Annotated in this window: 80 protein-coding genes, 6 pseudogenes and 1 riboswitch (1 of these 87 only partly in view); of the genes and pseudogenes, 42 read left to right on the top strand and 44 right to left on the bottom strand. The window is 53.7% G+C overall.

The features are described from left to right. Nucleotides 1–99 precede the first annotated feature (99 nt). The 3 genes and pseudogenes from AC3Y5R_RS17295 to AC3Y5R_RS17285 form a co-directional block, all read left to right on the top strand. Nucleotides 100–462, top strand: a pseudogene (locus tag AC3Y5R_RS17295) (hypothetical protein); the annotation flags it as partial. 21 nt (nt 463–483) lie between these two features. Further along, nucleotides 484–1,359 (top strand): annotated as a pseudogene (locus AC3Y5R_RS17290) (RHS repeat-associated core domain-containing protein); the annotation flags it as partial. 42 nt (nt 1,360–1,401) lie between these two features. Continuing rightward, entirely contained in the window at nt 1,402–2,157 is a 756-nt protein-coding gene (locus tag AC3Y5R_RS17285) for a hypothetical protein (protein WP_489922346.1), read from the top strand. A gap of 259 nt (nt 2,158–2,416) precedes the next feature. Here the strand turns inward: AC3Y5R_RS17285 and AC3Y5R_RS17280 are convergent. Then, nucleotides 2,417–3,106: pseudogene (locus AC3Y5R_RS17280) on the bottom strand (IS6 family transposase). A gap of 285 nt (nt 3,107–3,391) precedes the next feature. Between AC3Y5R_RS17280 and AC3Y5R_RS17275 the strand changes: the two are divergent. Next, nucleotides 3,392–3,952, top strand: coding sequence for a recombinase family protein (locus AC3Y5R_RS17275; protein ID WP_489922345.1), 561 nt, complete (start codon nt 3,392–3,394; stop codon nt 3,950–3,952). A gap of 25 nt (nt 3,953–3,977) precedes the next feature. Here the strand turns inward: AC3Y5R_RS17275 and AC3Y5R_RS17270 are convergent, their stop codons facing one another. From AC3Y5R_RS17270 to AC3Y5R_RS17260, 3 genes are read right to left on the bottom strand one after another with little or no spacing between them, the layout of a single operon-like run. Continuing rightward, nucleotides 3,978–4,685, bottom strand: coding sequence for an SDR family oxidoreductase (locus tag AC3Y5R_RS17270; protein ID WP_489922338.1), 708 nt, complete (start codon nt 4,683–4,685; stop codon nt 3,978–3,980). 17 nt (nt 4,686–4,702) lie between these two features. After that, nucleotides 4,703–5,452 (bottom strand): SDR family NAD(P)-dependent oxidoreductase, encoded by a 750-nt coding sequence (locus AC3Y5R_RS17265; protein WP_489922337.1) that lies wholly within the window; start codon nt 5,450–5,452, stop codon nt 4,703–4,705. Beyond that, a complete protein-coding gene (locus AC3Y5R_RS17260; RefSeq protein ID WP_489922336.1) occupies nt 5,449–6,330 on the bottom strand; it encodes an SDR family oxidoreductase in 882 nt (293 codons plus the stop codon). Before AC3Y5R_RS17260 ends, AC3Y5R_RS17265 begins: the two co-directional genes overlap by 4 nt. 103 nt (nt 6,331–6,433) lie before the next feature. Between AC3Y5R_RS17260 and AC3Y5R_RS17255 the strand changes: the two genes are divergently transcribed. The 4 genes from AC3Y5R_RS17255 (at nt 6,434) to AC3Y5R_RS17240 (ending at nt 10,204) form a co-directional block, all read left to right on the top strand. Then, nucleotides 6,434–7,351: an AraC family transcriptional regulator gene (locus AC3Y5R_RS17255; RefSeq protein WP_489922335.1), complete on the top strand. Its 918-nt coding sequence runs from the start codon at nt 6,434–6,436 to the stop codon at nt 7,349–7,351. Between the two features lie 460 nt (nt 7,352–7,811). Further along, nucleotides 7,812–8,501 (top strand): IS6 family transposase, encoded by a 690-nt coding sequence (locus AC3Y5R_RS17250; protein WP_489922334.1) that lies wholly within the window; start codon nt 7,812–7,814, stop codon nt 8,499–8,501. 94 nt (nt 8,502–8,595) lie between these two features. Further along, the gene (locus AC3Y5R_RS17245) at nt 8,596–9,051 is read left to right on the top strand and encodes a hypothetical protein (RefSeq protein WP_489922333.1); all 456 of its coding nucleotides are present in this window, start codon (nt 8,596–8,598) and stop codon (nt 9,049–9,051) included. A 175-nt stretch (nt 9,052–9,226) separates the two neighbouring features. Continuing rightward, nucleotides 9,227–10,204: an NAD-dependent epimerase/dehydratase family protein gene (locus AC3Y5R_RS17240; protein ID WP_489922332.1), complete on the top strand. Its 978-nt coding sequence runs from the start codon at nt 9,227–9,229 to the stop codon at nt 10,202–10,204. Nucleotides 10,205–10,215: 11 nt separating this feature from the next. Here the strand turns inward: AC3Y5R_RS17240 and AC3Y5R_RS17235 are convergent, their stop codons facing one another. Then, a complete protein-coding gene (locus AC3Y5R_RS17235) occupies nt 10,216–11,103 on the bottom strand; it encodes a LysR family transcriptional regulator (protein ID WP_489922331.1) in 888 nt (295 codons plus the stop codon). A gap of 359 nt (nt 11,104–11,462) precedes the next feature. Between AC3Y5R_RS17235 and AC3Y5R_RS17230 the strand changes: the two are divergent. The 5 genes and pseudogenes from AC3Y5R_RS17230 to crcB all read left to right on the top strand — a co-directional run. Further along, nucleotides 11,463–11,752 (top strand): annotated as a pseudogene (locus tag AC3Y5R_RS17230) (glutathione S-transferase family protein); the annotation flags it as partial. A gap of 391 nt (nt 11,753–12,143) precedes the next feature. After that, nucleotides 12,144–13,448: an MFS transporter gene (locus tag AC3Y5R_RS17225; RefSeq protein WP_489922330.1), complete on the top strand. Its 1,305-nt coding sequence runs from the start codon at nt 12,144–12,146 to the stop codon at nt 13,446–13,448. A 188-nt stretch (nt 13,449–13,636) separates the two neighbouring features. Beyond that, the gene (locus AC3Y5R_RS17220) at nt 13,637–13,879 is read left to right on the top strand and encodes a hypothetical protein (protein ID WP_489922329.1); all 243 of its coding nucleotides are present in this window, start codon (nt 13,637–13,639) and stop codon (nt 13,877–13,879) included. Between the two features lie 203 nt (nt 13,880–14,082). Beyond that, nucleotides 14,083–14,679: a DapH/DapD/GlmU-related protein gene (locus AC3Y5R_RS17215; RefSeq protein WP_489922328.1), complete on the top strand. Its 597-nt coding sequence runs from the start codon at nt 14,083–14,085 to the stop codon at nt 14,677–14,679. Nucleotides 14,680–14,822: 143 nt separating this feature from the next. Next, nucleotides 14,823–14,895: riboswitch (Fluoride riboswitch) on the top strand. An 86-nt stretch (nt 14,896–14,981) separates the two neighbouring features. Further along, nucleotides 14,982–15,362 (top strand): fluoride efflux transporter CrcB, encoded by a 381-nt coding sequence (gene crcB / locus AC3Y5R_RS17210; protein ID WP_158783396.1) that lies wholly within the window; start codon nt 14,982–14,984, stop codon nt 15,360–15,362. A gap of 54 nt (nt 15,363–15,416) precedes the next feature. Here the strand turns inward: crcB and AC3Y5R_RS17205 are convergent, their stop codons facing one another. From AC3Y5R_RS17205 to AC3Y5R_RS17190, 4 genes are all read right to left on the bottom strand, one after another. Further along, on the bottom strand, nt 15,417–16,187 hold the full coding sequence (locus AC3Y5R_RS17205) for a hypothetical protein (RefSeq protein WP_489922327.1): 771 nt from the start codon (nt 16,185–16,187) through the stop codon (nt 15,417–15,419). Nucleotide 16,188: 1 nt separating this feature from the next. Beyond that, nucleotides 16,189–16,386: a hypothetical protein gene (locus AC3Y5R_RS17200; protein ID WP_158783394.1), complete on the bottom strand. Its 198-nt coding sequence runs from the start codon at nt 16,384–16,386 to the stop codon at nt 16,189–16,191. 104 nt (nt 16,387–16,490) lie between these two features. Then, entirely contained in the window at nt 16,491–17,945 is a 1,455-nt protein-coding gene (locus AC3Y5R_RS17195) for a sugar porter family MFS transporter (RefSeq protein ID WP_489922326.1), read from the bottom strand. A gap of 177 nt (nt 17,946–18,122) precedes the next feature. Further along, complete coding sequence (locus tag AC3Y5R_RS17190; RefSeq protein WP_489922325.1) at nt 18,123–18,374, bottom strand: hypothetical protein; 252 nt, start codon at nt 18,372–18,374, stop codon at nt 18,123–18,125. A 294-nt stretch (nt 18,375–18,668) separates the two neighbouring features. On the opposite strand from AC3Y5R_RS17190, the gene iraP (AC3Y5R_RS17185) reads away from it, so the two are divergent. Together iraP (AC3Y5R_RS17185) and AC3Y5R_RS17180 are read left to right on the top strand one after the other, a co-directional pair. Then, nucleotides 18,669–18,971, top strand: coding sequence for an anti-adapter protein IraP (gene iraP, locus AC3Y5R_RS17185; protein ID WP_158783392.1), 303 nt, complete (start codon nt 18,669–18,671; stop codon nt 18,969–18,971). Between the two features lie 79 nt (nt 18,972–19,050). Beyond that, nucleotides 19,051–19,529 (top strand): annotated as a pseudogene (locus tag AC3Y5R_RS17180) (nuclear transport factor 2 family protein). A gap of 53 nt (nt 19,530–19,582) precedes the next feature. On the opposite strand, the gene AC3Y5R_RS17175 reads toward AC3Y5R_RS17180, so the two are convergent. Beyond that, nucleotides 19,583–19,783: a hypothetical protein gene (locus AC3Y5R_RS17175; protein ID WP_489922324.1), complete on the bottom strand. Its 201-nt coding sequence runs from the start codon at nt 19,781–19,783 to the stop codon at nt 19,583–19,585. A 231-nt stretch (nt 19,784–20,014) separates the two neighbouring features. After that, complete coding sequence (gene yjbE, locus AC3Y5R_RS17170) at nt 20,015–20,275, bottom strand: exopolysaccharide production protein YjbE (protein WP_489922323.1); 261 nt, start codon at nt 20,273–20,275, stop codon at nt 20,015–20,017. Between the two features lie 557 nt (nt 20,276–20,832). Between yjbE and AC3Y5R_RS17165 the strand changes: the two genes are divergently transcribed. Both AC3Y5R_RS17165 and AC3Y5R_RS17160 read left to right on the top strand, forming a co-directional pair. Next, a complete protein-coding gene (locus tag AC3Y5R_RS17165) occupies nt 20,833–21,423 on the top strand; it encodes a class I SAM-dependent methyltransferase (protein WP_489922322.1) in 591 nt (196 codons plus the stop codon). Nucleotides 21,424–21,498: 75 nt separating this feature from the next. Beyond that, nucleotides 21,499–21,729: a hypothetical protein gene (locus AC3Y5R_RS17160; RefSeq protein ID WP_489922321.1), complete on the top strand. Its 231-nt coding sequence runs from the start codon at nt 21,499–21,501 to the stop codon at nt 21,727–21,729. Nucleotides 21,730–21,801: 72 nt separating this feature from the next. Here the strand turns inward: AC3Y5R_RS17160 and AC3Y5R_RS17155 are convergent, their stop codons facing one another. From AC3Y5R_RS17155 to AC3Y5R_RS17135, 5 genes are all read right to left on the bottom strand, one after another. After that, on the bottom strand, nt 21,802–22,815 hold the full coding sequence (locus AC3Y5R_RS17155; RefSeq protein WP_489922320.1) for an acyltransferase: 1,014 nt from the start codon (nt 22,813–22,815) through the stop codon (nt 21,802–21,804). A gap of 126 nt (nt 22,816–22,941) precedes the next feature. Next, nucleotides 22,942–23,169 (bottom strand): hypothetical protein, encoded by a 228-nt coding sequence (locus tag AC3Y5R_RS17150; RefSeq protein ID WP_489922319.1) that lies wholly within the window; start codon nt 23,167–23,169, stop codon nt 22,942–22,944. 385 nt (nt 23,170–23,554) lie between these two features. Next, nucleotides 23,555–23,812 carry a biofilm/acid-resistance regulator YmgB/AriR gene (locus AC3Y5R_RS17145; RefSeq protein ID WP_489922318.1) on the bottom strand — a complete coding sequence of 86 codons (258 nt, stop codon included), beginning with the start codon at nt 23,810–23,812 and terminating at the stop codon, nt 23,555–23,557. A gap of 490 nt (nt 23,813–24,302) precedes the next feature. Then, nucleotides 24,303–24,656 (bottom strand): hypothetical protein, encoded by a 354-nt coding sequence (locus AC3Y5R_RS17140; protein WP_489922317.1) that lies wholly within the window; start codon nt 24,654–24,656, stop codon nt 24,303–24,305. Nucleotides 24,657–24,699: 43 nt separating this feature from the next. Further along, complete coding sequence (locus AC3Y5R_RS17135) at nt 24,700–25,290, bottom strand: pesticin C-terminus-like muramidase (protein WP_489922316.1); 591 nt, start codon at nt 25,288–25,290, stop codon at nt 24,700–24,702. A gap of 328 nt (nt 25,291–25,618) precedes the next feature. Here AC3Y5R_RS17135 and copM point away from each other — a divergent pair, with 328 nt between their 5' ends. Further along, complete coding sequence (gene copM / locus AC3Y5R_RS17130) at nt 25,619–25,978, top strand: CopM family metallochaperone (RefSeq protein ID WP_489922315.1); 360 nt, start codon at nt 25,619–25,621, stop codon at nt 25,976–25,978. Between the two features lie 92 nt (nt 25,979–26,070). Next, nucleotides 26,071–26,265, top strand: a complete 195-nt coding sequence (locus AC3Y5R_RS17125; protein WP_158783384.1) for a hypothetical protein — start codon at nt 26,071–26,073, stop codon at nt 26,263–26,265. Between the two features lie 36 nt (nt 26,266–26,301). Here AC3Y5R_RS17125 and AC3Y5R_RS17120 read toward each other — a convergent pair whose 3' ends face one another. The 7 genes from AC3Y5R_RS17120 to AC3Y5R_RS17090 form a co-directional block, all read right to left on the bottom strand. Continuing rightward, the gene (locus AC3Y5R_RS17120) at nt 26,302–27,876 is read right to left on the bottom strand and encodes an ABC transporter substrate-binding protein (RefSeq protein WP_489922314.1); all 1,575 of its coding nucleotides are present in this window, start codon (nt 27,874–27,876) and stop codon (nt 26,302–26,304) included. Nucleotides 27,877–28,022: 146 nt separating this feature from the next. Beyond that, nucleotides 28,023–28,688 carry an ABC transporter ATP-binding protein gene (locus AC3Y5R_RS17115; protein ID WP_489922344.1) on the bottom strand — a complete coding sequence of 222 codons (666 nt, stop codon included), beginning with the start codon at nt 28,686–28,688 and terminating at the stop codon, nt 28,023–28,025. Continuing rightward, on the bottom strand, nt 28,681–29,529 hold the full coding sequence (locus tag AC3Y5R_RS17110) for an ABC transporter ATP-binding protein (RefSeq protein WP_489922313.1): 849 nt from the start codon (nt 29,527–29,529) through the stop codon (nt 28,681–28,683). Before AC3Y5R_RS17110 ends, AC3Y5R_RS17115 begins: the two co-directional genes overlap by 8 nt. Further along, complete coding sequence (locus AC3Y5R_RS17105; RefSeq protein WP_489922312.1) at nt 29,519–30,376, bottom strand: ABC transporter permease; 858 nt, start codon at nt 30,374–30,376, stop codon at nt 29,519–29,521. Before AC3Y5R_RS17105 ends, AC3Y5R_RS17110 begins: the two co-directional genes overlap by 11 nt. After that, nucleotides 30,373–31,425: an ABC transporter permease gene (locus tag AC3Y5R_RS17100; protein WP_489922311.1), complete on the bottom strand. Its 1,053-nt coding sequence runs from the start codon at nt 31,423–31,425 to the stop codon at nt 30,373–30,375. Before AC3Y5R_RS17100 ends, AC3Y5R_RS17105 begins: the two co-directional genes overlap by 4 nt. Beyond that, nucleotides 31,425–32,993, bottom strand: a complete 1,569-nt coding sequence (locus tag AC3Y5R_RS17095; RefSeq protein ID WP_489922310.1) for an ABC transporter substrate-binding protein — start codon at nt 32,991–32,993, stop codon at nt 31,425–31,427. The genes AC3Y5R_RS17100 and AC3Y5R_RS17095 overlap by 1 nt, the downstream gene beginning before the upstream one ends. Nucleotides 32,994–33,134: 141 nt before the next feature. Beyond that, on the bottom strand, nt 33,135–33,662 hold the full coding sequence (locus AC3Y5R_RS17090; protein ID WP_489922309.1) for a CPBP family intramembrane glutamic endopeptidase: 528 nt from the start codon (nt 33,660–33,662) through the stop codon (nt 33,135–33,137). Nucleotides 33,663–34,015: 353 nt separating this feature from the next. Between AC3Y5R_RS17090 and AC3Y5R_RS17085 the strand changes: the two genes are divergently transcribed. After that, nucleotides 34,016–36,613: a bifunctional diguanylate cyclase/phosphodiesterase gene (locus AC3Y5R_RS17085; protein ID WP_489922308.1), complete on the top strand. Its 2,598-nt coding sequence runs from the start codon at nt 34,016–34,018 to the stop codon at nt 36,611–36,613. Between the two features lie 39 nt (nt 36,614–36,652). Here AC3Y5R_RS17085 and AC3Y5R_RS17080 read toward each other — a convergent pair whose 3' ends face one another. Next, on the bottom strand, nt 36,653–36,895 hold the full coding sequence (locus AC3Y5R_RS17080; protein WP_489922307.1) for an HVO_A0114 family putative DNA-binding protein: 243 nt from the start codon (nt 36,893–36,895) through the stop codon (nt 36,653–36,655). Between the two features lie 590 nt (nt 36,896–37,485). On the opposite strand from AC3Y5R_RS17080, the gene AC3Y5R_RS17075 reads away from it, so the two are divergent. Then, nucleotides 37,486–37,782 (top strand): I78 family peptidase inhibitor, encoded by a 297-nt coding sequence (locus AC3Y5R_RS17075; RefSeq protein WP_489922306.1) that lies wholly within the window; start codon nt 37,486–37,488, stop codon nt 37,780–37,782. Nucleotides 37,783–37,955: 173 nt separating this feature from the next. On the opposite strand, the gene AC3Y5R_RS17070 is transcribed toward AC3Y5R_RS17075, so the two are convergent. From AC3Y5R_RS17070 to AC3Y5R_RS17055, 4 genes are read right to left on the bottom strand one after another with little or no spacing between them, the layout of a single operon-like run. Beyond that, on the bottom strand, nt 37,956–38,468 hold the full coding sequence (locus AC3Y5R_RS17070) for a protein disulfide oxidoreductase (protein WP_489922343.1): 513 nt from the start codon (nt 38,466–38,468) through the stop codon (nt 37,956–37,958). Then, entirely contained in the window at nt 38,458–39,183 is a 726-nt protein-coding gene (locus tag AC3Y5R_RS17065) for a DsbA family protein (protein ID WP_489922305.1), read from the bottom strand. Before AC3Y5R_RS17065 ends, AC3Y5R_RS17070 begins: the two co-directional genes overlap by 11 nt. Further along, nucleotides 39,180–41,213, bottom strand: coding sequence for a protein-disulfide reductase DsbD family protein (locus tag AC3Y5R_RS17060; RefSeq protein WP_489922304.1), 2,034 nt, complete (start codon nt 41,211–41,213; stop codon nt 39,180–39,182). The genes AC3Y5R_RS17065 and AC3Y5R_RS17060 overlap by 4 nt, the downstream gene beginning before the upstream one ends. Before the next feature lie 48 nt (nt 41,214–41,261). Next, on the bottom strand, nt 41,262–41,606 hold the full coding sequence (locus AC3Y5R_RS17055) for a hypothetical protein (protein WP_489922303.1): 345 nt from the start codon (nt 41,604–41,606) through the stop codon (nt 41,262–41,264). Between the two features lie 313 nt (nt 41,607–41,919). Between AC3Y5R_RS17055 and AC3Y5R_RS17050 the strand changes: the two genes are divergently transcribed. Next, nucleotides 41,920–42,459: a GNAT family N-acetyltransferase gene (locus AC3Y5R_RS17050; protein ID WP_489922302.1), complete on the top strand. Its 540-nt coding sequence runs from the start codon at nt 41,920–41,922 to the stop codon at nt 42,457–42,459. Nucleotides 42,460–42,464: 5 nt separating this feature from the next. Here AC3Y5R_RS17050 and AC3Y5R_RS17045 read toward each other — a convergent pair whose 3' ends face one another. Both AC3Y5R_RS17045 and AC3Y5R_RS17040 read right to left on the bottom strand, forming a co-directional pair. Next, nucleotides 42,465–42,713 (bottom strand): biofilm development regulator YmgB/AriR family protein, encoded by a 249-nt coding sequence (locus AC3Y5R_RS17045; protein ID WP_489922301.1) that lies wholly within the window; start codon nt 42,711–42,713, stop codon nt 42,465–42,467. A gap of 205 nt (nt 42,714–42,918) precedes the next feature. Beyond that, on the bottom strand, nt 42,919–43,593 hold the full coding sequence (locus AC3Y5R_RS17040; RefSeq protein ID WP_489922300.1) for a MarC family NAAT transporter: 675 nt from the start codon (nt 43,591–43,593) through the stop codon (nt 42,919–42,921). A gap of 443 nt (nt 43,594–44,036) precedes the next feature. Here AC3Y5R_RS17040 and cspE point away from each other — a divergent pair, with 443 nt between their 5' ends. Continuing rightward, nucleotides 44,037–44,249, top strand: a complete 213-nt coding sequence (gene cspE / locus AC3Y5R_RS17035) for a transcription antiterminator/RNA stability regulator CspE (RefSeq protein WP_013200976.1) — start codon at nt 44,037–44,039, stop codon at nt 44,247–44,249. A 367-nt stretch (nt 44,250–44,616) separates the two neighbouring features. Continuing rightward, nucleotides 44,617–45,831 (top strand): multidrug efflux MFS transporter, encoded by a 1,215-nt coding sequence (locus AC3Y5R_RS17030; protein ID WP_489922299.1) that lies wholly within the window; start codon nt 44,617–44,619, stop codon nt 45,829–45,831. A gap of 22 nt (nt 45,832–45,853) precedes the next feature. Here AC3Y5R_RS17030 and AC3Y5R_RS17025 read toward each other — a convergent pair whose 3' ends face one another. Then, complete coding sequence (locus AC3Y5R_RS17025; RefSeq protein WP_489922298.1) at nt 45,854–48,946, bottom strand: beta-galactosidase; 3,093 nt, start codon at nt 48,944–48,946, stop codon at nt 45,854–45,856. Between the two features lie 275 nt (nt 48,947–49,221). Between AC3Y5R_RS17025 and AC3Y5R_RS17020 the strand changes: the two genes are divergently transcribed. The 4 genes from AC3Y5R_RS17020 (at nt 49,222) to AC3Y5R_RS17005 (ending at nt 52,016) form a co-directional block, all read left to right on the top strand. Then, on the top strand, nt 49,222–49,371 hold the full coding sequence (locus AC3Y5R_RS17020; protein WP_489922297.1) for a hypothetical protein: 150 nt from the start codon (nt 49,222–49,224) through the stop codon (nt 49,369–49,371). Nucleotides 49,372–49,586: 215 nt separating this feature from the next. Next, on the top strand, nt 49,587–49,847 hold the full coding sequence (gene iraP / locus AC3Y5R_RS17015; protein ID WP_158783367.1) for an anti-adapter protein IraP: 261 nt from the start codon (nt 49,587–49,589) through the stop codon (nt 49,845–49,847). Nucleotides 49,848–50,000: 153 nt separating this feature from the next. Continuing rightward, nucleotides 50,001–50,306 (top strand): PsiF family protein, encoded by a 306-nt coding sequence (locus AC3Y5R_RS17010; protein ID WP_489922296.1) that lies wholly within the window; start codon nt 50,001–50,003, stop codon nt 50,304–50,306. A 180-nt stretch (nt 50,307–50,486) separates the two neighbouring features. Then, on the top strand, nt 50,487–52,016 hold the full coding sequence (locus tag AC3Y5R_RS17005) for an FAD-dependent oxidoreductase (RefSeq protein WP_489922295.1): 1,530 nt from the start codon (nt 50,487–50,489) through the stop codon (nt 52,014–52,016). 7 nt (nt 52,017–52,023) lie between these two features. On the opposite strand, the gene proC is transcribed toward AC3Y5R_RS17005, so the two are convergent. Then, nucleotides 52,024–52,833, bottom strand: coding sequence for a pyrroline-5-carboxylate reductase (gene proC, locus AC3Y5R_RS17000; RefSeq protein ID WP_489922294.1), 810 nt, complete (start codon nt 52,831–52,833; stop codon nt 52,024–52,026). Nucleotides 52,834–53,023: 190 nt separating this feature from the next. Between proC and AC3Y5R_RS16995 the strand changes: the two genes are divergently transcribed. After that, complete coding sequence (locus tag AC3Y5R_RS16995) at nt 53,024–53,479, top strand: YaiI/YqxD family protein (RefSeq protein WP_489922293.1); 456 nt, start codon at nt 53,024–53,026, stop codon at nt 53,477–53,479. Nucleotides 53,480–53,537: 58 nt separating this feature from the next. Here AC3Y5R_RS16995 and AC3Y5R_RS16990 read toward each other — a convergent pair whose 3' ends face one another. Next, nucleotides 53,538–54,254 carry a DUF2076 domain-containing protein gene (locus AC3Y5R_RS16990; RefSeq protein WP_489922292.1) on the bottom strand — a complete coding sequence of 239 codons (717 nt, stop codon included), beginning with the start codon at nt 54,252–54,254 and terminating at the stop codon, nt 53,538–53,540. A 304-nt stretch (nt 54,255–54,558) separates the two neighbouring features. On the opposite strand from AC3Y5R_RS16990, the gene aroL reads away from it, so the two are divergent. The 4 genes from aroL to ppnP all read left to right on the top strand — a co-directional run bounded on the left by aroL (nt 54,559) and on the right by ppnP (nt 56,811). Beyond that, nucleotides 54,559–55,083 carry a shikimate kinase AroL gene (aroL, locus tag AC3Y5R_RS16985; RefSeq protein ID WP_489922291.1) on the top strand — a complete coding sequence of 175 codons (525 nt, stop codon included), beginning with the start codon at nt 54,559–54,561 and terminating at the stop codon, nt 55,081–55,083. A gap of 167 nt (nt 55,084–55,250) precedes the next feature. After that, on the top strand, nt 55,251–55,442 hold the full coding sequence (locus tag AC3Y5R_RS16980; RefSeq protein ID WP_158783360.1) for a YaiA family protein: 192 nt from the start codon (nt 55,251–55,253) through the stop codon (nt 55,440–55,442). A gap of 335 nt (nt 55,443–55,777) precedes the next feature. Beyond that, nucleotides 55,778–56,455 carry an AroM family protein gene (locus AC3Y5R_RS16975; RefSeq protein ID WP_158785332.1) on the top strand — a complete coding sequence of 226 codons (678 nt, stop codon included), beginning with the start codon at nt 55,778–55,780 and terminating at the stop codon, nt 56,453–56,455. A 65-nt stretch (nt 56,456–56,520) separates the two neighbouring features. After that, the gene (ppnP, locus tag AC3Y5R_RS16970) at nt 56,521–56,811 is read left to right on the top strand and encodes a pyrimidine/purine nucleoside phosphorylase (protein WP_489922290.1); all 291 of its coding nucleotides are present in this window, start codon (nt 56,521–56,523) and stop codon (nt 56,809–56,811) included. A gap of 35 nt (nt 56,812–56,846) precedes the next feature. Here ppnP and rdgC read toward each other — a convergent pair whose 3' ends face one another. Beyond that, nucleotides 56,847–57,758 carry a recombination-associated protein RdgC gene (rdgC, locus tag AC3Y5R_RS16965; protein WP_489922289.1) on the bottom strand — a complete coding sequence of 304 codons (912 nt, stop codon included), beginning with the start codon at nt 57,756–57,758 and terminating at the stop codon, nt 56,847–56,849. A 143-nt stretch (nt 57,759–57,901) separates the two neighbouring features. Between rdgC and mak the strand changes: the two genes are divergently transcribed. Then, nucleotides 57,902–58,807 (top strand): fructokinase, encoded by a 906-nt coding sequence (mak, locus tag AC3Y5R_RS16960; RefSeq protein WP_489922288.1) that lies wholly within the window; start codon nt 57,902–57,904, stop codon nt 58,805–58,807. Nucleotides 58,808–58,998: 191 nt separating this feature from the next. Here the strand turns inward: mak and eat are convergent, their stop codons facing one another. Beyond that, nucleotides 58,999–60,363 carry an ethanolamine permease gene (gene eat, locus AC3Y5R_RS16955; protein ID WP_489922287.1) on the bottom strand — a complete coding sequence of 455 codons (1,365 nt, stop codon included), beginning with the start codon at nt 60,361–60,363 and terminating at the stop codon, nt 58,999–59,001. 237 nt (nt 60,364–60,600) lie between these two features. Here eat and AC3Y5R_RS16950 point away from each other — a divergent pair, with 237 nt between their 5' ends. Next, complete coding sequence (locus AC3Y5R_RS16950) at nt 60,601–61,605, top strand: phosphotransferase enzyme family protein (protein WP_489922342.1); 1,005 nt, start codon at nt 60,601–60,603, stop codon at nt 61,603–61,605. Nucleotides 61,606–61,661: 56 nt separating this feature from the next. Next, nucleotides 61,662–62,729 (top strand): AraC-like transcriptional regulator QhpR, encoded by a 1,068-nt coding sequence (qhpR, locus tag AC3Y5R_RS16945; protein ID WP_489922341.1) that lies wholly within the window; start codon nt 61,662–61,664, stop codon nt 62,727–62,729. Between the two features lie 67 nt (nt 62,730–62,796). Here the strand turns inward: qhpR and AC3Y5R_RS16940 are convergent, their stop codons facing one another. The 3 genes from AC3Y5R_RS16940 to sbcD all read right to left on the bottom strand — a co-directional run bounded on the left by AC3Y5R_RS16940 (nt 62,797) and on the right by sbcD (nt 68,241). After that, entirely contained in the window at nt 62,797–63,222 is a 426-nt protein-coding gene (locus AC3Y5R_RS16940; RefSeq protein ID WP_489922286.1) for a cell envelope integrity TolA C-terminal domain-containing protein, read from the bottom strand. Between the two features lie 124 nt (nt 63,223–63,346). Then, nucleotides 63,347–67,021 carry an AAA family ATPase gene (locus AC3Y5R_RS16935; protein WP_489922285.1) on the bottom strand — a complete coding sequence of 1,225 codons (3,675 nt, stop codon included), beginning with the start codon at nt 67,019–67,021 and terminating at the stop codon, nt 63,347–63,349. Then, complete coding sequence (sbcD, locus tag AC3Y5R_RS16930; RefSeq protein WP_489922284.1) at nt 67,018–68,241, bottom strand: exonuclease subunit SbcD; 1,224 nt, start codon at nt 68,239–68,241, stop codon at nt 67,018–67,020. The genes AC3Y5R_RS16935 and sbcD overlap by 4 nt, the downstream gene beginning before the upstream one ends. A gap of 201 nt (nt 68,242–68,442) precedes the next feature. On the opposite strand from sbcD, the gene phoB reads away from it, so the two are divergent. From phoB to proY, 6 genes are all read left to right on the top strand, one after another. After that, the gene (gene phoB, locus AC3Y5R_RS16925; RefSeq protein WP_489922283.1) at nt 68,443–69,132 is read left to right on the top strand and encodes a phosphate response regulator transcription factor PhoB; all 690 of its coding nucleotides are present in this window, start codon (nt 68,443–68,445) and stop codon (nt 69,130–69,132) included. A 23-nt stretch (nt 69,133–69,155) separates the two neighbouring features. Next, nucleotides 69,156–70,469, top strand: a complete 1,314-nt coding sequence (phoR, locus tag AC3Y5R_RS16920) for a phosphate regulon sensor histidine kinase PhoR (protein WP_489922282.1) — start codon at nt 69,156–69,158, stop codon at nt 70,467–70,469. Nucleotides 70,470–70,487: 18 nt separating this feature from the next. Then, entirely contained in the window at nt 70,488–71,411 is a 924-nt protein-coding gene (locus AC3Y5R_RS16915; RefSeq protein ID WP_489922281.1) for a PstS family phosphate ABC transporter substrate-binding protein, read from the top strand. A gap of 196 nt (nt 71,412–71,607) precedes the next feature. Then, complete coding sequence (locus tag AC3Y5R_RS16910) at nt 71,608–72,711, top strand: cobalamin-independent methionine synthase II family protein (protein WP_489922280.1); 1,104 nt, start codon at nt 71,608–71,610, stop codon at nt 72,709–72,711. Between the two features lie 405 nt (nt 72,712–73,116). Continuing rightward, nucleotides 73,117–74,439 (top strand): branched-chain amino acid transporter carrier protein BrnQ, encoded by a 1,323-nt coding sequence (brnQ, locus tag AC3Y5R_RS16905; RefSeq protein WP_158783347.1) that lies wholly within the window; start codon nt 73,117–73,119, stop codon nt 74,437–74,439. A 63-nt stretch (nt 74,440–74,502) separates the two neighbouring features. Further along, a complete protein-coding gene (gene proY / locus AC3Y5R_RS16900) occupies nt 74,503–75,858 on the top strand; it encodes a proline-specific permease ProY (protein ID WP_489922279.1) in 1,356 nt (451 codons plus the stop codon). 148 nt (nt 75,859–76,006) lie between these two features. Here the strand turns inward: proY and AC3Y5R_RS16895 are convergent, their stop codons facing one another. The 6 genes and pseudogenes from AC3Y5R_RS16895 to AC3Y5R_RS16870 all read right to left on the bottom strand — a co-directional run. Continuing rightward, nucleotides 76,007–76,345 carry an Ail/Lom family outer membrane beta-barrel protein gene (locus AC3Y5R_RS16895; RefSeq protein WP_489922278.1) on the bottom strand — a complete coding sequence of 113 codons (339 nt, stop codon included), beginning with the start codon at nt 76,343–76,345 and terminating at the stop codon, nt 76,007–76,009. A gap of 383 nt (nt 76,346–76,728) precedes the next feature. After that, a complete protein-coding gene (locus AC3Y5R_RS16890; protein WP_489922277.1) occupies nt 76,729–77,223 on the bottom strand; it encodes a DUF2569 domain-containing protein in 495 nt (164 codons plus the stop codon). A 301-nt stretch (nt 77,224–77,524) separates the two neighbouring features. Continuing rightward, nucleotides 77,525–78,094: a hypothetical protein gene (locus tag AC3Y5R_RS16885; protein ID WP_489922276.1), complete on the bottom strand. Its 570-nt coding sequence runs from the start codon at nt 78,092–78,094 to the stop codon at nt 77,525–77,527. A gap of 812 nt (nt 78,095–78,906) precedes the next feature. Then, nucleotides 78,907–79,248, bottom strand: coding sequence for a polymorphic toxin type 25 domain-containing protein (locus tag AC3Y5R_RS16880; RefSeq protein WP_489922275.1), 342 nt, complete (start codon nt 79,246–79,248; stop codon nt 78,907–78,909). Further along, nucleotides 79,233–80,945 (bottom strand): annotated as a pseudogene (locus tag AC3Y5R_RS16875) (hemagglutinin repeat-containing protein); the annotation flags it as partial. The pseudogene AC3Y5R_RS16875 and the gene AC3Y5R_RS16880, both read right to left, overlap by 16 nt. Nucleotides 80,946–81,236: 291 nt before the next feature. Continuing rightward, on the bottom strand, nt 81,237–84,557 hold the 3' portion of the coding sequence (locus tag AC3Y5R_RS16870; protein WP_489922274.1) for a two-partner secretion domain-containing protein. It continues 4,887 nt past the right edge of the window; 3,321 of the gene's 8,208 nt are visible here — the last part of the coding sequence; its start codon lies beyond the right edge, outside the window; its stop codon occupies nt 81,237–81,239.

Raw genomic sequence — 84,557 nt, 5'->3', positions numbered from 1 at the left:
GCTTAAAACTGCCAGTTTTACCCATGGTGGGTCAGTTTTACATTGGCATGTGGGGCATTTTTACATCGGTACTAACAGTTATTACAGGAACCTCAGCTTGGTAAAGGATTTTATGTCGATTTTGTTTTGCCTGCTTATGATATTGACATCCACGGAAACAATCGGGCATTTACCTTGCAAATGAAAAAAGCTGTGGATACAACAACATATATTATTTATTCGGGCATGCTAACCGAACGTCAATTAGATGTTGAATTGTTTATTCCTTATAATGGAGAGGGGGATAAGTATAATTATACCATCAAAGTTTTTTTGCTTACTCAAAAAAACAACACAGAGAAGGATAACGTTGGGGCTCACTTTAAATATGCCAATAATAAAGCGACATTAGTAACTAACATATCCGATGTCAGTATGTTTGCAGAAGCGCCTTCTATACATAATGACCGGACGAGCGAACCCATGGACTTCAGCGGTGCTACCCTTCCCGCAGACGATACCGAGTACACAAACTACACCCGCACTTACACCTGTGACGAAGCCGGCAACCTGACGCAGGTCCGCCATACCCCGGCCACGGGCAGCGGTTACACAACTCAAATTACCGTAAGCGACCGCAGCAACCGGGCTGTGCTGAGTTCCCTGACCGAAAACGCCGCAGACGTGGATGCGCTGTTCACCGCGGGCGGGCAGCAGAAACGGCTTCAGCCGGGACAGAACCTGATGTGGACGCCACGTAACGAGCTGCTGAAGGTGACGCCGGTGGTGCGTGAGGGTGATACCAATGACAGTGAAAGCTACCGCTACGACACGGGCAGCCAGCGGGTCCTGAAGGTCAGCGTGCAGAAAACCGGGAACAGCACGCAGACACAGCGGGCACGGTACCTGCCGGGGCTGGAGCTGCGCAGCACAACATCCGGTGATACTGAAACGGAAAGCCTGCAGGTTATCACGGTGGGCGAGGCGGGCCGTGCGCAGGTGCGGCTGCTGCACTGGGAGAGCGGCAGGCCGGATGATATCAGCAATGACCAGATAAGGTACAGTTACGATAACCTGACCGGCAGCAGCGGGCTGGAGCTGGACGATGATGGAAATATCATCAGCATGGAGGAGTACTATCCGTATGGAGGCACGGCTGTTCTGGCTGCCCGTAGCACCGTGGAGGCGGACTACAAAACCGTGCGCTACTCGGGCAAGGAGCGTGATGCGACGGGGCTGTACTACTACGGATACCGCTACTACCAGCCGTGGGCGGCCCGGTGGCTCTCCGCAGACCCGGCGGGGACGGTGGACGGGCTCAACCTGTTCAGGATGTGCAGGAATAACCCTGCAACACTGTTTGACAAAAAGGGGCTTTCACCTGCTAATGGCAATAACTATCTACATAATACCAGTGTAAAAATGCCTGGAAAAGCAACAAAAAGTAAGGGGCAATCAGCGAATGTTGGGTGTACATTAAGTACTCTGAGCAGTTGCGCAGCCGGATTAAATAACATGCGACTCATAAACAACCGACTGGCGACAATAAAAACCAGAGGTAAAGAAGACGATAATGCGGCGGTCAGCAAGGAGAGTAAACCTAAAAATTATCCCATTATTCGTTTCCAGACACCAGATGAAGTGCAAATGGCCCCTCTGTCCAGTGCGCCTGAGCAGATCTGGCACAGCGTAGAAATGGAAAAACCGGGATGGGATACCCAGTATGTCTTTGGCGCAAACAGAGAAATATTTTCTGAACATTTAATAGAACCATTAACGATATTAGCAAGGAGAAACAGCATCACCAAACGCCCTATTAATATTATAAGCGGAAGTCATGGTGTCGAAGATGGTCTGAATTGGGCTTTTGATGGCAAGGTGCCTGTCAGAAGACCTGAAATATTAGAACATCAATTTTTTGAGGAAGATATCGATACTGTAGAGAAAATAGAGGCTGGCACCCTGTCCGAATTGTCCTCCCTGAAGGGGAGAGTCAATGTTATTGATTTAGCAGATATTGATGGTCCAAACTATCTCCAGAACTATCTGAATAATCCATCTAATCATGTTATACTGGCTCACTGTTTTGGCAGGAACGACGCTATTATGCGTAAATACAGAAATCTGAACGCAGTGATTTCATATATAGATGATGAGGATTTTGAGAAGGCTGCGTAAAGGGTTCTGTCGCATTAAGCGGGCAATCAGGTAACATGCTGTTTTTTTGTTTTGTGGCTTTAGTGTAGGCAAGTCAGTAAAAATTGAATTTCCTGTTTTTCAGGAAGCTATCAGATAAAACTGTTCTGCCGGAGACATCCCGTCCCCGGCAGGGTGCTGATATTGCCCTTTATGTATCATGTTAATCAGTTCAATACCGGCCAGAAGGCTCTGTCGCATTAACGGCGGCAGGTTGCCGGAAAACGGGTCTGTTAATTTTTTATGTAACCAGAAGGTAAAACTGCTCAGCCAGGGACAATCCGCCCCCGAGCGGATGTTGAAGCTGTCCTTTGCGTAACATGTGTATGATTTCGATCCCCGCCAGAATAGCCTGCCCCCGTCGGAAGGATTTGAATCCCGTCATCAGCTTTATCCGCCGTTTGATATTACGGTGATCCTGCTCAACCAGATTGTTCAGGTACTTACTCTGCCTGACCTTAATGTACTCCTCCCTGCCAGCATTCAGCTCCGCAAGGGCAGCGGTGTTTGCACCGCTTTTATCGATGGTCACCACCTCAGGTTAGTCGTGATGGCGGATAGCCTTACGAAAGAAGCGCAACGCCGCTGCAGCGTCACGCCTGACGGTCAGCAGAAAGTCGACGGTTTGACCCGTCGTATCGACCGCACGGTACAGATATTTCCACTGCCCCCTGACCCGGATATACGTCTCGTCCATTCGCCACCGGCGGCCCACGGCACGTTTATGCCGGCGAAATGCCCTGTCCAGCAGCGGCACCAGGCGGATAACCCAGCGGTGAAGCGTCGAATGGTCAACAACCACGCCCCGCTCTGTCATCATCTCCTCCAGATTGCGCAGGCTCAGGGAATAAGCCAGATACCAGCGGACGCACTGCGCGATGATATCGACGGGGTAATGTAACCGTTTAAAGGCATTTCGGATCAGAGACATGGTCAGGTAACATCATGAAAAAACAGTATGTTACCTGACAACTTCTTAATACGACAGAACCGGTTCTGCAACATAGCGACCATAATTCAGTTCCTGCTCAGTGGTCAGAAAATCGACGGGCATATCGGCCTCCCTGCCTGACGGTTATATGTTAACAATTTTGCAACCGTCCGAAATATTATAAATTATCGTACATATTAAAATGGTCTAACCTGGCTGTCTATTAAATCGTTTTTTTGACATAATAGACACTCTATGTCCGATAATCGATTTAAGGTACATTTTATGCGGCTTTTTGGTTATGCTCGCGTATCAACCAGCCAACAGTCTCTCGATATTCAAGTCAGGGCACTCAAAGATGCAGGTGTGAAAGGAAATCGCATATTTGCCGATAAAGCATCAGGCAGCTCTACTGAGAGGGAGGGACTGGATCTTCTGAGAATAAAAGTGGAAGAAGGTGATGTCATTATGGTCAAGAAACTTGACCGCCTCGGTCGTGACACCGCTGACATGATACTGCTGATAAAAGAATTCGACGCCCAGGGAGTGGCCGTCCGGTTTATTGATGACGGGATAAGCACTGACGGGGAAATGGGGAAAATGGTCGTCACCATTCTTTCGGCTGTGGCACAGGCTGAACGCCAGCGCATCCTTGAGCGAACAAATGAAGGACGACAGGAAGCCAGACTAAAAGGTATAAAATTTGGAAGAAAGCGATCAGTAAACAGACCTCAGATAGCCGCCCTGCATGCCCGGGGAGTTGGAGCAGCATTAATAGCTAAACAGATGAAAATCGCTCGTTCAACTGTATACACAGTAATAAAAGAGATTAAAAACAACCAGTGATATTACTGGTTGTATATCAGAATCATCACCATGGCCAGGTGTTATTTTCGTAGTCAAGGAACAGATGGTCTTTATCGTTACGATGTTGTTCAATCACATCAGTCATTCCTTTAACGCTGGTCCCGATGTCAATCTCTGCCTCAACTGCACCATTCAGCGTTCCCATTGCAGTAGCCGCCCAGCCCGGGTGTACAGACAAGACGGTATGCCCATCCTGTCTGATATCCATATAAATACAGCGTGCCAGCATATTAAGCGCCACTTTACTTGCACGGTACAGTTCAAGACCTATTCCCGGTTCGGTATTACCTGCAATACTTCCCCTGTGTGATGACATAAATACTATCGTTCCCTCTGTTTTCAGTGACGGAAGGAGATGTCGGGCCAGGCGGGCAGGCCCAAAAGCATTGGTCATCATTATCTGATGGAATTCAGCATCAGATGCCTGCAATACAGACTGATGCAAGGGGCCATAAATACCGGCAACCATAAAAATAACATCAAACCGGCGTTCGCTAAGACTGACAATAAGAGGTGCAATACAGGAGGTGTCCGTCACATCCATTTTTTCGGTGGTCAGTTTTCCCGGATAAGTGCTGTTAAGGGTGCTAAGTGATGAAATATCTGCGTCGGGCAAATATGTGGCAAACACATCCCAGCCCCTGTTCAGATATTCTTCTGCCAGGCCCAGCCCGAGTCCTTTATCAGACCCGACGATTAAGATACTTTGCATTTTTAATTCTCTCCTGATTACTGGGCTGTATAACCGCCGTCGGCCATCAATACAGTTCCCGTGACAAAACTGGCTTTCGGTGAGGCAAGCCAGATAATGGCTTCCGCAATTTCTCCCGGCTGAGCAACCCTGCCAAGAGGGTGAACATGGCCGTAACTGGCCAGGGTAGCGCGGCTGTCTTCGACAATGCCGGAGAGAATGTTTGTTTCGACAACGCCGGGTGCCACTGCATTGACCCGGATATTATATTCAGCAGCTTCCAGTGCTAAAACCTTCGTCAGCTGAGCAATGGCGCCCTTAGAAGCCGAATAAGCTGACGTCATTTTCATACCGACTATGCTGACCACGGAGGCCACATTAACAATGGCGCCCTGCCTGCGTGGTTGCATTGCCTTCAGACTTTCCCTGCAAAGAAGAAAATATCCCCTGGCATTGATCGACATAATGCTTTCCCATTCTTCAACAGACGTTTCGGTAGCCAGCTTATTCAGGGTTTTTCCCGCATTGTTAATCAGAATATCCACGCAGCCAAATTCTGTCCGGGCGAGTGCAACCGCGCTGATGACTTGATCTTCCTGACTGACGTCACAGACCTGCGCTATAACCTCATTATCCCGTGCAAGTGAATAAACAGCCGGATCGATATCCAGAGCCAGAATCTTTGCCTTGTGGTGAATTAACATTTCCACTGTGGATCTGCCAATATCGCCCGCAGCTCCTGTCACGATAACCACTTTGTTCTCAAGGCCTAAAAAATCTTCCATCATTCATCCTCAAATAAAGTGTTACGCTGCCAGAGTTCCATCTCATTCATCAGTCGGTATTGAAACTCCCTGGTACGTATAAAAGCATCCCCGCCCAGCACCAGCGTTCGGGGGGGATTTGGTGAGTTAACTGCTTCGATTATAATTCTGGCACCTTTGCCTGGATCCCCTTCCTGCCTGCCATCTCTTAGCTGCATTTTGTTGAGTTGCTCAGTGACCGCCGGATAAGCACCTGCTTCCTGAAACCCTACCCGGACAGAATGCGTGGAGAGAAAATCTGTACGAAATCCTCCCGGAGCCACCGAGGTCAATGAAATGCCATGAGGCAGGGTTTCACGGCCAAGCCCGTGCGACAGCGCGTCCAGTGCTGATTTTGCTGCGGCATAAATGGCAGAACCGGGAAGTGGGTCGAGTGCCGCAATGGACGTTATATTCAGAATATGCCCGCTGCACTGTAGCCGCATGCCAGGCAGCACAGCCTGAATCAACCGAAGTGGGGTAAAGAAATTAACCTGAAAAAGGCGGGCAACATCAGCAGATGACGATGTTTCAGCCGGGCCCAGCAGTCCGTAGCCTGCGTTGTTCACGAGCACATCAATTCGGCCAAACTGAGAGATAACCTTCCCGACAAGCAATTGCTGAGCTCCCTCTGTTTCCGCATCCCATTGAAAAACACTTAACCTCCCGGAGGTAAATGGGTATTTACCATCGCGGATGGTACCGGCAACGCTGTCTCCGGAGGCAATGACTGCTTTGGCAAGAGCCAGTCCCAGGCCCCGCCCAATTCCGGTGATTAGCCAGATTCTTTTCCCAGACGGATGTTGCATAGATTTCCTCCTGTCAGTTAATACCAGGAGAATAGAGGACGGGGACCACGACAACAATGGCAGTTAATGTCTAAACATTGCCTTTTACTCTCAAATTCCTTCTGATAAGGTCGTTATAAGGCTTTAATATTATCATTTCGCATATACAGGTGAAAAAGTGCCCACTATCACGCAGGAAATAATCTCTCTCTGCCTGTCTCTTACTCCTGAAGAAGGCTATTCGCGGACCTGCATGAATAAAATTAAGTTACTGCGGGTCAATGAGTCTGTGCCGCATACTCCCGTGCTTTATGAACCCTGTATCGTTATTGTCCTCCAGGGTAAGAAAACAGGCTGGATGGACGGACAGGAATTTGCCTATGATCCGCAACATTACCTGGTTGTCTCGGTTCCGATGCCTTTTAGCAGTCAGACAGTTGCCAGCCATGACGAGCCGCTTCTGGCAATGTCTGTCACACTTGATATGGCTGTTATTGCCGAAATACTGATTGAACTGGGGGAGACTTACACCAGGGATGATGATATACCGAAAACATTGCTTTCCACTCCACTGGGAGATGATCTGACGGATACAGTTTATCGCCTGTTAAGGGCTGTATCTGACGAAGAAAAAGCCCGTATCCTTGGGCCGGGGATCCTGAAAGAACTCTACTACAGGGTACTGATTGATGAACAGGGAGCGTCAGTCAGGGCAGCACTTTCGGGGAAGGGACATTTCAGGCAAATTTCGGCAGCAGTTCACACCATTCATACCCGGTTTATGGAACCTCTTGATGTTCCTTCACTGGCAAAAGCGGCGGGAATGAGCTCGCCTTCTTTTCATCGCCATTTTCGGGAATACATGGGTACAACACCCATTAAGTATCTGATATCGATCAGACTGCATCAGGCACGATTTTTAATGGTCAGAAGTAATATAACGGCCAGTGAAGCCTCACTGAGAGCAGGTTATACAAGTCCGACACAGTTCAGCAGAGAATTCAGGCGTTTCTTTGGCCATCCACCACAAAAAGAGGCGCAACGTTTACGCCGCTTACTGAAAGTAAAAGCCGAGTCATACTGGCCTGAGGGTTAGTAACTTTGAATAAGGGGTTCGAGGGCCAACCGTGCGAAAAACCACGTTAGTGAATTAACATGTATTAGTGTGATTACCAAGGGATTCTGACGGTATAATTACCAGGCGATTTTGTCGTTATCACACTATCAACGCCCTTCGATTCAGGCAAAGTCTTTTGAGGTATTAGATAACGATGCCACTTTGGCTAACCTAAGGGCCATCGTATTCATATTCTCGCGTAGCCAGATGTAACGGACGCCATTAGGGCTAATATCTGCTGAGTATCGATCGTTCATCTGACGTGATACCTGTACCTGACCGAGATGGGGATTACGTAGAGAGAAGTCGATAACCAGTTTTTCTAAGGCTTCTTCTGTTCGGTTCTTATGCCGTAAATCTGGTGTCTCCTGGCGCTTGAGGGTTCTGTCGCATTAAGAAGTGGTCGGGTAACATACTGTTTTTTCAATGTTGCCTGACCATGTCTCTGATCCGAAATGCCTTTAAACGGTTACATTACCCCGTCGATATCATCGCGCAGTGCGTCCGCTGGTATCTGGCCTACTCCCTGAGCCTGCGAAATCTGGAGGAGATGATGACAGAGCGGGGCGTGGTTGTTGACCATTCGACGCTTCACCGCTGGGTTATCCGCCTGGTGCCGCTGCTGGACAGGGCATTTCGCCGGCATAAACGTGCCGTGGGCCGCCGGTGGCGAATGGACGAGATGTATATCCGGGTCAGGGGTCAGTGGAAATATCTGTACCGTGCAGTCGATACGACGGGTCAAACCGTCGACTTTCTGCTGACCGCCAGGCGTGATGCGACAGCGGCGTTGCGCTTCTTTCGTAAGGCTATCCGCCATTACGGCGAACCTGAGGTGGTGACCATCGATAAAAGCGGTGCAAACACCGCTGCCCTTGCGGAGCTGAATGCTGGCAGGGAGGAGTACATTAAGGTCAGGCAGAGTAAGTACCTGAACAATCTGGTTGAGCAGGATCACCGTAATATCAAACGGCGGATAAAGCTGATGACGGGATTCAAATCCTTCCGACGGGGGCAGGCTATTCTGGCGGGGATCGAAATCATACACATGATACGTAAAGGGCAGTATCAACATCCGCAAAGTAATGGACTGTCCCCCTCAGAACAATTTTATCTGTTGGCCGCTTAAAAAATCGGCAGTGCAAAGTTTGCTGACTTGCCTGCGCTAAAGCGACAAAACCACTCTGCTGGCACTGGATCACCTCGCGTCCTCTCATCCAGCCATGTACAAAACCGCATTGCAGGTGGTTGTCCGCAATTTGCAGGAAGGATCCCGTGAATATCTGATGGGCGCGCTGACCAACCCGTCATATTCCATTGCGAGACTGGCGTGCAGACAGATAGTGAAGTTAAAACTTTACCTTACGCGAAACGATTTACAGCACTGTATTGCGGTATCACCTTCTGTACCACACAGCATGATTTATTTTTCTCTGGCCCAACGTTTGAGCCTCTGGGATTGCCTTATATTCCTGCTGACTAATGTGGCCGTGGATAATGGGAGGTTTACACAGGAGGGGCTGATTCGCTGTAATGCCAGAGTTAATCGTTATTATGAAACGCCGTCAGAGTCGCAACAAGTACAGTTGGCTGGCTTGCTGGACGAGAAAGGAAAAACCTTGTTGAAGCATCAGGAAATACTGGCGCAGCGGCTGGGCGAATATTTTGATCTCGCATAATCATGGTCTGAATGGCTGCTCCATCTTGAGAAAGATCGCCTCAGCCGGGTGCCGGGCGCTATCAGACCGGATATGGCGAGCTTCCCTCATCACACTGTAGAAGCCTTTTCACCAGTAAATTTGTTTTAATCGTGTTTGCGTCATTAATTTCTGCAATCAAGAGGAGTAAATGAAGATGAAGCACAACGCGACACGACGTAAAACAGTGCTGGTCACTGGAGCAAATGGCTATATTGGCAACGCAGTGGCAAACGCTTTTAACCGGGCCGGATGGAAAACTTACGGGCTGTGCCGTCGGGAAGCTGATGCTGCCGGGCTGGCGCGTAATGAAATCCATCCGCTGATCGGTTCACCGGAAGAGCTCTCTTTTCTGAAGCAGACTGAGGAAGCCGTTTTCGATGTGGTTGTGTCTAACACAGAAGACTTCACCGCGATGGCGGCACACCTCAGTAAGGTTAAGCAGATGATGGCAGCTATCGGGGAGCACAGCGCAAAAGCAGGTATCCGGCCGCTGCTGATGTTTACCAGCGGCTGCAAAGATTACGGTGGGATGGATCTGAAAGATGGCGATGCAGGGCTGGCACCTCATACCGAAAGCAGCCCGATGAAAGCGCCTGACCTGTTGTTGCCGCGCGAGCAGTTCGGTTCTGCGCTGCTGGTGGCGGAGGGGGCACCTTACGATGCGACGGTGCTGCGCCCGACCATCGTTTATGGCCTCTCTTCCAGTCACTATGGCCCGCTGTTCGATCTTGCTGCAGGCAGTGAGGGCGTGCTGGAGCTGCTGGCTGATCCTGCCGCCATCATGCACTCGCTGCATGTGGATGACTGTGCAGAGGCGTATGTCATGCTGGCAGAACATCCACAGCGTAGTGAGGTGGCTCAGCAGGCATTCAACATCTCCAGTCAGCATTATGAAACGGCGCAGCAGATTGGTGAGGCCCTGGCTAACTCTTACGGCCTGCAGCTGAAGTTATCTGCACCGATCGGAACTGTGCCGATCGAGACGGTACACGGGTTGGCTAACTTCTGGCAATGGGTAGGATCTGACAAACTGCGTGCGCTGACCGGCTGGCGTGAACGTCGTGCGACATTCACTGCCGGGCTGGAGGAGTACCGCCTGGCTTATGAAACCAGAAGCCGTCATCAGGCCTGACTGGCTTCGGGCTAAAGCGTACCCTCAAACAGGCTGTCGATAAATAAGCGGACTCTGGGAGCAAGATATTTACGGGTCGGGTAGAGCACCACAATGGGGATTCGCTCCGGCTCGTATTTCTCCATGATCCGCACCAGGCGGCCTTTTTCTGCTTCCTGCTCTGCCAGAAAATCAGGGAGCTGCACGATGCCCAGCCCGGCAACGGCGGCATCCCTGAGCGCCTCACCATCATCAAAGCGCACCCGGCTGACCGGTTCCAGCCAGCTGGATTTGCCATTCTCATCATGCAGTCGCCAGGCCAGCGTGCGGCCATGCTGCACAAACAGCAGACCGGCGTGTTTTTTCAGTTCATCAGGTGTGCGGGGTGTACCGTTGCGGCGAAGATAATCGGGCGAGGCGCAAATACTCAGGCGCTGTCGGTCCACCACTCGTGAAACCAGATCCTCGCTGATATTTTGAGCGCCAATGCGGATCGCCAGATCGTAGCCTTCGGTAATCAAATCAACCGTCCGGTCGCTGAAGCTGACCTCCGCTTCCACCCGTGGCCAGGCCGCCAGATAGCGGGCCAGAACCGGCATCACCTGGCTGCGACCATACGCATCCGGTACGCTCATGCGTAGCAAGCCCTGTGGCTCATTCCCGCGTGAGGACATGGCCTGAATGGCCTCTTCCAGCTCGGCAATTGTCGCAGTGCAGCGTTGACAGAGCGTGCGCCCTTCATCGGTCAGGGTGATCACTCTGGTGGTGCGGTGAAACAGACGGGTGCCGGTACGCTCTTCAAGGCGGCCAATGGCTTTTGCCACTGCCGATCTTGTCAGTCCCAGCTTGCGGGCTGCCAGTGCAAAATTACCGGCCTCAGCGGCGGCAATAAAAATCTTCAGTACGTTCAGATCGTTCATGCTGTTCCTGCGGGCAGCAGGCGGGACAAAATGGCGAGCCTGCTTCGTCAATAGATCTGAACTGAGTGTATTGGGATAATCAGAATTAGCAATTTTTTCGCGGTCACGGCGCGCAGTCTACCAGAACCATGATGACATGGCGCAGCAGTAAATAATTGTAATTGATAACAATATCAGTTCGAGTGGTTTGATCAGTGGCATAATCGTGGCTGACGGTTTTGGTTAAGTATTCATTACATCGGTCTGATTTCGGGAAACTTTAGTAAAAGGTTGAATGCCGGATTTACCGGCCGGTAAACAGACCGGATTGTGCTATTTTTCCCCCGGCAGACTGGATTAAGGAGAGTGATGTGTAAAGGCTGGCCCGCTCCGACTACGATCTTTATCCGGCCGGGTTGCAGGAAGAGATTGATGCGCTGAACGAGGAGATCGACCCGCAGCCGAACAATGGCGTGTATCGCGCCGGGTTTGCCACCACTCAGTCGAGCTATCCGCAGCTGAACAGCTACACATTAAGAATGCTGGACGTGCCGTGCGTGAAACGGTGAGTATCGATCATATCAGGCAGGGCTACTACTCCATTAAGGCGTTGAACCCAAATGGTATTGTCCCACCCGGGCCGGATTTGAGCGAGTATGGGTTGCGGTAAGTGGTAACGCCATTGTTGGCAGATTAAAGACGATCGATAAAACCGATCAATAAACTTTAATCGATCGGTGATAACCATTATTTATTCAGGGTTGTTACGCGGTATTGTTGTCATCCCACAAACAAAAGGATACTGGGATGAGGCTCGCAGGGAAATTTTGTCAGGAATGCGGCAGGCGAAGGCGATTAATTGAGCGACTTTTTGCTGAAGATTTGGCGTTATGCGACGACTGTTTCTACCGGCTGATACAGAAACAGCGTGACCGGCGTTAACCGCTTCCAGTGTGAGAATCGTCCGCAAGCCAGCCGGGAACCTTGCCCGGTTGGGGCAAGTACGACTACAGTTCAGATTCATACCCTTTTTCCGGATTGAAGACGACAGGGAGCCGTAATTGAAAAAAGTCCTCGGCACTTTTTTACCGCTGTACACCACCACACTCCTGATGCTGCTTGGCTCCGGCCTGCTGACCACTTATGTCTCGCTGCGCCTGGCCCATGAGCAGGTAAGCGGCGGGGTGATTGGGGGGATCACCGCAGCTAACTATATTGGCCTGGTGATTGGTGGCAAGGTGGGGCATAACCTGATTGCCCGCGTGGGGCATATTCGTGCTTATGTATCCTGTGCCGGTATTATCACTGCTTCCGTTTTGGGCCACGGTATTACGGAATATCTGCCGATGTGGATCTTCCTGCGGCTGATTATCGGCCTGTGCATGATGTGCCAGTATATGGTGCTGGAAAGCTGGCTGAATGACCAGGCGGAGGTGGGGCAGCGTGGCCTGATTTTCGGCTTCTATATGGTGGCCACCTATCTTGGCCTGTCGTCCGGCCAGATCATCCTGATGACGCAGATCGGATCCGGCAGTACCAGCCTGCTGATCGTCGCGCTGTGCTTTGCGCTTTGCCTTGTGCCGATAGCGCTGACCACGCGAACCAATGCGCATCCGATGACGCCCGCCCCGATGGAGCTCGGGTACTTCTTCCGTACCATCCCTAAGATTCTGGTGATCACTCTTGCAACGGGCATGGCCGTGGGGGCGTTCTACGGTATGGCACCGGTGTATACCAGCCTGCTTGGCTTCAGCACTCAGCAAACCGGCCTGTTTATGGGCATCACCATTTTCGCCGGGCTGATCTCCCAGTTTCCGCTGAGCTGGCTGTCGGACCGGGTTGACCGCCATCGCCTGCTTTTTTATACCGCGCTACTTTATGCGCTTGCCGCGCTGCCGCTAACGTTGCCTCTTCACTTTGGCTTTCTGTGGGTGGTGGTGGCCGCGTTTATCGCCAGCATGATGCAGTTCTCCCTTTATCCGCTGGTGGTGGCGATAGCCAATGACAGCGTGGTGCCGGAGCGCCGTGTCTCGCTGACCGCCTGCCTGTTGATGGCATTTGGTGTCGGAGCCTGTATTGGCCCACTGGTGACCGGGGCAATCATGCAGCCGCTGGGTGGCAATATGCTCTATGCATTTTTCTGTCTGTGTGGTGCCGGGGTTGCAGCGATGAGCGGATTCCGTGGCCGGACGCCGCAGGAGAGCAATGACGCTCCGGTCCCACACGTGGCGATGCCGGATAGCCTGGCCAGTTCACCACTGGCCGCTGCGCTGAACCCGACTATCACGGAAGAGGAGATCCAGGCGACCATGGTGAATACCGAAGAGGAGCAGGAAAGCCCACCGGCTGCTCCTCCGGTAAATTAATCTCAGTAATGATCAATACAGGCCGTATTTTCAACGTTGATTGAAATACGGCCCATTTCTTTTGAGGCTGAACACGGAACAGTAATAATTTCCAGATTATTTCAGTAAGGATAATCTGAAATTTGATCGTTGCCTGTGGTAGTTTATACTGCCACTCACGATTAACGATGATAAGGAAAGTCAATGAAATGTCGGTTGTCGACCCGGGGAAGGGTCATGATTGCAGTTCTGGTGGGATGCATGGCCTTCTGGGCGCTCATTCTGCTCTGGGGGTTTGGCTGATGGTTGACTCCCCTGGCAAGACGGATAAAAACAGAGGCCATGAAAAGAAGGATCGCTTCGAAAGGTGGCAAATTACTGAAGAACAAAGACGATTTATCGGGTATTTACTGCCTGAGAAAAAAATAAAACCGCCTGAAGCGGAAGAATAAGACTACAGCACAGAAAAAATCTTACCCTTGTACCCCATTGCTGCACCTTCATGCCACCTGCTCCTGCCATGTTATCAATCAGCGCTGAGTCTGAGCTGTCATCTTCTTTCCACGAATCTGTCATCTCGCTGTGCCAGATTAAACTGACCCGTGTTGATTGCCGGTTTCCTGCCCGGTGAGCGGCACGCATCCAGACATCCGACATGGAGGCCAACATGCCCGTGATTGAACTGCACCAGCCAAAGCTTGCCGAAACCTTTATTGATGACAGCGTGACGCTGCGGGAAGCCGAAGTGGGGCGCTGCTGTGAAATCCTGGCGCACAGCCATATGGAATACGCCACGCTGGGGGACTACTCCTATCTTGGGCCTTACTGCACCGTAGCCGATTCGGAAATCGGCAAGTTTACGGCTATCGCCTCAAACGTGCGGCTGGGCGCGCCGAACCATCCCGTTGACCGCCCATCACAGCACCGCTTCACCTACTGCGCGGAGTATTACAGTTCGACTGCGGAGCGTGACCGGGAATTTTTTGCCGCCCGCCGCGCCGATCGTGTTGTGATTGGTCATGATGTCTGGATTGGACACGGGGTGACCGTTTTGCCCGGTGTGACAGTAGGTGATGGTGCGGTGCTGGCGGCTGGTGCGGTAGTGACCAAAGACGTGGCACCGTACACCATTGTGGGTGGTGTCCCGGCACGGGTGATCAAAGAGCGGTTCGTGCGTGAGATTGCTGAGCGCATGGTGCGGATCGCCTGGTGGCACTGGCCAATGAACGAGATCATGGCAGCATCTTGCTGACTTCAAATCAACGGATATGCGGGCCTTCTGCGAGCGCTGGGATCCGCAAACCCGCTGCCCTGCGAAATAAACCTTCTTCGCGTCGACTCTTTAAGGCCTGGCTTTTGAGAAGCTTGCAAAAAACGACGTGGCTGATTACGCTAGCGCTTCAAGGTGATGGTGCTCCACCTTTCCCAACCGCCCTGCCCGTAAGGGGCTGATGACGCCTGATACTGCCATCTTTTTATTAAGAAGAGGGTTGTGTATCAGGCGTTCCGGAACCTGCCCGATCATCAATCCTCGTAAAAATCTTTGAGGACATAATGCTTAAACCGTTACTCGCCGTCATTATTGGTGGCTCTGCTGGCTGTGTGATCCGCTGGCTGCTGGCCGTCCGGCTGAACTCGCTGTTTCCTAATCTACCGCCTGGTACGCTGGTGGTGAACCTGGTTGGCGGCTTTATTATTGGCGCGGCAATGGCATGGTTCCTGCGCAATCCCCAACTCGATCCTGCCTGGAAATTGCTGATCACCACTGGCCTGTGTGGCGGGATGACGACTTTTTCCACTTTCTCGCTGGAAATTGTCACTCTGATGCAGGCAGGCAATTATCTCTGGGCGATGATCTCGGTGATGACCCACGTGCTGGGTTCGCTGCTGATGACCTTTGCCGGTTTCTGGCTGGTTACTCTGCTGGTGGGCTGAATACTGCCTGCTGACTCAGATCCCACAAGCGGGGAACATTGCGTCAGCAGGACTTCAGGCGATTTTTTCTTCAGCGTCCAGTGCCAGCGCACTGGCGCTGGCTGCATCAAACAACGACAAGCTTTCAATCTGATCCAGCATAATCACCTTGCGAAAAGCCATCGCTGATTTCGGCTCAGAGTTCAGCGTGATGTTGTGTTCTGCGTACCATTTCGCATAGTTATGTTCGATGGACAGGTTCAGGGTCTTGCCGTCACGGTAGCCGCTGAGCATCGGGATCAGCACCAGATTGGACGTTGACGTATTTTCATAAGACGCGGTGTGGATCATACCAATGTAGATGCGCCGCGATTTCAACGTCACCCATGCCAGTTCGCCTTCGTCCATACACTGGAACAGCAAGCCCTCCACGCCGTTCGCGCGGGAAAGTTTTTTGTACAACTTCTTGCGATTACTACTGTTCAGCCGTGCACTACCCGACCAGTTGGAGCGGTAGATGCAAAATACCACGGCGAAGGAGAGCATGATCACCACCGGAGCCTGTATCCCCAGAAAGCTCCAGGTCATAAATTCCATCTGCCAGTGATGATACAGGCCACCATCAACCTGCGGCAGGGCATTCATTAACGCAGAAAAGCCTAACAGCAGCAGCCAGATCAGCCCGGTCGCAATCAAGCCCTGCAGAACGAAGATGCAGCCGTAGAGCGCCACCAGAAAGTAGACGTCCCAGCCAAAAGAGCGTTTGATTTTGAAGCGGGTGGTCAGGTCACGGCTGGTGTACCAGTAACCGCAGACCATCAGAACCATAAATATTGCCGTTCCCATCTCAGGCTCTTTTCAGCGCATTGACGTGACGGGAAAAGTCTTCATGCACTTCGTTGCTGGAAATGTTTACGGCGGCGCTGCCATCCTCATCGATGATGATACGCTCTCCCTCTTCAATCGACTCTTCGACGTCACTTTGGCTCATTACCTGCAACAGTGATTCCGGACTGGAAAACAGCGCGAACAGAAATTTGAACATAGACTTTCCTTCTGAATAGCAAACGGTAAGCCTGGCAGCCTTTGGCCGATCGCTCTATAAGATGATGATTAAAGAAAGGGTGCCGTCCCTGGCACGCGGTGATCTCAGCTGCTGGTTTGCGGCGCCGGATCGTCCTGCAGGTGTTTTTTGAAGTGTTTTTCAATCTGCTCGAGCGTTTTGCCCTGGGTTTCCGGAGCAAAAATCACCGCGAAAATCCCACCTGCAACGCCAATCGCGGCGAACGCGAAGAAGGTCATCGTCAGGCCAAAGGTTTCCAGCAGGATCGGAAACATAAAGGCAATTGAGAAGTTAGTCATCTGCATGGCAAAGACCGAAATGCCGTTGGCCATGCCGCGAATGCGCATCGGGAACATTTCCGACAGCAGCAGCCAGGTGACCGGCGACAGCGCGCCCTGCTGGAAGCACAGGAACACCAGCATGCCTGCCAGCACCAGATAGCTGCGCAATACGTCGGGATGGCCGTTAACGGTCTCCGGCATCAGCCACGTCAGCAGGCCGATAGTCAGCAGCGTACAGGTACAGCCAATCTGTCCGACCAGCAGCAGCGGACGGCGGCCGAAGCGGCTGAGCAGCATGATGCCGACAAAGGTCATGATCACCGAGATCACCCCGTTGGCAATGGTCGCCAGCAGCGAGGCGTTGGTACCCAGCCCGGTAGCCTGCAGCATGGTTGGCGCGTAAAACATGATGGTGTTCACGCCAGAAAGCTGCTGCAGCATGGCGATACCGATGCCCAGCGCCACCAGACGCTTCATCCAGACCGAGATAGTTTTTTGACGGCGGGCGTTCTTCTGGCTTTTTGAGTCCATCGATTGACGGATCTCGCCCATTTCACGCTCGACTATCCGTGAGTGGCGGGTACGCTCCAGCACGTCACGCGCTTCACGGTAGCGGCCATGCATGGCGTACCAGCGCGGTGTATCCGGCAGGAACAGCATTCCTACCCATAAAATCACCGCAGGCACACAGGCGACGCCCAGCATCCAGCGCCAGGTGGTTTCACCGCCCCAGATTTCGTTAATCGCTGCGTTACTGGTGTAAGCAATCAACTGGCCGGAAACGATCATCAATTCCTGCAGCGTGACAAACTGCCAGCGGCGGTTGGCGGGAACGATTTCGGCAATGTAGATTGGCACGATCGCAGCTGCGCCACCCACGGCCAGGCCGAGGATAAAGCGGAAGAGGATCATAATAACCACGTTGGGTGCCATAGCGCAGCCCAGCGAGCCGATCATAAAGATTACCGCCATGACCAGGATGATTTTTTTGCGGCCAAAGCGGTCAGCCACGCGCCCGGCAAAGATGGCTCCGATGGCGGAACCGAGGATCAGGAAGCTGGTCACCATGCCGGTGGTCAGCGAAGTCAGATGCAAATCATGCTTCATGAAAAGCAAAGCACCGGCAATCACTCCGGTGTCATAGCCAAACAGTAATCCCCCAAGTGTGGCAATAAACGCAATTACTTTTACCAGCGGTTCGGTCGACTGCGGCGAGCTTGCCGCGGTGCCGGATTGCCCGCTGTTCGATGTATCAGTCACAAGTTACTCCCTGCTATTTAATTATTGTGGTTGTGGTGTGATGCAAGTCACACTAGTAATAAATTTACTCTACGCTGGTCATTTTGGTAGGAAAACGACGAAATTAAATTTCAGGGAGAGGAGAAATGGAGGAGCTGAGGGGAAATAACTGCCGGAGAGATCCCGGCAGTGAATCGGTTATCTTTGCGCATTTTGCCGAACGCTGTACTCGCTCAGCCAGCCAAGGTACTGCTCCATCACCAGCACCGAATTTTCGTCGGGCTGGGTAGTGCGGATATACAACTGCGCGGACAGGCGAGTGTTATCCTGGATGTAAATTTCGTACTTTTTGTTCCATGCTGGTGTGTCGGGACGTTCACGTAACACAACGTCATTGAAGCGCAGGTGCTGCCAGCGCATCAGCCGCTCATAAAAATGTGCTTTATCCATGACGGATTAACCTCTCCGTTTTTTTAGTGATTTTGAGTTTTTTAAAGTTTACCTGCGCCACTGCTGTGGGACGCTGGCTTAGTAAATCTAGCTGAAAACAGGGGCTTCGCCAGCCGGTCGACTTTTTTCAGAAAAATCTTCACGGACTTTTACTGATATGCTGTTTAACAAGCTGAAAGTAATGAGTTATTTTTCGTAAGCATTAAAAAAGTCGGAATGCGTTTTACGCTATAAATTGTTTACTCATTACCGGGCATGATGGTAATTTCAGTGACAAACATTAAGGGGCGGAATATGAAGCAGTTAGTGATTGATATTTTAATGAAATTGGCAAAAATGGATGTGGATGCTAAAGAGCTGACGGCGCAAGTTGAAGCACAGTCTTTGCTGCTGGCAGCGCTGTTGCTCACCGCCGGAAAAGAGGGGCCGAATAATATTTCTGAGAACATCCAGAATGCAATCGTGGCCGCTTCCAGCAATGGTCAGACTTTCCTGCAGTCCGACATCGATCTGTTGCTGACTCACGTTAATCGTCTGCTGGCGGTCACCCGTTACGTTGATGAGAAGGCCGGTTCAGATGCGGAAGAGCAGCATTAATCAGAGGTCATAAACCGCTACTGGCTGTTGCCGGATAATGAAAAGTCATTTCCCATCGCTGAGCTATCAGGAGAACCCGATGTCCAGTGAGTCCGAACGTCGTTTGCCGTTGCCGCCTTTCACCCATGAAACGGCGATCGAAAAGGTTCGTCTGGCCGGGAATGACTGGAACAGTCGTAATCAGCAGCAGGTGGCGCAGGCTTACACTCTGGATACGCAGTGGCGTAACCGAGCTGAGTTCGTCACCAACAGTCAGGAAGCAGAAGCTTTTCTCAGCCGTTAATGGGGAAAGAGCTGGATTACCGGCTGATTAAAGAGCTGTGGACATTTGAGGGTAACCGTATTGCGGTGCGTTATGCCTGTGAATGGCACGATGACTCCGGCAACTGGTTCCGCTCCTGTGGCAATGAGAACTGGGAGTTTGACGAGAACGGGCTGATGGCCCGGCGCTTTGCCTGCATCAACGATCTGCCGAGTCAGGAATCGGAGCGAAAATATCACTGGCCGTCTGGTCGTCGTCCGGATGACCTTCCAGGCCTGAGCGAGTTGGGGTTGTAGCCGCCCTGGCTGTTCGGAATTTTCAGCATCCGGTGCTCATTTATTCCTGTCGGTCAGTTTACCTTCGTCTGCTCACTACCCTGATTACGGTAAACCTCACCGCATATCAGCACCGCATTGGGACGCCGTTCATGGATATGATCGGCGATACGCTGGCATGCCACGCGGGTGGGAAAAATATGCTCGGACACTGGCAGAGCGTCACAGGCATCATGACCACAGGCGCTGACGAGTAACACGAAGCCAATCAACATAGCTCACTCCTTTGACGTACCAGACCAGCGTTAAGTATAGGTCAGGAGCGAGGCGGATGTAGTGGCACTGGACGGGGGCGATCTCTGGTTCAGTGTGCCGGCAGGATTACTGCTGCAGCAGATGCTGGTCCGGCTAAACGTACAGTGACAGCGAACAGAAAAAGCAGCCCAGGGCTGCTTTTATATTGCCACTGCTTTCACTCTGAGGGTTCGTCTGGTCGGTGAAATAAATCAGTGAGCCATGGTAGAGGTGGTGATAGTGGTGGTGCCGGTGGTGGTTGAACCATCGCTGCCGTCGCCACCGCCACCGCCCATGGTGGCGAGAGCAATACCCAGTACAGCGGCCACTGCGCCTACACCCACGGCATTTGAGTTGCCGTCAGACATGGCTGTCGCGGCACTGCCTGCGGCTTCACCGGTGGTTGCTGCGGCATAAACGCTGCTGCTGCCGGTGACCATTAATAACAGAAAGATCGCGGTGATTTTTTTCATTTTTATTTACCCTCTGAGCCTGTGTGTTGTAACAATAGCCAGAGGATAATTTTAAATTTCAGGCTTGGAAACAGGGCCAGAAAGGCATTATTACCTGGTTTCTGATAACCTGGTAACATAAACAGATCCGCTTATTTCCTGACCCAATAATACTCCTTTTCCGTATCTGAATTGACTGGCTACAGCCAGGCAGCAGCAGAGGGACAGACACTTCGCTCAGACACAGAATTACCTTAGCGGGTCAGCTGTGGGGGTTGGAAGGATACTGACTGATGTCTGGCTGCAAATAAGTACCATTGGTTAGTAAAATGTTGCGTCATTTTTAAGAATAAACACTTGAGCTATTTTTTATCATGTTTAGTAACGTGCGGAGCTTTTTGAAGCAAAGTGGAGTGTGTGGCGATATTGTCAGCTGTTGCGGAATATGAATGAGATTAAAACCAGGATTGCGATCCGATGCGATTAATCTTAGTTTTCACTCTGTAGAGCAGGTTTTAAGAACTCATTAAGTTTCTTGTGGCCTACTGGGAGGATTCAATTTTGCCAGAGGCTACCCTATGTTGTTATCTGCATTTTCCTATATCAAAGATAAAACCGGTTATTTGCAGGAATTCCTCTCCGATCCGCGTAAAACGGGCACCATTGCGCCGTCCTCTCTGTCGCTGTGTAAGACCATGTCTGACGCGGTGGACTGGAACCGCTGCGAACGCATCGCTGAGCTGGGTGCCGGTGACGGTGTGCTGACCCGCTATCTGCTCACCCGCATGAGGTCGGATGCAGCGCTGCTGGCTTTTGAGACCAATCCCCGCTTTCATCCCAAGCTGGCAGCAATCGACGATTCGCGCCTGCGGGTGACGGGGGCCTCGGCTGAGACGCTGAGTGGTGAATATGACGCGATTTTCTCCGGCCTGCCGTTGCTGTCGCTGCCGCAGCCGGTCAGGCACGGCATTCTTGAGCGGGCAGCCTCCCTGCTCAGCCCTGAAGGGGTGTTTGTGCAGTTCCAGTACACTTCGCTGTCCGAGCCTCTTCTCTCCGGCTACTTCGCCTGGAACCGTACCCGAGTGCTGCGTAATCTGCCACCGGCCTGGGTCTACAGCTGTCACTCTCTCGATAATCTTCCTCACGCACGCACAGGCACAGCAATATGACCGCAGGATGACTTTGAGATGGCAATCTCCGCAAGGTCTGCCAGGCTTACTGTTTACCCACAACAGGAGGAGAGAATGAGCACTGACACTGAGTTACCGATCTCTAATGAGGACGAAGTTTGTAACATCATTGGCAAAGCGGTGGTTGACCTGAGTATCACGGGACAGCCTGTTAATAAGGCCACGCTGGCGCTCAAACTGTTAGCGATGGCAGATCAGGACCACGATGAAGAGAGAATTCTGCTTTACTGGATTGCCCGGAAAGCAATCAATCAGCCACACAGGTTTGCCTCTGCAGCTTACTGAAGGCACGTGGCAACCCGGCACACTGCCGGAAGAACGGCCGCTCATCTCATGAGTGGCCGTTTCTGTTTCTGCTCAGGTAATCCGGCGTACCCAGGGAATATGGCGCAGCAGCCAGACGATCAGCGCAGAGATGATAAAGCAGGCCAGCGATACCAGCGGGATGGTCAGCGTTGAGTAGTACCCTTCGAAATTGATGCTCAGTACCCGCAGCAGCGTTTCCAGCACAATGATATGGACAAAGAAGATCCCGAGGCTCAGCCGTGACATCGCGCGGATAATATTGAATGCCCGTTTGCTGTAGGTGAACCCGGCATTCAGCAGCATAAAGAACAAGGCCAGCGAAACCACGACCAGTGTAGGTGCAGAATAAAACAGGAATACTTTGCTGGGTGAGAAGGTGCTGATGGACAGGGAGTAGGTCATCACCGCGGTTAATACCGCAGAAAGCACAAAGATAATCGCCGCAATAGTTGTTTTCGGGTTAATTTTAAAACGCCTGGCCACGCCGCCGATTATGTAGAAACCAGACAGATAAACCACCATATCAATATTGCTCGGGGCGGGAATGGCATGGCCTTCCAGCAGGTTTACCTTAACGTTATCGAACAGCATATAAACTGAAGCAAGAACAAACCAGACGGTGACGGTATAATTGACCCTTTGCTGGCTGCCGTTCTGAATGAATGTATTCAGCAGGGGAGTTACCAGGTACAGCAGGATCAGAGTATAGATAAACCACAAATGCGGATAGGCAGGGCTGCTTAGCAGTTCAAGAATACTGACTGGTGCTCTGCTGGCGTTGACCTGCTCATTATAAACCAGATAAATAACCGACCAGGCGATCAGCGGGATCACCAAGTTCAGCACCCGTTTTTTTAACGTGCTCAGCAGCGATTCATTTTTATTTAACGACGAGTAACCTGCAATCAGCAGAAACAGGGGAAAAGCGGTGCGCCCAAGCACTTCGTACATGACCGAAACCGACCATGCCAGATGAAAATAGCTGAAGGGAATCGCTGCGGTATGCAGCAGAATCACCAGAAATGTCGCCACCACGGTCAGCAGCTTTAGATTGATCGTTTTCAACGCCTGAGTCCTTGTCACTAATCACGCTCTGACGTGGCCAGTCAGAATATCGCCAGTGGGCTAAAGGTACCATATTTCCGCCGTCCTGACGTGTTTGCAGACAAGAAAAAGCGCTGATAAAGGTGTTCAGGTGCGGGAGGCGGAAGCGTCCAGCGTCACGCTGGCCGGGCAGATCTCATCTGGTTTCACCAGCCGGTATTCTGCTTTTCCCTGATGGACATACAGACAGGCACGACCCGCTGACCCACCATCCTGTTCTTCAGAAAGCGATACGGTGATTTTTTCGGCCTGTGCCTGCAGGCTGATAAAAATCGCTGCGGCAATCAGAGTATTCACTACGCTCAATCCATTCATATCAACACTGCCAGAAGTTAAGAGGGGGGAGGAAATCTGGCTCTCCTTTTCATCGGCAATGCCAGTCAGTCATGATGACGGTAGCGTCAGGTTGAGGCAGCCTGCAAGCGTCCAGCAGCAATATCGGACGAAGCCTGGGGATATACCAGAGGAATGTTCTTAATTAGAATGGCCTTAATTAATCAGCGTTAATCATAAGCTGATTTCATTGCGTTCTGCCTTACAGCAGGAAGTGATGTTGCCCGATAGCTGAGTGTAGGGAGGATTTTTAGTGCCGGTTAATGAGTAGAGTTTAAGAGGGTGTCGGTTCGTTTGATTTAAGAGAAGGTTCCGGGGAAAAAGCGGTTTAGCCACTGCAGAACCCGATAGGTTCTGCGGCGTTCTGTCAGGTGATCAGATCGTCTTCAGTCTGGTGAACTACCATCTCCAGCACGGAACGATGCACATCCAGAGAAACAACATCGCTGGTGCCTTCCATACGCTGCAGCAGTCGGGCAATAAGAGCTTTATTGGTAACGGGCATTCCACTCTGCAGGATTTCCACCACCACGGAACCGAGAATTTCCACTTCGGTATGGGCTTCCTGAATTTCGGCTTTGAAATAGCGGGTCAGTTCATAGCTGATCTGGGATGACTCTTGCATGTGTTTCTCCAAAAATCCGGACCGGGGCAGCGGTCTGGAGTGCAGGTAAGCAGTTTATTCCCGGGCGCACTGGCCCGATGTTTATAATTTTGCAGCGAAAAAAATTGCCTCGGGAAGTGGGAAACCCAGCAACACTTCCTGAGGCCATGCAAATGCATAATTTCGTTACGTACAAAAAGGTAGACGTTTTTTGAGGGTTGTACAAGTTTATTTTAAGGCTGTACAACTTTAGGGTGGTGCATAGTTATGCATTTTTCGGGGCGGGGCGGCTTCCCTTTCCGGGCTGCTGCTGACCACAAAGGATGAGTATCTTGATACTGCTTCTGATGAAGAAACCTGGGGATAATCTAACGGGAGAAGAGGCAAACGGTGGTCGTTTAATTGAAATGCTGATGGGATGAGACATAAATTTTGGGCATGTTTTTTACGATGTGTTATTAAAAGACACCTGTCTCAATTTTTAGATGCCTTTTCAAGATTAATACATCCACTAGCCATTCAGATTTTCAAAAAATTCTGCTGCTGACGTATATTCGGCAGACAGGCATGTATTTTCTTGTGCTATTTCAGCATCGGTATTGATGGATTCAAATATCATAACTCTGCATTTTTGCTTAATGGTTGTATTCCATGACTTTTCCAGTTTTAATATTTTTTCCTTTTGCTTCGGTAAATGTTCTATGGTTTTTTTTATTGTAATGTCAAGCAAGTGTCTGGCATTCTTGGTTTTTTCGATTGATTTTTGATTGATTTCTGCCAGTTGACTCATTTCAGGTTCAGTAAAAGCAGCATTGACATTAAAAGAAAAAATGGAGATAAATAAAGCAGTGTTAATTATTTTCATAGAACTCAACCCTTCTTTTAAATCTGTCATAAGGAACAGTAAATCAGATTGAACGGTCTGCAACTACTTTTCCAAACCCAGTTACATCACCGGCATAAGCCAGTCGTTGTATGTAAGATCTTGTTACCAAACTGTAATCTCCGCGATATCGTAAATCAATGAGGACTTCTTTTATTTTTTGCGGGATATTATCCCACGCTAACTCTGGTGATGTTTTTGGGTCTGGGTGATATTTTTCTATAGTGAACTTGTCTTTGCATATCCTCTCAGCATCTTTTTTCATTTTTTTATAGGTATCTAAAAACAGATTTAGTTGCTGTTGCTCAGTAATCTCCTCAATTCTGTCTCTGTTTTTTAATACAAAGTTATAAGCTGAACAACCTTTCAGCCTTGCGCCGGAAGCTATTGCCTCTGCTTTATCATTTTCTATGCCGACGTTTTTCAGGGCCATCAGCACACTTATCTTTGACTTGTCTCCGAGATCGAAACCTCTGCCAATTGTTACACCAGAGTTGTTTTTACCACATGATGATGCATTGCCGGGCCAGTGTAGTTTCTTTGAATAATCCGTGCTGGATTTTAAATTATTCCCTTCTGCCCTGAACGTCAGTAAGCCCTCTTTAGGTTCTAACATAATCGCTCCTTGTCCCTGTTATCTGTCGCCATTTACTGGCTCATAACACACTCACCACCTTGCTAACCGTCTTTACTGATTGCGGACAAACTTACATAGCTCTGTTCTGCATGACGGTCATTGTAACAATCAGATGCCTGCAAGGTTATGCTGCCAGAGACAAATCATACCCCCTCAATAAAGCCTGTAAATGCTGAAAGTCGGATCGAATAAAATTGAGAGTTTTGCCCGATATTGACTGTTGTGAAGATATTTCCTTGACCTTAACCCAACTGGAAGGTGCAGGATGAAAACCGATCTTCTTCACTCACTGACAAGGACAGCCAGTATGAACAAGTTATTTTGCAGCATGATCGCCACCCTGGTCCTGTCCGCTTCCGCCCAGGCGGCAGACAAAATGTCTATGCCAATGGATGGCGGGCAGGCAACCACTCCGGCGCAGCAGAGCTACCAGGCAGGAATGGATAAAATGCATCAGCAGATGATGGCGGGGATGAAAGAGTCCGATCCGGATAAAGCCTTTGCGGAAGGGATGACGGCGCATCATCAGGGGGCCATTGAGATGGCGAAAACCGAGTTGCAATACGGCAAGGATCCGGAAATGCGGGCGCTGGCTGAGGCGATCATCAAAGCGCAGCAGCCGGAAATCGACCAGATGCAGAGCTGGCTGAAACAGCAGAAAAAATAGCGTTGAAAATCGGAAAGGGGGCGCGGAATAATTTCACCCGCAGCACGGAAAGTTGTTAAAATTACCGTTTACTCCTTTTCACGGAAGCCGCTATGACATCTGAAATTTCCCATCCGGCCAGCAGCCCAAAACAGGCTGCGTTGCAGCTGGTGATTGAGCTGGTTCGCGCAGGCAAACTCAGCCCGATGCAGGGTGATGCCTCGAATATGATCTCCATTTATGAGCAGTTCAAAGCGCACTTTGAAGCTGACAAAAACAAGCATTCGTCGGATTCTGCGATTTCCTGACGTGTTACGGGCGGTATTGCCGCCCGTGACGTCTTCTTATTTACTGACCACATCGTAATAAAGCATGCTGGTGCCAATGCCCTGCTGCGCACCCTTGATGTTACTGCGTAATCCCACCAGTTTTTGTCCCTGAAGCGTCACCACATAAGGTGAGTTTTGCTGTATCTCCGTCTGCAACTGCTGGTAGAGCGCATTACGCTTCGTTACGTTGCTCTCAGCCGCCGCCGCGTGGGTTTCAGCACTGAGTTTGGGGATCGTCCAGCCTACGCGCCAGGCGAGAGTTTTCGGGCCTCCCGGAACGTTATACGCAAAGGTACTGGCGTTGGTATTTGGATCGACATAGTCCGCTCCCCAGTAGATAAAGATCGACTGGAAGTCCCGTCCGCGCATTTTTCCCCACAGCTCGGCTTCCGGTACCGGTTGAATAGTAATGTTGATCCCGGCTTTGGCGAAGCTGGCCTGCAGCGCCTGAGCCACGTCGGTATAGGGTGGCTGATTGACGATGGTCAGGGTGAAGCTGGTGCCGGGTTTGATCCTTCCCTGCTGCAGGATCTGCTTCGCTTTATCCGGATCGTAGTGGAAGGGGTGATTCTCCAGCGCGCCGTCAAAGCCCTGCGGCAGAAATGCCTGATGCACCTGATACTGTCCCTTCAGCAACTGCTGCGAAATGCTGTTGTAGTCAACCAGCCAGCGCGCTGCCTGCCATAGCGCCGGGTTGCCAAGTGCGCTCTGCTGCTTATTCCCGGTGTTGAAGCCCAGATAGTAAATCAGGCTGGAAGGGAAACTCTCCACTTTGACGCCGGACTGTTTTTTCAGCGCGTCAAACTGATCGGCTCCCAGCTCATAAGCCACATCCGCATCGCCCTGCTGCAGCAACAATCGGCGGGAACCGGGATCGGCCACGCCTTTCAGAATAATGCGCTTCAGCTTTGGCTGTGGCGCAGCGTGCGGATTCTCTTCCAGCACCAGTGCCTGCTGTGGCACGAAATTGCGGATGGTGTAAGCAGCGCTGCCTGCCGAATGGGTGCGCAACCAGCCGTTGCCAAAATCGCCATTGCTGGCGTGCTGTTGGACCAGCTTGCTGTCGACAACCGAGGCAACTGGCGCGGTCAGTAATCTCAGCGCCAGATCCCGGCCAATTGCCGCAGGCCAGCGTATTTCCACCTGGTTCTCGCTGCGACGAATCAGCTGCCTGTCAATATTTTCCGGCGTCCAGCCGAACTCTCCGAGGATAAACGCCGGGGTTTTGTTCAACTTCACCACGCGGCTGAGGGAATAAATCACATCATCGGCGGTCACCGGATTGCCCCCGGCGAAAGTGGTGCCAGGCTTGAGGGTAAACAGCAGGCTCCGTTCGCTGCTGCCGGGTTGCCAGGTGCTGGCCAGATCGGGAACCAGCTTGCGGGGATCATCCCGGCCAGAAGCGACAAGTCCCTGATACAGGTTAATCAGGCTGCTGGTGCTGACCGTTTCAAAACTTTCCGCCGGATCGAAACTGATGATGCCGTCCAGAGGAATAGCAACAATCAGCGTATCCGCTGGCGTGGCGGCGTGGGCCTGGCTGGTAGTGGCCAGCAGGCAGGCAAGGGCAAGGGGGGCAATCTTTCGCATTGGCATGTCCTGAAGAGGAGGAATATCAGGACTATAGGCACAAAACACCGTTGCAGAAATGCCAATTCCGGCAACGGTTAGCTGATTAAGACATTAGCCAGATCAACAGGTTATGGCTGATGGCAATCGATCATAAGCGGCAACTTTCAGACGACGATATAGCCGCGATCCATCTTCACCGCGCGGTCGCACATATGGTCGATCACGTCAGGATCGTGGCTGACCAGCACCATCGTCAGGTTATCCTGCTGTTTCAGGGTGTTCAGCAGGTTGAGGATCTCCGCCTGTACCGACATATCCAGCGCAGAAGTGGGCTCATCCAGCAGCAGGATTTTTGGCTCCAGCAGCAGTGCGCGGACGATAGCCACGCGCTGTCGCTGACCCCCTGAAAGCTGGTGTGGGTAACGATCTGCCAGCACCGGATCCAGCCCGACATGACGGAAGCCACTGTCGATACGATCGTTAATATCCTGTACTTTCAGCAGCTTCAGCGGCTCCGCCAGAGTGCGGCGCAGGCGGTGACGCGGATGCAGCGAAGCATAGGGATCCTGAAACACCATCTGCACGTCACGTCGCAGCTGCCCGGTAAAATCCTTACCCGGTAACACGCTATGCCCGGCCAGCGTCATGCTGCCACGCCAGTTCGGGTTCAGACCGGCCATCACCCACAGCAGCGACGATTTACCGCAGCCGGAGGGGCCGACCAGCCCAAAGCACTCCCCGCTCGCCACGTTCAGCGACACATCATGTACCACGGTGCGCTGCTCATAGCCCTGACGGTGCGAAACGCTCAGCGTTTGCAGTTCAATCATGTTCACGGTGTGCCTCCAGCGCGGCGCGATCCAGTACCGGCAGCGGTTTCCCCTGCGTTGCCTTGCCCGGACGGCAGGACCACAGGGTTCTGGTATAAGGATGGGTGGCCCGCGGCAGGTCGGCGGCAGGCAGTGTGTCCAGGATCTCGCCCTGATACATCACCATCACCCGTTCGCAGTGTTCTGAAACCTGCTGCAAATCGTGGCTGATCAGCAGCAGCCCCATATTGCGTTGTTCAACCAGACGGCGGATCAGCGCCAGTACCTGATCGCGCATGACATGATCCAGCGCGGAAGTGGGTTCATCGGCGATCAAAAACTGCGGATCGGCAATCAGCGCAATGGCCAGCATCACACGTTGTCCCATCCCGCCGGAAAGCTGATGCGGATAGCGCTGCATCAACTGAGCGGGCTGGGGCAGGCCAACGGCATCCAGCATCTCGCAGACTTTCTCTTTGATCTCTGCCCGGCTCAGCCTGGCGTGCAGCTTCAGCGGCTCGGCCACCTGCCAGCCGATAGTGCGCATTGGGTTAAGGGCATATTTTGGATCCTGCATCACCATCGCCAGCTTGCTGCCGCGCAGCTTATTCCAGCTGCGCTCATTGAGAGTCAGCGCATTTTCACCGGCAACGCTCAGCGTGTCTGCCTGCAGGTCAAGCGAAGGTGACAGCAGTCCCATCAGGCTACGGGCGGTCAGGGATTTGCCGGAGCCAGATTCGCCGACCAGCGCCACGCGTTCACGCCCCAGCGAGAAGCTGATACTTTTGACCAGTTCTGCGCCCGTCGCACTGGCGATGGAGAGGTTTTTTGCCACGATCTGTGGGGAAATATCAGTTGGCATTTCGGGTATCCATTCGGTCACGCAGGCCGTCGCCCGTCAGATTAAAGGCCAGGCTGGCAAACAGGATCGCGCCACCCGGTGCGGCGGCCACCCACCACTGGTCGAAGATCACCTTGCTGCCTTCTGCCACCATCGAGCCCCACTCTGCGGTAGGAGGCTGTACACCCATCCCGAGGAAACCAAGCCCGGCAGCGGAGAGAATTATCCCGCCCAGACTCAGCGCCGCACGTACCACCGCACCTGGCATACAGAGCGGCAGAATGTGGCCGAACATCAGGCGCAGGCCGTTGATGCCCTGCATCCGCGCTGCGGCAAGATAGTCACTGCGGCGTAGCGCCAGCGTCTCGGCCCGCGCCTGGCGGGCAAACGGCGGCCAACTGGTTAGCGCCAGTGCCAGCGCGCCGTTCATCAGGCCCGGCCCCAGCATCGCTACCAGCGCCAGTGCAATCACCAGGTTAGGCAAGGACAGGAAAATATCGGTAATGCGCATCAGTACACGCTCGCTCCAGCCGCCGAGATAGCCCGCGCAGATGCCCACCAGCATACCGACCGGAATGGTCAGCACCAGGATCAGCGAGACCAGCAGCAGTGTCGGGCGCGCACCGTAGATCACTCTGGAGAGCAGGTCGCGGCCAAAGCCGTCGGTACCGAACCAGTGTGCAGCCGAAGGCGGCAGCAGGCGGGCTGACATCGTCTGGGCATTAGGATCGAAAGGGGCCAACAGCGGAGCCAGCAGGGCCGCGAGGATCAGGATCGCCACCAGCGTACCGCCAATCGCCAGCGACGTCATACGGGATCGGCGGTGGCGTGGCTTCGCGAGTTCAATATCAGTTAAATTTTGCGTCATCGGGTTCTCGGGTCGGTGAGATAAGTTAACGCATCCGCCAGCGCATTCAGGGTGATAAAGCAGCCGCCAATCAGCAGTGTAGAACCGAGGATCGCCGGAGTATCTGAAGCGAACAGCGCGGTAGTCATATATCGTCCAACGCCCGGCCAGGCAAACACCGTTTCGGTCAGCACCGAGCCTTCCAGCAGCGTGGCATAGGAGAGAGCCAGCACGGTAATCAGCGTGCCACGGACATTAGGAAAAACGTGCTGCAGCAGAATACGCCCCCGGCTGGTACCTTTCGCACGAGCCAGCGTCACATACTCTTTGCTGCTCTCTTCCAGCAGCGCGGCGCGCAGCAGACGGGTGATCCCGGCCATTGCCAGCAGTCCCAGCACCACCACCGGCAGCCACAGGTGGGCAATGGCGTTGCGGAACATCTCCGGGTCGCCGGAGAGCCAGCTGTCGATCAGCACCAGTCCAGTTTTCGGTTCCAGCGTGTAGACCCAGATATCGTCCAGCCGTCCCGGCCCGGCGGACCAGTGCAGCACGGCATAAAACAGCAGCAACCCCAGCAACCCCAGCCAGAAAACCGGCACCGAGTAGCCGAGCAGTGAAATCAGGCGGGCGAGATTATCCAGCACGCTGCCCGGTTTCCATGCCGCCAATAGCGCCAGCAGGACGCCAAAGACCGCACCGAAAATCATCGCACAGGTCGCCAGCTCAATCGTTGCCGGGAAGGTCCGCAGCAGATCGGTTGCAACCGGCTGATTGGTCAGACGGGAAATGCCCAGCTCGCCGTGGGTGAGATGGGCCAGATAGTGCCAGAACTGCATCAGCAGCGGCTGGTCCAGCCCCAGTTCGCGGCGTGCCTGAGCATAGGTTGATTCGCTGGCGTGATCGCCGACAATCTGCAACACCGGATCAACCGGGGAGAGGTGGGAAAGCATAAACGTGAATGCCAGCAACCCCAGCAGCGTCACCGCCAGTGACAGCAGCCCGGTGAGCAGCCTCCCGCTTCGCAACCAGAAAAGCCGGGCGGACCCGGCTTCAGCAACAAACAGAGCCATTACTTACTGACCTGGCTGTAGTAAACCATATCCGGGTTGATCCCCTGGACGTAGCCTTTCAGGTTGGAACGCACGGCAATCAGGTTACGTGCCTGCAAACCGACCACGTACGGCGAGTTCTGCTGCACTTCACGCTGCATACTTTCATAGAGCTTGATGCGTTTTGCCTTGTCGCTCTCCGCCGTGGCGGCCAGCGTTTGCTTGCTCAGTTCCGGAATATGCCAGTTTGAACGCCATGCCAGCGTTTTGCTACCGTCTTCCGGATTGTAGGCAAAGGCTGCGGCGTTGGTGTTTGGATCGAAATAGTCCGCGCCCCAGGCATTCAGCGTTGCCTCATATTTATGCGCCTTCACCGAGGTGGAGATCTCACTGCTCAGGCCCGGGATCAGCTCAACGGTAATGCCGCCTTTGGCAAAGCTGGCCTGCAGCGCCTGTGCGATGTCGAGATAAGGCGGCTGATTGCTGACGCTCAGCTTGAAGTGGACGTCTTTCAGACCGGCTTTGCTGAGAATGGCTTTGGCTTTAGCCGGATCGAAGGTGAACGGGTTGTCATTCAGCGCGCCTAGGAAGCCCTGTGGCAGGAAGGACTGGTGCACCTGGAACTGCCCCTTCAGCAGGTCGTCGGCGATGCCGTGGTAGTCAAACAGATAGCGTGACGCTTCCCACAGCGCCGGGTTTTTCAGTACCGGGTTAGCTTCAATGTTGAACTGAATGTAATACAGCGATGCCATCGGAATGGCCATCGGCGTCACGTCTGGCTTGTTCTTCAGCGCGGCCATCTGGTCGGCACCCAGATTACGGGCGATATCCGCATCACCCTGCTCAAGCAGCAGACGACGGGCAGCCGGTTCCGGCACGTTTTTGATCAACACGTTTTTCAGTTTTGGTGCGCCGTCCGGTGAGGTTGGGTTTGCGGAGAGCAGCACCACTTCATGCGGGATATATTTGCGGATCTGGAACGGTCCGCTGCCCGCCGAATGCATTTGCAGCCATTTATTGCCAAGGTCGCCTTTCTGTTCGTTGGCTGTCGCAGTTTTCGCATCAACAATCGACGATACCGGCGCGGCCAGCAGGCTCAGCACATAGGTCGGGCTGACGTTAGCTGTCCAGCTGATCTGCACATGGGTGTCGTCGACTTTTTTCAACTGCGCATCGATATTGTCTTTGGTCCAGCCCAGCTGAGTCAGAATAAATGAAGGATCGAGATCCAGCTTCACCACGCGGCTGAGGGAGAAGATCACATCTTCAGGACGAACCGGATTGCCTGAGGCAAACTTCGCGCCGTCACGCAGGGTAAAGGTAAGGCTGCGGTTATCGCTGCCAGGCTGCCAGCTTGATGCCAGCGTGGGCTTCAGGTCGGTAGGATTTTGCGGATCGGACTGGACCAGACGCTGATAGAGGTTGGTGAACGCCTGGACCGAGGTCAGTTCAAAGCCTTCGGCCGGGTCAAAACTGCTGGCATCATCGATAGACTGGGCAATCACCAGGGTATCCGGAGGAGTGGCGGCATGGGCTGCGAAAGCACCGGCCAGCGCCACGGCAATCATTGACGGAACTACAATTTTCATGACGTTTCCTTACCTTTTAATGTGAGCGCGAGTGTAGATTACCTGCGCGCCAGATAAATAGTAGATTATCCGCTATCGTTATGCTTAACGGTTATAAAGAAAAGACATTAGTTATAAAAGCTTAACGTCGGTGAGGGATTTTTACGGTTGCAGCGTCATCCATAGCCAGGGCGCAACGCCGATAAAATTATTCAGCATATGCAGAAAGATTGGCAGCTTGAGGCCAGAAGAATTCAGCCTGGCATAACACAGCAGCAGGGAGAGGGCGATCAGCGCCAGCAGGGTTTGCAGGTGCGCATACTGAGTGTGCATCGCGGCAAAGATAATCGAGGTCAGCAGCGCACACGCCAGCCGTTGTTTTGGTGCCCATGTCAGCAGGGCCTGCATTACAAATCCGCGAAAAATAATCTCTTCAAATATCGGTGCTAAAAGCACTACCGCCAGTGCAAAAGCGATCGTCCGGGGAACGGATTGATCATCCCCCAGCTGGGAGCCGGTCCAGCTCTCCTGCTGCATATAAAAAGATTGTGAAACAATCAGCGCCAGCAGCAGCAGGCTATAGATCACTGTCTGGCGCTGTTTCAGCTGGCCTGACGGAATATTGTCATAGTGGCGGGAGTACCAGCGCCAGAGCGGCACCAGTACGGCAAACTCAACGACGCAAAGCACCGGCATCACCAGGCCATTTTCAGCTAAAGCGCCAAAAACCCGGCATGACACCAACCAGCAGAGTGATGCTGTACCACACCAGGCACATTCCCAGGCACAACAGGGTGCAGGTCACTTTATCTGACTCGTTGTTCATCAGCAGGCTCCGGGGCGGGGAAGGGCGGATGTTAACAAGCGCTGCGGGAGCTGTCGAGACGCGCGAATAACTTGACGGCTGGCCTAAATTGTTCAGCTTCCAGGCCGATAGTGCTTTAACGAGCGCGTCTGCAGGAGCAGAGGACCTGCGATTTTATCATAAAGGCTTATTACGAACCGGGAAGGTTTGTCAGCCCGTGGGATAAGGTCCGTAGTACATGAAGATTGCCCCCCTGCTTAGTCATCCGGCGCTTACCGATGGCCAGAAAACGACATTTTTTACCCGACGCCTGCTGATGTCGCTGACTTTGCTACTCAGTGGAGTAATGCTGTTCGCCATGCTGATGGTGGTGGGTATCGCCTGGCGGCAGAACGAGAACTCACTCCGGCAGGAAACTTTTTTACTACACAACGCCTGGAAGGAAAGCCGGCATAATATCCTGACCGATATCCGTGATTATGCTTTCTGGGGTGAGGCCTGGAACCACCTTCATCTGAGGGTTGATCCCGTCTGGGCTTACGATCAGCAAAACTTCGGACCGGGTTTATACAGCGAATATCATTATGAAGGCGTGTTTGTGGTTGATGGCGAAGGGCGTACCCGCTATTCGGTGATCAACGGTAAAATGTCGGATCTGCCGCTGGAAAGCTGGCTGGGCATTCATGCTGCACCGCTGATCAAGCGGGCCCGTGAGCTGGCAGTGGAGGAGAATGCCATCACGCAAAATGCCCTGATTGGTTCAACTCCGGCGATTGTTGCGGCTGCACCGATCACCACCGGAAAAGTGCCGGGGTTACAAATGATCCCGGGGCCGCCGTCGGTGATGGTGTTCATTAATCGTTTCACGCCAGAAAAGCTGAAGAAGTTCGGCATGTCGGTCGGGGTGGAGAACGCCCGTATTCCTGACAGTGCGCAGGACAGCTTTGTGCCGCCTTTCCTCAATGAGGAAGTGGCGGATAATGCACCGGTAGCTATCCGTTGGGATTCTGCCGAACCCGGGCGAAATTTGCTGATGTATCTGCTGCCGGTATTGTTCGCCGCAGCGATCATTCTTGGCTCCATGGTTCGCCGGGTGATCAATCACGCAATGCATAACGCCACGCTTTCTGACCAGCGTTTTACGCAGCTGATGCACAGTCAGCGGGAGCTGGCCGCCAGCGAGGCGCGTTTCCGTGACGTGGCGGAAACCTCATCTGACTGGATCTGGGAAACCAATGCTCATGGCATGATCACCTATCTGTCGAAGCGTTTTTGTACGGTGACCGGCTATGAGGGGCCGAAGCTGCTGGGGCGCTCGATCGATGATGTTCTGCACAATGAAACCCAGCCTGTATCCGCCTGGATTTTTCAGCAGCGCCAGGATAACCAGCGGCGAACGCTGCGCTGTCACTCTTTCTCAGCGCAGGGGGAAACCCGTATTTGCAGCCTGGTGGCTAATCCGGTGGAATTGAATGGCCAGTTGACGGGGTATCGCGGCACGGTGTCTGACATAACGCAGGAGGTGGAGGCGCAGGCCCGCATCCACTACCTGTCGCAGCATGATGCGCTGACCAGTTTGCCAAACCGGACGTATATGTGTGAGTTTTTGCGCGGCAGACTGCAGGCACAACCAACTGCTGAGCGGCCATTAGTGCTGATCAGTCTGGATCTGGACCACTTCAAACCGGTTAACGATACCTGGGGCCATGCGGCGGGAGACAGCTTGCTGACCGAGGTTGCTCACCGTTTGCGCAGCGTTCTGAAAGCGGGCGACCTGGTTTCGCGGCAGGGCGGCGATGAATTTATCCTGATTGTCGGGGATATGAGCTGCGAAGCTGAAATCAACGACTGCTGCCGGGCTTTGCTCAGCGAGATTTGCCGGCCCTTTCATCTGGGACAGCAGGAAGTCTTTATTGGGGCCAGCATGGGTATTGCGCTGGCACCGAAGGATGCGATGCAGGCAGATGAGCTGTTGCGGCTGGCCGATATCGCGCTGTACAGGTCGAAGCAAAAAGGACGCAATCGCTGGACCTGGTACAGCCCGGAGATGGCGGAGCAACTGGTACACAAGCGCGAGATGGAGCGCAACCTGCGCAAAGCTATCGGCGGCAACGAGCTGCGGTTGTTCTATCAGCCGCGCTACGACCTGAAAGAGGCACGGCTGGAAGGGGCGGAAGCGCTAATCCGTTGGGAGCATCCTGCCACCGGGATGATCATGCCGGACAGCTTTATTCCTCTGGCGGAGGAGACCGGCCAGATTATTGAAATCAGCGACTGGGTGCTGCAACGGGCCTGCACCGATGCGCTGAGCTGGCCGGAGCCAATGTATGTCTCAGTGAATATCTCGCCGGTGGAATTCCGCAGCGGCAATCTTGCAAACCGCGTGGCCAGAGCACTGACCAACAGTGGGCTGGATGCCCGGCGGCTTGAGCTGGAGATCACCGAGAATATCACCCTGGAAAATCCGCAGAATGCGCTGGAGATTATGCTGGCGCTGAAAAAATTGGGGGTCCGGTTAACGGTGGATGACTTCGGCGCGGGCCACGCTTCGCTGGGCTACCTGAAGACCTTCCCGTTCGATGGCATGAAGATGGACCGATCCTATATGAACGGTTTCCCGCATTCGGCACAGGCAACGTCGATAGTGGAGGGCATTATCGGCCTGGGCAAAGCGTTCTCGCTGACCGTCACGGCCGAAGGCATTGAAACGCATGAGCAGTTGATTGAGCTGCAGGCTATCGCCTGTCAGGAAGGACAGGGGTATTACCTCGGTCGCCCAATGCCATTGGAGCGATTCCACCTGCTGCTGAAGGGCCCGGAACTGCTTCACTCCTGAGTGTTGAATAATAATAAAGCCCGCTGATGCGGGCTGATTTTATGCCACAGAAGGCTGTTCCCTGCCTGACAATTTTGCCAGTGCGGTTATGCTTTCCGGCTCTTCACTTTCCATCATCCGCAGCAGCGCAATATTGTCATTGTTCAGGATCTGCCCGAGAGCGGTCAGAGAAGAAAACCACACGTCTGGTTCTCCCTTTTCCGGGACATACACTCCCCTGATTAGAGCCATCACGCGCTCGCGAAACATGTTCTCCGGCATAATACCAATCAGTGCTTTCATATTTATTCCCTGCGATGTGATGTCACTAAATCAGAGCGTGGTCATGATTGTTTCGATTACCAAAAAAAAAGATCCATCAGCTCTTGTGCGTTAATGAAATGATATGGAATACCTTTATCGTTCACTTTTTGATGAACATGATCCCATATTCTGGCTCTTCCCCGGCACGGTCCCCGTCGATCTGACATGACGCTTGTGCGTGTTATCCATTCTATAAATCCGTTGAGTATGATTGTCGTGGAAAGTCAGTGAGTAGAAGACTGAGCAGCAATTCTGAGTGATGGTCCATCATCGCTACCTTTGCCTTATGACCAGGCATAATTCTGTGGTTGGGTGTTTTCAGGCACCTGTGGTGAGTATATTTATCACTGACCGTATGGCCACACAAAGGAAGAGAACCTGGTGATGGGAAGGGCGTAAATTTTGTTTTGTTGGATAAGCCCGCAAAATGAGATCTTTTACTTTTACGGGCTTTCACCACGACCAGAGTCATCGAATCCGCCCGTGTTCTTAATAAGGGGCATTTTTTCTTTAACGGACTGGATCTGGTAACCTTGGGTGGAAATTGCCGAAAATGCACAGGAGAGATCATGAAAATGAAAGGAACAATAGCGGTTGCTGCGGCTCTGTTTGCCCTGGCGGGCTGCCAGTCTGCTGCAACAAAAAATAGCACCACTGCACAGGGTGATCCGGAGATGGATCGCTGTGGTGCATCGGAATATCAGCAATATGTTGGCAAACCGCTTTCATCCATCGACGGGATCCGTTTTGAGCATCCAGCCAGAGCGGTGCCTTACAACTCGGCGGTGACGATGGATTTCAACCTCAACCGCCTGAATTTTATGGGTGATGCCCAGGGTAAAATCAGCCGTGTGTATTGTGGATAAACGCCTCCGCAGCTAAGCGGGGCAGCATACCGCTCCGAACTTAAAGCGCGGGGTACACGGGTCATAGATAAAGCGTCTCGCGCCATATACGGCGCGAGTCGAGCTGCCACGGATGGCGTTGTTTGCGTCTTTATGATTGGTCCGTGTACCCCGCGCAGGCACGGTTTTTGGGTTTAGCTATACCATTTCTTCACCCACCACAGGCGCAGCTGGATCCCCCACGAGCTGCTCCATCCGGTGGTGCTCTGGATCACTTTCCCTTTTGAGATAATCATCCAGGTCGGCGTGACGCTGACGTCCCAGCGTGCTGCCATCTCCCCGCGCGGATCGTTCACCACCGGCATGGTCAGATGCTTGCCGCGCAGGTAGCGGACCACGCTGATGTCATCCCCTGAGCGCAGGGCTACAGTCAGTACGTTCACTCCGTCGTCGCTAAGATCCAGCACCGTAGGGGTCGTGTGGCGGCAGATAGCACACCAGCGGGCCCAAAAATAGACCAGCAGGGGCTTCTTCGCGCTGAGCTCCGCCAGGGTGACATCTTTGCCATCGATGGTGTGCAGTATTTGATCGGCAAAACCTTCAGGAGCCTGCGGTGCCCGAAAAAAATCGGCTACCGAAAACACCCCAATCAACAACGCGACCATCAACAGCATATCCCGCAGCACGCGGCGGTACTTAGCCACGATCGGCCTGCTCCAGTTGGGCTTTCACCAGCGCTTCCAGCTGCTCGTAAGGGACGGCACCGGAAACCAGCTGATCCCCGATCAACGTGGCTGGAGTTCCGGAGACGGCCAGATGCTGTGCCAGCTGCAGGTTTATGTTCACCGTGTCGCTGCTGAGCTGATCAGGGTCGATAAACGTTGCACCAACTTTTTTCGCTGCGGCTTTGATACTGGCATCATCGTGATAGCCTTTTTTTGCCATCAGACGCTGATGGAGCAGCCAGAATTTAGCCGGATCCTGACGCCACAGCATCAGCGCCTGGCGGGCAGAAGTCAGGGAACTTTCAGACCGGTAGGGCAGAGGTTTAATCACCACCGCGACCTGAGGGTAATTTTTGACCAGCTTCTCCAGTTCAGGATCAAACTTCTTGCAGTAAACGCAGTTGTAATCGGTGAAATTCACCAGCGTGACCTTCGCGTCTTTCGCGCCAAGGCGTGGACTGTTGACATCATGGAACAGCGCCTGCTTATTCTGCTCAATCACCTGGCGGCGTATGTCTCCCTGCTCTTTCTGCGCCTGCTTATCGTAAGCATCCGCTGCCTCGGCAAGGATTGACGGGTTTTTCACCAGCGTTTCCTGGATCAGCTCTTTGATTCGGGCTTCCTGTTCCGGTGTGAAAGGGGCAGCAGCCAGTACGGGAGCGGAAACCACCAGCAGAGCAATCAGTAATTTTTTCATTCAGCACTTCCTTTTGCAGTCGTTAAAACAGTAAGGACTTCTTTGTGATCGAGCAACGGAGACAGCACGGTTCCCTGACTGTTCCCGGGGCCATACACCTGATTAAACGGCACGGCTACGCTGCCGCGACGCTGTAAAAATGCAGTGATGGTGGCGGAAGGACGGCTCCAGTCGCCGCGCAATGCCACCACGTCATCTGCCTGCAGCGCCTGCTGAACGTCAGAGCGCAGCAGGACATTGTATTTGTTGGCTTTGCAACTGATGCACCAGTCGGCGGTCACATCAACAAAGACCCGTTTATTACTGGTCAGCGCCTCTGAAATCGCCTGTTCGCTCAGTGGCTGCCAGCTGATCTTATCCTGTCGGGTTCCCTGTAAGCCTGTCGCGCTGAGGGAAGCCGCCAGCAAGATACCCCCGGCAAGCAAAGCACCGGAGCCTGCGCAAATCGCTGCGGTTTTTCTACCATGGATACGCCAGGCTGCGAACCACAGCAACAGTAATACCGCCCCCGTAAGCATCAATGTCAACGGTGTACCAAGGTGACTGGTCAGCAGGCTGAGCAGCCAGAGGGCCGACAGCAGCATCAGCGAGGCCATAGCCAGCCGCACTACGTTCATCCAGCGACCCGGTTCAGGCAGCTTCAGTGCCAGCGACGGTAAGAGGGCGATCAGCAGCCACGGCAGGCTCATTCCCAAGCCAAGGGCGATAAATATAATCCACAGTACCGATAAAGAAGCCGCCAGCGCAAAGGCTACCGCGGTGCCAAGGAAAGGCGCGGAGCAGGGAGTGGCCAGCAGAGTGGCGAACGCGCCCTGCAGGAAATGGCCGGTCAGTCCATTGCTGTTGTGCGTTGCCAGGCGAGTCGACAGCGAAGAAGGCAGGCGGAAATAATACAGGCCAAACAGGCTGGCGCTGAACAGCAGGGTGACCAGCGCCATAAAGGCGATAAACCACGGGTTCTGGAACTGAATTCCCCAGCCGAGCACATGATTGCTCAGCCTGAGTCCGGTCATCAGCACGGCCAGCGCCATAAACGAACTGATAATGCCCGCGCTGGACGCGACAAATTGCAGTCGGACGCTGCGTTTGTCGCGTTGCTCAACCTGGAGAATGGAGCCGAGCTTCATTCCCAGCACTGGCAGCACACAGGGCATCAGGTTGAGGATAAAGCCACCGGCCAGCGCCATCAGCATCACCTGCCACAGTGCAACCCCTTGTGTCACGGCGGCCAGTGGTGCACCAATCTCCAGTTCGCTCTGCTGCGCAAGACCGCGATCGGTCAGCACCAGCGAAACCTTCCCGCCCTGTAAATCAGGCGCATTTTCTCCCCACTGGTCGCTCACCGGAATAGTGGCCTGCAGGGTATCGCCCTGTACCGTTAAGGTAGGTTTGCCAAAGCTGGCGTCGCTGTGATCGTCCAGATATAGCTGTGGCTCGTTCCAGCCGGACTTGCGGGTAACGGTGATCTGCAACAATCCCGGCTGATAACCGGCGTGCAATGTCTCGCTCAACCCGGAAGGCAGAGGAACCTGGCCCATTGCCTGGGCGAAATCATGCGTGAACTGGTCGTCAGCAGGCGTGCTGAGATCCAGCTCAAAAGGATAGTCTGTCAGGATGCAGACATTGCTGCAGGTCGAGAGGGTCAGCGTACCGCTCAGCTTACCAGTAGGCAGATTTTTCAGCTCAATGGGTAGCGAAACCTGGTGGTGATAACCCTGAGTGCTCAGGCCGGCAACATCAAACCGTTGTGGTGCTGGCCAGAACCACTGCGCCTTGACGGATTCAGGCTGCCAGTGAATGACCGGTGCCACACCTCCTTCACCAGGCGAGCGCCAGTAAGTTTTCCAGCCGTCCTGCAGATGAATATCCAACAGGGCTTGTACCGGTTTTCCAGGAATGTTGTCTGCGCGGAGTCTGATCTGCGCGTGACCGTTTTGCGGGCTGGTCATCCAGCCGCTGTCGGCGGCCTGCAGGGCAGGCAGCCAGAGTAAGCCAGACAATAAAGCCAGCCTTCTGAAAAGACTTAACATTGTGTTCTCCATGAATCAGTAAGGTGCCGCAGGTGGGGGACCGGGGGCTTATTCACGGAAAACGCAGTGACAGAGGTGTATTCGCCTTTCAGGCGGAGCCTGCGATGGCCGCAAATACAAACGTGGCAGGCGCATCATTAACGGAGGGAAAATAAGGATCAGGATTGCCATCAGCAACAGAGCCATTTCGGTCACTTCAGGCGAAACGGATTGCAGGGACTTAAAGCTCAGATCGCAGGCTGAAGGGCCGTCAGCCACTTCGCTCGTCTGGGCGCTGATCGAGGGGTCAGCAGTAAACGCAGGCAGGCCCAGCCCGCGGATCCCGACGCAAATCAGGATGACCAGGCAGGCCACGCTTAAAAATCCGGTTGCGTATCGCCGCTGAAGAGTCATGCATTACCCTGTAGAAAGTTGCGCTTATGATAGCGGGATAATTTCACCGGGCAATCATTCTGCATGTAAACATTCGTAATATCAGGAAAAGGAATTTCAGCCTGTCACACAAGTGCAATGGGAACTCTGTACTTTAATGCAGTAACAAGAGTGACACCCCAGTCACTGCCACAGATATGCAATGCTCGTCTTGTTCCCGCCTCGTGCGGGCTTTTTTTGCCCGCCACAGGCCCCGCCCGGTAGTGGCAGAGTGCTGTAGCGTCCGCTAAGCTGAATTCTTAAATGTTATCCCGCCTTGCCCGAGGCCCGCTCAATGAAGCCAGATGTCAGCGTCACTTTTGCCACTCCCTCATTTCTGGACGAGGTTCGCAGGCTGGATTTCAGTTTTACCGTAAGCCAGGAACTTAAGCCGGAATTTGATCGGCCAGTCGGCGAGGGGGTCAGTGATGTTGAACCCTACGAGAAGCGCTATTTCAATCGGCCGCAGGACTTCTCTGGCTATATTGATAACCAGGATGCACAGCTGTTTGCTGCCCATGTTGATCGGCAGGCTGCCGGTTATTTAGCGATCAGCCGTCACTGGAATGGCCTGGCACTGGTGGAGGATATTGCGATTGGTAAAGCGTTTCGTCAGCAAGGGTGCGGACGTCAGCTGATGGACAAAGCGCAGGAGTGGGCGCGGGAAAAATCCCTGGGCGGTTTAACGCTGGAAACGCAGAGTAATAATGTTGCGGCCTGTCTTTTTTATCAACGTTACGGTTTTACGCTCAGTGGTATCGACCGCGATCTCTATCGCGCGCTTGATCCTCAGGCACATGAAACCGCACTGTTCTGGTATTTGTGGTTTGAATAAGCGGCTCAGGACTCTTTTTCATCCAGCAGTTGGGTCAGCAAATTGCGGTAGCCCTGCAACATCGCTTCATCCACTTCACCTTCCAGTTTTGAAATCACGCTGGCAAGGATCACCTTGCTGGTGGTCGGTCTGCCGCTGCGCATCAGTTCGGTGAGGATGGCGGCCAGCAGCTCGCTCTCCTTCGGCGCGTGAAAGGCCGGACTGTTAAAATAATCGGTAATGGCGCGGCCTGCGCCCGGTGCAGATTGTCTCATGGTAAACCTCCAGAAAAGCGCCACCGATCGCCCAGCGGCTAACCGATGAGATCAGGAAATAAATAGTTAAATTCGATCCGGTTCGCCAGAACGGCGAACCGCTACTTGGCCAGGAAAATAATCAGGCGGAGATTTAAATTACTCTAGAACGGAGCGGCAGGAAGTCCAGTAACAATCAGCAATATTTTTCATTTTGCTGACAGGATTATGATGAACCTGGCCAGGTGGTGATCACTTCTGATACGCCGTTAATGATAAATTGCACGCCCATGCACACCAGCAGGAAGCCCATCAGGCGCGAGATCGCTTCAATACCGCCTTTTCCTACCAGACGCATAATCGCGCCGGAACTGCGCAAAGAACCCCACAAGATCAGGCTGACGGCGAAAAAGGTCAGCACCGGCGCAACGGAGAGTACCCAGGGGGAGAACTCGCTGCTGTGCCGGATAGTGGAGGCGCCGCTGATGATCATGGCGATGGTGCCCGGGCCAGCCGTGCTGGGCATCGCCAGCGGCACAAAAGCGATGTTGACAGTCTGGCGTTCGCTCAGTTCATCCAGCTTGTGCCTCGCCTCCATCGAGTGTCCGGCCTGCTGCTGTGGAAAGAGCATACGAAAGCCGATAAAGGCAACGATCAGGCCACCCGCAATGCGTAAACCCGGAATGGAGATGCCAAAGGTGTCCATCACCGCATTACCGGCATAAAATGCCACGGTCATAATGATAAACACATACAGCGATGCCTGCATTGACTGGCGGTTGCGTTCGGCGTAGTTCATGTCGCCTGCCAGGCCGAGGAACAGCGCAACGGTGGTTAGCGGGTTTGCCAGCGGCAGCAGCACCAACAGACCCAGTCCGATGGCTTTAAAAAGTTCGAGCATGTTCCTTTCCTTGCTGAAAGAGTAGGGTAGCAGGGCGCCATAATGCCCGATCCTCCGGCGCTTTCGTAGTCTGGTGAAAGCTGACAGCAGCGGAGTTGATCTGCGTCGGTGAGGAAAATAAAGGTAAACTCTATTTTAATGGTCGGTTAAATATCATCTGACCTAAAATAATGTCAATTAATTAGTGTTATTTATCATGCTTTTATTGTTTATCCCGTTTTTTTTGGCCGATGGGGCTTGTGCTGCACTCTTCGTTATGAGTAAATGCACCGTCGGTTTTGAAACAGACAACGTATGCGAGCAATTTTATTAAAGCAGTTTTCAGTTAAAGCGTTATCCTCGATATCACTTCTTCCTGACTTCCTTCTTAAGTGCCTCATAAGTCCACCCTGTTGACAAACCCCGTGCCCATTGCGGCTTAATACTTATTGAAGGAAAGACAAATGTCTAACAAAATGACTGGTTTAGTAAAATGGTTTAACGCTGAGAAAGGTTTCGGCTTCATCTCCCCAACCGACGGCAGCAAAGACGTTTTCGTACACTTCTCTGCAATCCAGAACGGCGGCTTCAAAACGCTGGAAGAAGGTCAGAAAGTTGAGTTCTCAATCGAAAACGGCCAGAAAGGCCCGGCAGCTGCTAACGTAACTGCGCTGTAAGATTGCGAACCTTCACCGCTAACCGCTCAGGCAGTTAACGGCGAAAACGAAAAAACCCGCTATAAGCGGGTTTTTTTGTGCCTGCAATCCGGCCGTTTGTGCAGTATGCCCGCCAGACGCCAGACGCCAGACGCCAGACGCCAGACGCCAGACGCCAGACGCCAGACGCTCCGCGACATTTTCAGCAGGAAAGTCTGTAGCAGCGGCAGGAACAGCTACCTCATCCGTCAATTACCAGCCCGTCCTGGCCTGCCGGCAGCCAAAAACTTCAAAGTGATAGCTATCACCTTATTTGCCCCTCATTGCTAAAACGCTCTTGTTACACTTTACCCTCGAGCTTCTGCTATAAGGCTTTTTGTACAGCAAGATGGAATCCTGGAAGGTTAACCTCATCTCCGTCTGGTTTGGCTGCCTGTTTACCGGCCTTGCTATCAGCCAGATCATCCCCTTTCTGCCGCTTTACGTTGAGCAATTAGGCGTGACCGACCCCAGCGCGCTGACGCTCTGGTCCGGGTTAATCTTCAGCATCACTTTTATGGTTTCCGCCGTCGTCGCGCCGATGTGGGGCAGCCTTGCTGACCGTAAAGGACGCAAGCTGATGTTGCTGCGTGCTTCCCTGGGCATGGGTGTGGTGATCCTCCTGCAGGCCTTTGTCACCAACGTCTGGCAACTGCTGCTGTTACGGGCGCTGATGGGGCTGACCTCCGGCTATATCCCCAATGCCATGGCTCTGGTGGCGACCCAGGTACCCCGCGAAAGAAGTGGCTGGGCGCTGAGCATGGTGACCACTGCACAGATTTGCGGGGTGATTTTGGGGCCGCTGATGGGGGGCTTCCTGGCTGACTGGGTCGGGCTGCGGGCCGTTTTTCTGATCACCTCCGCGCTGCTATTGACCAGCTTCCTGATCACGCTGTTCCTGATCAAGGAGACCGGTTATCGCCCGGTGAAAAAAGAGGACAAGCTGAGCGGCAAAATGGTTTTCCGCTCGCTGTCGCATCCGGGGCTGATCGTCAGCCTGTTTATCACCACGCTGGTGATCCAGCTGTGTAATGGTTCCATCAGCCCGATCCTGACGCTGTTTGTTCGTCAGCTTGAGCCTGATGTGCAGAATATCGCCTTTGTCAGCGGTGTGGTCGCGGCAATTCCCGGCGTTTCGGCACTGTTTTCCGCGCCACGATTGGGGAAACTAGGCGATCGCATCGGTGCAGAACGCATCCTGTTCACTGCGTTGATCCTGACTATCCTGCTGTTTATTGCTATGTCCTGGGCGGGCAGTGCTTTCCAGCTTGGCGTGATGCGCTTCCTGCTCGGCTTTGCTGACGGGGCGATGATGCCTGCAGTGCAGACTCTGCTATTGCGCTACTCCAGCGACCAGATCACCGGGCGGATTTTTGGCTACAACCAGTCGTTTATGTACCTCGGTAACGTGGTGGGGCCGCTGATTGGTTCAGGGGTTTCCGCGATTGGAGGCTTCCGCTGGGTGTTTGCCGCCACGGCGGTCGTGGTGCTGGCGAATACCCTTCAGCTGATCCTGGTTTATCGCCGGGGGAAAGAGGAGCGGGTTGTGAATAAAGTGGCCTGAGTGGCACTCAGGCCAGCGCATATTACTGTCCGATATCAGTGGATTTCAGCGTCACGGTGTAGTGATAGTCTGGCGCAGAAAGCAGGAACTCCGGGCTGACGCTCGGGCTCCATGAGTCATCGCCGCCCACGCCCATATGATAACCGTCCAGGTTCAGCCAGCAGCCTTCTTCTTCCCTCAGCAGATGGCGGTGAGTTACCTCACGCAGCTGCTCCAGACTGTAGCGGCTCAGCGAAAAGTGGAAATCACCACTGACCTGCAACGTACCAAAGGTGAACTGTTTAGTGCCGCATCGCAGGCCGTTTTCACCGGGGAATACGTAAGGCGTAAACATCTCTTCCAGCGGCAGTGACCAGCGTGAGAATTGTGCAGCGAGCTGGCGGTCCGGGTAGTTTTCATCTGGCCCCAGACCCAGCCAGCTGACCGCCTCATGGCTCTGGCTCAGCTGGCATCGCAGGCCAATTCTGGCCGGTTCGGGTTGACCGGCAGCCACCGACACTTCCACCCGCACAGACATCTCACCCTGACTGTTAAAGCTGTAATGCTTACGACTGATAAAGCGAATTTCACCTTCATAGCACCAGGCATGTTCCGCGATCAGCTGGACGCTGCTGCTCAACTCGTCATAACTCAGTTCGTTCAACTCGCTGGTCAGCTGGTTGAAGCCTGCACGCTGCCAGCGTTCCACCCACGCATTGGGATCAACTTTCGTCACCTCGCTGATACCAATATCGTTATCCAGCGGGGCACGAACAAAAGAGTCGCGCAAAGGAGAAAGTAGCTGGGGGATGCCCTTTTTCAGCCACTGCACCAGTTCTCCGCTCTGCCGCGAGAACTGCCAGCTCTCCTGCTGAAAATCGACTGTTATACAGTCGTTGTTTTCGCTCAGAGTGGGCTGCTGGCTGCCGGAAGGGCGCTGTGTCCTTTCAGGGATTGCAGGCAGCCGCCATTGATCCCAGGCCACGCGCTGTCCGGCTTCAGACCAGCTGGTTGCCTGTGGCTGGGTCACCGCCACATTAAGCCAGACTTCGCCGCTCAGCTTTGGCAACTCACCCAGTTCAACGGTAAGTTTTCCTTCGGCTATCATTTCCAGTGGCTGACTGCCACCCGATATCCGCTGGCCGTTTTGTTCAATGTGCCACTCCAGCTGCTCATTATCGGTGGCGCGGAACAGGTATTCACTGTGGATTGACAGCGTCAGCGGATGGGTATCCAGCAGGCTGAACTGGAAAAATTGCTGCGCCCGCTGTGCTTCGAACAGGGCAGGATGCGGCGTGCGATCGGCAAACACCAACCCATTCATGCAGAACTGGCGGTCATTGGGTTTATCGCCAAAGTCACCGCCATAAGCCTGCCATGGCTTACCCTGTTCGTCATAGCGGGTCAGGCTCTGATCCACCCAGTCCCAGACAAAACCGCCCTGCAGACGAGGGAATTCGCGGAACGCCTGCCAGTACTTTGCAAAACCGCCAAAACTGTTGCCCATCGCATGGGCATATTCACAAAGGATCAGTGGTCGGTTCTCGCCAGGCAGGCCGATCCATTTCTTAATCGCCCACTTAGGCACTGCTTCAAACGGCTGATCCTGATCGACTCGTGCGTACATCGGACAGATGATATCGGTGGCAGCGGTATCGGCTCCGCCTCCTTCGTACTGTACGGGACGGGTTGGGTCGCTGCTTTTCACCCAGCGATACAGTGCATCATGCGTACTGCCGTGTCCCGATTCATTACCCAGCGACCAGATAATAATGCAGGGATGATTGCGGTCACGCTGTACCATCCGGGTGACGCGCTCGCTGAAGGCATTGAACCAAACCGGATCGTCCGACAGGCGATTCATCGGCTGCATCCCGTGCGTTTCGATATTCGCTTCGTCCACCACATACAGGCCGAAACGATCGCACAGCCGGTACCACAGCGGATGATTGGGATAATGCGAGCAGCGTACGGCATTGAAGTTATGCTGCTTCATCAGCCGGATATCGCGGATCATCGTTTCTTCATCCATCACCTGGCCGTTCTCCGGGTGATGTTCGTGGCGGTTAGTGCCACGGATCAGCAGGGGTTTACCGTTCAGTTTCAGTTGACCCTGATGAACTTCAACTTTGCGAAAGCCGACATCATATGCCTCGACTTCAATCAGTTGCCCCTGAGGATCGAGCAACGAGATGGTTGCCCGGTAGAGATTGGGAGCTTCTGCGCTCCACAGCGCTGGCTTCTCAACGATCAAATTCAGGGTAGTGCGATCGTTATAATGGCCTCTTTCATCCACCGTTTTGCCGATCAGCGACTGGCGCTGCTGCGCAATACAGCGATCCCGTTGCCACAGGGCTACTTCAACCTGATAGTCATGGGCCTGTTCCAGCGAGCAGATGGCCAGCACCTGCAGGCGAGCTGAGTGATACTCCGGGCTGAGGTGAGTTTCGATCTGCACATCACGGAGCTGCACGGTCGGTTTATGTAACAGGCTGACATCGCGGAAGATCCCGCTCATTCGCCACATATCCTGATCTTCCAGATAACTGCCGTCACTCCAGCGCAATACTAGTACTGCGATGCGATTTTCTCCCGCCCGAAGCATCGTGGTCAGATCGAACTCTGCGGGCAGGCGACTGTCCTGGGAATAGCCAACAAAATGCCCGTTACACCACAGGTAGAAAGCGGAGTTGACCCCGTCAAAACAGATGCGGGTTTGTCCCTGTTCCAGCCAGTCAGCGCGGCAGAGAAATGTGAGCGAATAACATCCGGTGGGATTCTGTGACGGGACGTGAGGAGGATCGACCGGAATCGGATACTGCACGTTGGTATATATCGGTGCATCGTAACCTGCCAGCTGCCAGTTAGACGGAACATTGAGGGGACGTGCATCCGCCAAATCCTGCTGCAGCCAGCTTTCCGGTACGGCCTCCGGTTGTGGGAAATAACTGAAGATCCATTCACCGTTCAGCAACTGGATATTCTCACCCGGCAGATCGTCTCTTGCCGCTTCCACGCTGCGCCAGCTGGAGAAAGGCGGATGGGCAGGCAGGCGGTTAAGTTGAGTGACCACCGGGTTTTCCCAGTCGCGACGGCTTAATTGCTGTTGCAGGCTGATTGCAGGAGAAGAGATCATCGGTAAAACCTCATAAATGTTATGCGCTCACATTGAAGCAAAACAGCGCAACTGTAAAGCAGCCATAGGCGATCCTGCGAGACGGACTCCATCAGCAAATCGCTTTCGTTTCAGTTTGATTGTGCAGGTCGGACAGTATTGTTGCTGGTTTCCGCAAGGAAAGCGTTAAGCGTGGTTACTCGTGGTAAAAACGGCCCTGAACAGGAGTTTTCTGCATTGTGGACCGGAAGGGGGGCACTTAATATCAGCGCCAACGTTACCACGAGGAGATAACGATGAGTCGAGTATTGAAAGTTGTGAGTGTAATTGCGCTGGTGACAGCTCTGAGTGGTTGTCTGTTCCCACCTCCGGGTGGCGGCGGTGGCTGGGGTGGCCATCATGGTGGCGGCGGTCCACGCGGTGGATTCTCAGAAGGCCCCCACTAAAAGAGTTGTGCCAGGGGGAGATCCCCTGGCTGCAACGGCATAAATGGCGGCAAACGCAGCAAAACGTTTCGCTGGCGCTAAAATATTGCGCCGTTTCACAAATGTGAAACAGGTCGCTTATTTCCGGTTTAAGTCGCGAAAATATCTGGCGATTGTCTGTTCTCTTTTCCCTGACGCAATGGTAACTTCTTCCTTTACCTCGCTGAGACCTCCGCATGAAAAACCTCATTGCAGAACTGTTAGTCAGGCTGGCGGAAAAAGAAGAAGAGTCCAAAGAGCTGGTCGCCCAGGTTGAAGCGCTGGAAATTGTGGTGACAGCGCTGTTGCGCAAGCTGGACGGCGAGCAGCTTCAGCAAATCACCGACAATATCAGTGTGGCAATGGAGACCGCTGCGAATGCTTGTCCGGCCAGTACGGAAGACTCTTCCCTGCTGAACAGCTATATACAGCGTATGCTGACTCATCCCCGTTCCTGATTCCTGCCGCCTGAATGCTCGCATTCAGGCGTTGTCAGCCCTGATCCCTTTATTTTTGCGATCCCAGCGGATTTTTTGATCCCGCATACCCCTCATGTTGCTGATTTCCTGCCAGACTTAACGGGCTTTTAAACCAATTTGGGATGGCAAAAAATGAGAATGAAAATGTTAATGGTCGCGCTGGCGCTGACCGCCGTGGCCAGCGGATATGCTGGTGCAGCAGAAAAAACCGCTCAGCAGCAGAAGATGACCGTATGTAACCAGCAGGCCGGGGAGAAATCGCTGAAGGGTGACGAGCGCAAAACCTTTATGAGCAGCTGCCTGAAAAAAGACAGCAGCATGGGCAAAATGACGCCTCAGCAGATGAAAATGAAAACCTGTAATACTCAGGCCGGTGATAAAGCACTGAAAGGTGACGAACGTAAAACCTTTATGAGCAACTGCCTGAAAAAAAGTTAATCTTTACTCTGTATTAACGGGCTCGTCTGAGCCCGTTTGCATTTATTTGCCTGGTAATTAAATTTTCTTTTTCAGCTTATTAGCCTCTTTTTATTCCTCAATCTTACTTCCGGAAGTGGTCTTTTTCCCTGTAAATGCCAGGCTTATTAGTCTGAGATTTTGCATAAAAGGAGCACTGTCGTGAGCTATCAGAATGCCATCGTGTTACAGGACTTACCGCAGCAGAAGCCGGTCAGGGTGCCCATTGGCGATACAGGGATCCTTTTGATCCGCGTTCAGGATGAGGTGAAAGCCTATCAGGCGAAATGCCCCCATTCCGGTGCACCTCTTGAACAGGGAGCCATTGTTGACGGCAGATTAATTTGCCCCTGGCACAAAGCCGCCTTTAAAGTCAGTGATGGCAGCCTGTGTGAGCCACTGGCGCTGAGCGACCTGAAATGCTATCCGGTACGGGTTGAGAATGGCATGGTGCAGGTCAATCCCCACGAGGAACCGCCGCTTTATACGTTCCAGGCCGATCAAACTGAGCCGGTGTTTGTTCTCGCCGGGAGCGGGGCTGCCGGAGCCGCGGCCGCCTGGACGCTGCGGAGGGAAGGTTTCAAAGGCAAGCTGATCCTCGTCGATCGTGAGAGCGAAGCGCCCTACGATCGTACGGTGCTGACCAAGTTTGTCCCATCCGGGAAGATGAAAATCAGCGAAGTGCCGCCGCTGCTGAAGGACGATTTTAACGATTATGCGGAATGGAAACATGGCGACATTGAGCAGCTCGATACCCGTCAGCAGCAGCTGCGTTTTGCCGATGGATCCACGTTGAAATATGACAAGCTGTTGATCGCCACGGGCGGTATCCCACAGCGGCCGGATCTGGAAGGTAAGGCACTGTTTGGCGTCCACGTGCTGCGCAGTATCGAACAGGCTGACACTCTGCTGAAAGAAGTGGATAGCACCAGCCAACTGGTGATTGTCGGCAACAGTTTTATCGGTATGGAACTGGCATCCGCGCTGCGGTCGCAGGATGTGAAGGTCCAGGTGATCGCCAGAGATCCGCTGCCTTTTAAAAAACAGTTTGGCGAGCAACTGGCGAAATACTTCCGTGAGCTGCATGAAGAGAAGGGCGTGGAGTTTATTGAAGGAGAAGTTGCAGAGCTGAAGAGTGACAACGGTCATGTCAGCGCCGTTCAGTTGAAGAGTGGCAAAATTGTGCCTGCAGATGTGGTACTGCTGGCGACTGGCGTCGCACCAGGCACCGGTTTTATTCACGATATTCCGCTCAATGATGACGGCAGTCTCAGCACCAACCTGCAATTGGGAGTGACCAGCAATGTCTGGGCTGCCGGGGATATTGCGAAATTCCCTGCGCCACAGGGTGAGATGCGCATTGAACACTGGCGCGTAGCACAACAGCAGGGCAGGACAGCGGCGAAGAATATGCTTGGCAAAGGCGAGGAGTTTGACCGGGTGCCATTCTTCTGGACAGCGCAATTTGGCACCCGTTATGAATACCTTGGCCATGCAGAAGAGTGGGATGACTTCCAGCTGTTTGGCTCACTGAAGGAGAAAAAATTCGTCGCGTTGTACGGTCAGAAAGGCCAGCTTGCCGCGGTTTCATCCTGCGGGTTGTACACCTTCACGGCCGGACTGGTCGCAAAAATGCAGCAGCCGCTCAGCATGCAGGACGCGGCAAAACTGGCAGAAGAAGCGCTGGGTTGACGAAGCGTTACGCTTTGCTCATCTTCTCTGATTTAGCCATGCACTGCTGTATCGCTTCGATCACCGCCGAGCGGAATCCTTTCGCTTCCAGCACTTTCACCGCTTCAATGGTGGTGCCGCCAGGTGAGCAAACCATATCTTTCAGTTCGCCAGGGTGTTTGCCGGTCTCCAGCACCATTTGCGCCGAGCCCTTTACCGCCTGGGCAGCAAACTGATAGGCCTGAGCACGTGGCATCCCGCCAAGGACGGCAGCGTCGGCCATCGCTTCAATAAACATAAACACATAAGCCGGGGCGGACCCGCTCACACCAACTACCGCGTGGATCATATATTCCGGCACCAGTGCGGCTTTGCCGAAGCCATTAAAGATTTCTACGATCTCATCCGCCTCTTCTTTGGTCACCAGTACGTTAGGGGTGATTGAAGTCATCCCTTCGTTGACCAGCGACGGTGTATTTGGCATCACGCGCACCAGCTTGCGGTCATGACCAAGCACGCTGGCCAGGGAGTCCAGCGTTACGCCAGCGGCGATAGAGACCACCACCGTCTCTTTGCTCAGGCTGCCGGAAACGTCCTTCAGCACGTTAAGAATGACGTTAGGTTTCACTGCACCAAACAGGATATCGGCCTGCTTTGCCACTTCTTCCGCGCTGGCGGCCGGAGTAATGCCGTACTGTTCATGCATTGCCTGGTTGGTGGCGGGTTTATGGTCATAAACCCAGATGTTTTCTGCTTTCACCTGACCGGCCGATACCAGCCCACCGATAATGGCTTTTGACATATTGCCGCAGCCAATGAAGCCGATTTTTTTGTCCATCGTCATACCTGTTTTCAGTTTTCATCTGTGTCCAGCTTACGTCATTTCCCGCCTTATTCCAGCATCAGCAATGCTTAATCGGCCGGTTGCACACCGGCTTTTGATCGGAAGGTCAGATTAAATATTGCCATTCCTGAAAAGAACGGCAAGATCACCCGTATTCCCGTCTCAAAGTAAAAAGGAAGTGGCGATGCCAATCTGGGTGGATGCCGATGCGTGCCCGAAAGTGATTAAAGAAGTGCTCTATCGCGCAGCGGATCGTGAGCAAATGATGGTGACTCTGGTGGCTAACCAGACGCTGAGCGTGCCGCCATCACGTTTTCTGCGCACCCTGCGGGTGCCTGCTGGGTTTGATGTGGCCGACAATGAAATTGTGCGCCGGGCTGAAGCGGGGGATTTAGTGATCACCGCCGATATTCCCCTGGCGGCGGAGGTGATGGAAAAGGGCGCCGTGGCGCTGAATCCACGCGGCGAGCGGTACAGTGAAGCGACTATCCGTGAGCGTCTGACCATGCGTGATTTTATGGATACCATGCGGGCCAGCGGCTTGCAGACTGGCGGGCCACCTGCGCTTAATCAGCGCGATCGTCAGCAGTTTGCCAACGAGCTGGATAAATGGTTACAGGCGCAGAAAAGCAAGAAGTAAGGCGGGAAACTGACCGGACAGCGTGCCCGGTCATGGCTGACTGAAGGGGATCGCAGGATCAGACGAAGCTGTCGTCGTCGCCAAAATCATCACTGTCGAAGCCGTCATTACCAAAATCACCGTAATCGTTGTTACCGTAATCCTGCTGCAGACCAGCGTCCTGATTCAGGAACTGGCTGTCGTTGCTGTTACCGTTAAAGGTATCGAGATTATTATCAAAGTTCTCCTGCGGTATCGCGGGTTCGTTGATAATGTTTACAATCTCTTCGGGCTGCGAGTGATGGAACATGCTGGTCAGCATATCGGCCATCACTACCCCGCCAGCCACTCCCACCGCAGTCTGCAGCGCACCGCCCAGGAAGCCGCGAGTTGCTGAAGGTGTCGTAGCAGGTGCTGCTGCCGGTGGTGCAGAATAGGCCGGCTGCTGCTGAGCCGGCGCGCTTCCCCACGGGGAAGATTGCTGAGGCTGTTGCGGCTGCTGACGCTGTCCGCCGCCAAACAGGCCGGAGAGAAAACCGCCGCTGCTCTGCTGGGGCTGCTGCTGTTGCGACTGGGCCAGTTTAGCCTCCAACTCACTGACGCGATTATTCAGCTGCTTCATAGCCGCTTCCTGAATAATGATCGCCTGAGCCATGTAATAAGGTGCGCCCGGTTGCTGCTGCAGCTGCTGTTGGATCAATCTTTCCGCTGAGGCATCCCGCGGGCCGGACTGAGTCTCTGCCTGTTTTAAACGGCCAAACAGGCTTTCAATTAACTGTTGTTCTTCGCTCTGCATAGGTAATCCTCCAAAACGGGCGATAAACTCTATTTTGGGGCAGAACAATAGAAAGTAAACGGGCTTCGGGTAAGTAAATGTTGCCAGAATCTGGCGAAAGTTAAATGGAGTGTAAATAAAAAATTACACCTTATTACCCTTTTAAAACATCAGGATAAGCCGTTTTTGCGATCGTTGTGGTGTAAAGAAAAAGTGACTACTGGTGATGGAAACGAATAATCGGTATGATGCGACGCAAAGTTAATCATTATCTGTCCGTCGTCGCGGGGATGCCCGGGGCAATCAGGCTGAGGAAGTGGCTGTTATGTCTTTACCCATTTATCTGATCGGCGCGCGTGGCTGCGGGAAAACAACCGTAGGGCAGGCGCTGGCTACCGCTCTGGGCTACGCCTTCAGCGACACCGATCGTCACCTTCAGCAAACGACCCGTCGCACCGTCGCGGATATCGTGGCAGAAGAGGGCTGGGATGGGTTTCGTCATCGTGAATCACAATCTCTGCAGGCTGTTACCGCACCGGCCACGGTGATTGCGACCGGCGGCGGTATGGTTCTGGCGGTGGGAAACCGCAACTACATGCGCGAGCAGGGGCAGGTAATCTACCTGAACGCCGAAGCGGGCGTGCTGGCTGCCCGCCTGGAAGCCTATCCGGAGCAGGAGCAGCGTCCGACGCTGACCGGCCGCCCGATTGCCGATGAAATGGTTGAGGTTCTGGCAGCCCGTGACGCGCTTTATCAGGAAGCCTCGCACTACGTGATCAATGCCATGCAGCATCCTGATAGTGTGGTGGAAGATATTATCAATATCCTGGCCCTTGCCCGCGCAAGCTGACTCATCCTTCGGACGAGGCCGGTAGCTCGCCGCCCGTGTTTTTAAGATTTGCCCGATTTATCCCCCCTTCCTGAGAAATTTCAGTCATTGTCTATACTTAAGTCACGCAGGTTGTCCGGCCCGTTGCCGGACGGATAATTGAAAATTTCTTACTGGAGGGAAAAAGTATGCCAGGCAGACCGCCCTATCCTCGTGAAGCACACATCAACCCGGTAGAGAAAGGCGCTCCGGGCAAATCAGTAACCTGGTACGAGCTGCGGGCCGACCATCCTAAACCGGACACGCTGATCAGTGAGCATGAAACGGAGCAGGAAGCAATCGACGCCAAAGCGCGATATGAAGACCAGTCAAAAGAATAATTCCGCGCGGCAGGGAAGCCGCTGAATCCTCTCTATTTAATCCTCCTTACAGGCCATAATTTCGCGGCAGGCCTTACCTGAAGATTAGCGCTTGACCGCAGCCAGCCATCATCATATTTTCGCACAGGTACTTATTATCAACTGCTTTAATGCCGCTGCAGGCCTGACTGGACAGACCATTGAACGATTTTCTGAATAATCCTCTGACTCCCCGTGAATCCCCGCTCCTTTCAGGGGCAGATGCTATGCTTTCTGTATTCGTTGCACCCGTTCACAGCGGCGGTGGGCACCTTGAGAGTGCTCTCGCCTCAGTGAATTTTGCGGAAAGTAAAACGATGAAAAACACGCTGGCAACCTTAACGCTGGGCGTTGCGCCCCGGGATGATCTTCATCCTTTGCTGCTGGAGCATCTGCCGGAAGAACAAATTGCCCATTTTGGCTTGCTGGACGGTCTCACCCCCGAAGAAATTGAGCAACGTTATGCCCCGGTCGCGGGCGAAAAAGTGGCGATGACGCACATCGAAGATGGATCGTATGTGTTACTGTCGGCTGCCAGGGTGGAAGCCGCCCTGCAGCATCTGATCAAAGAACTTGAGCATCAAGGGTTTGAAACAATTCTGATGTTGTGCAGCGGCGAGTATAAAAATCTCGTGACGGATAACGCTGTTTTACTCGAGCCCTACCGCATTTTGCCGCCGCTGGTGGATGCCATCACCGGCGGGCATCAGGTTGGGATTATGGTGGCTCGTGAAGAGTATCTTGGCGAGCAGGCTTACAAATGGCGGACGCTGGCTTCAAAACCGCATTTTGCCGTTGCTAACCCCTGGAAGACCAGCGAGGACGACCTGATTGATGCCGCCCTGCAGCTGCAGGAGCAGGGCGCGGACGTGCTGGTGCTGGACTGCCTCGGTTATCATCAGCGGCACCGAGATTTTTTACAAAAGCTGTTGGGGATCCCTGTGCTGCTGTCTAATGTGCTGATCGCCAGACTGGCAGCAGATTTGCTGGTGTAAACGAGAGAACCTCGGTACTTTTACACTGCTCTTTTACCTTTGTCTCTGATTCTAAGGATATTTATATGCTCAACGTCAGTGAGTACTTCGACGGAAAAGTGAAATCAATTGGTTTCGACAGTGCCAGTACCGGGCGCGCCAGCGTGGGCGTGATGGCGGAAGGGGAATATACGTTTGGCACCGGCCAGCCGGAAGAGATGACTGTGGTCAGCGGCTCGCTGAAAGTGCTGATGCCGGGTGAAGCAGAGTGGAAACACTATGGTCCGGGCGAGATCTTTAACGTACCGGGTCACAGCGAGTTTCATCTGCAGGTTGCAGAGCCTTCCTCTTATCTGTGCCGCTACCTGAAAGAGTGATGTGAAAGCGGGCCGTGCAGACGGCCCGCCAGAGATTAACGCTGTGCTTCGCCGCCAAGAGCTTCAACGGTATTGGCGATCAGCGCGGCCAGTTCGCCGGTCATCAGGATAAAGTCGGCATCAAAACGGGCCGCCACATCTTCCCGATCGATATCATCATTCTGCTCGCGCAGGGTATCGGCAAACTTCAGGCGTTTCAGTGAGCAGTCATCAGACAGCAACATCTGTACGCGCTCCTGCCAGTCCAGCGCCAGTTTGGTCACCAGTTTACCCGCTTCAATATGGTTAGCGATTTCGTCGCAGACCAGGTCCTGCTTCTTGCAACGGATCACCCCGCCATCTTCCAGCAGCGCTTTCAGTTCGGCTTCATCCATCAGTGCGAAACCGGCGGGTGTTTCACCTGAACGCACCCATTCGGTCATGGTGAGCTCGATAGGGCTTTCCAGCGTCAGCGGCACAACCGGCAGCGACCCCAGGCTCTTACGCAGCAGGGCCAGCGTGTCTTCCGCTTTTTTGGCGCTGGCGCAGTCGACCATAATCAGGTTGTTGACGGTATCGATCCACAGGAAGGTCTGGCTGAAGCGACTGAAGGCGCGTGGCAGCAGGCTGTGCAGCACTTCATCCTTCAGCGAGTCTTTTTCGGTTTTCTTCAGCTTGCGCTGCTGTTCCGCTTCCAGCTTGCCGATTTTGGCTTCCAGTGCCTGTTTGATCACCGGGGAAGGCAGGATTTTTTCTTCTTTACGGGCGCAGATCAGGATCTGGCCGTTATTCACGTGGGTCAGCGCATCGGAGTAACGTCCCATCGGTGACACCCAGCCGGTCTTCGCCATGTCCTGGCTGCCGCAGGGAGTGAAAGTGAATGCATCGAGTTGTTTTTCCATCTCGTCCACCGCCAGCGGAATCTCGCGATTCAGACGATATACCATCAAATTTTTAAACCACAGCATGCTGCTTTCCCTCTCCGGGCGCTTGAGTCGCGCTAATTCAAAGTCAGCGCGCATGATAGCGAATCGGCGGCGGGGTTTCATTGCCTTTCCGCCTGTGGCCTTCTATGGTAAGAAGCTGAGAGCAGAATAATTAGGAATAACAAGTGCGTATCGGTATTGACCTGGGTGGTACTAAAATCGAAGTGATTGCGCTCTCTGATGAGGGCGAGACCCTGTTCCGCTACCGCGTGGCCACACCGCGGGATGATTATCAGAAAACCACAGAGGCGATTGTCGGGCTGGTCCGGCTGGCGGAAGAGAAAACCGGTCAGCAGGGCAGTGTGGGCATCGGCATCCCCGGCACGATTTCGCCTTACACACAGCGGGTGAAGAATGCTAACTCCACCTGGCTGAACGGTCAGCCGCTGGACAAAGATCTGCAAAAAATGCTGGGCCGGGAAGTGCGGATTGCCAATGACGCCAACTGCCTGGCCGTTTCCGAAGCGGTGGATGGCGCGGCAGCGGGTAAGGCGACGGTATTTGCGGTGATCATCGGTACTGGCTGTGGTGCTGGAGTGGCGCTGAACGGACAGTCCCATATCGGTGGTAACGGCAACGCGGGCGAGTGGGGTCACAACCCACTGCCGTGGATGGATGAAGATGAACTGCGTTATCGTGATGAGGTTTCCTGTTACTGCGGCAAAGAGGGCTGTATCGAAACCTTTATCTCCGGCACTGGCTTCGCAACGGATTACCATCGGTTGAGCGGTGTGGAACTGAAAGGCGCGGAGATCATCAGGCTGGTGGAACAGCAGGATCCGGTGGCCGAGCTGGCGATGAGCCGTTACGAGCTGCGCCTGGCGAAATCGCTGGCGCATATCGTCAATATTCTCGATCCGGACATGATCGTTCTGGGAGGAGGAATGAGCAACGTCGATCGTCTTTACCAGACCGTGCCACTACTGATCAAAAAATGGGTATTCGGCGGCGAGTGTGAAACGCCGATCCGCCAGGCGGTACATGGCGACTCCAGCGGCGTGCGTGGTGCGGCATGGCTGTGGCCGCAGTAGCGTATTTTTTTTGAAAGATCGATGGCGTCTCTGATGCTTTGGGAGGCAGTAAGGTGCGTCTCCGTCGGATGTTTGCCGCATGGACGCGGCAACCAAGCCTCCAGGGAGGGATTCCCGGCGTCCCGTCGGAGACGCACCTTACCGCTGACTATCATCAAAACCGTTTTGACTTTGGCCTGTCGGCTTCTCGCTTAATCCCCTAACAGCATTGCATCGCGTGGGGCACTGGCACGCTGGCCTTTGGTCATCAGGAAATAGAGGTATCCCGCGACCATAAAGGCCACGAACAGGCCGCCAATCACCGCATTAAACCACAGCATCGCAATCAGGCAGACAAACGCCAGCACCAGCGCAATGCCCGGCACAATCGGATAGCCTGGTGCGCGGAAGGTGCGTTCCAGTTCCGGAGCCGTGCGGCGCAGGCGGAACAGGCTCAGCATGCTCATCAGGTACATTACGATAGCGCCGAACACGGCCATGGTGATCATCGCGGCTGTCAGCGTCATGCCCTGCAGGTTAATCCAGCTGTCGCTGAAAATGGCGGCAATCCCGATAACGCCACCGGCAATGATCGCCCGGTGCGGCGTCCGGAAGCGTGACAGTTTTGCCAGACCTGCAGGCAGATAACCGGCACGGGACAACGCAAAGAACTGGCGCGAATAGCCGAGGATAATGCCGTGGAAGCTGGCGAGCAGGCCGAACAGGCCAATCCACACCAGCATATGCATCCAGCCCGAATTTTCACCCACTACCATTTTCATCGCCTGCGGCAGCGGATCGTTGATGTCGGACAGTTTGCGCCAGTCGCCCGCGCCGCCAGCCATCAGCATCACGCCAATCGCCAGCACCACCAGAGTCAGAATGCCGGTGATATAGGCTTTTGGAATGGTGCGTTTCGGATCTTTTGCCTCTTCGGCGGCCATCGCAGCCCCCTCGATAGCCAGAAAGAACCAGATGGCAAACGGAATGGCCGCGAAAATACCGGAAACGGCAGGCAGACCGAAGTGTTCGCCGCCTGACCAGCCGTGAGCCGCAAAATTGGTGATGCTAAAGCCCGGTGCCACCACGCCCATAAACACCAGCAGCTCAAGTACTGCCAGCACGGTCACCACCAGCTCAAACATCGCTGCCAGCTTCACACCCAGTATATTCAGCGTCATAAAGACAAGATAGGCTCCCACCGCGGCGTATTTTGGGTTCAGCCCCGGATACTGCACGTTAAGATAGGCCCCGATAGCCATGGCGATAGCCGGTGGCGCAAAAACAAACTCAATCAGCGTTGCCATCCCGGCAATCAGACCACCGGTTTCGCCAAAGGCGCGGCGGCTGTAGGCAAACGGACCGCCCGCGTGTGGGATGGCGGTGGTCAGTTCAGTAAAGCTGAAAATAAAACAGGTATACATGGTGGCGATTAACGCCGTGGTGACCAGAAAGCCCAGCGTGCCTGCCACGCCCCAGCCGTAACTCCAGCCAAAGTACTCACCGGAAATCACCAGACCTACCGCAATGCCCCACAGATGTATTGTGCCCAGAGTGGGCTTTAGCTTGCTTGTCATACCGATATCCCCGTCATGAATTTTATTGTCAGTCGATAATGCAGCCGGTATCGGGGGGAAACTTGACGCTGGCGTAATGATTTTTGTGCTCTGCAGTCAACTCAGACGCAAGAAAAGTGCCAGATGCACGCTAAAGTCAAAAGAGGGTCGTCTGCGGTCAAGCGGTTCAAAGCAGGCGACGCCATGCTGGTAACACAAGGCGGGGAACCGACAGCCAATCCATTCTGGAGCCAGACTATGACTGCACAGCAATATGATGACCTGGATAACACTGCACTGCTGAAACTTGCTCAGCGCGCGCTCACCCGCTACCCGTTTGCTTTGCAGGGCAAGCTCAGCCTGCTTTGCCGTTCTGAAAATGCCACCTTCCTGCTGGAAGCGGGCGGCAAACGTTACGCGCTGCGTCTGCATCGCGGCAACTATCACGAGCGTGCGGATATCGAAAGCGAGCTGAACTGGCTGGATGCACTGCGCGAAACGGGGATTGTGGTGCCAAAGGCGGTGCCTGATAGTGAGGGGAAAACCGTGCAAGGTTTGCCGCTGGAAGGCGACGGCGTGCGCTATGCCGTGCTGTTCGACTGGATCGAAGGGGATATGCCGACCACCGATGTTGATCCGCGCGCTTTTCAGCAGCTGGGGCACATTACTGCCCGGCTTCATCGGCACAGCAAGAGCTGGCAAAAACCGGCAGGCTTTCAGCGCATCATCTGGGATCATCACACTATGGTCAGCCCGCAGAGCCACTGGGGAGACTGGCGTGATGCCCCGAACCTGCGAACGGAAGATCATTCGATCGTTGAAGAGGCGATCGCCCGCGTGGGCAGCGAACTGCAGCTGTTTGGCAAAGATTCTTCGCGTTATGGGCTGATCCACGCCGATCTTCGCCTCACCAACCTGCTGCTCCACAAGGGGGAAACGCGGGTGATCGACTTTGACGACTGCGGCATGGGCTGGTATCTGCACGATCTTGCGGCAGCAATCAGTTTCGTGGAGCACCATCCTCGTGCAGCCGACTGGGTGGATAACTGGATCACCGGCTATGAGCAGGTCGCGCATATCACTGATGAAGAGATGGCGCTGGTGCCCACACTGCTGATCCAGCGCCGTATCCAGCTGCTGGCGTGGGCTGGCTCGCATGCCGAGACCGAAATGGCCATCAGCCTGGGGCCGCAGTGGGCCGATCACTCGGTACGCCTGTGCCGCCGCTATCTGGAAACTTCAGAACTACCGGTCGGTGCCTGATCTGGTATGAAAATTGCTCCTGTTATGGGATGTATTCTGCAGCGGGGGCGATGATGATGGAAACCGGTTTGATCAAACAGCCTGAAATGGCTTCAGCACTTAACGCCAGCATGGCCAGCAATCGTGGCGTGCTGGCCGCCGCCGCCAGCGGGTTAAGCGAATTTATCTGCGATAAAGGAGGCGATGTTGACCGGATTTTCGGCGTCAGCGGCATCGATCCGGAACAGCTGGCCAGCCCGACGCTGAGTCTGGGGTTGATTAACTACTGCCGCGTAATGGAAGAGGCGGCGCGATATTCAGGTTTTGATAACTTCGGTTTGCACTACGGCAAGCAGTTTAAACCACAGTCATTAGGTCTGATTGGCTACGTTGGCCTCTGTTCCGCCACGCTGGAACAGGCGCTGCACAACGTGGTGAATGCTTTTCCCTGGCACCAGCATGACACACTGACCCGCCTGGTAGACAAAGGGGACAGCTGGCGGCTTGATTATCAGGTGCGTCACGGTGCGATCCTCTGCCGTCGCCAGGATGCCGAACTGACGCTGGGCATGTTTCTGAACCTGATCCGTCACGTGGCCGGTAAAAACTGGGCCCCGCGTGAGGTGCATTTTGAACATCCCCGTCCTGCTCAGTGGCACGAACACTGCAAAGTTTTCGATGCGCCAGTCTATTTTGATCAGCCCTTCAACTCGCTGCTGATCCCGAAACGGGATCTGGCCCGTGCGATGCCGGACAGCGATCCGATGTTGCTGATGGTGATGCAGGATGCCATCCGCCGCCTGAACAGCGCCGCTCCGCAGCAGAATATTGTCGATCAGGCTCGTGCTCAGGTGCATCTGGTTTTACTGAAAGGTGAACCGGTGCTGGAAGAGGTGGCGGATAAGATGGGATTGTCCAGCTGGTCGCTGCAGCGTCGCCTGCGTGATGAAAACCACAGCTTCACCTCGCTGGTGGATAAGGTGCGTTGTGAGATGGCGACGCATTATCTGCAGCAGAAACAGATCCCGATTTCCGAGATGGCGCTGCTGCTGGGGTATTCCGAGGTCAGCGCCTTTTCGCGGGCTTTCCGCCGCTGGTTTGGCATCAGTCCCCGCCAGTGGCGACAGCATGAGCTGGCGGGCTAATACCGCCAGATTGCGCTGAACATCCCCCGACGCTGGCAGCCCTCCGTCAGGCATTATTCACGCTGGTTTATTGCGGCCTGAAATCAATGACCAGTTTCGGTGGCATTTGCTTCGGCGGCGGCGGTAAATTCTCCGCACTGCTGACCACGCTCCAGGTTTTCAGGCACAACACTTCATCCCCGGCGGTGCCCAGCACGCTGTAGCGGCCGTTCTGCCACGCGATGGTGACCGCACACTCGCGGCCTTTATACTGCGTCGCGTTATAGAAATTACGCTGAATGCCATACTGCAGTTTCGCCAGATACAGGCAGTCGTCCCGCGATACGCCCTGCGGCTTGCTGCACTGTTTTTCCGCCGCGTTCTGCATTTCTTCCGCTGTCGGCGCAGGCAGTTTCTTCGGCACCGGCGGCTCTTTCGGTGCTGTCTGGCAGCCTGCCAGCAGAGCGACCAGCAGAACCATGCCCGTGCCTGAGATGAAGCTTGCTGATGCCATTTTTACCCCGGATAGTTAACTCTGTTTCCAATGCTGCCACCATTCTAAAGCAGGTATCTCGCGGTTTTTACTCCAATGGTCTGTAAAAGGATTCGGATTGAAAAATCTGACGTTTTATCCTTCTTCAGGGCGTTGGGGTGTCCAGCCTGCTGTAGCCCAGCCCGTTAATTTTCCGCACTTTAATCTGCACCGGGATGCGTTCCTTCATCGCTTCCACGTGGCTGATCACCCCAATGGTTTTGCCGCTGGCGTTCAGCGCATCCAGCGCATCCAGAGCACTGTCCAGCGTCTCGGCATCCAGCGTGCCGAAGCCCTCATCCAGGAACAGCGATTCAATGCGGGTCTTGTGGCTGACCAGATCGGAAAGCGCCAGCGCCAGCGCCAGGCTGACCAGGAAGCTCTCCCCGCCGGAAAGGGTGCGGGTATCGCGCAGCGCATCTGCCTGCCAGGTATCCACCACTTGCAGCTCCAGTGCTTCCTGAGACTTACGCTGTAGCAGATAGCGCCCATGCAGCCGGTTAAGCTGATTGTTCGCCAGCCACATCAGATGATCCAGCGTCAGTCCCTGAGCAAATTTGCGGAATTTATCGCCTTCCTTCGAGCCGATCAGCTGGTTAAGGTAGCCCCAGTCTTCCACGTGCTTCTCATTTTCTGCAATTTGCGTCAGCAGGCTTTGCTGCTGTTGCCGCCGGGCGGCATCGCTGGTCAGCTGCTGGCGGGCCTCGCCCTGCTGGCGGGCATTTTCCCGCAGTTGCAGAGCCAGCGCGGCGACGGTATCGCTCAGCGTTCCGGCTTCCTCCGGCAAATCTTCCGGACGTTGCTGTTGATGGGCAACGAGATTTTTCTGTGCCTGCTCCAGCAGCGCGGCGGTTTGCTGACGGCGCTTGTCGTGCTGCTTCTGCAATGTTCTCAGCCGGGCGGCCTGCTCTTCGTCGAGCAGGGCAGCGCGGAAGTGCGCTTCATCAGGGAAGTTGCCGGAAGCCAGCGCAGCGATAAAGCCTGCCTGGGTGTCGTTAAGGCGACGGGTTAGTGCGTGTGACTGTTCAGATAGTGAGTTATGCTGTCCGGTCAGAGTATTTAACTGGTTCTGCTGCCGTTGCCACTGCTGCTGAAGCGCCTGGCTGCGTTCAGCGTGATGTTGCGACAGCTCACGCAGCTGGTGCTGCACCTCCGTGGTCAGTTGGTCACCGAACAGCTTTTGTCGCTGCTCACGCCAGTCCTTCAGCGTATCCTTTTCAGTTTTAAGGCGTTTTTCCAGAGCGTCCAGTCGCTGCTGTTCGCTGACGATCTCATCATTCAGCGCCTGCTGTTGGGTGGCCAGAGTGGTTAACTGCGATAGCAGGTCAGTTAGCGCCCGCTCCGCTTTCAGCCATTGCTGCCATTCATTCTGGCGTGCGGTGAGCCAGGATTCATGCTCACCCTGAGCCGGGAGCGTCAGGGCGTAATCAGTCAGTGAAGCCTGCAGAGCGTCACGCTGTACCTTAACCGATTGTTTTTCCATCACTAACTGCTGTTCATGCTCGCTGAGGGCCTGACGGAGAGTAAGCAGTTGCTGACCTGCAAGCTGCTGCTGTTGCAGAAGTTGGGTCAGCTCATTCTGCCGCTGGCTGAGAATATCCTTCCGCTCCTGAAGCGTGCGTGCGCTCTGCTGCAGGGTGAGGAGCTGAGCCTGAAGAGTGGTTTCCTGCCGATCCTGCGCGGCCAGCCATTCTGTCACCTGTTGCTGGTCGTCCGGCGTGAAGCTCTGTGCCAGTCCGGTGACCGCCGTCTGCCATTGAGTGCCCAGCGTGGTGGCTTCCTGTCCGGCTTCGAGCTGTTCCTGCTGCAGTTTCTCCGTCTGTGACTGCAGGTTTTTCACCTGTTCGCGCTTCGTGGTGCCCTGGTCTTTCAGCTTCTCAACTTCAGCCTTCAGTTGCGCCAGCCGCTGCTGGTTTTCTGAAGGCTTCAGGGCCTGATATTCGCTAACGGCCGGGTGCTGGCGGGAGCCGCACAGCGGGCAGGGCTGATCCGCTTCCAGATGGGCTCGGTGCTGCTCAAGGTCAGCTATGCGCTGCTCCAGCTCGCAGCGTTTTTCCAGATCCTGCTGGTGCTGATGCTTCTCTTTCCAGCCGTTGCGCAGAATGTGTAGCTGCTGTTCTGCTTCCTGCAACTGCTGCTGTAAAAGCTGCTGGCTGGCAAGGGTGCGCTGGCTGCGTAGCATCAGTTGTTGCCACTGTGGCGAGAGCAGCGCCAGCATCTGCCGCAGCGGGCGCTGTTGGTTGAGACGGGTCAGTGCAGCCTGCAGTTCGCTTTCCGGTTGCTGTTGCTGCAGGGCCAGATGGCTTTTCTCAGTCTCTGAATACTGTTTTTGCGCCTGATCCAGTGCTTGCTGCTGCGGTTTAGCCTGCTGTTCAAGCTGGCTGAGCTGTGCCTGCAGCTGTTCCAGATTTTTCTGCTGCTCCGTCAGCCGTTGCTGCTGCGAAATCAGTGCCACTTCACTCTGGTGCTGCTGCTCAAAGCGGACGCGCCACAACGGCAGGGATTCGCCCCAGTGAACAAAGTGTGGATTGTCCTGCTGCCATTTCTGGTTCAGCTGCTGTGCTGTTTGCTTCTCGGCCTGTGCCTGCTGATTTTGTTGCAGAGCTGCCCGGCGGCGGCTAAGGGAATGCTGGTACTCACTCACTTCTTTCGCCAGCTGAGTGCATTGCTGCTCCAGCGAGGCAATGCGGTTATCCAGCGGCAGGACGCTTTCTGTAATCAGCGTCTCCTGCTGCTGGCGTTCTGCCTCATGCTGCTGCCTTTGTGCATCCGCCTCTTTCATCTGAGCGGTGGAGCCTTCCAGCTGTTGCTGAGCCTGCTGCAGTTGCTGAGTTAACTGCTGATGCTGCTCTTTCAGCCCCTGCAAATCCTGCTGCTGTTGATTGCGCTGCTGCCAGAGCGGGCGCAGCTTTTCCGCCGGTTCGGCCTGAAGCAGGCGATCCAGCTGCGCGCTGTCCTGCTGCCAGGCGGTTTCCGCCTGCAGGCGATCGGTTTCGGCAGCGGTTACAGCCTGAGAAATGGCCTGAAACTGTTGATACCACTGCAGTAAAACCTGCTGACGTTGATGCTGAGAAGTGAGTACCTGCTCCTCTGCCACCCTTTGCTCCAGCTGGCCGGTAAGCAGCTGAACCTGCTCGTTATCCAGCAGAGCCATGCCGCCAGCCTGGGCTTTGAGCGTCTCCAGTGCCTGACGGGCATTTTTATGTCGCTCAAAAACGCTGGCCGACAGGCGGCCGTAGATCTCCGTGCCGGTCAGTTCTTCCAGCAGCTCGGCGCGGCTGTTGGCATCGGCATTCAGGAAGGCCGCAAACTGCCCCTGTGACAGCATCATCGATTTGGTGAAGCGTTCAAAATCCAGCCCGGTCAGCGCGGTCAGCATCTCCAGCTTGTCCTTGACCTTGTCGGCAACGATCTGGTTGTCTTCGCAGCGGGCCAGCTCCACTCGCGGTGCCTGCAGGTTGCCGTCCGCCACGCCACGCGCCCGGTTCTGGCTCCAGAAAGCACGCCAGGCCACGCCTTTCACCTCAAACTCCACTTCGGCCAGGCATTCTGAAGTGTCGCGCGTCATCAGGTCATTCTGCGACTGCGACAGTTTTCCCAGTCTGGAGGTTTCGTGATACAGCGCCAGGCAGATTGCATCCAGTAGCGTGGTCTTACCCGCGCCGGTCGGGCCGGTAATGGCGAACAGGCCGTTGCTGGCAAACGGCTCGGCGGTGAAATCAATTTTCCATTCGCCCTTCAGCGAGTTGAGGTTTTTAAACCGCAGCGTCAGGATCTTCACAGCTGTTCCTCGTCATCAATTTCGGCCAGCGTCTGGTTGAACAGCAGGGTGGCTCGGGCCAGCCGCTCCGGCTCTTCATCGGTTTCCATCGCCAGACGACGGGTGAAGACTTCCTCCACGCTCAGCTCACTCAGCGTTTCATTATTTTGACGGTCAATGGCCTGCTCGCGCTGTTCACGGCTGCGGCGCAGCAGCACAACTTCCACAGGCAGTTCCAGCGTCATCTCCTGAATACGACGTTGCAGATCGTTCAGCCATGCGCCGGTGACAATTTCGATATCCAGCCACACCGTTTTGCCATCTTCGCGCGGTTGGATCTCCGCCAGCTGGTTTTCGATCTCCTCCAGCGAGCCTTTAATCATCTGCATTGGCTGGAATAACGGGATATTCAGCGGTTGCACGCTGCTCAGCTTGCCGTCGGTGAACCCGACCAGAAAGACGCTTTTCTCCTTACCCAGCTCGTCAAAGCTGAGTGGGATCGGCGAACCGCTGTAGCGGATATGTTCAGTGTTGGCGATGCGTTGTGCACGGTGAATATGTCCCAGCGCGATGTAATCTGCTGGTGGGAAGGCCTGCGCGGGAAAAGCATCCAGCGTGCCGATATAGATATCGCGCACCGCGTCACTTTTGGTCACGCCCATCGTGGTCAGATGCCCGGTGGCAATGATCGGCAGCGGCAGGTCCATCGCCTCCCGCTGAGCCTGCGCTTCCTGCCAGCACTGCTGGTAATGGATGGTGATCGCTTCCAGCAGGGTTTGCTGTTTTTCATGACCTGACTGACCCGCCTTACTGGTGGTGATATCTCGCGGGCGCAGATAGGGAATAGCACAGAGCAGGGCACCAGGCTGGCCGTCGCGGGTATTGAGCAGCAGAACCTGTTCACGTGGGTCATCGCTGGCTGCGGCAATCACCCGAGTATTCAGGCAGGCCAGCAGTTCGCGGGATTCGTTCAGCGTGGCGACTGAATCATGGTTGCCGCCGAGGATCACCAGCTGGCATTGGGTCTGCTGCAGCCTGACCACAAAGCGGTTGTACAGCTCGCGGGCGTAGCTGGGCGGCGAGCCGGTATCGAAAATATCGCCTGCCACAATGATGGCATCCACCTGATGGGTTTCAGCCTGCGCCAGCAGCCAGTCCAGAAAGGCCTGGTGCTCTGCGGCCCGGCTCTTGGTGTAGAAAAACTGGCCCAGATGCCAGTCAGCGGTATGAATCACTCGCATGGGATCCCTTCGGTGCGGAAAGCTGATCCGACGATTATAAACAGCCCCGGCAAAAACCCCAGCGCGAAAGGCGTTTGCACCTTCAAAAAAGTGTTATAAAACGGTGTTCTTACCGGTGCTTTTTTCATAAAACTGTCATAAAACTGACGCATAATGACGCCGCAAATCCAGTGACATTCCGTCACAGTAGCAGGAGCAATAATGGCTAAGCGCATTCTGGTGGTCGAAGATGAAGCCCCAATCCGTGAGATGTTGTGTTTCGTTCTGGAGCAAAATGACTATCAACCTATTGAAGCTGAAGATTACGACAGTGCCATCAATCTGCTGATCGAACCCTGGCCTGATTTGATTCTGCTGGACTGGATGCTGCCGGGTGGCTCAGGCATTCAGTTTATTAAACATCTCAAGCGCGAAGCGATGACCCGCGATATCCCGGTGATGATGTTAACCGCGCGTGGTGAAGAAGAAGACCGCGTGCGTGGTCTGGAAGTGGGCGCAGACGATTACATTACCAAACCGTTCTCGCCAAAAGAGCTGGTGGCCCGAATTAAAGCGGTGATGCGCCGTATCTCGCCAATGGCTGTGGAAGAAATGATTGAGATGCAGGGACTGAGCCTGGACCCGTCTTCGCATCGCGTGATGTCCGAGACTCAGCCGCTGGAAATGGGCCCGACGGAATACAAACTGCTGCACTTCTTTATGACTCATCCGGAACGTGTTTACAGCCGCGAACAGTTGCTTAATCACGTATGGGGAACTAACGTGTACGTCGAAGATCGTACCGTTGACGTGCATATTCGCCGCTTGCGTAAAGCGCTGGAAGTCACCGGGCACGATCGTATGGTGCAGACGGTTCGCGGAACAGGTTATCGTTTCTCTGCACGCTACTGATCGTTCGCACTGGAGTCTTAACCGTGTTGGAACGCCTCTCCTGGAAGAGATTGCTGTTTGAGCTGGTGCTTGCCTGCATGCCCGCCCTGGTGCTGGGGCTGCTGGTTGGCTACCTGCCCTGGCTGCTGTTGATTTCCGTGCTGGCCGTATCAGGCTGGCACTTCGCGAATTTACTTCGTTTATCTCACTGGCTGTGGGTTGACCGCAGCATGACCCCTCCTGCCGGACGCGGCAGCTGGGAACCTCTCTTCTATGGCCTTTATCAGATGCAGGCGCGAAATCGTCGGCGTCGCCGCGAGCTGGGCAGCCTGATCAAGCGCTTCCGCAGCGGGGCGGAGTCGTTACCCGACGCGGTGGTGCTGACTACGGAAGAGGGGACGATTTTCTGGTGTAACGGCCTGGCACAGCAGATGCTGGGATTGCGCTGGCCGGAGGATAACGGCCAGAACATCCTCAACCTGCTGCGTTATCCGGAGTTCACCCGCTATCTTCGCCAGCGCGATTTCTCCCGCCCGCTGACCCTGGTGCTGAACAGTCATCGCCATTTGGAATTCCGCGTGATGCCGTACAGCGAAGGCCAGTGGCTGCTGGTAGCGCGCGATGTGACGCAGATGCATCAGTTGGAAGGGGCGCGCCGCAATTTCTTTGCCAACGTCAGCCACGAGCTGCGCACGCCGTTAACGGTGCTACAGGGTTATCTGGAGATGATGGAAGAGTCGGATATGAAGGGCGCGCTTCGCGATAAGGCGCTGCACACCATGCAGGAGCAGACCCGCAGGATGGACGGGTTGGTGAAACAACTGCTGACATTGTCCCGCATTGAAGCGGCACCGGCGCTGGATCTGCAGGAAAAAGTCGACGTGCCGATGATGTTGTGGCTGTTGCAGCGTGAGGCGGAGACGCTCAGTCAGGGACGGCATGAAATTCATTTTAATACCGATCCGAATCTGCGGGTATTCGGCAATGATGAGCAGCTGCGCAGTGCGATTTCAAACCTGGTGTATAACTCGGTAAACCATACGCCAGAAGGCACACGTATTGATATCAGCTGGCTGAAGACGTCGCAGGGAGCGCAGTTTAAGGTGAAGGATAACGGTCCCGGCATTGCGGCAGAGCATATTCCCCGCCTGACGGAGCGTTTCTACCGGGTGGATAAAGCCCGCTCACGGCAGACCGGCGGCAGCGGGTTGGGGCTGGCAATCGTGAAGCATGCGCTCAGCCATCACAACACGCGGCTGGATATCACCAGCCTGCCGGGCAAAGAGACCTGTTTCAGCTTTTCACTGCCGCCGAGGTTGATTGTCAGCAACGAATTGTCCCAGAATGCGGTTCGTTGACCGAATCGGAAGTTCAGGATGAAAAAGCTGTTTTTCGCGCTATTGTTGATGCTCAGCACGATGGCCCAGGCACAAGAGGGCATGCTGGCGGGGAACCTGACCAGCGTCGGGTCGGATACGCTGGGCAATCTTATGACCCTGTGGGGAGAGAGCTTTAACCAGCAGTATCCCGGCGTGAACGTGCAGATCCAGGCAGCCGGTTCGTCTACTGCGCCGACGGCACTGGCAGCCGGGGCGGCACAGCTTGGTGCGATGAGCCGCCCTATGCAGGCCGTTGAGCGGCAGCTGTTTGAAAACAGCTATGGCTATCCGCCACTGGCGGTTCCGGTTGCCATGGATGCGCTGGTGGTGGTGGTCAATCAGGACAACCCTCTGCAGGGGCTGAATGCGCAGCAGCTCGATTCGGTGTTTTCTGTCACCCGTCGATGTGGCGGGGCTTCTTCGATTAATCGTTGGGGAGATCTGCAACTGGGTCAGCCCGGCTGGGCGAAGCGTCCTCTTCAACGGTTCGGCCGCAACTCTGCTTCCGGTACCTGGGGCTTCTTCAAACAGCAGGCGCTGTGCAACGGGGATTTCCGTAATGATGTGGGGGAATATCCTGGCTCGGCTGCCGTGGTGCAGGCGGTGGCGGGTACCCTGAACGGCATTGGTTACGCCAGCATGGGAATTCACCTGAGCGGGGTGAAGACGCTGCCGGTTTCCCGCGAGGGCAACAACTGGATTGCACCCACCGCGGAGAATATCCGCAGCGGCCTCTATCCATACGCCCGTCCCCTCTATATCTACGTCATCAAAGCGCCCGGCAAGCCGCTGGAGCCGCTGACCAGAGCCTTCCTGCAGCATGCGCTCTCTGCGCACGGACAGGGGCTGGTGAAGCAGGCGGGCTATCTGCCGCTTTCCGACGAGCAGATTGCTCAGGCCCGGAAAATGATCGGCGGGTAGGCTGGCTTTACGGCTTCTTTTCATGCTTAACATGAATTTTCTTCATGCATAGTGAAATTTCCTCGGTTGCCGCTGAAAGTTTCTCATGACATTCTGCCTGTCAGCCATATAGACATCCAGAAGTCTAAAGATAACCAGGCGAAACTATTTCACAGGTAAATTATGCGCCGCATGCGCGGGCCAGGAGTGACCAGATATGCAAAGAGATTCCGCTCAGTACCGTGCCGAAGTGGTCGGCAGTTTCCTTCGTCCGGCAGCCATTAAAAAGGCCCGTGAACAGTTCCAGGCCGGAGAAATTGATGCACCAGCCCTGCGCCGTATTGAAGATGAAGCGATCCGCGATGTGGTCACCCATCAACGCGCCTGCGGCCTGAAAGTGGTCACCGACGGTGAGTTCCGCCGCGCCTGGTGGCACTTCGACTTCTTTGACGGTCTGGAAGGCGTTGAGCGTTACGAATCCGAACAGGGCATTCAGTTCAACGGTGTACAGACCAAAGCGCACGGTATCCGCGTTATCGGCAAGCTCGGCTTCGGTAACCACCCTATGCTGGAAGACTTCCGCTATCTGCAAAGCATCAGCGGCGATGCGGTTGCTAAAATGACCATCCCAAGCCCAAGCGTGCTGCACTTCCGTGGCGGTCGTAAAGCCATTGATGCCAGCGTCTATCCGGATATGAATGCCTACTTCGACGACCTGGCGCTGACTTACCGTGAGGCGATCAAAGCCTTCTACGATGCGGGCTGTCGCTACCTGCAGCTGGACGATACCGTCTGGGCCTACCTGTGCTCAGAAGATCAGAAAAATCAGATCCGCGAGCGCGGTGACGATCCGGAAGAGCTGGCCCACATCTATGCGCAGGTGCTGAACAAAGCTATCGAAGGCAAGCCGGACGACCTGACTATTGGTCTGCATGTCTGCCGGGGTAACTTCCGTTCCACCTGGATCTCAGAAGGCGGCTACGAGCCGGTGGCCGAAATTCTGTTTGGCACGGTGAACATTGATGCTTTCTTCCTGGAATACGATAACGAACGTTCAGGCGGCTTTGAGCCTCTGCGCTTTGTTAAGCCAGGCAAACAGCAGGTGGTGCTGGGTCTGATCACCACCAAAAATGGCGAGCTGGAAAACCCGGAAACCGTGAAAAAGCGCATCGCGGAAGCGGCGCAGTATGTCAGCCTGGATCAGATCTGCCTGAGCCCGCAGTGTGGCTTTGCCTCAACGGAAGAGGGCAACAGCCTGACCGAAGAGCAGCAGTGGGCGAAGCTGCGTCTGGTGGTCGATATCGCTAACGACGTCTGGTAACGCCGCGTCAGATTGTGTAAAAGGCGCGGGAAACCGCGCCTTTTGTGCATCTTGCGGCAAATTTCTGCAGAAAATAACCCCGCAGCGAACAAAAAAAATACAAATCATGTAATGCTTACCAGCAATAAACTGAAGTGATGAACTGGCTAAGAGGATTTTTGCGCTATATCACTCTGCTTTCTCAATCCCGTGTTGCCTTTCTCCGCTATAAACGGTTTACTTACCGCCGTTTTTACGTTATCCCCCTGTAAAAAGATCATAATCCGCGCAATTCCGCCACGAAGCGACACCGGACCAGGAGATTTCCCTGTACCGGTTTGAAAATCTGGTGTTTTTAGGGCAGGCAGGGCGATAAAGCTGACATCACGATTTCAATCACACCAGTAACAGGCTAATCCTCTGCTTATGACTAACCGTTTAACTTCCAAAGACATTCTCGCACTGGGCTTTATGACATTTGCCCTGTTCGTGGGTGCCGGTAACATTATTTTCCCGCCGATGGTGGGCATTCAGTCCGGTGAACACGTCTGGATCGCCGCACTTGGCTTCCTGATCACCGCCGTTGGCCTGCCGGTCATTACCGTTATCGCGCTGGCGCGTGTTGGCGGCGGTATTGACGCCCTCAGCTCACCGATTGGTAAAGCGGCCGGGATTGTGCTGGCCACCGTTTGCTATCTGGCCGTTGGCCCGCTTTTCGCCACCCCGCGTACCGCCACCGTCTCCTTCGAAGTGGGGATTGCCCCGCTGACCGGTGATGGCGCGATGCCGCTGTTTATCTACAGCCTGGTCTACTTCGCGCTGGTGATTGGCATTTCACTGTATCCGGGCAAGCTGCTGGATACCGTCGGGCATATCCTGGCTCCGCTGAAAATTGTGGCGCTGACTGTACTGGGCGTCGCTGCGCTGTTATGGCCAGCCGGTGGCATTGCTCCGGCAACAGAAGCCTATCAGCATGCCGCTTTCTCCAGTGGTTTTGTCAATGGCTACCTGACTATGGATACGCTGGGCGCGCTGGTGTTCGGTATCGTTATCGTTAATACCGCCCGTTCACGTGGCGTCAGCGAGTCTTCCCTGCTGACCCGTTACACCATCATTGCCGGTCTGATTGCTGGTATTGGTCTGACGCTGGTCTATCTGACCCTGTTTAAACTGGGTTCTGACAGCGCATCGCTTGTTGACCAGAATGCTAATGGTGCCGCGATCCTGCATGCCTATGTTCAGCAGACTTTTGGTGGCATGGGCAGCTTCTTCCTGGCCGCGCTGATCTTTGTGGCCTGTATGGTCACAGCCGTGGGCCTGACCTGCGCTTGTGCGGAGTTCTTTGAGCAGTATCTGCCGCTGACCTATCGCCAGCTGGTGTTTATCCTCGGCCTGTTCTCAATGCTGGTTTCTAACCTGGGGCTGAGCCACCTGATCCAGTTTTCCATTCCGGTACTGACTGCGATTTATCCTCCGTGCATTGTGCTGGTGTTGCTGAGCTTCACTCTGAGCTGGTGGAAGAAAAGCAGCCGTATCATCGCGCCAACTATGCTGGTCAGCCTGCTGTTTGGTATCGTTGATGCAATCAAAACCACCCAGTTTGCCAATCTGCTGCCAGGCTTCGCCACTCATCTGCCGCTGGCCGATCAGGGTCTGGCCTGGCTGCCGCCGTCACTGGTGATGCTGGTGCTGGTCGCCATTTACGATCGGGCTATGGGGCGTCAGCAGGTTAGCGCGCATCAGCAATAATAAATGTGATACCTTCTCCGGACCGCTTCCGGCAGGAGAAGCAAAGATTGTGAAGATACAAAGATGACTAAAAATACGCTCAAAAAGGGACTGAGTACCCGCCATATTCGTTTTATGGCGCTGGGGTCGGCTATTGGCACCGGGTTGTTCTATGGTTCGGGCAGTGCCATAAAAATGGCCGGACCGAGCGTGATCCTCGCTTATATCATCGGCGGCGCAATCGCCTACATCATTATGCGCGCACTGGGCGAAATGTCGGTGAACAACCCGCAGGCCAGTTCGTTCTCGCGCTACGCCCAGGATTATCTTGGCGGGCTTGCCGGATACATCACCGGCTGGACCTACTGCTTCGAAATCCTGATTGTCGCTATCGCTGACGTTACCGCCTTTGGCATCTATATGGGCGTCTGGTTCCCGGACGTGCCGCACTGGATTTGGGTGCTGAGCGTGGTGTTGATCATTGGTGCCATCAATATGGCCACGGTTAAGGTGTTCGGTGAGGTCGAGTTCTGGCTGTCACTGGTCAAAGTGGCCACCATTATCATCATGATCGTCGCCGGTATCGGCATCATCTTCTGGGGCATTGGCAATGGCGGGCAGGCAACGGGCATCAGTAATTTGTGGACCCACGGCGGCTTCTTCGCCCACGGGGTGATTGGCATGGTGCTGTCGCTGCAGATTGTGATGTTCGCCTACGGTGGCATTGAGATCATCGGTATCACAGCGGGGGAAGCGAAAAACCCTGAAACATCTATTCCAAAAGCGATCAATACCGTTCCACTGCGAATCCTGGTGTTCTACGTAGGGACGCTGTTCGTCATTATGTCCATCTACCCATGGAATCAGGTCGGAGTTGACGGCAGCCCGTTCGTGCTGACTTTCCAGCATTTGGGTATTGCAGCGGCGGCGGCCATCCTGAATTTTGTGGTGATCACGGCTTCACTGTCAGCGATTAACAGCGATGTGTTTGGCGTGGGGCGTATGATGCACGGGATGGCGGAGCAGGGGCATGCGCCTAAAGTCTTCTCTGCCGTCTCTCGCCGTGGCGTGCCGTGGGTAACCACAGTAGTGATGATGGCGGCGATGCTGATCGCTGTGTATCTGAACTACCTGATACCAGAAAAAGTGTTCCTGGTGATCGCCTCACTGGCAACCTTTGCCACCGTCTGGGTGTGGATTATGATCCTGTTTGCTCAGATTGGTTTCCGCCGCAGCCTGACTAAAGAGCAGGCTAAAGAGCTGAAGTTTGCCATGCCAGGCGGCAAGTACACTGCCATGTTGGGTATCGTGTTCCTGTTCTTTATTATCGGGCTGATTGGCCACTTCCCCGACACGCGAATTTCGCTGTATGTCGGTATTGGCTGGTTACTGCTGCTGCTCGTAAGCTGGATTTTTGTGCGTAAGAGAGTGGCTCAGTAATTCTGCAGCTTCTTTCAGTGTGGCCACGCCATCCTTTCAGAAGGGCCGGAGAGATCTCCGGCCCTTTTTTATCAATTCGGTTGATCAGGCGATATCAGCGTATCTCTGATTTCTGACTGATATTGCCTGTAGCCGGTTAATCCTGCTATCAGAAGCGATAACCAACGCCAATGTTGAAGCCGTTGATGGAGTAATTTTTCACTTTGCTGTCGACATCCAAAGTGTCGTATGAGCTGGTGCCGTTCAGCGAGGAAATATCTACGCTGCTATGATAATTTTCCTTACCCGTCATATAGGTAAATGAGCCGATCAGGCTGTACGAAGAATCCCACTCATAGCGATACTTCAGGTTCACACCTTTAATATCTTTGAAGTTCTGCACCTTGCTCTGAGCATAACCAAGCGTCACTGTCTGATTGTCAGCCAAGGCAAAAGGGGAAAAGGCAACAGAGGAAAGTAAAATGGCGATAATTGATAATTTATTCATTACATCATCCTTAATGAAGTAAATGTATACCAGAGAATTGAAAAATAGTTTTTTTGCAACGACAGGGCGATATAAACTGCCGGAAAAGACGTGCAGGGCGAATATTAACGATTTAAGGTTTGATAAAAAAGTATGAGAACGTGACGAAAATGCTTTGAAGATCAAATAATTGTAATTTTTTTGAAAGAGTAATGGATCCCGTTATTGATATCCGTAATCATTTCCCCAGGGTATTTTTATTTCTGTTGATGAAAGGATATTTATGTTTTCCTTTGCAGGGACTCTGTTTCAGGAACGCAAAGATTCCAGACTGCGACCGGAATTAATCAGATCGCTGCTTGGAATTTTATTGATCAGAGCTGCGTTGATAAAATTCACTTCCTTCAGCGAACGAAGACTTCCCTGACTCTTTTGGAAAAAATAAAATAAGGCACCCAAATAACTGTCCCGGTAATGGAACCGGTCAGAATCCCAATGTCATGATTTTGAAGAGCAACATTGTACAGTACGTTTGGGACGACAGTTAAAGTGAGGGATAAAACAAGACCTGAAAAATAGTATATAATCATCACGTTACGGGTTTTACTGGCCTTTCGGAGGAAAGACCAGGTCGCCATGACCGTCACGATATACATTGCGAACATGGATACAATCAGGGTGATTGCATAGTAACTGATAAATGCTGTTTCTTTAAAATGGGAAATAATTAAGTTCAAATAGTGGTAAATGTTGAAAGGGATAAATATCAAGCTGAGGATCAGCCCCAGAGCCGGAAGATAAAGCCAGCCATTAATTCTCTCCTTTTCTTTGTTTTCGCAACTATCGCACAATCCGGATTCCGGATTGGCGCTGTTGGTTTCACAATGATGACACGACATTTTATTAATCCTTTAACAAATGATGAGCAATGGTTCCTTTCGGTTTCAGGTGCATCCAGTTACTTAGCCGGTATGGGTGAATAACTGAGAACAACCTGATTGTAATAAAAAAAGAAGCACAGTGAGTCTATGTGCTTCTGTGTGCTCATTCAATGAAATAATTAGTTTTTCTGCGCTAACAGTCCTGGAAGCTGGCTTTCAGCCCAGTAAGGCAGGAACAGGTCTGTTACGTATTTATCTGGGCCAGCCCGGAAAATTGAACACAGGCTTAATGATTGTTATTCATATCAGATGGAGTGGATTATTTGTAAATAAACTGATAATCCAGAATATAAGAACCCAGATTGTTGCTGCGTGCCGTCACCCAGACTTTGTTCATACCCGGACTTTGCTTCTTATATAATTCTTTCCTGTTTGTGCAGAGTTGGATCCACCTCTGAGTATGGGCGTCTTTAATCCATAATCCGGCTTCACAGTGACTGGACTTTCCTGTCGATGGACCAGGAAAAGTTATCTCATACTCAGATTTATATTGATTTATCTCTCCGGGTACAAGATAAACACAAACGTCATAGAAGTTCAAAATGCTTACTAAGCCGATGCAAAAACCACCCCCAAAAGACTTCAGAACATACGCTGGTGTTTTACCAACAGGTCGGTAATAGGTGGTGTGCCCGGCAAAAACAAGTCCGATGATACTCCCGACGGTGATGTATGTTGTCAATTCGGGAATGGTTTTCATTAACACCGTACGTCTTCCGATGCCGGAGGCCCATAGCATATACCAAAACCATAACCCCAGGATTGCGATAACAAGAATCCCTACAAGGTGTTTTTTCTTTTTGTTTTCAAAGTAAACATTATTTTTCATATTATTTTAGCGAGGTAAGCTTCTCTTTCACTGTATTCAGTCCTTTGTCTCCCTGCGTGTGGGATATGTCTGCCACCTTTAGGGAGTTATTATGCTGTGCAACAGCATAAGGCAGAACAGGTTTCAATTAAAGCCTGGCATTACACTGTGGGCTATATCAGGGATCATATTAAAGCCAGCCTTTACTGTCGATTATGCTGTGGGGCTATTAGGTTGGAATCCTGGATTTGAGAGAGGGAATAGGGGATGGATGCTGATTGAGCAGGGGGCGTTGATTCCCAGGCTGGCTAAGAAGTGGCGATAACTGACAGGTGTGTAAAGTAAAATCCCAACAGCGAAGAGCTGGGATTCCGTTAGCTACGATATTTAATTGCTAATAAATATAATCAACCATGTTGCATATGCCAGTCTTGATAGCCAAAGAAAAAGTGCACCAAAGGATAGATCAAATTTTGTTAAAAAAACCTTAATAAAATAAAATGGTTTTTCATCATCAAGTAATCCTGGGTAAAAATACTTCCCATATAGTGCAAAGAAAAAAATGATATCCCCCCTGACAAATTAGATATTAATGATAAATCATCGAATCCCTTTCAATATTCAGCTATTGCTGCTGATATATACCCAAGAACTAGAAAAGCCAATGCGTAGTTTGATAATGTGTCGCGTTTAAAAAAATAAAATTAAAATAAAGCAAGGAGTCCTTTCCTACTTTAACGCCACCAAGCCTCCTATAAACAAAAAATAAAAAAGCACACTCCCCACAACAACAAAAAAACAATAATATAAAAGATGGCGCATTAAGAATAATATCATTTGAAATCATGGTGGTATATTTCCTTAGTTGAATCACTGTTCAGATCTACTTTTTCATCATGAGATCCAGTGGCAGAACCTGTAAAACCAATGCCAGGCCCAACAGAGAAGGAAAAGCCAATGCCATCTTTTCCGCTAGATATTCCTACAGAACCGGGACCAAAACCGAGACTAGTTGAATAATCACGGTTTAAGTCGCCAAACAATCCTGGGAAATATGGACCAAAATCAATACCTACCGAAGCACCAGCCTTAACACCAAACTCTTTTGTATAACCTGTAGAAATAGAGAAATAATCATTATTAATCTCAGCTCCTCCTTTCAAAGCAAGTCCCACGCCACCTGAAACCTCAACTTTTCATTAGTTTTAACCTTATACTCTGTCCCCCAAGAAGGCCCTTCGCCAGTAGCAATACGATTCATCCCTTCTTGAGTCTGCTCCGGCGTCAAATTGTTGTCCTGCGCATACTGGTTCCAGGAAGCAACTGCCAGACCATAATTTCCGAGTCCACTCGGTAGCGAAAGGTTGTTGTTCTCGGACGAGTTTTTACCCGCCTGAGCACCGGCCACCACATCGGCAGTGCTGTCACCGGCAACGCCACCTGCCAGTCCTGACGCCAGGGTTGCCAGTGCACTGATGGTCTGTTTCTGATCCTCACTCAGTTTGTCCCTGTCCACGCCCGGATAAAGCTGTTGTGCGATAAACTCACCGGTGGTAGCGCCTGCGGCTCCTGCCAGCGCGCTGTTGCCGTTAATCTGTGCGACTACAGCACCCAGCACGGCGTGGGCCATCAGGTTCGCCTCAACGTTCACCACATCCTTGCCGTCCGGGCCTTTGGTGGTGGTCATATCGTGAATGACCTCCGCCAGATACGGACTCGCACCGCCCGCTATGGCCTTCGCAAGGTCACCACCGGCCAGACCCTGTACCGCAGCGGTTGCGGCCTGGATAGCCTGCTGAACCTTACCACCGGTGCCGAATCCACTGTCGTTAAACGCCTGATTATAGAACGTCTGGTAAGCCTGGCCGCTGATATCATCTGCTGTTGGCGTTTTGCCCGGATTGGCTTTGCGCCAGTCAGCTTCTGCCGTTTTCAACTGCTCCGGCGAGACGTTCTTCATCTTGCCGTTAGCGTCCCTGGTCGCAATAATCTGCCCCTGCGTCCTTGCAATATCCCCAACCTGAACCCCTATCTCACCTATCAGCTGCGCTTCCTGCAACCGCCGCTGCTCTTTCTCCTTGTCGAAGATGGCCACCAGACCCGGATTGGCATTCTCCACGTCTCTGCTGAGCTGTGAGACGTCCTGCGTCTGCTTATCCGTATCCCGGACGATTATCGTGCCTTTGCTGACCGCCGACTTCGTGGTGGAACTGTCACTGCCTGAACCGTTCACCCCGACCAGCAGGCCGTTGGCGAGGTTACTGACCAGCGATTTCCCGACGTCACCCAGCACGCCACCGTCAGCCACGCCGCCGCCGGTGCTCACACCCGCGCTCTGGTGCTCCACCTCATACTCCGCGCTGTTGCGGATATCGCTGAACCCGATGGTGCCGGTATCCAGCCGGTTGTTGTCTGAGGTGGCGGTACTGCCGATAACCGCCCCGTCAAGCTGCGTGTGCTCTCCCACAGTAATGTCGAACCCGCCTTTCCCGGCGAAGATGCCGCTCTGCTCCTGCACGCTGTCATAGCTGCTGTGCATTTTATCCCGGCTCACGCTGGCTGACGCACTGCCGCCACCGCCCATCACCGCCACGCTGGCTCCCGCACTGGCGTTCTGCTGCTTCGCGTCGTAGTCGTCCGAGTCCTGCTCGCTGGTCAGGGTCAGGTTACGGCCCACGTCGAGGATGACCTTTTCGCCACTGACCTGTGCGCCCGTCAGGGTGGTGTCGCGCCTGCTGTTAATGGTCAGATTATTTCCGGCGCTGACGGTGGTCTCGGTATGGCTCACGCCATTGCCGGTCTCACTGCCTTTGCCCCTGTTCACGCTGGCATTCACCGTCAGTCCGTTCGCTCCCTGACCGAAGTTGATTCCCGGCCACGATTTGACCGGGAACATTTTTATTGTGGATCGGATGGGGGAGATTTTCGGGCTTTACGCTCGTCTATTTTGGCGAAGATCCATATCCTTGCTCCTGAGGCTATCCCAATAATTAAGCTTACAACGGATAGGTAACTTAAAGACCTTTTGGAACAATCAATTTTCCCTGAGGTGATTAATTCTAGAATTACATTGTTAACAAAGAAGATAAATGCAAAAAAGCAAAAGCTATAAAAAATTGTGCTTAACAAAAAAGCAGTAAAAGTTGCTCTCTTCAGGTTGTTTTTAGTTTCCATTAACTTTATCCTTAACTTTATTGCTTATTATTTCTCCTCCGATGCCACCAAACATATCATTTACTTCCCCAGGGAAGGGAGCTAACTGTCCGAACTTTCCGCCAGCCCAAGCCCCTAAAGCTGCACCGGCAACAGCCCCGACATCTGCACCATCCGTAAACACCGCGCCACCTGCCGCTATGCCCACGTTTGGCCATATGTCGCGCCCCGGAGCCAGCGCCCCGGTTATTCCGGCTGCCAGGCTGCTGCCGTAATCCCAGGTTTTATTTTCATTGCCCGGTCGGCTCAGATCGAACCACTGATAAGTGCCGTTGGCTATTTCTGCTATTGTTGCACCTGCAACAACTTTTCCGATGCTTGCCGCAGGCCCCAAATACCACGCACCGGCAATCAGCACGCCATCTTTATAACCGTCAACGATAGCTTTGGTGATATTAGCCCCTTCCGGTAAATCACCTTTCGCATTCTTGCTCAGCGCCGCGTTGATTTCATCTGTGGTTGCGCCAGCCTCGATCATTGCAGATCCCAGAGAAGCCGCTGCCTGACCGTAGCTGCCCATGCCTCCGGGCAGGGAGAGGTTGTTGTTGTTCGACGAGTTTTTCCCCGCCTGCGCTCCCGCCACCGCATCCGCCGTACTGTCACCGGCAACGCCACCCGCAAGACCTGCCGCCAGCGTTGCCAGCGCACTGATGGTCTGCCGCTGATCTTCGGTCACCTGGTCACGTGGCACGCCCGGATAGAGCTGCTGCGCGAGAAACTCGCCGGTGGTGGCCCCCACGGCTCCGGCCAGCGCACTGTTGCCGTTAATCTGCGCCACCACCGCACCCAGCACGGCATGGGCCATCAGGTTGGCTTCGGTGTTCACCTGGCCGGTTTTCGGGTCGGTGGTCATATTATGTATGACCTCCGCCAGATACGGCGCGGAACCGCCCGCAATGGCCTTAGCGATATCACCCCCCGCCAGACCCTGGAGTGCCGCCGTGGCCGCCTGGATACCCTGCTGGATGGCGCTGCCAGTGCCGAACTTCTGCATTTCGCCTTTGTATTCATCCGAGTTGCGCAGCATATCCAGATACGCCGCACGTTCTTGCTCCGTGGCGTTCTCCTTCAGCGGGCCGTACTTCTCTTTCGCCGCGTTCAATCCGTTGAGGTCTCCCTGCGTCCTGGCGATATCCGCTGCCTGGTTGCCGATTTCTCCCAGCAGCTGCGCTTCCTGCAACCGCCGCTGCTCCTTCTCCTTATCAAAGATGGGACTCAGCGTCTGATTGGCATGCTCAACATCGCGGCTCAGCTCATCGACGTTCTGTTTCTGCTTATCCTGGTCACGAATGGTAATGGTGCCTTCGCTTACCGCGGACTTCGTGGTGGAACTGTCACTGCCTGAACCGTTCACCCCGGTCAGCAGCCCGTTGGCCATATTCCCTGCGAACTGACCACTAATACTACCACCCGAGCTGATACCCACGCTCTGGTGCTCAACTTCATATTCAGCGCTGTTTTTGATATCGCTGAACCCCAGCGTACCGGTGTCGAGTTTATTCTTATCCGCCGTTGCCGTCGAACCGATGACCGCACCGTTCAGTTGCGTATGTTCGCCGACCGTCACATCAAAACCGCCCGCACCAGCGAAGATGCCGGTCTGTTCCTGCACTGTTTCAAAGGTGCTGTGCATCTTGTCGCGGCTCAGATTCACGGAGCCACTGCCGCCGCCCATGCTGATACTTCCTCCGGCGCTGACGTTCTGCTGCTTCGAGTCATAGTAGTCGCTGTCCTGCTCGCTGGTCAGGGTCAGGTTGCGGCCCACGTCAAGCGTGACTTTCTCGCCGCTGACCTGTGCGCCGGTGAGGGTGGTATCACGACCGCTGTTAATGGTCAGGTTATTTCCGGCGTTAACGGTGGTCTCACTATGGGTAGTGCCATTGCCGGTCTCAGAGCCTTTGCCTTTGTTGACGCTGGCATTCAGTGACAGACCATTGGCTCCCTGACCGAAGTTGATGCCGACTCCAATGGAGCCGCCCTTGCTCTCGTTTTTGCCCTCCAGCGTGTGGCTGTCCTGAGCTGAGGTGAGGTTAACGTCACGCGATGCGCTGAGACTGGCATCATTACCGGCCTGAAGCTGGCTGCCCTGAACGTTGATATCCGTTCCGGTGGCATTAATGGTCAGATTATTGCCTGCCGTCAGCGTGCTGCCCTGGTTACTGGTCTGTGTGGCTGTCTGGGTTGATTTGGATGACTGGCTGCCATAAGAGAGATTGACGCCGATCATACTGCCTTCACTGCCGCCAGCCCCGGCCAGTTGCGTGCCCTGGTAAGCCTGTACGCCGGTCAGTGCAGCTTTCACACCCTTAAGAGCTGCCAGCCTGTCATTGCTTTCACTGCTGGCATCGTTTGCGGCAGAGACCGCAGAATTAATTGTGCTACCGACAGCGCCAGAGAGTGCCAGCGTCAGGCCGCTCTGTTTCTGTTCTACGGTATGGGTCTGGCTGTTCTGATTCTCCGCCGCCAGGATATTGACTTCTTTACCTGTCAGGCTCAGATCTTTTCCTGCAAGCACGTCAGACCCTTGCACCGCCAGTTTGTTACCTGCGGTCAGGGTCAGGTTGCCCTGCGAGCTGCCAACGGTACTGCCAAGGCTGCTGCGGGTTGCCGCATCGTCAGTGATTTTCAGCGAGCTGCTGCCCACCGTGACGCCGATGCCACCGGTGCCGGACAGGCCACTTTTCGTTTCCTTACGCAGATGGTTTTCCTGACGGCTCTCATCAGCCGTGGTGATAGTCAGGTCATTGCCCGCAACCAGAGCCACATCGTGGGTGCCCACCACGTTGCTTCCTGAAACACTCAGGTCATGTCCGGCCTGCATCGTGACCGTATCGCCGTCGAAATTGCTGCTTACCGCGCTCTGGCTTTGCACTTCATCATGGGTGGTGACAGATTTTTTCGACAGCATACCGCTGCTGGTCTGATGGCTGTTTTCGGTAAGATGGTAAGACGCATCACCGCTGGTGATGGTGATATCATTACCTGCCACTACGCTCAGAGCTTCGCTGGCACTGACCGTTGCCGCTCTTGCATTCAGATCGTTGCCCGCCGACAGCAATACCTCACCATTACCGTTAATCTGGCTACCGACATCCGTGCTCTGCGCCAGGGTGCGGTCATTGCCTTTGCCCCAGCTTCCTTTTTCGCTACTGGTGGTGGTGATGGTATTCAGGTTCAGATCGTTCCCGGCGATGATCTTAGTCTGACTGTCCTTACCGCTGTTGCTGATTTGCGTCGCGGTCAGGTTAATGTTGTTCATAGCCTGCAGGCC

The organism is Erwinia sp. 009765445 (assembly GCF_058137865.1).
The sequence above is the reverse complement of the archived record's forward strand: the minus strand, read 5'-3'. Positions and strand labels throughout refer to the sequence as shown.

Bases quoted from the DNA above. Each gene is read 5' to 3' on its own strand.
- AC3Y5R_RS17085 (WP_489922308.1), top strand. From the start codon at position 34,016: ATGAAGATTGCCCCCCTGCTTAGTCATCCGGCGCTTACCGATGGCCAG.
- AC3Y5R_RS17140 (WP_489922317.1), bottom strand. From the start codon at position 24,656: ATGAAAATAATTAACACTGCTTTATTTATCTCCATTTTTTCTTTTAAT.
- brnQ (WP_158783347.1), top strand. From the start codon at position 73,117: ATGACTAACCGTTTAACTTCCAAAGACATTCTCGCACTGGGCTTTATG.
- AC3Y5R_RS16910 (WP_489922280.1), top strand. From the start codon at position 71,608: ATGCAAAGAGATTCCGCTCAGTACCGTGCCGAAGTGGTCGGCAGTTTC.
- AC3Y5R_RS16915 (WP_489922281.1), top strand. From the start codon at position 70,488: ATGAAAAAGCTGTTTTTCGCGCTATTGTTGATGCTCAGCACGATGGCC.
- AC3Y5R_RS17275 (WP_489922345.1), top strand. From the start codon at position 3,392: ATGCGGCTTTTTGGTTATGCTCGCGTATCAACCAGCCAACAGTCTCTC.
- AC3Y5R_RS16895 (WP_489922278.1), bottom strand. From the start codon at position 76,345: ATGAATAAATTATCAATTATCGCCATTTTACTTTCCTCTGTTGCCTTT.
- AC3Y5R_RS17150 (WP_489922319.1), bottom strand. From the start codon at position 23,169: ATGAATGGATTGAGCGTAGTGAATACTCTGATTGCCGCAGCGATTTTT.
- cspE (WP_013200976.1), top strand. From the start codon at position 44,037: ATGTCTAACAAAATGACTGGTTTAGTAAAATGGTTTAACGCTGAGAAA.
- AC3Y5R_RS17105 (WP_489922312.1), bottom strand. From the start codon at position 30,376: ATGACGCAAAATTTAACTGATATTGAACTCGCGAAGCCACGCCACCGC.
- eat (WP_489922287.1), bottom strand. From the start codon at position 60,363: ATGACAAGCAAGCTAAAGCCCACTCTGGGCACAATACATCTGTGGGGC.
- AC3Y5R_RS16885 (WP_489922276.1), bottom strand. From the start codon at position 78,094: ATGAAAAATAATGTTTACTTTGAAAACAAAAAGAAAAAACACCTTGTA.
- crcB (WP_158783396.1), top strand. From the start codon at position 14,982: ATGCTTAAACCGTTACTCGCCGTCATTATTGGTGGCTCTGCTGGCTGT.
- qhpR (WP_489922341.1), top strand. From the start codon at position 61,662: ATGGAAACCGGTTTGATCAAACAGCCTGAAATGGCTTCAGCACTTAAC.
- AC3Y5R_RS17250 (WP_489922334.1), top strand. From the start codon at position 7,812: ATGTCTCTGATCCGAAATGCCTTTAAACGGTTACATTACCCCGTCGAT.
- AC3Y5R_RS17030 (WP_489922299.1), top strand. From the start codon at position 44,617: ATGGAATCCTGGAAGGTTAACCTCATCTCCGTCTGGTTTGGCTGCCTG.
- AC3Y5R_RS17025 (WP_489922298.1), bottom strand. From the start codon at position 48,946: ATGATCTCTTCTCCTGCAATCAGCCTGCAACAGCAATTAAGCCGTCGC.
- ppnP (WP_489922290.1), top strand. From the start codon at position 56,521: ATGCTCAACGTCAGTGAGTACTTCGACGGAAAAGTGAAATCAATTGGT.
- AC3Y5R_RS17065 (WP_489922305.1), bottom strand. From the start codon at position 39,183: ATGAAAAAATTACTGATTGCTCTGCTGGTGGTTTCCGCTCCCGTACTG.
- AC3Y5R_RS17010 (WP_489922296.1), top strand. From the start codon at position 50,001: ATGAGAATGAAAATGTTAATGGTCGCGCTGGCGCTGACCGCCGTGGCC.
- AC3Y5R_RS17220 (WP_489922329.1), top strand. From the start codon at position 13,637: ATGTCGGTTGTCGACCCGGGGAAGGGTCATGATTGCAGTTCTGGTGGG.
- AC3Y5R_RS17050 (WP_489922302.1), top strand. From the start codon at position 41,920: ATGAAGCCAGATGTCAGCGTCACTTTTGCCACTCCCTCATTTCTGGAC.
- AC3Y5R_RS17190 (WP_489922325.1), bottom strand. From the start codon at position 18,374: ATGGATAAAGCACATTTTTATGAGCGGCTGATGCGCTGGCAGCACCTG.
- AC3Y5R_RS17160 (WP_489922321.1), top strand. From the start codon at position 21,499: ATGAGCACTGACACTGAGTTACCGATCTCTAATGAGGACGAAGTTTGT.
- AC3Y5R_RS17120 (WP_489922314.1), bottom strand. From the start codon at position 27,876: ATGCGAAAGATTGCCCCCCTTGCCCTTGCCTGCCTGCTGGCCACTACC.
- AC3Y5R_RS17045 (WP_489922301.1), bottom strand. From the start codon at position 42,713: ATGAGACAATCTGCACCGGGCGCAGGCCGCGCCATTACCGATTATTTT.
- AC3Y5R_RS17285 (WP_489922346.1), top strand. From the start codon at position 1,402: ATGCCTGGAAAAGCAACAAAAAGTAAGGGGCAATCAGCGAATGTTGGG.
- AC3Y5R_RS17245 (WP_489922333.1), top strand. From the start codon at position 8,596: ATGTACAAAACCGCATTGCAGGTGGTTGTCCGCAATTTGCAGGAAGGA.
- rdgC (WP_489922289.1), bottom strand. From the start codon at position 57,758: ATGCTGTGGTTTAAAAATTTGATGGTATATCGTCTGAATCGCGAGATT.
- AC3Y5R_RS17215 (WP_489922328.1), top strand. From the start codon at position 14,083: ATGGAGGCCAACATGCCCGTGATTGAACTGCACCAGCCAAAGCTTGCC.
- aroL (WP_489922291.1), top strand. From the start codon at position 54,559: ATGTCTTTACCCATTTATCTGATCGGCGCGCGTGGCTGCGGGAAAACA.
- iraP (WP_158783392.1), top strand. From the start codon at position 18,669: ATGAAGCAGTTAGTGATTGATATTTTAATGAAATTGGCAAAAATGGAT.
- AC3Y5R_RS17270 (WP_489922338.1), bottom strand. From the start codon at position 4,685: ATGCAAAGTATCTTAATCGTCGGGTCTGATAAAGGACTCGGGCTGGGC.
- sbcD (WP_489922284.1), bottom strand. From the start codon at position 68,241: ATGCGAGTGATTCATACCGCTGACTGGCATCTGGGCCAGTTTTTCTAC.
- copM (WP_489922315.1), top strand. From the start codon at position 25,619: ATGAACAAGTTATTTTGCAGCATGATCGCCACCCTGGTCCTGTCCGCT.
- AC3Y5R_RS16940 (WP_489922286.1), bottom strand. From the start codon at position 63,222: ATGGCATCAGCAAGCTTCATCTCAGGCACGGGCATGGTTCTGCTGGTC.
- AC3Y5R_RS17080 (WP_489922307.1), bottom strand. From the start codon at position 36,895: ATGAAAGCACTGATTGGTATTATGCCGGAGAACATGTTTCGCGAGCGC.
- AC3Y5R_RS16990 (WP_489922292.1), bottom strand. From the start codon at position 54,254: ATGCAGAGCGAAGAACAACAGTTAATTGAAAGCCTGTTTGGCCGTTTA.
- AC3Y5R_RS17125 (WP_158783384.1), top strand. From the start codon at position 26,071: ATGACATCTGAAATTTCCCATCCGGCCAGCAGCCCAAAACAGGCTGCG.
- phoB (WP_489922283.1), top strand. From the start codon at position 68,443: ATGGCTAAGCGCATTCTGGTGGTCGAAGATGAAGCCCCAATCCGTGAG.
- AC3Y5R_RS17145 (WP_489922318.1), bottom strand. From the start codon at position 23,812: ATGCAAGAGTCATCCCAGATCAGCTATGAACTGACCCGCTATTTCAAA.
- AC3Y5R_RS16980 (WP_158783360.1), top strand. From the start codon at position 55,251: ATGCCAGGCAGACCGCCCTATCCTCGTGAAGCACACATCAACCCGGTA.
- AC3Y5R_RS17110 (WP_489922313.1), bottom strand. From the start codon at position 29,529: ATGCCAACTGATATTTCCCCACAGATCGTGGCAAAAAACCTCTCCATC.
- AC3Y5R_RS16890 (WP_489922277.1), bottom strand. From the start codon at position 77,223: ATGTCGTGTCATCATTGTGAAACCAACAGCGCCAATCCGGAATCCGGA.
- yjbE (WP_489922323.1), bottom strand. From the start codon at position 20,275: ATGAAAAAAATCACCGCGATCTTTCTGTTATTAATGGTCACCGGCAGC.
- AC3Y5R_RS17240 (WP_489922332.1), top strand. From the start codon at position 9,227: ATGAAGCACAACGCGACACGACGTAAAACAGTGCTGGTCACTGGAGCA.
- proY (WP_489922279.1), top strand. From the start codon at position 74,503: ATGACTAAAAATACGCTCAAAAAGGGACTGAGTACCCGCCATATTCGT.
- AC3Y5R_RS16995 (WP_489922293.1), top strand. From the start codon at position 53,024: ATGCCAATCTGGGTGGATGCCGATGCGTGCCCGAAAGTGATTAAAGAA.
- AC3Y5R_RS17165 (WP_489922322.1), top strand. From the start codon at position 20,833: ATGTTGTTATCTGCATTTTCCTATATCAAAGATAAAACCGGTTATTTG.
- AC3Y5R_RS17205 (WP_489922327.1), bottom strand. From the start codon at position 16,187: ATGGGAACGGCAATATTTATGGTTCTGATGGTCTGCGGTTACTGGTAC.
- iraP (WP_158783367.1), top strand. From the start codon at position 49,587: ATGAAAAACCTCATTGCAGAACTGTTAGTCAGGCTGGCGGAAAAAGAA.
- AC3Y5R_RS16975 (WP_158785332.1), top strand. From the start codon at position 55,778: ATGAAAAACACGCTGGCAACCTTAACGCTGGGCGTTGCGCCCCGGGAT.
- AC3Y5R_RS16950 (WP_489922342.1), top strand. From the start codon at position 60,601: ATGACTGCACAGCAATATGATGACCTGGATAACACTGCACTGCTGAAA.
- AC3Y5R_RS17235 (WP_489922331.1), bottom strand. From the start codon at position 11,103: ATGAACGATCTGAACGTACTGAAGATTTTTATTGCCGCCGCTGAGGCC.
- AC3Y5R_RS17115 (WP_489922344.1), bottom strand. From the start codon at position 28,688: ATGATTGAACTGCAAACGCTGAGCGTTTCGCACCGTCAGGGCTATGAG.
- AC3Y5R_RS17265 (WP_489922337.1), bottom strand. From the start codon at position 5,452: ATGATGGAAGATTTTTTAGGCCTTGAGAACAAAGTGGTTATCGTGACA.
- AC3Y5R_RS17055 (WP_489922303.1), bottom strand. From the start codon at position 41,606: ATGACTCTTCAGCGGCGATACGCAACCGGATTTTTAAGCGTGGCCTGC.
- AC3Y5R_RS17040 (WP_489922300.1), bottom strand. From the start codon at position 43,593: ATGCTCGAACTTTTTAAAGCCATCGGACTGGGTCTGTTGGTGCTGCTG.
- AC3Y5R_RS17175 (WP_489922324.1), bottom strand. From the start codon at position 19,783: ATGTTGATTGGCTTCGTGTTACTCGTCAGCGCCTGTGGTCATGATGCC.
- AC3Y5R_RS17135 (WP_489922316.1), bottom strand. From the start codon at position 25,290: ATGTTAGAACCTAAAGAGGGCTTACTGACGTTCAGGGCAGAAGGGAAT.
- AC3Y5R_RS17075 (WP_489922306.1), top strand. From the start codon at position 37,486: ATGAAAATGAAAGGAACAATAGCGGTTGCTGCGGCTCTGTTTGCCCTG.
- proC (WP_489922294.1), bottom strand. From the start codon at position 52,833: ATGGACAAAAAAATCGGCTTCATTGGCTGCGGCAATATGTCAAAAGCC.
- AC3Y5R_RS17095 (WP_489922310.1), bottom strand. From the start codon at position 32,993: ATGAAAATTGTAGTTCCGTCAATGATTGCCGTGGCGCTGGCCGGTGCT.
- AC3Y5R_RS17100 (WP_489922311.1), bottom strand. From the start codon at position 31,425: ATGGCTCTGTTTGTTGCTGAAGCCGGGTCCGCCCGGCTTTTCTGGTTG.
- AC3Y5R_RS17020 (WP_489922297.1), top strand. From the start codon at position 49,222: ATGAGTCGAGTATTGAAAGTTGTGAGTGTAATTGCGCTGGTGACAGCT.
- AC3Y5R_RS17060 (WP_489922304.1), bottom strand. From the start codon at position 41,213: ATGTTAAGTCTTTTCAGAAGGCTGGCTTTATTGTCTGGCTTACTCTGG.
- AC3Y5R_RS17200 (WP_158783394.1), bottom strand. From the start codon at position 16,386: ATGTTCAAATTTCTGTTCGCGCTGTTTTCCAGTCCGGAATCACTGTTG.